The sequence below is a fragment of the Mesorhizobium sp. CO1-1-11 genome (genome assembly GCF_020164995.1).
GTDB lineage: Bacteria > Pseudomonadota > Alphaproteobacteria > Rhizobiales > Rhizobiaceae > Mesorhizobium > Mesorhizobium australicum.
In genome coordinates this window covers 1-111992 of record NZ_JAIUHE010000006.1, presented here as the reverse complement: position 1 = coordinate 111992, position 111992 = coordinate 1, and the positions used below count along the sequence as shown (strand labels likewise).

Annotated in this window: 109 protein-coding genes, 1 tRNA gene and 1 riboswitch (1 of these 111 running past the window's edge); of the genes, 39 read left to right on the top strand and 71 right to left on the bottom strand. The window is 63.6% G+C overall.

What is annotated here, in order from left to right; translation table 11 throughout:
* Together LB554_RS08650 and dapE are read right to left on the bottom strand one after the other, a co-directional pair.
* A protein-coding gene (locus LB554_RS08650; RefSeq protein ID WP_140711709.1) for a transporter crosses the window boundary here: on the bottom strand, positions 1-321 show its 5' portion. 312 nt of this gene lie to the left of the window's left edge; the window shows 321 of its 633 coding nt (coding positions 1-321); it begins with the start codon at positions 319-321; its stop codon lies off the left edge, out of view.
* Positions 322-326: 5 nt separating this feature from the next.
* The gene (dapE, locus tag LB554_RS08645) at positions 327-1520 is read right to left on the bottom strand and encodes a succinyl-diaminopimelate desuccinylase (RefSeq protein ID WP_015314432.1); all 1194 of its coding nucleotides are present in this window, start codon (positions 1518-1520) and stop codon (positions 327-329) included.
* Between the two features lie 125 nt (positions 1521-1645).
* Between dapE and LB554_RS08640 the strand changes: the two genes are divergently transcribed.
* Positions 1646-2689 carry a 2-dehydropantoate 2-reductase gene (locus LB554_RS08640; protein ID WP_224584119.1) on the top strand — a complete coding sequence of 348 codons (1044 nt, stop codon included), beginning with the start codon at positions 1646-1648 and terminating at the stop codon, positions 2687-2689.
* Here LB554_RS08640 and LB554_RS08635 read toward each other — a convergent pair.
* The 4 genes from LB554_RS08635 to dapD all read right to left on the bottom strand — a co-directional run bounded on the left by LB554_RS08635 (position 2589) and on the right by dapD (position 5099).
* The gene (locus tag LB554_RS08635) at positions 2589-3365 is read right to left on the bottom strand and encodes a hypothetical protein (protein WP_140824198.1); all 777 of its coding nucleotides are present in this window, start codon (positions 3363-3365) and stop codon (positions 2589-2591) included. The two genes, LB554_RS08640 and LB554_RS08635, sit on opposite strands and share 101 nt — an antisense overlap.
* 69 nt (positions 3366-3434) lie before the next feature.
* On the bottom strand, positions 3435-3818 hold the full coding sequence (locus tag LB554_RS08630; protein ID WP_027143826.1) for a DUF805 domain-containing protein: 384 nt from the start codon (positions 3816-3818) through the stop codon (positions 3435-3437).
* Positions 3811-4173 (bottom strand): DUF805 domain-containing protein, encoded by a 363-nt coding sequence (locus LB554_RS08625; protein ID WP_140711703.1) that lies wholly within the window; start codon positions 4171-4173, stop codon positions 3811-3813. The genes LB554_RS08630 and LB554_RS08625 overlap by 8 nt, the downstream gene beginning before the upstream one ends.
* Before the next feature lie 71 nt (positions 4174-4244).
* Complete coding sequence (gene dapD, locus LB554_RS08620) at positions 4245-5099, bottom strand: 2,3,4,5-tetrahydropyridine-2,6-dicarboxylate N-succinyltransferase (RefSeq protein WP_015314427.1); 855 nt, start codon at positions 5097-5099, stop codon at positions 4245-4247.
* A 142-nt stretch (positions 5100-5241) separates the two neighbouring features.
* On the opposite strand from dapD, the gene LB554_RS08615 reads away from it, so the two are divergent.
* Positions 5242-6090 (top strand): LOG family protein, encoded by an 849-nt coding sequence (locus tag LB554_RS08615; RefSeq protein ID WP_015314426.1) that lies wholly within the window; start codon positions 5242-5244, stop codon positions 6088-6090.
* A 102-nt stretch (positions 6091-6192) separates the two neighbouring features.
* Here the strand turns inward: LB554_RS08615 and LB554_RS08610 are convergent, their stop codons facing one another.
* Positions 6193-6897, bottom strand: coding sequence for a pyrimidine 5'-nucleotidase (locus LB554_RS08610; RefSeq protein ID WP_015314425.1), 705 nt, complete (start codon positions 6895-6897; stop codon positions 6193-6195).
* A gap of 163 nt (positions 6898-7060) precedes the next feature.
* Here LB554_RS08610 and LB554_RS08605 point away from each other — a divergent pair, with 163 nt between their 5' ends.
* From LB554_RS08605 to LB554_RS08595, 3 genes are all read left to right on the top strand, one after another.
* Entirely contained in the window at positions 7061-7822 is a 762-nt protein-coding gene (locus tag LB554_RS08605; RefSeq protein ID WP_140615443.1) for a GGDEF domain-containing protein, read from the top strand.
* Positions 7823-8006: 184 nt separating this feature from the next.
* A complete protein-coding gene (locus LB554_RS08600) occupies positions 8007-8192 on the top strand; it encodes a hypothetical protein (RefSeq protein WP_140711699.1) in 186 nt (61 codons plus the stop codon).
* Complete coding sequence (locus LB554_RS08595) at positions 8189-9628, top strand: GMC oxidoreductase (protein ID WP_224584117.1); 1440 nt, start codon at positions 8189-8191, stop codon at positions 9626-9628. The genes LB554_RS08600 and LB554_RS08595 overlap by 4 nt, the downstream gene beginning before the upstream one ends.
* Before the next feature lie 228 nt (positions 9629-9856).
* Here LB554_RS08595 and LB554_RS08590 read toward each other — a convergent pair whose 3' ends face one another.
* The 3 genes from LB554_RS08590 to LB554_RS08580 all read right to left on the bottom strand — a co-directional run bounded on the left by LB554_RS08590 (position 9857) and on the right by LB554_RS08580 (position 12970).
* Positions 9857-10825: an amino acid ABC transporter permease gene (locus LB554_RS08590; RefSeq protein ID WP_141906002.1), complete on the bottom strand. Its 969-nt coding sequence runs from the start codon at positions 10823-10825 to the stop codon at positions 9857-9859.
* The gene (locus tag LB554_RS08585; RefSeq protein ID WP_224584115.1) at positions 10822-12126 is read right to left on the bottom strand and encodes an NAD(P)/FAD-dependent oxidoreductase; all 1305 of its coding nucleotides are present in this window, start codon (positions 12124-12126) and stop codon (positions 10822-10824) included. The genes LB554_RS08590 and LB554_RS08585 overlap by 4 nt, the downstream gene beginning before the upstream one ends.
* A 79-nt stretch (positions 12127-12205) precedes the next feature.
* Positions 12206-12970, bottom strand: coding sequence for a transporter substrate-binding domain-containing protein (locus LB554_RS08580; protein ID WP_224584230.1), 765 nt, complete (start codon positions 12968-12970; stop codon positions 12206-12208).
* A 422-nt stretch (positions 12971-13392) separates the two neighbouring features.
* Between LB554_RS08580 and LB554_RS08575 the strand changes: the two genes are divergently transcribed.
* Complete coding sequence (locus LB554_RS08575) at positions 13393-13839, top strand: Lrp/AsnC family transcriptional regulator (RefSeq protein ID WP_224525312.1); 447 nt, start codon at positions 13393-13395, stop codon at positions 13837-13839.
* Between the two features lie 135 nt (positions 13840-13974).
* On the opposite strand, the gene LB554_RS08570 is transcribed toward LB554_RS08575, so the two are convergent.
* Positions 13975-14607: a TetR/AcrR family transcriptional regulator gene (locus tag LB554_RS08570; protein ID WP_015314415.1), complete on the bottom strand. Its 633-nt coding sequence runs from the start codon at positions 14605-14607 to the stop codon at positions 13975-13977.
* A 103-nt stretch (positions 14608-14710) separates the two neighbouring features.
* Here LB554_RS08570 and LB554_RS08565 point away from each other — a divergent pair, with 103 nt between their 5' ends.
* Positions 14711-15115: a VOC family protein gene (locus tag LB554_RS08565; RefSeq protein ID WP_015314414.1), complete on the top strand. Its 405-nt coding sequence runs from the start codon at positions 14711-14713 to the stop codon at positions 15113-15115.
* 66 nt (positions 15116-15181) lie between these two features.
* On the opposite strand, the gene phhA is transcribed toward LB554_RS08565, so the two are convergent.
* Positions 15182-16018, bottom strand: a complete 837-nt coding sequence (gene phhA / locus LB554_RS08560) for a phenylalanine 4-monooxygenase (RefSeq protein ID WP_140615206.1) — start codon at positions 16016-16018, stop codon at positions 15182-15184.
* Positions 16019-16152: 134 nt separating this feature from the next.
* Between phhA and LB554_RS08555 the strand changes: the two genes are divergently transcribed.
* Positions 16153-16629 (top strand): Lrp/AsnC family transcriptional regulator, encoded by a 477-nt coding sequence (locus LB554_RS08555; protein ID WP_140615204.1) that lies wholly within the window; start codon positions 16153-16155, stop codon positions 16627-16629.
* A 109-nt stretch (positions 16630-16738) separates the two neighbouring features.
* The gene (bchE, locus tag LB554_RS08550; protein WP_224584111.1) at positions 16739-18304 is read left to right on the top strand and encodes a magnesium-protoporphyrin IX monomethyl ester anaerobic oxidative cyclase; all 1566 of its coding nucleotides are present in this window, start codon (positions 16739-16741) and stop codon (positions 18302-18304) included.
* Positions 18305-18313: 9 nt separating this feature from the next.
* Here bchE and argB read toward each other — a convergent pair whose 3' ends face one another.
* The 3 genes from argB to LB554_RS08535 all read right to left on the bottom strand — a co-directional run bounded on the left by argB (position 18314) and on the right by LB554_RS08535 (position 21394).
* Positions 18314-19207, bottom strand: coding sequence for an acetylglutamate kinase (gene argB, locus LB554_RS08545; protein WP_140712454.1), 894 nt, complete (start codon positions 19205-19207; stop codon positions 18314-18316).
* A gap of 155 nt (positions 19208-19362) precedes the next feature.
* On the bottom strand, positions 19363-20862 hold the full coding sequence (locus LB554_RS08540; RefSeq protein WP_224584109.1) for an amidase: 1500 nt from the start codon (positions 20860-20862) through the stop codon (positions 19363-19365).
* A gap of 100 nt (positions 20863-20962) precedes the next feature.
* Positions 20963-21394: an SgcJ/EcaC family oxidoreductase gene (locus tag LB554_RS08535; RefSeq protein ID WP_015314408.1), complete on the bottom strand. Its 432-nt coding sequence runs from the start codon at positions 21392-21394 to the stop codon at positions 20963-20965.
* Positions 21395-21575: 181 nt separating this feature from the next.
* On the opposite strand from LB554_RS08535, the gene LB554_RS08530 reads away from it, so the two are divergent.
* From LB554_RS08530 to msrB, 4 genes are all read left to right on the top strand, one after another.
* A complete protein-coding gene (locus tag LB554_RS08530; RefSeq protein WP_140615195.1) occupies positions 21576-22115 on the top strand; it encodes a sigma-70 family RNA polymerase sigma factor in 540 nt (179 codons plus the stop codon).
* Positions 22112-22834 carry an anti-sigma factor domain-containing protein gene (locus tag LB554_RS08525; RefSeq protein ID WP_224584229.1) on the top strand — a complete coding sequence of 241 codons (723 nt, stop codon included), beginning with the start codon at positions 22112-22114 and terminating at the stop codon, positions 22832-22834. The genes LB554_RS08530 and LB554_RS08525 overlap by 4 nt, the downstream gene beginning before the upstream one ends.
* Positions 22835-23055: 221 nt before the next feature.
* Positions 23056-23613, top strand: coding sequence for a fasciclin domain-containing protein (locus LB554_RS08520; RefSeq protein ID WP_140615193.1), 558 nt, complete (start codon positions 23056-23058; stop codon positions 23611-23613).
* A 225-nt stretch (positions 23614-23838) separates the two neighbouring features.
* Positions 23839-24342: a peptide-methionine (R)-S-oxide reductase MsrB gene (gene msrB / locus LB554_RS08515; protein WP_140660134.1), complete on the top strand. Its 504-nt coding sequence runs from the start codon at positions 23839-23841 to the stop codon at positions 24340-24342.
* 118 nt (positions 24343-24460) lie between these two features.
* Here msrB and LB554_RS08510 read toward each other — a convergent pair whose 3' ends face one another.
* Positions 24461-26056 carry a DHA2 family efflux MFS transporter permease subunit gene (locus tag LB554_RS08510; protein WP_411962618.1) on the bottom strand — a complete coding sequence of 532 codons (1596 nt, stop codon included), beginning with the start codon at positions 26054-26056 and terminating at the stop codon, positions 24461-24463.
* Between the two features lie 85 nt (positions 26057-26141).
* Positions 26142-27329, bottom strand: a complete 1188-nt coding sequence (locus tag LB554_RS08505) for an HlyD family secretion protein (protein ID WP_224584107.1) — start codon at positions 27327-27329, stop codon at positions 26142-26144.
* 127 nt (positions 27330-27456) lie between these two features.
* Between LB554_RS08505 and LB554_RS08500 the strand changes: the two genes are divergently transcribed.
* Entirely contained in the window at positions 27457-28191 is a 735-nt protein-coding gene (locus LB554_RS08500) for a TetR/AcrR family transcriptional regulator (RefSeq protein ID WP_140615188.1), read from the top strand.
* A 95-nt stretch (positions 28192-28286) separates the two neighbouring features.
* Here the strand turns inward: LB554_RS08500 and yihA are convergent, their stop codons facing one another.
* The 3 genes from yihA to LB554_RS08485 all read right to left on the bottom strand — a co-directional run bounded on the left by yihA (position 28287) and on the right by LB554_RS08485 (position 30018).
* A complete protein-coding gene (yihA, locus tag LB554_RS08495) occupies positions 28287-28946 on the bottom strand; it encodes a ribosome biogenesis GTP-binding protein YihA/YsxC (RefSeq protein WP_140615186.1) in 660 nt (219 codons plus the stop codon).
* Positions 28943-29581 carry a CatB-related O-acetyltransferase gene (locus LB554_RS08490; protein ID WP_181171067.1) on the bottom strand — a complete coding sequence of 213 codons (639 nt, stop codon included), beginning with the start codon at positions 29579-29581 and terminating at the stop codon, positions 28943-28945. Before LB554_RS08490 ends, yihA begins: the two co-directional genes overlap by 4 nt.
* A gap of 122 nt (positions 29582-29703) precedes the next feature.
* Positions 29704-30018, bottom strand: a complete 315-nt coding sequence (locus LB554_RS08485) for a hypothetical protein (RefSeq protein WP_015314398.1) — start codon at positions 30016-30018, stop codon at positions 29704-29706.
* A 177-nt stretch (positions 30019-30195) separates the two neighbouring features.
* On the opposite strand from LB554_RS08485, the gene LB554_RS08480 reads away from it, so the two are divergent.
* The 3 genes from LB554_RS08480 to LB554_RS08470 are packed head-to-tail and all read left to right on the top strand — an operon-like array spanning position 30196 to position 33489.
* Entirely contained in the window at positions 30196-30660 is a 465-nt protein-coding gene (locus LB554_RS08480; protein WP_140615184.1) for a MarR family winged helix-turn-helix transcriptional regulator, read from the top strand.
* Complete coding sequence (locus LB554_RS08475; RefSeq protein ID WP_140615182.1) at positions 30653-31945, top strand: HlyD family secretion protein; 1293 nt, start codon at positions 30653-30655, stop codon at positions 31943-31945. The genes LB554_RS08480 and LB554_RS08475 overlap by 8 nt, the downstream gene beginning before the upstream one ends.
* On the top strand, positions 31942-33489 hold the full coding sequence (locus LB554_RS08470) for a DHA2 family efflux MFS transporter permease subunit (RefSeq protein WP_224584105.1): 1548 nt from the start codon (positions 31942-31944) through the stop codon (positions 33487-33489). Before LB554_RS08475 ends, LB554_RS08470 begins: the two co-directional genes overlap by 4 nt.
* A gap of 204 nt (positions 33490-33693) precedes the next feature.
* Here the strand turns inward: LB554_RS08470 and LB554_RS08465 are convergent, their stop codons facing one another.
* The 6 genes from LB554_RS08465 to rpmH all read right to left on the bottom strand — a co-directional run bounded on the left by LB554_RS08465 (position 33694) and on the right by rpmH (position 39512).
* Complete coding sequence (locus LB554_RS08465; protein WP_224584104.1) at positions 33694-34254, bottom strand: fasciclin domain-containing protein; 561 nt, start codon at positions 34252-34254, stop codon at positions 33694-33696.
* A gap of 212 nt (positions 34255-34466) precedes the next feature.
* Entirely contained in the window at positions 34467-36437 is a 1971-nt protein-coding gene (locus LB554_RS08460; protein WP_224584103.1) for a protein-L-isoaspartate(D-aspartate) O-methyltransferase, read from the bottom strand.
* Positions 36438-36572: 135 nt separating this feature from the next.
* Positions 36573-36791 (bottom strand): hypothetical protein, encoded by a 219-nt coding sequence (locus tag LB554_RS08455; RefSeq protein WP_015314392.1) that lies wholly within the window; start codon positions 36789-36791, stop codon positions 36573-36575.
* Between the two features lie 383 nt (positions 36792-37174).
* Positions 37175-38995, bottom strand: a complete 1821-nt coding sequence (gene yidC, locus LB554_RS08450; protein ID WP_140615174.1) for a membrane protein insertase YidC — start codon at positions 38993-38995, stop codon at positions 37175-37177.
* A 14-nt stretch (positions 38996-39009) separates the two neighbouring features.
* The gene (gene rnpA, locus LB554_RS08445) at positions 39010-39363 is read right to left on the bottom strand and encodes a ribonuclease P protein component (RefSeq protein WP_015314390.1); all 354 of its coding nucleotides are present in this window, start codon (positions 39361-39363) and stop codon (positions 39010-39012) included.
* Between the two features lie 14 nt (positions 39364-39377).
* Positions 39378-39512, bottom strand: a complete 135-nt coding sequence (gene rpmH, locus LB554_RS08440; protein WP_008833937.1) for a 50S ribosomal protein L34 — start codon at positions 39510-39512, stop codon at positions 39378-39380.
* Positions 39513-39789: 277 nt separating this feature from the next.
* On the opposite strand from rpmH, the gene LB554_RS08435 reads away from it, so the two are divergent.
* Together LB554_RS08435 and LB554_RS08430 are read left to right on the top strand one after the other, a co-directional pair.
* Positions 39790-41277: an ATP-binding protein gene (locus LB554_RS08435; protein WP_015314389.1), complete on the top strand. Its 1488-nt coding sequence runs from the start codon at positions 39790-39792 to the stop codon at positions 41275-41277.
* A 258-nt stretch (positions 41278-41535) separates the two neighbouring features.
* Positions 41536-41612, top strand: a tRNA-Arg gene (locus LB554_RS08430).
* A gap of 77 nt (positions 41613-41689) precedes the next feature.
* Here the strand turns inward: LB554_RS08430 and LB554_RS08425 are convergent.
* The 5 genes from LB554_RS08425 to LB554_RS08405 form a co-directional block, all read right to left on the bottom strand.
* Positions 41690-43348 carry an FAD-binding dehydrogenase gene (locus tag LB554_RS08425; RefSeq protein WP_140824183.1) on the bottom strand — a complete coding sequence of 553 codons (1659 nt, stop codon included), beginning with the start codon at positions 43346-43348 and terminating at the stop codon, positions 41690-41692.
* A 39-nt stretch (positions 43349-43387) separates the two neighbouring features.
* Positions 43388-44374: a Gfo/Idh/MocA family protein gene (locus tag LB554_RS08420; RefSeq protein WP_224584102.1), complete on the bottom strand. Its 987-nt coding sequence runs from the start codon at positions 44372-44374 to the stop codon at positions 43388-43390.
* A gap of 124 nt (positions 44375-44498) precedes the next feature.
* Complete coding sequence (locus tag LB554_RS08415; RefSeq protein WP_015314386.1) at positions 44499-45074, bottom strand: YceI family protein; 576 nt, start codon at positions 45072-45074, stop codon at positions 44499-44501.
* Between the two features lie 69 nt (positions 45075-45143).
* Positions 45144-45716, bottom strand: coding sequence for a cytochrome b (locus LB554_RS08410; RefSeq protein ID WP_015314385.1), 573 nt, complete (start codon positions 45714-45716; stop codon positions 45144-45146).
* A 59-nt stretch (positions 45717-45775) separates the two neighbouring features.
* The gene (locus LB554_RS08405; protein WP_015314384.1) at positions 45776-46666 is read right to left on the bottom strand and encodes a LysR family transcriptional regulator; all 891 of its coding nucleotides are present in this window, start codon (positions 46664-46666) and stop codon (positions 45776-45778) included.
* A gap of 96 nt (positions 46667-46762) precedes the next feature.
* Between LB554_RS08405 and LB554_RS08400 the strand changes: the two genes are divergently transcribed.
* Entirely contained in the window at positions 46763-47758 is a 996-nt protein-coding gene (locus tag LB554_RS08400) for an aldo/keto reductase (RefSeq protein WP_224584101.1), read from the top strand.
* 110 nt (positions 47759-47868) lie between these two features.
* On the opposite strand, the gene LB554_RS08395 is transcribed toward LB554_RS08400, so the two are convergent.
* The 7 genes from LB554_RS08395 to infC form a co-directional block, all read right to left on the bottom strand.
* Positions 47869-48471 (bottom strand): nucleotidyltransferase family protein, encoded by a 603-nt coding sequence (locus LB554_RS08395; RefSeq protein WP_224584100.1) that lies wholly within the window; start codon positions 48469-48471, stop codon positions 47869-47871.
* Between the two features lie 38 nt (positions 48472-48509).
* The gene (pheT, locus tag LB554_RS08390; RefSeq protein ID WP_224584099.1) at positions 48510-50918 is read right to left on the bottom strand and encodes a phenylalanine--tRNA ligase subunit beta; all 2409 of its coding nucleotides are present in this window, start codon (positions 50916-50918) and stop codon (positions 48510-48512) included.
* Between the two features lie 43 nt (positions 50919-50961).
* Positions 50962-52014, bottom strand: a complete 1053-nt coding sequence (pheS, locus tag LB554_RS08385; protein WP_224584098.1) for a phenylalanine--tRNA ligase subunit alpha — start codon at positions 52012-52014, stop codon at positions 50962-50964.
* A gap of 301 nt (positions 52015-52315) precedes the next feature.
* Complete coding sequence (gene rplT / locus LB554_RS08380; protein ID WP_006201247.1) at positions 52316-52717, bottom strand: 50S ribosomal protein L20; 402 nt, start codon at positions 52715-52717, stop codon at positions 52316-52318.
* An 88-nt stretch (positions 52718-52805) separates the two neighbouring features.
* The gene (rpmI, locus tag LB554_RS08375; RefSeq protein ID WP_006201248.1) at positions 52806-53009 is read right to left on the bottom strand and encodes a 50S ribosomal protein L35; all 204 of its coding nucleotides are present in this window, start codon (positions 53007-53009) and stop codon (positions 52806-52808) included.
* A 185-nt stretch (positions 53010-53194) separates the two neighbouring features.
* Positions 53195-53842, bottom strand: coding sequence for a methyltransferase family protein (locus LB554_RS08370; protein WP_140660118.1), 648 nt, complete (start codon positions 53840-53842; stop codon positions 53195-53197).
* A gap of 163 nt (positions 53843-54005) precedes the next feature.
* Positions 54006-54542 carry a translation initiation factor IF-3 gene (gene infC, locus LB554_RS08365; RefSeq protein WP_023772325.1) on the bottom strand — a complete coding sequence of 179 codons (537 nt, stop codon included), beginning with the start codon at positions 54540-54542 and terminating at the stop codon, positions 54006-54008.
* Positions 54543-54764: 222 nt separating this feature from the next.
* On the opposite strand from infC, the gene LB554_RS08360 reads away from it, so the two are divergent.
* From LB554_RS08360 to LB554_RS08345, 4 genes are all read left to right on the top strand, one after another.
* Positions 54765-55550: an alpha/beta hydrolase gene (locus LB554_RS08360; RefSeq protein ID WP_224584097.1), complete on the top strand. Its 786-nt coding sequence runs from the start codon at positions 54765-54767 to the stop codon at positions 55548-55550.
* Positions 55551-55552: 2 nt separating this feature from the next.
* Entirely contained in the window at positions 55553-56695 is a 1143-nt protein-coding gene (locus LB554_RS08355; RefSeq protein WP_224584227.1) for a benzoate/H(+) symporter BenE family transporter, read from the top strand.
* A 117-nt stretch (positions 56696-56812) separates the two neighbouring features.
* Positions 56813-57295, top strand: a complete 483-nt coding sequence (locus LB554_RS08350; RefSeq protein ID WP_127873324.1) for a DUF2852 domain-containing protein — start codon at positions 56813-56815, stop codon at positions 57293-57295.
* Between the two features lie 99 nt (positions 57296-57394).
* Positions 57395-58153, top strand: a complete 759-nt coding sequence (locus LB554_RS08345) for a M48 family metallopeptidase (protein WP_015314374.1) — start codon at positions 57395-57397, stop codon at positions 58151-58153.
* A gap of 6 nt (positions 58154-58159) precedes the next feature.
* Here LB554_RS08345 and LB554_RS08340 read toward each other — a convergent pair whose 3' ends face one another.
* Positions 58160-58378 (bottom strand): hypothetical protein, encoded by a 219-nt coding sequence (locus tag LB554_RS08340; RefSeq protein WP_041163587.1) that lies wholly within the window; start codon positions 58376-58378, stop codon positions 58160-58162.
* 113 nt (positions 58379-58491) lie between these two features.
* On the opposite strand from LB554_RS08340, the gene LB554_RS08335 reads away from it, so the two are divergent.
* The 5 genes from LB554_RS08335 to LB554_RS08315 all read left to right on the top strand — a co-directional run bounded on the left by LB554_RS08335 (position 58492) and on the right by LB554_RS08315 (position 63859).
* The gene (locus LB554_RS08335) at positions 58492-59151 is read left to right on the top strand and encodes a phosphoribosylanthranilate isomerase (protein WP_140824179.1); all 660 of its coding nucleotides are present in this window, start codon (positions 58492-58494) and stop codon (positions 59149-59151) included.
* A gap of 91 nt (positions 59152-59242) precedes the next feature.
* Entirely contained in the window at positions 59243-60493 is a 1251-nt protein-coding gene (gene trpB, locus LB554_RS08330; protein WP_224584096.1) for a tryptophan synthase subunit beta, read from the top strand.
* Between the two features lie 61 nt (positions 60494-60554).
* Positions 60555-61394, top strand: a complete 840-nt coding sequence (gene trpA / locus LB554_RS08325) for a tryptophan synthase subunit alpha (RefSeq protein ID WP_224584095.1) — start codon at positions 60555-60557, stop codon at positions 61392-61394.
* Between the two features lie 48 nt (positions 61395-61442).
* Positions 61443-62369 (top strand): acetyl-CoA carboxylase, carboxyltransferase subunit beta, encoded by a 927-nt coding sequence (gene accD / locus LB554_RS08320; RefSeq protein ID WP_015314369.1) that lies wholly within the window; start codon positions 61443-61445, stop codon positions 62367-62369.
* 164 nt (positions 62370-62533) lie between these two features.
* Positions 62534-63859 (top strand): bifunctional folylpolyglutamate synthase/dihydrofolate synthase, encoded by a 1326-nt coding sequence (locus LB554_RS08315; protein WP_224584092.1) that lies wholly within the window; start codon positions 62534-62536, stop codon positions 63857-63859.
* Positions 63860-64088: 229 nt separating this feature from the next.
* Here LB554_RS08315 and LB554_RS08310 read toward each other — a convergent pair whose 3' ends face one another.
* The 13 genes from LB554_RS08310 to LB554_RS08250 form a co-directional block, all read right to left on the bottom strand.
* Complete coding sequence (locus tag LB554_RS08310) at positions 64089-64370, bottom strand: cupin domain-containing protein (protein WP_015314367.1); 282 nt, start codon at positions 64368-64370, stop codon at positions 64089-64091.
* Between the two features lie 132 nt (positions 64371-64502).
* Positions 64503-64826, bottom strand: coding sequence for a thioredoxin (gene trxA / locus LB554_RS08305; protein WP_015314366.1), 324 nt, complete (start codon positions 64824-64826; stop codon positions 64503-64505).
* A 74-nt stretch (positions 64827-64900) separates the two neighbouring features.
* Entirely contained in the window at positions 64901-68407 is a 3507-nt protein-coding gene (addA, locus tag LB554_RS08300) for a double-strand break repair helicase AddA (protein ID WP_224584090.1), read from the bottom strand.
* Complete coding sequence (gene addB / locus LB554_RS08295) at positions 68404-71538, bottom strand: double-strand break repair protein AddB (protein ID WP_224584088.1); 3135 nt, start codon at positions 71536-71538, stop codon at positions 68404-68406. Before addB ends, addA begins: the two co-directional genes overlap by 4 nt.
* Positions 71535-72263 carry a nucleotidyltransferase family protein gene (locus tag LB554_RS08290; protein WP_224584085.1) on the bottom strand — a complete coding sequence of 243 codons (729 nt, stop codon included), beginning with the start codon at positions 72261-72263 and terminating at the stop codon, positions 71535-71537. The genes addB and LB554_RS08290 overlap by 4 nt, the downstream gene beginning before the upstream one ends.
* Complete coding sequence (gene tsaE / locus LB554_RS08285) at positions 72260-73771, bottom strand: tRNA (adenosine(37)-N6)-threonylcarbamoyltransferase complex ATPase subunit type 1 TsaE (protein WP_224584082.1); 1512 nt, start codon at positions 73769-73771, stop codon at positions 72260-72262. Before tsaE ends, LB554_RS08290 begins: the two co-directional genes overlap by 4 nt.
* An 8-nt stretch (positions 73772-73779) precedes the next feature.
* Entirely contained in the window at positions 73780-76320 is a 2541-nt protein-coding gene (locus LB554_RS08280) for a sensor histidine kinase (protein WP_224584081.1), read from the bottom strand.
* A 188-nt stretch (positions 76321-76508) separates the two neighbouring features.
* Positions 76509-77909, bottom strand: a complete 1401-nt coding sequence (gene ahcY / locus LB554_RS08275) for an adenosylhomocysteinase (RefSeq protein WP_015314360.1) — start codon at positions 77907-77909, stop codon at positions 76509-76511.
* Between the two features lie 192 nt (positions 77910-78101).
* Entirely contained in the window at positions 78102-78398 is a 297-nt protein-coding gene (locus LB554_RS08270) for an HPr family phosphocarrier protein (protein WP_015314359.1), read from the bottom strand.
* The gene (locus LB554_RS08265) at positions 78395-78796 is read right to left on the bottom strand and encodes a PTS sugar transporter subunit IIA (protein WP_010912939.1); all 402 of its coding nucleotides are present in this window, start codon (positions 78794-78796) and stop codon (positions 78395-78397) included. Before LB554_RS08265 ends, LB554_RS08270 begins: the two co-directional genes overlap by 4 nt.
* A 164-nt stretch (positions 78797-78960) precedes the next feature.
* Positions 78961-79407 carry an HPr kinase/phosphorylase gene (locus LB554_RS08260; protein WP_224584080.1) on the bottom strand — a complete coding sequence of 149 codons (447 nt, stop codon included), beginning with the start codon at positions 79405-79407 and terminating at the stop codon, positions 78961-78963.
* Positions 79408-79431: 24 nt separating this feature from the next.
* Positions 79432-81216, bottom strand: coding sequence for a sensor histidine kinase (locus LB554_RS08255; protein WP_318013198.1), 1785 nt, complete (start codon positions 81214-81216; stop codon positions 79432-79434).
* An 83-nt stretch (positions 81217-81299) separates the two neighbouring features.
* Complete coding sequence (locus LB554_RS08250) at positions 81300-82001, bottom strand: response regulator transcription factor (protein WP_010912942.1); 702 nt, start codon at positions 81999-82001, stop codon at positions 81300-81302.
* Between the two features lie 344 nt (positions 82002-82345).
* Between LB554_RS08250 and LB554_RS08245 the strand changes: the two genes are divergently transcribed.
* Complete coding sequence (locus LB554_RS08245) at positions 82346-83956, top strand: phosphoenolpyruvate carboxykinase (protein WP_015314356.1); 1611 nt, start codon at positions 82346-82348, stop codon at positions 83954-83956.
* A 23-nt stretch (positions 83957-83979) separates the two neighbouring features.
* Here LB554_RS08245 and LB554_RS08240 read toward each other — a convergent pair whose 3' ends face one another.
* Positions 83980-84807 (bottom strand): oxidoreductase, encoded by an 828-nt coding sequence (locus LB554_RS08240; protein ID WP_224584079.1) that lies wholly within the window; start codon positions 84805-84807, stop codon positions 83980-83982.
* Between the two features lie 81 nt (positions 84808-84888).
* Between LB554_RS08240 and LB554_RS08235 the strand changes: the two genes are divergently transcribed.
* From LB554_RS08235 to lysM, 3 genes are all read left to right on the top strand, one after another.
* Complete coding sequence (locus tag LB554_RS08235) at positions 84889-85824, top strand: AraC family transcriptional regulator (RefSeq protein WP_224584078.1); 936 nt, start codon at positions 84889-84891, stop codon at positions 85822-85824.
* Positions 85825-85904: 80 nt separating this feature from the next.
* Positions 85905-86342, top strand: a complete 438-nt coding sequence (gene arfB, locus LB554_RS08230) for an alternative ribosome rescue aminoacyl-tRNA hydrolase ArfB (protein ID WP_140615117.1) — start codon at positions 85905-85907, stop codon at positions 86340-86342.
* A 91-nt stretch (positions 86343-86433) separates the two neighbouring features.
* Positions 86434-86904, top strand: coding sequence for a peptidoglycan-binding protein LysM (gene lysM, locus LB554_RS08225; RefSeq protein ID WP_015314352.1), 471 nt, complete (start codon positions 86434-86436; stop codon positions 86902-86904).
* Between the two features lie 70 nt (positions 86905-86974).
* On the opposite strand, the gene LB554_RS08220 is transcribed toward lysM, so the two are convergent.
* A complete protein-coding gene (locus LB554_RS08220) occupies positions 86975-89173 on the bottom strand; it encodes a TonB-dependent siderophore receptor (RefSeq protein ID WP_224584076.1) in 2199 nt (732 codons plus the stop codon).
* Between the two features lie 237 nt (positions 89174-89410).
* Between LB554_RS08220 and LB554_RS08215 the strand changes: the two genes are divergently transcribed.
* Positions 89411-90040 carry an alpha-ketoglutarate-dependent dioxygenase AlkB family protein gene (locus tag LB554_RS08215; protein ID WP_015314350.1) on the top strand — a complete coding sequence of 210 codons (630 nt, stop codon included), beginning with the start codon at positions 89411-89413 and terminating at the stop codon, positions 90038-90040.
* 59 nt (positions 90041-90099) lie between these two features.
* Here LB554_RS08215 and LB554_RS08210 read toward each other — a convergent pair whose 3' ends face one another.
* From LB554_RS08210 to LB554_RS08180, 7 genes are all read right to left on the bottom strand, one after another.
* Complete coding sequence (locus LB554_RS08210) at positions 90100-91584, bottom strand: nucleotidyltransferase family protein (RefSeq protein ID WP_224584074.1); 1485 nt, start codon at positions 91582-91584, stop codon at positions 90100-90102.
* Positions 91584-92261 carry a glycosyltransferase family 2 protein gene (locus LB554_RS08205; protein WP_015314348.1) on the bottom strand — a complete coding sequence of 226 codons (678 nt, stop codon included), beginning with the start codon at positions 92259-92261 and terminating at the stop codon, positions 91584-91586. Before LB554_RS08205 ends, LB554_RS08210 begins: the two co-directional genes overlap by 1 nt.
* A 1-nt stretch (position 92262) precedes the next feature.
* Positions 92263-93015, bottom strand: coding sequence for a glycosyltransferase family 2 protein (locus LB554_RS08200; RefSeq protein WP_224584073.1), 753 nt, complete (start codon positions 93013-93015; stop codon positions 92263-92265).
* Positions 93012-94061: a serine kinase gene (locus LB554_RS08195; RefSeq protein WP_224584072.1), complete on the bottom strand. Its 1050-nt coding sequence runs from the start codon at positions 94059-94061 to the stop codon at positions 93012-93014. Before LB554_RS08195 ends, LB554_RS08200 begins: the two co-directional genes overlap by 4 nt.
* A gap of 32 nt (positions 94062-94093) precedes the next feature.
* Entirely contained in the window at positions 94094-94525 is a 432-nt protein-coding gene (locus LB554_RS08190) for a PqqD family peptide modification chaperone (protein ID WP_224584071.1), read from the bottom strand.
* Positions 94526-94666: 141 nt separating this feature from the next.
* Entirely contained in the window at positions 94667-95767 is a 1101-nt protein-coding gene (locus tag LB554_RS08185) for a hybrid-cluster NAD(P)-dependent oxidoreductase (protein WP_224584070.1), read from the bottom strand.
* A 77-nt stretch (positions 95768-95844) separates the two neighbouring features.
* On the bottom strand, positions 95845-97092 hold the full coding sequence (locus LB554_RS08180) for an aromatic ring-hydroxylating oxygenase subunit alpha (protein ID WP_140788561.1): 1248 nt from the start codon (positions 97090-97092) through the stop codon (positions 95845-95847).
* Positions 97093-97204: 112 nt separating this feature from the next.
* A riboswitch (cobalamin riboswitch) is annotated at positions 97205-97407 on the bottom strand.
* Positions 97408-97899: 492 nt separating this feature from the next.
* Here LB554_RS08180 and LB554_RS08175 point away from each other — a divergent pair.
* From LB554_RS08175 to LB554_RS08165, 3 genes are all read left to right on the top strand, one after another.
* Complete coding sequence (locus LB554_RS08175; protein WP_015314343.1) at positions 97900-98100, top strand: DUF680 domain-containing protein; 201 nt, start codon at positions 97900-97902, stop codon at positions 98098-98100.
* A gap of 69 nt (positions 98101-98169) precedes the next feature.
* On the top strand, positions 98170-98376 hold the full coding sequence (locus tag LB554_RS08170) for a DUF680 domain-containing protein (protein ID WP_015314342.1): 207 nt from the start codon (positions 98170-98172) through the stop codon (positions 98374-98376).
* Between the two features lie 70 nt (positions 98377-98446).
* A complete protein-coding gene (locus tag LB554_RS08165; RefSeq protein WP_224584069.1) occupies positions 98447-98695 on the top strand; it encodes a DUF680 domain-containing protein in 249 nt (82 codons plus the stop codon).
* A gap of 69 nt (positions 98696-98764) precedes the next feature.
* Here LB554_RS08165 and LB554_RS08160 read toward each other — a convergent pair whose 3' ends face one another.
* From LB554_RS08160 to LB554_RS08140, 5 genes are all read right to left on the bottom strand, one after another.
* The gene (locus tag LB554_RS08160; protein WP_015314340.1) at positions 98765-99877 is read right to left on the bottom strand and encodes an ABC transporter ATP-binding protein; all 1113 of its coding nucleotides are present in this window, start codon (positions 99875-99877) and stop codon (positions 98765-98767) included.
* Positions 99878-99906: 29 nt separating this feature from the next.
* Positions 99907-101571 carry an alpha-glucosidase gene (locus tag LB554_RS08155; RefSeq protein WP_224584068.1) on the bottom strand — a complete coding sequence of 555 codons (1665 nt, stop codon included), beginning with the start codon at positions 101569-101571 and terminating at the stop codon, positions 99907-99909.
* A 4-nt stretch (positions 101572-101575) separates the two neighbouring features.
* Positions 101576-102730 (bottom strand): carbohydrate ABC transporter permease, encoded by a 1155-nt coding sequence (locus LB554_RS08150; RefSeq protein ID WP_224584067.1) that lies wholly within the window; start codon positions 102728-102730, stop codon positions 101576-101578.
* 1 nt (position 102731) lies between these two features.
* A complete protein-coding gene (locus LB554_RS08145) occupies positions 102732-103745 on the bottom strand; it encodes a carbohydrate ABC transporter permease (RefSeq protein WP_140615092.1) in 1014 nt (337 codons plus the stop codon).
* 173 nt (positions 103746-103918) lie between these two features.
* A complete protein-coding gene (locus LB554_RS08140) occupies positions 103919-105274 on the bottom strand; it encodes an ABC transporter substrate-binding protein (RefSeq protein WP_224584066.1) in 1356 nt (451 codons plus the stop codon).
* 364 nt (positions 105275-105638) lie between these two features.
* Here LB554_RS08140 and LB554_RS08135 point away from each other — a divergent pair, with 364 nt between their 5' ends.
* Positions 105639-106661 (top strand): substrate-binding domain-containing protein, encoded by a 1023-nt coding sequence (locus LB554_RS08135; RefSeq protein ID WP_140615088.1) that lies wholly within the window; start codon positions 105639-105641, stop codon positions 106659-106661.
* A 58-nt stretch (positions 106662-106719) separates the two neighbouring features.
* Here the strand turns inward: LB554_RS08135 and LB554_RS08130 are convergent, their stop codons facing one another.
* Entirely contained in the window at positions 106720-107628 is a 909-nt protein-coding gene (locus LB554_RS08130; RefSeq protein WP_224584064.1) for a LysR family transcriptional regulator, read from the bottom strand.
* A gap of 99 nt (positions 107629-107727) precedes the next feature.
* Here LB554_RS08130 and LB554_RS08125 point away from each other — a divergent pair, with 99 nt between their 5' ends.
* A complete protein-coding gene (locus LB554_RS08125) occupies positions 107728-108261 on the top strand; it encodes a hypothetical protein (protein WP_224584062.1) in 534 nt (177 codons plus the stop codon).
* On the opposite strand, the gene LB554_RS08120 is transcribed toward LB554_RS08125, so the two are convergent.
* The 4 genes from LB554_RS08120 to LB554_RS08105 all read right to left on the bottom strand — a co-directional run bounded on the left by LB554_RS08120 (position 108233) and on the right by LB554_RS08105 (position 111913).
* Positions 108233-109672 (bottom strand): S8 family serine peptidase, encoded by a 1440-nt coding sequence (locus LB554_RS08120; protein WP_224584060.1) that lies wholly within the window; start codon positions 109670-109672, stop codon positions 108233-108235. The two genes, LB554_RS08125 and LB554_RS08120, sit on opposite strands and share 29 nt — an antisense overlap.
* Positions 109662-110330, bottom strand: coding sequence for an anti-sigma factor (locus LB554_RS08115; RefSeq protein ID WP_224584058.1), 669 nt, complete (start codon positions 110328-110330; stop codon positions 109662-109664). The genes LB554_RS08120 and LB554_RS08115 overlap by 11 nt, the downstream gene beginning before the upstream one ends.
* Positions 110327-110893, bottom strand: coding sequence for a sigma-70 family RNA polymerase sigma factor (locus LB554_RS08110; protein WP_023772366.1), 567 nt, complete (start codon positions 110891-110893; stop codon positions 110327-110329). Before LB554_RS08110 ends, LB554_RS08115 begins: the two co-directional genes overlap by 4 nt.
* Positions 110894-111073: 180 nt before the next feature.
* Positions 111074-111913 (bottom strand): alkaline phosphatase family protein, encoded by an 840-nt coding sequence (locus tag LB554_RS08105; protein ID WP_224584056.1) that lies wholly within the window; start codon positions 111911-111913, stop codon positions 111074-111076.
* Between the last annotated feature and the right edge of the window lie 79 nt (positions 111914-111992).

Here is a 111992-nt window from a genome sequence, read left to right as displayed (position 1 = left end):
ATAGTGGACGAAGCGCCCGCCGATGCCGGCGCGCCGCGCCACCAAGGCGAGCGCCACCAGCGGCAGTACCCAGGAGCCGATATCGACCGTCGCCAGTCGCACCAGCATGCTGAAGCGGCCGGCGAAGGCATCGGGATCGCCGATCTCGTTGGCGATGCCGACCCAGCCGACGATCAGCGCCGGTGCCGCGACGATGATGGCGAAGAACGAATTCCAGAAGCCGTCGGCCGTGAGGTCGAGCAGGCGCAGGCCGTCGGCCTTGCCGAGCATCAGCCGCCAGGCGCCGGTCAGCGAAGCTTGGGTTTCGTCCGCCGAAAGCATGCTGATCAGCCCTGTCCGAACCAGTCGTCGATGAAGCGCTGGTAGATCCGCGTCAGCGTTTCCAGATCGGCGATGGCCACGCGCTCGTCGACCATGTGCATGGTCTTGCCGACCAGGCCGAATTCGACCACCGGGCAATAATCCTTGATGAAGCGCGCATCCGATGTGCCGCCGGAGGTGGATAGCGCCGGCTTTTTGCCGACCACCGCCTTGACCGAGCCGCTCAGCGTCTCGACCAGCCTGTCGTCGCGGGTCAGGAAGACGTGGCTCGGCCGGTCGCGCCAGACCAGCTCATAGTCGACTGGCGTCTTCTTGCCCGGCCGGTATTTCTTGCGCCCAGCCGCCTGATCGAGGCGGTTGTGGATTTCCGCCTGGACCGTCTCGGCCGTCCAGCTGTCGTTGAAGCGGATGTTGAAGGTGGCGGTTGCCTTGGCGGGAATGACGTTGGTGGCCGGGTTGCCGACATCGATGGAGGTCACCTCGAGGTTGGTCGGCTGGAAATCCTTGGTTCCCTTGTCGAAGACGGGATGCAGCAAGGCGTCCACCAGGCTCATCAGGCCGCGCACCGGGTTGTCGGCAAGCTGCGGATAAGCGGCATGGCCCTGGCGGCCATTGACGGTGATGCTACCCGACATCGAGCCGCGCCTGCCGATCTTGATCATGTCGCCGAGCGTGTCCGGATTGGTCGGCTCGCCGACGATCGACGCGTCCCATTTCTCGCCTTTGGACGCGGCCCATTCGAGCAGCTTGACCGTGCCGTTGATGGCAGGCCCTTCCTCGTCGCCGGTGATCAGCAGCGAGACCGAGCCCTTCGGGCCACCATTCGCCTCGACGTGGCGCGCCACCGCGGCGATGAAGCAGGCAATGCCGCCCTTCATGTCGACCGCGCCGCGGCCATACATTTCGCCATTGGCGATATCGGCGGCGAAAGGCGGATGCGTCCAGGCGGCTTCGTCGCCGACCGGCACCACGTCGGTATGACCCGCGAACATCAGATGCGGGCCATTGCCGGAGCGCCGTGCATAGAGGTTCTCGATGTCGGGCGTGCCGTCTTCGGAGAACACCGGCCGATCGACCAGGAAGCCGAGGGGCTTCAGCATCGCCTCCAGCGCGCTCAGCGCGCCGCCTTCGGCTGGTGTCACCGAGGCACAGCGGATGAGAGAGGCAAGGTTTGCGGCGGGGTCAGTCGGCAGCGTCATGGCAAAAGCGATAGTCGAAAGCGAATGGCCTGTCACGGCCAGACATAGGGCCAAGCCAATGGCCGACGATACCGCCGACATTATGGTTTTCATGTCGTATAGTTCTGGCTGATGCGGAGTAAGAGATGGCAAACGGCGAAAAGAGAATCGTCATCGCCGGCGCCGGCAGCATTGGCTGTTATGCCGGCGGCTGCCTGGCGCTCGCCGGGCGGCGGGTTGTCCTGCTTGCCAGGCCGCGCATCGAGGCAGCGCTCCGGCAGGGCGGATTGCGCGTCAGCGACCTCGAGGGCCGCGATCGCCTGATCAAGCCGGCAGAGCTTGCCGTCACCGCCGATCCGGCCGCGTCCTTGCCGGGGGCCGATGTGATCCTGGTCACCGTCAAGAGCGGCGCGACGCGGGAAATGGCGGCACTCATCAAGGCCCATGCCCGTCCCGATGCCGTGGTGGTGAGCCTGCAGAACGGCGTCGACAACGCCGACAGGCTGCGCGCGGTGCTTGGCCCGCGAACGGTGCTGGCTGGCATGGTGCCGTTCAATGTCGTGCAATCAGCCGATGGAGAGCTGCCGTTGCGCGTTCACCGCGCCAGCGACGGCAAGGTGATGGTCGAAAAGGGCGATGTCGGCCTTGCCGACCTTCTCGACACCGAAGGCCTGGCTGTCGAAACGCGTGGCGATATGAAGGCCGTGCTGTGGGGCAAGCTTCTGATGAACCTGAACAATGCGCTGGTGGCGCTGTCGGGCCTGCCGCTGGCAACCGAACTCGCCGACCGGCGCTGGCGGCTGATCCTGGCCAGCCAGATCGACGAGGCCTTGCTGGCGATGAAAACCTCCGGCATCGAGCCGGCGCGGATCGCCGGCCTGCGCCCGACGCTGCTGCCGAAGGTGCTCAGGTTGCCCGACTGGCTGTTCAAGCTCCTGGCCCGGCGCATGCTGGCGATCGATCTCGAGGCGCGCTCGTCGATGTGGGACGATCTGCAGCGTGGCCGGTCGACCGAGATCGACGACTTGCAGGGCGCTGTTTTGCGGCTCGCTGAAAAAGCCGGTACGCCGGCGCCGACGGTCCAGCTTATCAGCGCGCTGGTGCGCGCGGCGGAAGCCGAGCGGCTTGGCTCGCCAAGCCTGGTGCCGGAGAAGGTTGTGGCGCCGCCGTCCGGCCGTCGATCAACGTGATCTTCTGCCAGATCTTGCGCGACAGGTTGGACGCCAGGTTCTCGATGTCGTTGACGCCGTCGATGACGACGGCGTCATTGACGGATTGCGCGAACAGCGCCGCGATCTTGCCGGTGATCGACAGCATTTCGGAGCAATAGTCGAGATAGCGCGCGAGATCCGCGGCATTGGTGAGACGGGCCGGCGAATGCGCCGTCGGCTTGAAGCTGGCCGACAGCGCCGCCGGATCCTTGGTCAACTGGTGCATGTCGATGACATGGATCAGCGATCTGAGGCCGTGCAACTGGCGAAACACCTGCTTGCGCTTGATGCGCTCCTCGGTGCGGATCAGGGCCAGGAAGCCGAGCACGGCGAGGATGATCATGTTGATCGTGGCTTCGATGCCCTGCACCGACTGCACCGCGTCGTCGGCCTGGGAGATGTGAATGAGCGGCAGGATGGTGCCGACGAACAGGAAGATCAGCGCGCCCGCGATGACGGCGGCGACGATGATGCCACGCAGCCACCAGATAGGCGCTTCCAGGGCCTTGGCGGCCTTGGCCAGATCGCGCGACAGCGACACAAGTTCGGCGGCAACGCCGCGCAACCCGGCCTCCGGAAAACGGTCGGCCACACGCCCTTCCAGCCGCTCGGCGGTTTCGATGATCAGTTTCGGATCAAGCGTGCGGTAGCGCATGGCGATCCGATCGGCCCCCTAGGGCATGATGCCGAAAAGTGTGAAGCGGTTTTCCGACGACGTCATGCTCTATTTCTTTGATTCTGCCGGCTCGTTGGTGCGCCGGCCATAACGGTTGGGTCCAGGCTGCCCTGGAAACAGGCACAACACAAGGAAGGCGACGATCGAGACGACCGGCACGAACAGGATCAGCGCTGCGATACCCGGCTTGTCGAGGTCGTGCAGCCGCTTCACCGCCAGCGCGATGTTCGACCACAGCGAGGCGATGAAGGCGATGAAGAAGATGAACGACCACATGTTGCTCTCGGCCGAACCCTCCGGCACCAGCGTGAAGCGGTACAGCGGAAATGCCTGGATGATGGCGACGAGCAACCCGCCGAGAAAATAGGCCGCGCGGCTGACGCGGCCCGAGGTCTTGAAGAAAAGCCAGTTGAGATCCGATCTTTCAGGCAAGCGGGTCCGATCCATATTGATTGGCACCCCTGGTGCCTTCGAGAATGCCGAGTTCGACCAGCAGCCAGATGCCACCGATGACGGGTACGAAGCCGATCAGCGTCCACCAGCCCGACTTGTTGCGGTCGTGCCAGCGTTTGGCATAGAGGGCAATCGCGAAATAGATCGATGCCAGCGCGAAGAGGATGCCGATGATGCCGATCTGGGCACCGCTGGCCGTGGTGAAACGCGTGCCGAGGATCGCATCGAGAATGAAAGCAATAATGCCGATAACGATGAATACGCCGATGCCAGCCCAGAACTTGCCCCGGTTGATGCGGCCATCAAAGCTTGTGAGCAGATATTTCCAGTCCATGTCACCCCTCCAGTTGAACCAGCGCGACCGATTGTCGCGCCGGCGGAAGGTGCGCCTGCCCGGCGGAAAGATCAATCGCGCAGCAATTCGTTGATCGAGGTTTTGGACCGGGTCTTGGCGTCGACCCGCTTGACGATGACGGCGCAGTAGAGACCTGGGCCCGGCTCGTTGTTTGGAAATGCCTTGCCCGGTAGCGAGCCGGCGACGACCACGGAATTCGGCGGCACCTCGCCATAGAAGATCTCGCCGGTGGCGCGGTCGACGATCTTGGTCGACTGGCCGATGAAGACGCCCATGCCCAGAACGGAGCCTTCGCGCACGATGCAGCCCTCGACCACTTCGGAACGCGCCCCGATGAAGCAATTGTCCTCGATGATGGTGGGGCCGGCCTGCATCGGCTCCAGCACGCCGCCGATGCCGACGCCGCCCGAAAGGTGGACGTTCTTGCCGATCTGGGCGCAGGAGCCGACCGAGGCCCAGGTATCGACCATGGTGCCGCTATCGACATAGGCGCCGACATTGACGAAGGACGGCATCAAAACCGCGCCCGGCGCGACATAGGCCGAACGGCGCACGATCGACGACGGCACGGCGCGGAAGCCCGCCTTCTCGAAATCGACGGCGCCCCAGCCGTCGAACTTGGACGCCACCTTGTCCCACCACACGGCCTCGCCGGGGCCGCCCTTGATGATCTCCATCGGATTGAGCCGGAAGGAGAGCAGCACCGCCTTCTTCAGCCACTGGTTGACATGCCACTTGCCGTCGGCCTGCCGCTCGGCGACGCGGGCGGTGCCGCGGTCGAGCAGGTCGAGTGCCGACTGGATGGCGTCGCGCACCTCGCCGCGGGTCGCGGTCGAAATGGCGTCGCGTTCCTCGAAGGCCCTGTCGATGGTCTTTTCGAGGCTCGCCAGATCGGGCTTCGACATGAATTTGCTCCATTACCAAGCTGTTAAGGGCTGCGCCTTAACCTGTTTAAAAGTCGCGCGGACCCTATGTTAAGGTGGAATGGGGGTCAATCGCGCCAGCGTCATGGGACGGCGCAAGTAAAGGAATGGACGGGTGGATTCGATGACTCCCATGGAAAAGGCGGGATGGACGCCGCTGCCGCACTCGGATGAGGATCTGGAGCGGTCGAAAAGCGTGCCGGACACGCCGCAAACGCGGGCCGAGACCTACCGCCTGGCCTGGAACGATCCCGACTTCATGACCCGGCGCGAGCTGCGCGCCGTCAGGCTGCAACTGGAACTGCTGAAGCCGGAAATGATCCTCGCCGAGCGCGGCATTCGTTCGACCGTGATCCTGTTCGGCGGCGCGCGCCTGCCGGAGCCCGGCGGCGAGGCCTGGGCGGCCAAGAACGAGATGCAGAAGAAGAACCTTGAGGAAAACAGCAAATATTACGAGGAGGCGCGCAAATTCGCCCGCCTCTGCTCGCAGCAGTCGGCCACGTCATATTATCGCGAATATGTGGTGGTGACCGGTGGCGGTCCGGGCGTCATGGAAGCGGGAAACCGCGGCGCCGATGATGTCGGCGCGCCGTCGATCGGGCTCAACATCGTGCTGCCGCACGAGCAGGCGCCGAACCCCTATGTGACGCCGGAGCTCTGTTTCAACTTCCACTATTTCGCCATCCGCAAGATGCACTTCGTCATGCGCGCCAAGGCCGTGGCGGTGTTTCCCGGCGGCTTCGGCACGATGGACGAGTTCTTCGAGACGCTGACGCTGATCCAGACCGGACGCATGGAGCGCGTGCCGGTGATCCTGTTCGGCAAGTCCTTCTGGAAGCGGGCGATCGACCTCGACTTCCTCGCCGAGCAGGGCACGATCAGCCCGGGCGACCAGGATATCATCGATTTCGTCGACACAGCCGACGAAGCCTGGGGCATCATCAGCCGCTTCTACAAGCTAGGGAGTGAGTGAGTGAGTAGGCAGTGGGAATTAGTGAGTAGGGATTAGTAGTGAGCGAGCGAAAGGTGTGCTCCTCCACTACTCACTACCCACTACTCACTACTCACTAATTCACTACTCACTACTCACTATTCCCGTCAAAAATTCCGCGAGATCGTCGGTGACGTAGTCGACGTCGTCCTCCTGCGCCGGGTCGCGTTCCCAGATTTCCGAAAAGGTCGGCTCGAAATTGCGCGGCACCACGAGAACCGTGGTCATGCCCAGCGACTTCGGCACGGCCAGGTTGCGGGCGAGATCCTCGAACATCACCGCATTGTGGCCGGTGACGGCGTGCAGTTCGGCGAACTTCTCGTAGGTCTGGCGCGCCGGCTTGGGATTGAGGCCGGCAGCGACGATATCGAAAATGTCGTCGAAATGGTCGAGGATGCCAAGTTGGCGCGCGGTGCGCTCGGCATGCCTGCGGTCGCCATTGGTGAAGATGAATTTGCGGCCGGGAAGCTGGCGGATGGCGGTGCCGAGAACAGGATCGGGCACCAGCCACGAATAGTCGATGTCATGGACCTTCTCCAGAAAGTCGTCGGGATCGATGCCGTGGCGCGTCATCAGCCCGTTCAGCGTCGTGCCGTATTCGCGATAGAGCTCCTTCTGCAGCTTGCGCGCCTCCTCGCGCGGCAGCGCCAGCAGTTCCCCGACATAGGCGGTCATCTTGACGTCGATCTGCGAGAACAAATTCGAGTGATGCGGGTAGAGCGTGTTGTCGAGGTCGAACACCCAGTCGGTGACATGGGCGAAGCGGGCGGGATCGGGAAGCGTGGTCATGCGCTCCTTATGGCATGAAACAGGGATTCTGAAAGGGACTTTATCCACAACTTATGCGCGTCGAGAGTGGCGGAAATGGCCTCACGATTCAAATTTTAGCCATCCCGGAAAGGTGGCCTTCAGGGCTTGCTGGCACAGAGACAAGTCCTGTGGGGAGCCCGCGATGAATAGCATTATTCTCAAATCCGCCGCCATCGCCTTCGCCTCCGTCGCTGCCTCGCTCCTGCTGACATTGATCATCGTCCCAGCGATGGGATTCCCGGTCACGCGCACGATCTGGCTGACGTCGACGGTCTGTCCGCTGGTCCTTGCCTGGACGGCATGCGCCGGCACGTTCTGGCAGAGCGACAGGTTGAAAAATGCCCATCGCGAATTGGCCCGTGCCCATGCCCAACTCGCCGCGGCGCACCGCCGCCTGGCGGAAAAGGCGAGCCGCGACGACATGACCGGCATGCTCAACCGGGAAAGCTTCTTTGCCGCGTTGGACGGCTCCCGGCGCAAGTCCGACCGCGGCGCGCTGCTGATCATCGACGCCGATCATTTCAAGAAGATCAATGACAATTTCGGTCACCTGACCGGGGACGACGCGCTGCTGTTGATCGCCAGCGCCATCGAGCGCGGCGTGCGCAGCGGCGACGTGCTCGGCCGGATCGGCGGCGAGGAGTTCGGCGCGTTTCTGACCGGAGCCACGGAACAGGAGGCCAAGCGCGTTGCCGAACGGATCCGTCGCGAGGTCGAGCTGATCCGCTTCCGACCCGTCGATGAGCGAACCATTCCGTTGACCGTCAGCATCGGCGGCACCGTGTGCGGCGAGGATGTCAACGTATCGGACCTGATGCGCGCTGCGGACCGGCGCCTCTACCAGGCCAAGCATGCGGGCCGCAACCTGACGATCCTCGATACCGACATTTCCGAAGCCGCATGAGCGGGTTGGCCAGCACACCCGGCCGGTTAAGAAATCTCTAACCCTGTTTGCATCCGGTTGTGCCGCTTGTCAGGCTTTTTACCGCCTTGAGGCCATGCTTGGCACGATACTGGCTTCCGTGACGATGCGTGTGCCGTTCGGGGAACGTCATGCGCGCATCGAAGCCCCAGCCGAGAGGCCTGTCATGAGTTTCTTCATCAAAAAAATGCCGCGCCGCACGCTCGTGCAGGCGCTGATCGCCCTGCCTGCCCTGTCCTTGTTCCGCAAGCTGCCTGATGCCGACGCCATCCATGGCGGTTCATCCCGGGCCGACCCCGACGAGATCGTCGAGGTCAATGGCTGGATCCTGAAGCGGAGCGACCTGGCATGATCTTCGACAGCTACGAGGCGTATCGCGCCGCCAATTTCGCGCCAAAGGTCTGTGTCCTTGGTTCCGGCCCCGCCGGCACCACGATCGCCAGGAAACTTGGCGCGGCCGGCATCCCGGTCGTGGTGCTGGAAGCCGGCTCGCGGGAATTCAGCGACGAGTCGCAGGATTTCTACCGCGGCACGACGGTCGGCGATTCCTACTTCGATCTCGATATCACGCGGTTGCGGTTCATGGGCGGCAGTTCCAATCACTGGGCCGGTTGGTGTCGCGTGCTCGACAAACAGGATTTCGAGCCGAAAGCCTGGGCACCGGACACCGGCTGGCCTATCCGGCGCGCCGACATCGAACCCTATCTTGCGGAAGTGCGCGATATCCTCGACCTTCCAGATTTCCGGCCAGATGTGCCGATCTCGGACGACATTCGCTGGGTGCAACTGATCAAGAGCCCGGCGGTCCGGTTTGCAGAAAAGTTCGGCGACCAACTCGACCAGAGCAAAAACATCGCCGTCGTGCTCAACACCTACGCCACCGAGCTTGCCGGAGATGGCAAACGCGTGACCGGCGCCAGATTATGGTCCAACGGGCAGGACGCCGGCCCGTTCAGCGCCGACTATTTCATCGTCTGCACCGGCGGACTGGAGAATTCCCGGCTGCTTTTGTGGTCCAACCGGCGCTCCAACGGCGGCGTCGTGCCGAACGCGACGGCGCTTGGCCGCTACTGGATGGAGCATCCGACCTTCGAGGGCGGCAATGCCATCCTGGCCGACTACGGCGCGTTCGAGGTCGATGCCGTCAAGGAGGCCTTCTTCTCGCCGATGGCTGCCGCGATGGAACGGCTCAAGATCATGAATTTCGGCATCAGGCTGATCGAGACTCCCTATCCGGGCGTCAAGAGCCTCATCGCTGATCTTGCCTGTACGGCGCCGCACATGGCGGAATGGGTGTCGGGCAAGCTCGACCAGAACCTGCGTTGCGCCGCTCAGCTTTATGTCGCCTGGGAACAGGCGCCGCTGGCTTCGAACCAGATCGAGCTGTCGAAGACCGAGGTCGACCATGCCGGCGTGCCGCGCATCGAACTGCACTGGAAGAAATCGGAACTGGAACGCCGCACCCTTCTCGAAGGCTTAAGGCTGTTCGGCACGACGCTTGCCCAGAAGAACCTGGGCCGGGTGCGCATTGCCGACTGGATCTCGAAGGGCGACGATTATCCGACCAACGAAGAGACGGCGGGCCACCATCATATGGGCGGCACGCGCATGGGCACCGACGTCACCAGGAGCGTGGTGGACGCCAACTGCAAGGTGCATGGCATGGACAATCTCTATGTCGGCGGCTCTTCCGTCTTTTGCACGTCGGGACAAGCCAATCCAACGACGACGATCACCGCGCTCGCCTGCCGGCTGGGTGAGCACCTGAGCAAGGTGGTCACGGTCTGAGCGCAGTCGTCGTCCCTGCTCGGATCACCACCCGTTCTGCCGACGCCAAGGATGGCGCCGGCAGAGGCTCAAAAGCCGTAGAGGGCGATGCGCACCAGCACGGCGGCGACGCCGAGCTTGCCACCATTCGGCGCTTCGTCACCGCCGCGCTCGACCTGCAGCGCGACCAGCTTGTGCGGCTGAAGGCCGAGGCATCGCAGCCGCGCTGATTTTAGGCGTCAAACCTACCTAGCGGTCCGATCGGCCGAAGCGCCGTTCGAGATAGGCCTGGCCGAATTCCAGCGCGATCGACAGGATCCAGTAGATCATCGAGGCGGTGATCAGCATCTCGATATGGCGGAACTCCGTCTGGCCCATCGTGCGGGCGAGATACATGATCTCCCAGACGCCGACGACCGACACCAGCGAGGAATCCTTCAGCATGGCGATGAACTGGTTGCCGGTCGGCGGGATGATGACGCGCATGGCCTGCGGCAGGATGACCAGCGCCATGGTCTGGCCGGGGCTCAGGCCGAGCGCCGTGGCGCCTTCGCTTTGGCCGCGCGGGATGCTTTCGATGCCGGCGCGGAAGATCTCGGTCATGTAGGCGCCATAACACAGCGACAACGCAACGATGCCGGCCGGCACCGCGCCGATCACATAGCCGACCTGCGGCAGGCCGAGATAGATGATGTAGATCTGCATCAGCAACGGCAGGCCGCGAAACAGCGACGTGTAGAAGGTCGCCAGCCCGTAGACGATGCCGTTGCCGGTCAGTTTGGCGATGGCCCCGATAAGCGCGATGGTCGTTGCGATGAGAATCGAGATCGCCGAAATGTAAAGCGTCGTGGTGACGCCCTGGGTGATCAGGAAGCCGACCTTCCTGGCAATGAAGGCAAAGGAGAGGTCGAAGGAATAGAAGAACAGCATCAGCAGCGCGAACAGCTCGATCCAGACGCCGGCGATCTGCTGGCGTCGGGGCAGGAGCAGCAGCAGCTTGCAATTCACCAGAACCAGGAGCGCGATCAACACGGCCGAGAGGGCGCGCGACAAGGCTGGATTGGCCTGCAACCAGTCGGATGCAAGCGGCATCACCGAGCCGATCCAGCTCGACTTGATGCCCATGGCGTAGAGGGCCGCGGCCAGCAGCGCGGGAAAAAGTGCGGCCGCCGCGTGGCGGGCAAGCCCTGGATGGGAGAGCATCAGCCTGCCGATCATGCCGTCACCTTGTCCTTGGTGGTGGCGCGGCGTTCCCGCCACCAGTCCTGCGCCTGCAGTTTCCAGTAGGTGAGCTGCGCGGCGGCAAGGCCACCGGCGCCGCCGGCCCAGCTCAGTCCGAATGGCGCGAACTGCCGATACCGGTCCGAAGCGCCCAGAATGCCCTCGGCGACAATTTTTCCGGCAATCGCCGTGGTGTTGAGGCCATGGCCACCAAAAGCGGTGCAGTACCAGACGCCTGATTGCATCTCCCCGATCTGGGGCATCAGATGCCGGGCATAGGACATCAGCCCCGACCAGGCCAATTCGGTCTTGAGGCCGGCGAGCTGCGGGTAGGTGCCGACCATTTCGCGGCGCAATTCGCGCGCCAGCGCGTCGGCGGAAGCGGCACGCGTGGTGATGCGTCCGCCCCACAAAAGGCGATTGCCGCTCTCGACCAGACGATAATAGTCGCCGGCCCGCCTGTTGTCGCCGACGGCATCGGTCGTGGCGACGGCTTGCGCAATGAGGCGGGGAGCCGCCTCGGAAACCATCACATAGGTCGCGATGGGCAGAAAGGCGCGGTAGAGCTGGCCGAACACCGGGCCGGTATAGCCGCCGGTCGCGAGCACGATCTGGGGCGCCCGAAGCGTGCCCTGGCTCGTGCGCAGCATCTTTTGCGGTCCCGACAGGTCGCATTGCACGACCTCGGAACTCTCATGGATCTTGCCGCCCAGCCGCTCGATCTCGTCGGCCAGGCAACGCAGATAGTTGAGCGGATGGATGTGAAAGGCGTTCGGGTCGCGCAGGCCCTGGTGGTAGCGAGCCGACTTCAGCACCGCGCGCACATCTTCGCCGCGCAGATATTGAAGCTCGTAACCGTGGTCGCGTGCCATCTGGTCGGCATAGGCCTTCAGCGCATCGCCGCCGTCGTAGCGCAAGACGCTGAGCAGGCCGGCACGCGGCTGGGCGGCCGATATTCCGAGCGCTTCGATGGTGTCGCGCACGAAGTCCATGCCTTCGATCGACAGCCGGTGCAGGTCGCGCGCTGCCTCCCCGCCGACACGTGCGGCGATAGTGTCGCCGCCGGTGGCGAAGCCGGGTGTGACGAAGCCGCCATTGCGTCCCGAAGCGCCGAAACCAACGACCTGGGCTTCCAGCACGACGACGTGCAGTCCGGCGCGCGCCAGCTGCAGCGCTGTCGTCAGCCCGGCCAATCCGGCGCCGACGACGGCCACGTCACATCGCGTCTCGCCTTTGAGCGGGGGCCGCGTCTTCCGGTCGGTCAGGGTGCGGGCGTAATAGGTGTCCGGATAGGCCATCGACGACTTTGCGGTGAGGGGCATTCATGAGGTGGGGTGACGCCCGCCGGCTGCCGAGGAGGCAGCCGGCGGAATGACATTACTTGGCGCTGTAGTCCTTGCCGTACCACTTCGTGGTCAGCGCGGCGAGCGTGCCGTCCGTCTTCATTTCGGTGATGATGCCCCCGACCTTCGCGGTCCACTCGGGATCCTTCTTCTCGGCGATGACGACGAGCGGCTCGCGGAAGGCGTACTCGCCTTCCAGGATCTTTACGGGATAGCCGTTCTTGATGGCATTCTGCGCCGTCTGTTCCGGCGCGATCACGGCATTCAGGCGCACGCCGTCGCCAAGCCGCAGGTCATCGAAGGGAAGCATGGAATCCGCGTAGGTGCGGATCTCGCCCGGCTCGAGCTTGTATTCGATGGGAGCCAGGCCAGGCGCGTCGATTTCGAGCTTGCGGCGGATGAAATCCTCCGAGGTGGTGGCAGTCTCGACGCCGATGATCTTGCCGTTGAGATCGGCGACCGACTTAGCGCCGCTGTCCTTGTGCAGGACATAGACGTAGGGGCTGTAATAATAGATGCCGGCAAAGTCGATCACCTTGGAGCGGGCTTTTGTCGGCGTGACCGATCCGACGCCAAGGTCGTAGCGTCCCTGCCAGCGCCCGCCGGTCAGCGTCGCCCAGTCGGGCGTTTCGAACGAGACCTCGACGCCAAGCCGCTTGCCGATCTCGCGCGAGACATCGATGTCGAAACCGGCGAGTTCGTTGCTGTCGTTGAGAAAGCTCTGTGGAGGCCAGGCCGCGTTGGTGGCGATGACCATCGCCTTTTTCGACGTGACGCGGTCCAGGGTTTCACCGGCCATGGCTGCCGTCGTGATGGCGAATGTCGCGGCGGCAAGAACGGCCAAATTGAGCAGTTTTTTCAAAGTTATCCCTCCCTTGTGGTTGAACTGATAGGTTGAGTGGCCGACGTCGAACCTCAGCGCTTCAGCTGCAGGTGCAACCGGATCGGTTTCGGACTTTGCCCATCACAGCCGAAGCTGATTCCTCCTGACGGACCGGCGTTCGTGACTCCAGACAGTCAGGTCGCAAAAAGAAGGGTTCCACCCGGCGAAATGCGGGATATTGGCGATCGCGCAGTCATTGCGTCCCTTGGGATGACAAAGTGCCGGATAGTTGGCCTTGTTCCGTTCGCCGCTGCCAGTATTGCGGATTGTCGCGAGGGCTGTTCAGCCGATAGGATCGCGCGGTGGTTACTAAGCGGATCGAGCGAGAGGTTTTGTTTGTGGAATTGACCGAGAAGGATCGTCAGTTGCTCGCGCTGATGCAGAAGAACGCGCGTGAGCCGGTCGCGTCACTGGCACGGCAGCTCGGCGTGTCGCGGACAGCGCTGCAGGAGCGGATCCAGAAGCTGGAGGCCGGCGGCATCATCGAAGGCTATACCGTGCGGCTGGCCAAGACGGTGGCCCAGAACGCCGTCCACTGTTTCACCCTCGCCTCCCTGAACAACAAGAGTTATCCGGACGTCTCCAGAAGGATCAAGGCGATGCCCTCGATCCAGGCGGTCTATGCCATAACCGGTGAATGGGATCTGATCATCCACCTTGCCGCCGAGACGCTCGAGAAGCTGAACCGGGAGGTGAATGCCCTGAATGAAATCAGCGGCGTCGTCAAAACCGCTTCCCACGTGGTGATGGAGACGAAGTTCAACCGGACCATCTACGCTCTGTAGGAATGGCGGAATGTCCCGGCGGCCGGCCGTTCCACTGGAACTTGTCGATCTGGTAGCCGGTGCGCATCACTGTTTGCGGGTCGAAAGGCACATGGTGGTGTCCTCGACCCCTGCAAACGTGGGCAGGGGACGCGACTAGTTCGGCTGGACTCCGTAGACGGCCAGAAATGCCTCCACCGAGGCATCCGCGTGGCGTTCCAGTTCGGCCTTGGAGCGCCGGTTGCCTCCCGTGAACATGGCTTCATTCATGGGGATCCAAAGAAGCATTCCAAAAAGATGGCTGGCTGCCAGATAGGGATCACTTGTTTGTATCAGTCCTCGACTGGTGAGTTTTTGAAAGCAGGACGCCGTCGAGGCAAGCATGCGCTCAAACCCCTTTTCGTACCAAGCGCGGCCAAGCTGCGGCATTCGATCCGCGTTGGCGATGATCAAGCGCCGCAGCTTCAACAACTCTTCATCCATGAGAACCGCTATCAGGCGTCGGGCAAGCTGCTGCAGGCCGCCTTCCATGAATTTCGCCTCGGAAAGCAGCGTCGTCACTGACTCGATGATGTCATTGACCTGGGTAGCGGTTGACAGAACGACTTCGCCAAACAGCGTCTCCTTGTCGGTGAAATGCTTGTAGACGGTCTGCTTGGAGGCCCCCGCCTTGGTGGCGATTTCCTCCATGCTGGTCCCGTCATATCCCTTGCTGGTGAACGCCGCCGTGGCCGCCTGGATGATCTCACGATCCTTGCGAGCCGATCTGGTCTCACCGTCGATTTTCATGGCGCCCTCTTAACCAGTACTAGACGGTACCGTTCTCTTGTGGTAGCCCATGAAACGGTACTGGACTGACTAGTACCTGTCAACGAAGGCAAGGCTTAGACCGATGACCAAGATGATCTTCATAAATCTGCCGGTGCGGGATCTGCAGGCAGCGACCAATTTCTATCTCGCGATCGGGGGCACGCTCAATCCGCAGTTCTCGAACGACCAGGCCAGTTCGGTCATGTTTTCCGACGCGATCGGGGTGATGTTGCTGACGCACCAGCATTACGGCCAGTTCACAACCCGCCAGATCGGCGACGCCAGGCGTGACAGCCAGATGCTGATCGCACTCACCGCGAGCAGCAAGGACGAGGTCAATGCCACGATCGAGAAGGGCGTCGCGGCCGGCGGCCGCGCCGATCCCAACCCCGCTCAGGATCTCGGCTTCATGTTCAACCGCCACATCGAAGACCCTGACGGCAACGTCTGGGAGCTCCTGTGGATGAACCCCGCTGCCATGCAATAGCCCAGCGCGATCAAAGCGTCCAAAGCGCGTCGCGTTGAGACAGATTCATGCGACGCGCTTTATGTTTTAGACCGTCGCCGGGTCGAGCGCCGGCTGGCTCTTGCGGCGCGCGACGATCGCTTCGAAATCCGCCGTCTGGAAGGCATCGCGCAAGGCGTCGAAGGACGGCAACACGAAATAGGCGCGCTGGAACTTGTCGATCTCGTAGCCGGTGCGCATCACCGTTTCCAGGTCGAACGGTACATGGTGGGCGTCCTTGCTCTCGACAGCGAACTGCAACTCGGTGAACGACGACATCAGACCGGCGCCAAACGCCTTCAGCTTCTGGCCGTTCTCCTGCATCAGGCCATATTCGGCCGTGTACCAGTAGAGCCGGGTGATCATCTCGTCGCCGCCCAGCGCAATGATGTCGCCGGCCTTCTTGCCATACATCTGCATGAAATCGGCAAACACCGGCTGCGAGAGAACCGGCACATGGCCGAAGAAGTCATGGAACATGTCCGGCTCGACGACGTAGTCGAGTTCCTGCTTGGTCCGCAGCCAGTTGGTGACCGGGAAGCGGCGGTTGGCGAGGTGGTCGAAGAACGGTGCGGCCGGGATGAGGCCCGGCACGGCGACGATTTCCCAGCCGGTCAGCTTGCGCAGTTTGGTGCTGACGTCCTCGAAATCGGGGATGCAGTCGAGCAGGCCGAGCTTCTCGACGCCGTCGAGATAGGAGTGATGGGCGAGCTTTTGCGTCAGCTTGGTCTGGCGGTCGCACAGCGTGCGCCACACCGCCTGCTCCTCGGTCGAATAGTCATAAGCCTGCGCCACGGTGAAATCCGCGCGGCACACCGAATAGTCCCCGCGCAACCCTTGCGCCGCGCAGTCGCGGGCGTATTCGGCAACGCTCATCGTCGTCATGGGTTTTCTCCTCGCATCAATGGTTGACGTGCCGCAAGGCTAACCCGATCTGCCGAGGCAATTCGGTTTTGATGGTGGCTCCTCCGCCACATTCGAGATACTATTCACTCACAATTCACGTGGGAGGAGTGAAAATGCCTCAATTCGACGATTTCGAGATCAAGATGCTGGATGTCCTGCAACGCAACGGTCGCAAAGCCGTTTCCGAGCTGGCGCAGGAGGTCGGCCTCTCCACCACGCCCTGCGCGCGGCGCTTCGAGGCGCTGCAGGAAGCCGGCATCATCAAGGGCTTTGCCGCGGTGATCAGCCGCCGCGCCGTCGGCCTGATGGTCGAGGTATTCATCCAGGTTCGCCTCGTCAGCCACAGCGACGGCTCGCCCGAGAGCTTCATTGCCGCCGTTCAGCGCATGGATGAGGTGTCGTCGTGCTGGACGATGACCGGCGACCACGATTTCCTGCTGCATGTCATGGTGCCATCGGTCGACGAGCTCAACGCCTTCGTCATGCATCGGCTGATGCGGCTCGACGGCGTGCGCGACGTCCACACGCAACTGGTGCTGCAGAACATCAAGGGACCCGGCCACACGCCGCTCGCCCATCTCAGGCGGTGATGCGCATCCGCGTTTCTGCGGAAAAGCTGCAAGCAAACTGCTGAAACGGGCCAATAGGGCGGCACTATCGCCGGCCAGCATTGCGCGGACCAACTCCAGGAGGTCCGCCATGAAAATCGTCCTGATCAATCCGCCGCACACCGCCATCGGCAGCCGCGTGCCGGACGGTCACCTGCCGCCGCTTGGCCTGCTGGCGATCGGCGGCCCGCTGCTCGACGCCGGTCATCAGGTGCGGCTCGTCGATGCCGAGTTCGGGCCGATGCCGCTCGCCTCGGTTGTCGCGGAAGCCCTGAAGGACTGTCCCAACTTCGTTCTGATCGGCCATTCCGGCTCGACCTCAGCACATCCGACCGCCTTGTTGATCGCCGGGATGGTCAAGGCGCGCGCGCCGGCGACGATCATCCTCTATGGCGGCGTCTTCCCCACCTATCACTGGCGCGACATCCTGGCGTCAACCGACGCCTTCGACTTCATCGTGCGCGGCGAGGGCGAGGCGACCGTGGTGGCGCTGGTCGAGGCGCTGGAGATGCGCCAGCCGCCGGCAAGCGTTGCCGGCATCGCCTGCCGCGACGATCTTGACCGTCCCTTCGCTACGCAAGCGGCGATGACCATCGCCGACCTCGACGCCTACCGCGTCGGCTGGGAGCTGATCGACCACCGCAGATACAGCTACTGGGGAGGCAAGCGTGCGGTGGTCATGCAGTTTTCGCGCGGCTGCCCGCATCTGTGCAATTATTGCGGCCAGCGCGGCTTCTGGACCCGCTGGCGGCATCGCGACCCAGTCAAGTTCGCCAAGGAGATCGCCTGGCTGCACCGCGAGCATGGCGTCGAACTGATCAACCTGGCGGATGAAAATCCGACAGTTTCTAAAAAGGCCTGGCGCGCCTTTCTCGAAGCTTTGATTGCCGAGAACGTGGCGGTGCTGATCGTCGGCTCGACCCGCGCCGACGATATCGTGCGCGATGCCGATATGCTGCACCTCTACCGCCAGGCCGGTGTCATCCGCTGGCTGCTCGGCATGGAAAACACCGACGAGCAGACGCTGCAATTGATCCACAAGGGCGGCAGTACCTCGTCCGATCGTGAAGCGATACGGCTGCTGCGGAAGCACGGCATCCTGTCCATGGCAACCTGGGTCGCCGGCTTCGAGGATGAGGGATTTCGCGATCTGTGGCGCGGCTTTCGCCAGCTCCTCGCCTATGACCCCGACCAGATCCAGGCGCTCTATGTGACGCCGCATCGCTGGACGCCGTTTTTCCGCATCGCGCGGGATCGCAAGGTGATCCAGACGGATGCCCGCCTGTGGGATTACAAGCACCAGGTGCTGCACATGACCCGGCTGAAGCCGTGGATGCTGTTCTTCTCGGTCAAGCTGATTGAGCTCGCCGTGCAGTCGAGGCCGAAGGCGCTGGCGCGCATCCTGTTCCACCCCGATCCCGAGCAGCGGCATTCGATGCGCTGGTACACGCAGATGGGTCGCCGCGTCTGGTTCCGCGAGGTCTGGGGTTTTCTGGTGACCGACCGCCGGGTGAAAGGCGGCCCGACGCTCGCGGAATTCTGGGGCGCACCGCAGGACACTGAGGAGGAATCGATGGTTGTCCGGCGGCCGGTTACAAAGCCGGAGCTTCCTGCGGCCGTAAATCGCGGCCTGCCAGGCAGAAGGTTAGCCGGCTGACAACAAGCATTATGGCACGATCAGCGTGCCGGCGCCGTGTTCGGTGAACAGTTCGAGCAGCACCGAATGCGGCGTCTTGCCGTTGAGGATGACGACGCCTTCGACGCCACGCTCGATCGCCTCGATGCAGGTCTCGACCTTGGGGATCATGCCGCCGGAAACCGTGCCGTCCTTGATCAGCGCCTTGGCCTCGGCGACCGTCAACTCGTCGATCAGCTTCTTGTCCTTGTCTAGCACGCCCGGCACGTCGGTGAGGAACAGCAGGCGCGAGGCCTTGCATGCGCCGGCGATGGCGCCGGCGAAAGTGTCGGCGTTGATGTTGTAGGTATGGCCATCGCGGCCGGGCGCGACCGGCGCCAGCACGGGGATCATTTCGGAGCGCGCCAGAAGGTCGAGCAACGTGCGGTCGACCTCGACCGGCTCGCCGACGAAGCCGAGATCGAGCACGCGCTCGATGTTGGAATCGGGGTCGATCATCGTCTTGCGCGCCTTTTCGGCGAACACCATGTTGCCGTCCTTGCCGCACAGGCCGATCGCCCATTCGCCCTCGGCGTTGATCAGCGCGACGATCTCCTTGTTGATCGACCCGGCCAGCACCATCTCGACGATCTCGACCGTCTTCTGGTCGGTGACGCGCAGGCCGCCCTCGAACTTGGATTCGATGCCCATCTTGGCCAGCATGGCCCCGATCTGCGGTCCGCCGCCATGGACGACGATTGGGTTGACGCCGGACTGCTTGAGCAGCGCGATGTCGCGGGCGAAGGCCTTGCCGAGTTCGAGATCGCCCATGGCATGGCCGCCATACTTCACCACGACCGTCTTGTGCTCGTAGCGCTGCATGTAGGGCAGCGCGCGCGACAAGAGGGCGGCCTGCATTTCGGCGGTGGCGGCGACGTCCGACATCGGCGTGGTTCCCTGGTATTTGGTTTTATGCATGTCGTTGTCCCAAACCGCTGGGCACTTTTGGGCGACATGCATCAGGTAAGGACGGCGGCGTCTTAGCGGGAATTGACGCGAGCCGCAAATGGCTTTGCTGTCATAGTCGGTTCACGGTGTCGTCATTGTGACGGCACCATCAGCGGCGCCCGCCGCGTCAGCCAGCCCGAGATTTTCTCCATCTGCGCGGCGAGCGACAAAAGTGTTTCCTCGTCGCCCGGCCGGCCGGCGGCCTGGATGCCGAGCGGCAGGCCGGCGTCCGTGACATGGACGGGGAGCGCGATCGACGGCTGGCCGCTGACATTGTGGATCGCCGGCCAATGCGTGAACCAAAGGCTCTTGTCCATCAACTGGCCGAACAGCGGCTTGATCCTGAGCAGCGCGGTGAGGTGCAGCTTGTCGAGCAGGTTTTCGATCAGTTCATCGGCGCCTTTCGGATCCATGGCGCCGCAGGCGAGCGGCGGGTGCGCGATAACAGGCATCAGAACCGCGTCATAGCGCGCGGTCTCCGTGATCAGTTGCCTCGAGGTGGCATGCAGGCGCTGCAGGCCGGCATAGGTTTCGCCGGCCGAGATCATCTCGCCCAACCGGCCAAGCACGCGCGTGGCGCGCTCGATGTCGCCCGTCACCGAGCGGCCGACGCGCAGCGCTTCACCCCGCAACGAGCCGGCGACGGCGGAGGCGACCGTTGTGCAGAAATCGGCGAAGAAATCGCGGCCGATAAAAGGCAGATCGATGTCCTCGACCGAATGGCCGCCCTCGCGGGCGAGTGCCACGGCAATGTCGAGCGCCTTCAGCGTCTCGGCCGAAATCGGCAGGCCCAGCGGCGACTTGCGGTACACCGCCAGCGTGAGCTTGCCGGGATCCCGCGCGGCAGCGGCGGCGAACGAGCTTTTTGGCGGGCGCGCGGCATAAGGCGCGAGCGTATCCGCACCATGGGTGAGGTCGAGCAGCAGCGCGCAGTCGCGCACCGAGCGGGTGACGGCGTGATCGACGACCATGCCGTACCAGCTTTCGCTCACCAGTGGGGACAACGGGACACGGCCGCGCGAGGTCTTGAGGCCGACAAGGCCGCTGCAGGCCGAAGGCACGCGGATCGAGCCGCCGCCATCCGACGCATGCGCCACCGGCACGACGCCGGCGGCGACCAGGGCTGCCGAACCGCCCGACGAGCCGCCGGTGGTGTGGCCGGTATTCCAGGGATTGCGGGTGACGCCAAAGGCCTTGGATTCCGTCATCAGCCGCAGCCCGTGCTCGGGTGACGTCGAGGTGACGATCGGAATCAGCCCGGCGGCGAGATAGCGTTCGGTCATCACCGAGTTGAAATCGGGCACCCAGGCCGGAATGCGGCTGCCGCCATGCGAGGGCACGCCCTTGATGGCGATGCCGAGATCCTTGATGGCGAAGGGGACCCCAGCCAGCGGCAGCGAACGGTCGATGCTCTTTGCCCGGGTCCGTGCCGCCTCGTAGAGCGGCTCGGCCGTGGCATTGATTTCGGGGCGGGTGGCCTCGGCACGGGCGATCGCCGCTTCGGTCAACTCGATCGCCGATAGTTCGCCCCTGCGCACCAGACCGGCAAGGCCGGTTGCGTCTTCTTCCCAAAGGATTCGTTCGACCGACATGTGCGCGCCCCCATTGCTGCCAAGCTAGTCAGCGGCAATTCCCTTGGCAATCCAGGCTGATAGTGTCTCAGTTTGGAGTTTGGCGGCGACTTTTAAACGGCTATCTCCCGGCGTTGGAAGGGGGCGCAATCGCCCCCGGAACAATGTCGGTGTTTTGGGCAACCTTTATCCGCCAGCCCGACTGTTCTTCCTTCAAAACCAGAAGCAGAATGCCTTCTCGTTTTCCGGCGGATGAGCCGTCCGGAGCGGATGCGCCGGTCAGGATCCATGAATAGTGCACCGATGCAATGCCGGAAGACAATTCAACAACTGACGAGACAACACCCTTCAATCGGCTGTCACGAAACATGGTTTCATGAGTTGCGCGGTGCGCCCTTTCGATCTCGGTGCGGTTCTTCCACCACATGCCCACGACATTGACGAAATTGGCGTCGTCGGCGAACAACGCCGCGAAGTCGTTCATATCGTGTCTATTCCAGGCATCGGCAAAGGCAGTGGCGACATCCTCAGGTTTGGCGAGCACCAATCCCATGACAAATCTCCCTTGCTTCGGCTGAAGCGTAGCATGTCGGGGGAAGCGCCTCAAACGCGATTGCCAGCTTTTGACTTCAAACCGGGACACTGTCTCGGGGCAGGTGTGCGGACGCCGAACTTTAGGTGCACAGCATATTTCCGGCGTTGCAAATACAGCCCAATTGCCTAATTTGGCGCGCATGACGCCGCAGGACATTACCAAGCTGATCGTCCGGACTTCGATGAAAGATCGGGCAGCGTTCGATCTGCTTTACCGGCACACCAGTGCGAAACTTTTCGGCGTATGCCTTCGTGTATTGAACGACCGGGGAGATGCTGAAGAAGCGCTGCAGGAAGTCTTCGTCAAGATATGGACGAAGGCGGATCGCTTTGCTGTCTCCGATCTGAGCCCGATCTCCTGGCTGGTGGCAATCGCGCGCAATCATGCGATCGATCGCATCCGAGCGCGGCGCAAGCCTGCCGCCGATATCGATGCCGCGCTCGACGTGGCCGATCCGGCGCCGGGACCTGAAGCGATGGTGGTGGCGGGCGACGAGACCGAGCGGATCCATCATTGTCTCGATGAGTTGGAGAAAGACCGGGCGGCGGCCGTCCGGGGCGCTTATCTCAAGGGCGAAAGCTATGCCGAACTGGCGGAACGCCACGGCGTGCCGTTGAACACGATGCGCACCTGGCTGCGCCGCAGCCTGATGAAGCTCAGGGAATGTCTGGAAAGATGACGCTGGCAGAGGACAACGGACCGGAACGTGGAGGCGACGAGCTGTTCGCCGCCGAATACGTTCTTGGCGTGCTGCCGGTCGAAGAGCGGCAGATAGCCTCCAGGCGCATCGACGCCGAGACCGATTTCGCGCGGCTGGTCGACGGCTGGGAAGTTCGCCTGTCGCCGCTGGGCGCGGCCTATCTTGAAATCGAGCCCCCGGCTTCGGTGAAGCCGGCGATCGACCGCCGGTTGTTTTCATCCGCCGCCACCACGCCTGCCGAGCCGCGCGCAAGCCTGTGGTCCAGCCTCGCCTTCTGGCGCGGCCTTGCGGTGGCGGCTGTTGCCGCGCTGGCGCTCTACGTCGCCGTTCCTTATGTCAACCGGCCGGTTGAACAGCCGCAGGCGCGACTCGTCGCTTCGCTGGCCGCCGACGGCAGTGACGTCAAGTATCTCGCCGTCTATGATTCCGAACGGCGTGAAGTCAGCCTTTCGCATGTTTCCGGCGCGCTCGCCGCCGGCAAGGACTTCGAACTCTGGATGATCGAGGGCAAGAACGCGCCGGTCTCGATGGGCGTCATCCCGGCCGGTGCGACGGCGCATATTGGCGTCTCGCCCACCACGCAGCGGAAACTCGCGCAGGGCGCCGTGCTGGCCGTCAGCCTCGAACCCACCGGCGGTTCGCCGACCGGGCAGCCCACCGGGCCGGTGGTTGCCGCGGGCGATTTGAAGGGCATCTGATCGAGCCTTCGCACCGGCGGCGCCTGGATAGAACAGGCTCAGTCTATCTCGGTTCCATATGTCTAAATGGGCCGGTAGCCGGCGAATTGCCAAGGCAGAAAATACATCCACAGTGAAAATAAATCAAAAATCCGCGAAATATTCTGAAACTCACGCATCTGTGTTCCGTATCTCCTTGCGTCCCCAAAAATGGGAAGAGAAACCCAAGGAGTTTTGATACAATGCGTAGATTCGCCACCCTTTTGCTCGCCGGTACGATCGCTGTTTCCGCGCTTGCCACGGCTGCTTATGCTGAAAACCCGATGGTCGGCGGCGCCGCCATGTTGGCCAACAAGACCATCGTCGACAATGCCGTCAATTCGAAGGATCACACGACGCTGGTCGCCGCCGTCAAGGCGGCCGGTCTTGTCGAGACCCTGCAGGGCGCCGGCCCGTTCACCGTCTTCGCGCCGACCAATGAAGCCTTCGCCGCGCTGCCTGCCGGCACGGTCGAGACGCTGCTCAAGCCCGAGAACAAGGACAAGCTCGTCAAGATTCTGACTTGCCATGTGATTGGCGCCAAGGCGATGGCGGCGGATGTGGTGTCCATGGCCAAGGCCGATGGCGGCACGCACAAGGTCAAGACGGTCGGCGGCTGCGAGCTGTCGCTGAAGGCCGACGGTGGCAAGGTCACCGTCACCGACGAGAACGGCAATGTCGCCAATGTGACCATCGCCGATGTCGAACAGTCCAACGGCGTCATCCACGTCATCGACAAGGTTCTGCTCCCGAAGATGTGATCGGGCCGAAGATGTAACGAGGCGCTTGTCGCGGACGAACCTGCTGCAAGAGCTCTCCGTCGATCGCGCCGTCTCGCTCCCGTGATCCGCAATCGACACGCGTGCTCCGCGCCGCCCACGATCGAAAGTGGACGGCGCGGAGTGTCGTTTGGGGCAACCGTCACCGGCTTTTGACTTTCGGGCGGCGGCATAGTTTGGCAAAACAGACGACAGGAGGAACTGGTCATGAACCGTCGCGACTTTCTTTTGAGCGGTGCCGCCGCTATCGGCGTCATCGGAGCCGCGGCAGCAATGCTGCGCATGGGCAGCCCGCAGGCCGCGCAGGCCGCCGAAAAATTCGAGGTCGCCAAGACCGAGGACGAGTGGAAAGCCATCCTGTCGCCGGCCGCCTTCAACGTCCTGCGCAAGGAAGGCACCGAATATCCAGGCACCAGCCCGCTGCTCAACGAACACCGCAAGGGCATCTTCGCCTGCGCCGGCTGCGACCTGCCGGTCTATCCCTCGGAGACGAAATTCGATTCCGGCACCGGCTGGCCGAGTTTCTGGCAAGAGATCGCCAATGGCATCGGCAAGACCGAGGACCGGTCGCTGGGCATGACCCGCACCGAAGTGCATTGCCGCCGCTGCGGAGGCCATCTCGGCCATGTCTTCGATGACGGTCCGGCGCCGACCGGCCTGCGCCACTGCATCAATGGGGTGGCGCTGACCTTCAAGCCCGCCACCGCCTGAGGACCCAAAGACAATAAAAAAGCTCCGGGCTTTGCGGCCCGGAGTTTTTTGCGTGGGTCGGAGCTTTCGGGCGTGGACTGGAGGAGCTTCCCGAAAACCGCTGCCACGATTCCTTGCTTCAGTGCCCGCCGCCTCCGCCGCCACCGGGCGCGGCCGGCTTCCTGATCAGCATGGTGAAGAACCCCAGCGTCCCGAACAGCACCGTCAGCAGATAGAACACATCCATGAAGGACAGCAGCGCCGCCTGCTGGTGGACCATGCCCGACAGCTTGGAGATCGCGGCACTGGTGGGGTCGAGGCCGGTGGTCTGCTCGAAATTGAGCGTCATGTTCTGCAGCTTGGCCTGCGCGGCGGCACTGCCCCACTGCACATGCTCGGAGAGCCGGGCATAGTGGAAGGCATTGCGGTCGATCAGCACGGTGTTGATGAGGGCGAGGCCGACGGCGCCGCCGAGGTTGCGGGTCAGATTGAACAGTCCCGACGCATTCTTCAACCGGTCCGGCGGCAAGGTGCCGAGCGCGATGTTGTTGATAGGCACCATGCACAGCATCATCGAACAGCCGCGCAGGATCTGCGGGATGAGCAGCTCGTAAAAGTCCCAGTCGGCGGTCAGATGCGTCATCCACCAGGTGCCGGTGGCGAAGCCGAACAGGCCGATCATCATCATCAGCCGCAGGTCCATCTTGCTCGACAGGATGCCGGATATGGGCGCGGTGAGGAACATGGCCAGGCCGCTGACGAACAGCGCTTCGCCGATCATCATCGAATCGTAGCCGCGGATGCGTCCGAGGAAGACCGGATAGAGATAGGTCAGGCCATAGAGACCGATGCCGATGACGAAGGAAAACAGCGAGCCGAAGGCGAAGTTGATGTTGCTGAACGCCTTGAGGTCGACGATCGGCTCCTCGGCGGTGAAGACACGCCAGAAGAAGATCACCGCGCCGATGGTCATCACGATGGCGCAGATGAAGACGCCCTGGTCCTGCAGCCAGTCATTGTTCGGGCCTTCTTCAAGCACGTATTCCATACAGCCGAGGAAGGCCGCCATGCCGGCCAGGCCCCACCAGTCGAACTTCGAGAACAGCTTGAGATTGGGCTTGTCGAAATCGATCAGCGACCAGGCAGCGGTCGCCACCAGGATGCCCGGCACGACATTGACAAGGAACAGCCAGTGCCAGGAAAAAGCGTGGCTGATATAGCCGCCGACGGTCGGGCCGATGGTCGGCGCCAGTGTCGCCACCAGGCCGATCATCGGCGAGACGATGGCACGGCGCGAGGGCGGGAAGATGGTGAAGGCCGCGGCGAAAACGCTCGGGATCATGCCGCCGCCGATGAAGCCCTGCACGGCGCGGTAGACGATCATCTGGTCGATGTTGGTGGCGGTCGCGGCAAGGGCGCTCGCCGCGGTGAAGCCCGCCGCCGCGACGGTGAACAGCACGCGTGTCGACAGCATGCGGCTGAGGAAGCCCGACAGCGGGATCATGACCACCTCGGCGATCAGGTAGGCTGTCTGCACCCACGGGATCTCGTCGGAGCTGGCGCTGAGGCCGGCCTGGATCTCGGCCAGCGAGGCCGAAACGATCTGGATGTCGAGGATCGCCATGAACATGCCGAACACCATCGCCAGGAAAGCGATGACGCGGCGCGTCGAAATCGTGTCGGGGGCAGCCGGCATTGCCGGCGGCGATCCTGCGGTGATGGTTGCGGTTGCCATTTCCTGGCCCTCCTTGGGGCCTCGTTGAGGTAGGCCGGGCGGCTCGGTGCTTCAGTCAGCCACCAAGCCGCCCTCCGAAAAGCGATCAGTTACGGGTGGCGGCAGGCGCGGTACGGCTGTCGACGGCGACGACGACGCTCAGGCCCGCGCGCAGCTTGCCGGTCTTCAGCGCATCGGCCGGCACGTCGATGCGGACCGGGACGCGTTGCACCACCTTGGTGAAGTTGCCGGTGGCGTTTTCCGGCGGCAGCAGCGAGAACACCGCGCCCGAGGCCGGCGCCAGCGAGGAGACGGTTCCCTGGATGGGCTGGCCGTCGATGGCGTCGACCGAAATGTTGACCTTTTCGCCGGGCACGAGCCTGGCAAGCTGCGTCTCCTTGAAGTTGGCGACGATGTAAAGCTTGTCCATAGGCACGACCACGGCGAGCTTCTGGCCGGGGCTGACCAGATCGCCCTGTTCGACGGAGCGGTTGCCGACGACGCCGTCATAAGGCGCCTTGAGCACCGTGAAGGAGAGGTCGCGCGCGGCCTTGTCGCGGCCGAGCTGCAGGGATGCCAGCGTGCTGGCGGATTCCGCGCGCTGTGCCTCGAGCACACCGATATTGGCCTGCGCGGCGGCGATCTGTGCGTCGGCGCCGACGAGCGCGGCATTGGCCTGGTCGAGCGCGGTCTGGGCGTCGTCCAGCTGTGCCTGCGTGCCGACATGGGTCTTGACCAGTTGCGCGGCGCGCTGCTGGGCCCGGCCGGCATTGTCGGCTGCGGCCCGATCGGCGACCTTCTGCGCCTGTGCCTGCTGAAGCGAGGCTTGCGCGGCCTTGGTCTGCGCGTCGATGCGGTCGAGCGTCTTGGCCAGCGTGGCGATCTGCGCCTCGGCCTGGGCGACGGCGATCTTGTAGTCGCCGGCGTCGATCGTCAGCAATGGATCGCCGGCCTTGACCTGCTGGTTCTCGCTGACGAGGACCTGGTCGACATAGCCGGAAATTTTTGGCGAGACGAACGCCATGTCAGCCTGGACATAGGCGTCGTCGGTGGAGATCATGAAGCGGCCCGTGGTCCAGTAGTCATAGCCATACCAGGCGCCGCCGCTCAGAAGGGCAAGGCCGATGATCGGCAGCAGGAAGGAGCGCACCGAGCGCTTTTTCTTGGCCGGCGCTTCCGCCGGCGGCGGTGCGACGACCGGCTGGAGGGGAACTTCCGGAGCTTCCGTCGCCGGCGCGACCTTGGCGTTGGGGAAAGGGCGGACTTCGGCAGATGTTGGCGCGGTCGAGGACATGACATCTCTCTAAAGTTACAATACTGAACCGTTCGGTTCGATCAGGCCGTTGACATAGCGCGTAAAGAGGACCATATCAAGGGGCAATCGAACCGGTTGGTTCGAATTATTTCGAGGTCCGACTTTTATGGTTGAGATTGTACGCAACAGCGAAACCGATCCGTGCGAAGACCTGCTGGATGGTCTGCGCCGCGGTCGCCCGGCCGCTGGACAGGACCCGGTCAAGCGCAGCCAGATCATCGACGGCGCCCGCCGCGTCTTCATCGAAAAGGGCTTCGAAGCCGCCTCGATGAATGACATCACCCGCGAGGCCGGTGTCTCGAAGGGCACCATCTACGTCTACTTCGCCAACAAGGAAGAGCTGTTCGAAGCGCTGATCGAGGAAGAGCGCGGCACCATCTTCAAGAACATGTACGACATGCTCGACCGCGCCGACGACTTGCGCCAGACGCTGGTGAAGTTCGGCAAGGTTCTGTCGATGAAGATCACCTCGGCCAGGGTCATCCAGGCGCAGCGTACGGTGATCGGCGCCTCCGACAGAATACCAGACATGGGCGCGCGCTTTTACGAACGCGGGCCCAAGCGCGGCCACGACAAGGTGGTGACGTTCCTCAACGCCGCCATCGAGCGCGGCTTGCTCGAGATCGACGATGTCGACCTCGCCGCCTATCAGTTCACCGAACTGTGCCTGGCCGGTCTTTTCCGGCAGTGCATCTTCGCCTATCGCACCAAGGCCCCGACCCAGGACGAGATCGACCACATCGTCAGGTCGGGCGTCAACATGTTCCTGAAAGCCTACGGCACCGAAAGGCTGGCAGAGGAAGAAAGCCACGAGATGATTGCAATCGAGGCGAAACCTTAGAAGCAATCCAGGAAATTGCGTGCAGGTTTCCGTCCGAATGCGAGAAAACAGGGAGATAGAGCTGCCCGTTCTGATGGCCGACCTATCCCAGCTTTTTACCCGCCATTGGCGGCGAGCACGATCGCGGCCTGCAATTCCTCCAAGCCTTCGCCTTTTTCCGATGACGTCGCCAGCACGAACGGGAACGCCGCGGGACGCTTCTTGATCTTGGCCAGCGTCTCCTCGATCAGCCGCGGCACGCCGGCGGCCTTGATCTTGTCGGTCTTGGTCAGCACGATCTGGTAGGACACCGCCGCCTTGTCGAGCAGCGACAGCACTTCGTCGTCCTTGGCCTTGATGCCGTGGCGGGCATCGATCAGCACATAGACCCGCTTCAGCGTGACCCGACCCTTGAGATAATCGAAGACCAGCTTGGTCCACTCGTCCACCTTCTCCTTGGGCGCGGTGGCATAGCCGTAGCCCGGCATGTCGACCAGCGCCATTGGCGGCAGGTCGGTGCCCTCGCCCGAAAATCCATCCGGCACGAAATAGTTGAGCTCCTGCGTGCGCCCTGGCGTATTGGAGGTGCGCGCCAGGCCCTTCTGGTTGACCAGCGCATTGATCAGCGACGACTTGCCGACATTGGAGCGGCCGGCGAAGGCGATCTCGGGCGGCCCTTCCGGCGGCAGGAACTTCATGGCCGGCACGCCGCGGATGAAGATCCACCCGCGCGTGAACAGGTCGGTGCTGATCGCGGTGCTGTTGGGAACGTTCAAGCTGCTGCCTCCAGAAGAGAAATATCGGCGCCTCTGATGAGGTCGAGGTTGCGGCCGATCTTGTCCACCGGCCAATCCCACCATGCCACCGCCAGCAGCCGCCGGATCGTCCTGTCGTCGAAACGCATCTTGACCACTTTCGCGGCGTTGCCGGCGACGATCGCATAGGGCGGCACATCGTGCGTCACCACCGATTTGGCGGCGACGATGGCGCCATGGCCGATTTCCACGCCGGGCAGGATCACAGCCTCCATGCCGATCCAGACATCGCTGCCGACCATTGTGTCGCCGCGCACTTCCTTCGACCACGTGGCTGGGTCAAAACCGTTTTCCCAGCCATGACCGAAGATGTTGAACGGATAGGTTGAAAAGCCGGACATCGCGTGGTTGGCGCCATTCATGATGAAGCGCGCGCCTTCGGCTATGGCGCAGAACTTGCCGATGATGAGCTTGTCGCCGATGAAGGGATAGTGATGCAGCACGCATTTTTCGGCGAACTTGTCCGGCCCGTCGGGGTCGTCATAATAGGTGAAGTCGCCGATCTCGATATTCGGCACTGTCACCAGAGGCTTCAGGAAGCCGACGCGTGTGTGCATCGGGATCGGGTGCTTGATGCCGGGGTTGGGTCCGTCCATGTCGAAGTCCGTCCAGGAATTGATAGCCACGCCGATCCGCAATCCGCGCGCCTGGTCAAAATAACGTGATCCGCCCTATAGCACCAATCGGCTGACGAGCGAGCCTTCCTTGCTCGCCATGCTCATTTGTCGCCGCGGCAGATCACGATCGGATTGGACAGCGCGCTGTCGAACCCACTGCCCTGATACACCTGCACGTTCGACGCTCCGGGCGGCAGCATGAAGCTGCCTTCGACGACTTTTTGATCGCCCGCCATCGTGTGTAGATCCCAGCTAAACGTGCAGAACTGCGGCGGCGCCTTGGATTCGACGTGGCTGCAATTGAGCTGTGCGCCGCCCAGCATGGCGGCGCCGCCACAACTGACCGCATCCTTGGCAGCCGCAGCGCCGGGGCACCCAACGAGAGCCGTGACGGCCGCGATCCCAATCCAATTCATCGCCAAAATCCTTGCCGGCAAATCCACATCGCCAGGCGGCCTTCGCGGTGCCGTGGCCCATGCGTTTTTTCCTGCCCGACGCTTAATCGGTCTTGCGCGGGGCGTCCAGCAGGATTATGTGCATGATGATAATAAGCATGCTCACGAAAAGTTGCCTGTCGACCCCGATCTCCCGCCATGCCATCTTCCCCCAATATCAGCTTCGTGCTGCACGACGTTGCGCGCCTGCTTCGCAAGCGGTTCGAGCAGCGGTCGCGCGCTTCGGGGCTGACCCGCGCCCAGTGGCAGGTGCTGGCGTACCTTTCGCTGCATGAAGGCATCCACCAGAACAAGCTCGCCGACCTTATCGAGATCGTGCCGATCACGCTCGCCCGGCTGCTCGACAAGATGGAGGCGCGCGGCCTCATCGAGCGCCGGCCCGATCCCGCCGACCGGAGGGCGTGGCTGCTTTACCTGAAGCCGCAGGCCCGTCCGCTGCTCGAGATCATGCGCGGCAACGGCCAGAAAAGTCGAGACGAGGCCTTAGCCGGCCTTTCGCCTGAGACACAGCAGCGTCTGCTGCAAACCCTAAGCTTGATCAAATCCAATCTGCTCGCGGCTTGCACCCAGCCGGCCGTCGACCGGGAGAAAATACATGGCTGAATCAACATATCCCAAAAAGCCCGCTGGAGACGAGACGCCATCGGGTCGAAGCGACCAGATCATCCAGCTCGACAATGAGCGGGAGCAGCGGCGGGCCAACGTCGTCATCGACAATGACGAGCTGGAAACGCCGGCCGCCCTGGAGCCTGCGGCACTCGAGGCTCCGGCCAAGGAGCCGCAGCCACGGCAGGCCCCCGCCGCCGTCGCCCCTCCTGTTCCGGCCAAACCGAAGCGCAGCCTGACACGGCCGGTCCTTTTTGCCCTGCTTCCGGTCGCGCTCGTCGTCGGTGGCTATTACTATGTCACCGGCGGCCAGCTGATGACGACCGACAATGCCTATATCCAGGCCCAGTCGCTCGGCGTCTCCACCGACGTCTCCGGCACGGTGCAGGAGATCGACGTGCATGAGAACCAGGCCGTGAAGAAGGGCGACGTGCTGTTTCGCCTGCGTCCGGCCTCCTTCGAGACCGCTCTCGCCGCCGCCCAGGCCCAGCTCGGCACCGTGCGCAACCAGGTGCTGACCCTGGAGGCGAGCTACCAGCAGTCGCTGTCGCAGATCGAGCAGGCGCAAGCCGACATCCCCTATTATGAGGCCGCCTTCCAGCGGCAGCAGGATCTGCTCAAGACCTCCACCGCCTCGAAGGCGTCTTTCGACAGCGCCCAGCACGACCTCGTCGCCGCGCGCCAGAAAGTGTCCGTCGCCAAGGCGCAGGCGCAGGCCACGCTGGCCCAGCTCGGGGGCGACGCCAACCAGCCGGTGGAGAAGAACCCCTTCTACCTGCAGGCCAAGTCGGGCGTCGACGATGCGCAGCGCAACCTCGGCGATTCCGTGGTCAAGGCGCCGTTCGACGGCATCGTCACCAATGTCGACGCGCTGCAGGTCGGCAAGTACCTGCCGGCTTCGCAGCCGGCGTTCAGCCTGGTCTCGTCGACCGACCTGTGGATCGCGGCCGAGCCGAAGGAAACCGAGCTGACCTATGTCAGGCCGGGACAGACGGCGACGATCAGCGTCGACACCTATCCGGGCGCCGTGTGGCACGGCACCGTTGCCTCGATCAGCCCCGCCTCCTCGTCGAGCTTCTCGCTGCTGCCGGCGCAGAACACCACCGGCAACTGGGTCAAGGTCGTGCAGCGCATCCCGATGCGCGTGACGATCGATGGTATCGACGGCAAGCCGCCGCTGCGCGGCGGCATGAGCGCGGTGGTCGACGTCGAGACGGGCCATGCACGCGGCCTGCCCGACTTCGTCACCAATCTCGTCGGCCTGTTCGGACAAAAGTCATGACCAGCGCGTCCGCGACAGCTGCCACGCCGGTGGTCGCCAATCGCGGCGCCATCACTGCCTGCGTGATCCTGGCCGTCATCATGCAGGCGCTGGACACCACCATCGCCAATGTCGCGCTGCCTTACATCCAGGGCAGCGTCTCGGCCAGCGCCGACCAGATCAACTGGGTTCTGACCTCCTACATCGTGGCGGCGGCGGTGATGACGCCGCCTTCGGGCTACCTCGCCAACCGCTTCGGCCGCAAGCGCATCCTCCTGACCTCGATCACCGGCTTCGTCGTTGCCTCGGTGCTGTGCGGCTTCGCGCAATCGCTGCCGCAAATCGTCGGCTTTCGCCTGCTGCAGGGCCTGTTCGGCGCGGCCCTGGTGCCGCTCTCGCAGAGCATCCTGCTCGATATCTACAGTGTGGAAGAGCGCGGCTCCGCCATGGCGCTGTTCGGCATTTCGGTGATGGTCGGGCCGGTGCTGGGACCGGTCATCGGCGGCTGGCTGACCGAAAATGTCAGCTGGCGCTGGGTGTTCTACATTAACGTGCCGATCGGCGCGCTGGCCTTCGCCGGCGTGTCGCTGTACGTCCTGGAAACCAAGCTGGACTTCAGGGCGAGGCTGGATTGGCTGGGTTTCGGCATGCTCAGCATCACCATCGCTGCCTTGCAGATGTTTCTCGATCGCGGCGAGCAGCTCAACTGGTTCTCGTCATCCGAGATCATCGTCGAGGCGGTGATCTGCGCATCGGCCTTCTACATCTTCCTCGTCCACACCTTCACCGGCCGCAACACCTTCGTCAATCCGAGGCTGTTCCTGGACCGGAATTTCGCCGTCGGCATGATCTTCATCTTCATAATCGGCATCACCTACTTGGCCTCGCTGGCGCTGATGACGCCCTATCTGCAGACGCTGATGGGCTACCCCGTGGTGACGGCCGGCATCGTCATGGGGCCGCGCGGGCTTGGCACGATGGCCTGCATGTTCCTGGTCGGTCGGCTGATCGGCAAGGTCGACACGCGCTGGCTGCTGCTCATCGGCCTGCTGATCACCGCCTGGGCGATGTACGACATGACCGGCTGGACGCCCGACGTTTCGCAATGGACCATCATCTCCACCGGGTTCATCCAGGGGGCGGGGCTCGGCTTCCTGTTCGTGCCGCTGACCACCATAACCTTCGCCACGCTGGCGCCGGAGCGGCGCGCGGAAGGAACCGGCCTCTACAATCTGTCGCGCAACATCGGCTCCAGCGTCGGCATATCGGTGGTCACCGCGCTCCTGACGCAGAATGTGCAGATCAATCACGCCAGCATCGCCACCTATGTGACGCCCTTCAACCAGGCGTTCAACGATCCGGCGATCTTCCAGGCGATGAACCCCTACACCGCCGCCGGCCGCGCCGCGCTCGACGGCGTGGTGACGCTGCAGGCGACTGTTATCAGCTACATGAACGACTTCAAGCTGATGATGCTCCTGTCGCTGGCCGCCATCCCGCTGGTGCTCCTGCTGCGCAAACCGGGAACGCCGGCCAAGATCGACCACAGCGCTGTCATGGAATGAGACAGCTGGGAACGGTTGACGTTTGACGGCCGACCCCGACCATCCGCACAGTAGGCAAAAAGAAACCGGGGTCCTGTGAGGGACGACAGGACCCCGGCCTCGCCGATACGGCTTCCCAAGAAACATGGCACCTCGTCACGAGGCGGGGATGGCGGACCGAGAAAGCCCCAACGGTCTGCCAACGCCCCCTTTCGCCGGAAGCCGTTACTTCGGCAACAGCACCTTGTTGACGACGTGAATGACGCCGTTCGACTGGTTGACGTCGGCGATCGTCACCTTCGCCTCGCCGCCGGACTCGTCCATGATGTAGAGCTTGCCTTTCTTGATCTCGGCCGTGAGCGTGTCGCCCGAGACGGCCTTCATCTCGTATTTGCCGCCCATCGCCTTGGCCTTCTTCATCATCTCGGCGCCTGAAATCTTGCCAGCCACGACATGCGCGGTCAGCACCTTGGTGAGCTTGTCCTTGTTCTCGGGCTTGAGCAGCCTATCGACGGTGCCGGCCGGCAGTGCGGCGAAAGCCTCGTTGGTCGGGGCAAACACGGTGAACGGACCCGCGCTTTGCAACGTGTCGACCAGGCCGGCGGCCTTGACGGCGGCGACCAGCGTTGTGTGATCCTTCGACTTGACCGCGTTCTGCACGATGTTCTTGGTGGCGTACATCGGCGCGCCGCCGACATTCGGGTTCTTGGCGTAGGCTGGGGCGGCAATCGCCATGCCGGCGACAAGGGCTGATACGGCGATGGTCCTGAATGTGGGCAAGCGCATGTGGTCTTCCTCCGGGTGAGGGCTGATCGGAATTGATAGCCTTTGGAAACGCACAAGCAGTCACGCCGCGCGAGTGCTCGCAGTTTCGCCGATCACGGGAACGTGAATGGAGGCCTGCCCAAAGAAAATATCTGGACGAACCAGGCTTTTTCAACGGGCCGCGCGATTGAGGACAGGCCGACCGTCAGGCGCTGGAAGTGAGTCCCGGACATTCAGATGCCGAAGGGAAATGTATCCGGTACCTTGCCGATGCTGTCGGCCGGCTTGCTGAGCGGCGTGACCGCGGACGTTCGATCGAACCAGACGAAGGCGTCGAACTGGCGGGAGACGGACGAGTCCATGTAATGGCTGAGCCGTTCAGTCTCCGGCCTGTAGATGACGCCGATATAGCGTTCCGGCCTCGGCGCCGCCAGGTCGGCGCCGAGCTGGCCATGGCGCTCAAAATCCAGCAGGAACGACGGTTTGCCGCTCTCGTGACACAGCCGCTCGAAGCTGCCCGGCAGCGACGGATTTACGTCCTTTACCTCCATCTCACGGTCCCAATCCGAGGCACAGGCGACGGTACCGGTATCCGTCCCGAAGCCGATCAGCGCCGTCTGGGCACCGAAGCGCTCCCGGCAGAGCTGGCCGATGTTCAACTCGTCACGGACAGTGCCCATGTCGGTATGCCGCGCGTCCCCGATATGCGAGTTATGCGCCCACACCACGGCCTTCGACTTCGGCCCATGCGCTTCGAGAAGTTGATCGAGCGTTTCGAACATGTGCCGATCGCGGAGGTTCCAGGTCTCGGCGCCACCATAATACATCACGCGGTAGTAGCGCTCGGCCGATGCGACCAGACGTGCACTCTGCTTGGCGTCGAGGAGATCGCCGTCGCCCTCCATCATGGATCGCTCGAACAGATCCATGCACTGTCGCACAACGGCCTCTTCGCAGGTTCTGTAGCCCGGCCGCAGCGCCGCGCGTCCGTAGGTGCTGGGCTCGTTCTGCCAGGGCATCAGACAGCCATAGCGCTCGCGCGCGACGGCGGCCGCTTCGGGATCGACCTTGTCCAGATAGGCAAGCACCGTGGCGATCGAGCCGCTCATATTGTAGAGATCGAGCCCATAGAAACCTGCTTTCCGCGCATGACCGGGCACATCCCGGTTGTATTCACGCAGCCAGCCGATGAATTCAGACACCTCGGCGTTGCGCCACATCCAGGTCGGGAAGCGCTGGAAGAGCGGCTGCGCATCCGACCGCCGCTCCCCTCCGCGAACATACCGGTTGATCTGCGCCGCATCCGGCCAGTCCGCCTCGACGGCCACGATGGTGAAGCCGTGTCGCTGGAGGAGGCGTCGGGTGACAGCCGCACGGGCACGATAAAACTCCGAAGTGCCGTGGCTCGCCTCCCCGAGCAGGACGACGCGTCGGCTGCCGAACCGATCGAACATTGCGCCGAAGGCCGGATCGTCGATCTGCGGCAAATCTTCGGCCGCCCGCGCAATTTGCTGCGGCAATGGAGGAGCGCGCGCCTCGCGCACCGATGCGTTTTCGTCGTGCCAGCCATGCTCGCCGATCAGCGGCACGAACATGACACCACCGAGGTCCTCCTCCTCGAACTTGTTTGCAGCGATCCGCGTGACGCGAACGAGCCGCTGGGAGTAGAGGTCTTCACCGACCGGGATGATCAGCCTGCCGCCGATCTCCAACTGCTCCTGCAAGCCGAGGGGGATGGACGTTCCGGCGGCCGCGACGACGATGGCGTCAAAGGGTGCCTTTTCCTGCCAGCCTTTTGTGCCGTCGCCGACCCTGACCTCGATATTTCGATAACCGGCGGCATTGAGCCGCCGCTCCGCCTGCTGCGCGAGCGATCGATGCCGCTCTATAGTGAAGACGTGTTCAGCAAGTTCGGCCAGCACGGCCGCCGCGTAGCCCGAGCCGGTGCCGATTTCCAGCACGCGATCGGTCGCCTCGATCTCGGCCATCTCCGCCATTTTCGCCACGATGAAGGGTTGCGAGATCGTCTGTCCGCTGCCGATCGGCAGCGGGCTGTCCTCATAGGCGAATTCCTCGAAACCCTCGTCGACGAATTGCTCTCGCGCAACCCGGCGTACCGCATTCAGAACCCGCCTGTCATGCACTCCACGGCGCGCGATGTGCGCCTCCACCATCCGATGCCTGGCGTGCTCGAAATCCAGCATGAGAGCCTCCAATCAGGCGATTGATCGGATCGACGTGATGTCATCTGAAGAGCGAAGGCGTTTCGGTGGCATTCGCTCTCCCGGCTCCGGCAGACCATCCGGTCTTCCTCGGCAGCCCACGTCGATCGCGCAGGCTTATTGGTTGGTTCGCCCGGTCTGTCGGGGATTGACGCCGCCTTGCGGCGTGGTGTCGTTATCGACATCTCCCTTGAAAGTGTTCTCGCCGTCCAGTTCCTCGTCCTCGTCGAGAAGATTGCCTCCCTTGATCGTGCCCCTGGAGGCGCCGATTCCGGGATTCTGCTTCAAATCCTTGTTGGTGGGCTTGGCCGTCTTTGGGTGAATGTTGCTGCTCATCGGAATGCCTCTCTGCAAGTAGCATGTGATGAGGTCGATCTACTGCACTGCCTTGAATTTGGATGGGCGCGCCGACCTGATCCTCTCCACGCGGGAGCTTAGGAAGCCTTTTGCGCGAACTCTTGAACGCAGGATAAGTTCCATGCGGGACAATCCGAAAGCGGGTCGGCTGATTTGCCGGCTATGACCGAGACCAGGAAATGTCGGCTCGGTGCCTGTCCTTATCGCGTGCCGGACCACCGCATCGCACGCTGCATCGCTGAAACTAAAAGGCTGGGCCCTGTAGAACACAGGACCCAGCCGTCAAATCTGTTTGCTTGCCGAGACCGTCCAACTTTATGGCTCAGTCGCTGGGGCGGGCTCTCTTGCCAAAGAGGCGCCGGCTATTCCGCCGGTGACGGTTTCTTGCGGAACAGCGCCACCAGATTGTCCCACAACTCGATCTTGGCGCCCTGGCGCTTCATGATCACGCCCTGCTGCAGGATCGACAGCGTGTTGTTCCAGGCCCAGTAGATGACGAGACCCGCCGGGAATCCGGCCATCATGAAGGTGAAGATGACCGGCATCCAGGTGAAGATCGCAGCCTGCGTCGGGTCCGGCGGCGTCGGGTTCATGCGCATCTGCAGGAACATGGTGACGCCCATGATCAGCGGCCACACACCGATCATCAGCATATGCGGCAGCGTGACCGGAACCAGCCCGAACAGGTTGAAGATCGAGGTCGGATCGGGCGCGGCCAGATCCTGGATCCAGCCGAAGAACGGCGCATGCCGCATCTCGATGGTGATGTAGAGCACCTTGTAGAGGGAGAAGAAGACCGGGATCTGCAGCGCCACCGGCCAGCAGCCGGCGAGCGGATTGATCTTCTCGGTCTTGTACAGCTCCATCATCGCCTGCTGCTGCTTCATCTTGTCGTCCGCGTATTTCTCGCGGATCTCGAGCATCTTGGGCTGCACCTTCTTCATGTTCGCCATCGACGCGTAGGACTTGTTGGCGAGCGGGAAGAAAATGGCCTTCACGATGACGGTGGTGGCCAGGATCGCCAGGCCGAAATTGCCGAGGAACTTGTAGAGCGTGTCGATCAGCCAGAACATCGGCTTGGTGATGAAGTGGAACCAGCCCCAGTCGATCAAAAGGTCGAACCGCTTGATATGGCGGTCTTCGGCATAGGCGTTGATCTTGCCGACTTCCTTGGCGCCGGCGAAGATTTCGGTCTCGACGGTCGCCGACTGGCCGGCCTCGACATTGATCGGGTCGGTCAGGAAGTCGGACTGGTAACGGTGGCGGCCATCCTCGAAATACGCATAGCGCGGCTGGAACGGCTGCTTCTCGGTCGGCACCAGCGTGACGGCCCAATATTTGTCGGTGATGCCGAGCCAGCCGTCGGTAGACTTGCCAGGCTGGTACTGCTTGTCCTTCTCGACCGACGCGTATTTGTGCTCCTGCAGGCCTTCCGTGCCGGTGAAGCCGATCAGGCCTTCATGCAGCACATAGGTGCTGGCGACGGCCGGCTTGTCGTAGCGCGTGACACGGCCATAGTTGAACAGCGAAACCGCGCTCGAGCCGGAATTCTGCACCGTGTCCGACACGGTGAACATGTAGTTTGCGTCGACGGAGAAGGTGCGCTTGAAGGTCAGGCCCTTGTCATTGGTGTAGGTGAGCGTCACCGGCGTCGACGGGGTTAGCGTCGGATTGCCGTCCACGCTCCACACCGTCTCCGCACCCGGCACCGCGCCGGTCTTGTCGTTGCCGACAAAGCCGATCTCGGCGAAATAGCCGGTGGGCAGCGCCTGCGGGTTGAGCAGCTCGATCTCGGGCGAATTCTTGTCGACCGTCTCGGTGTAGTGCTTGAGCTTGAGGTCGTCGAGCCGCGCGCCGGTCAAATTGATCGAGCCCTCGAGGCTCGGCGTGTCGATCTTGACGCGCTTGGATGCCGCCAGCGCCTGATCGCGGCCGGCCACGGTGACCACGTCACCACCGGGCGCGTTGGGAATGGCGCCCGGGGTGGTCGCGCCTGGGGCCGGTGTCGATGCGCCCGGATTGGCCGCATCGGCCGCCTTCTTCTGTTCCTCGACGCGCTGCTGCTCGATCTTGGCGGCCTCGCGCTGCGCCTCGCTGCGCGGCAGCACGTAGAAGTACTGCCATACCGCCAGGATCAGCACCGACAGGGCGATGGTGATGAAGAAGTTCCGGTTGTTTTCCATCGAGAGCCCTTGGCCTATCGTGTTCCGCGAAGTCGGCGGGAGAGTTCGGCCTTCAACTGGCCGAAAGGGGCGCGCAGCGCATCATCGCGCCCGACGATGACATAATCATTGCCGGGCACCATGTCATCTGCGGCATGGACGCGGACGGCTTCTTTCAGCCGGCGCCTGACGCGGTTGCGCACAACGGCGTTGCCGACCTTCTTGGTGACGGTGTAGCCGACGCGCGGCACCCCGCCATCGCCGCGGTCGAGGACCTCGACGAGGAAAAACCGTCCGCGTCGCTTTTCACCACGACGGACGGCCAGGAATTCCGCGCGTTTCAGAAGCCGCTCGGGATTTTGCCCCACTGGCTTGCCGGTTGCGGGCAACGATCTCGTCTCGCTTAGGCGCTGAGCCGCTTGCGGCCGCGGTTGCGGCGAGCTGCGACGACGCCACGGCCACCCTTGGTGGCCATGCGGGCACGGAAGCCGTGCCGGCGTTTGCGGACGAGTTTGGACGGTTGGTAGGTACGCTTCATTTGTTTTAATACCGCGGGGTGCGGCCCTTCTTGATTCTGTCACTTTGTAACAGGAGCTTTGCCGGGCCGGTTTTGGCGCGATCGAAACCGCGCCGGGACGAATGGCCCGAGCGTGAGCGGGCTTATAGAAAGAAGGGTTTTGGAAGTCAATCCGGCGTCGGCGCCCTAAAGACGCACCTGTTTTGGAGCATCTATTTTTCCGACCAATGGAGAAATTGGCAAAAAAGCCGTAATCGCCTAATCTTGGCTGATCAAGTGATTGTGAAGATCGAGTCGCATGAGCGAAGCCAGCCAAGCAGGCGAAGGGACCGGACCGGCGTCAGCCGCTGTCCGCACGGTACCGCTGTCGCGTGGTCTGTCGACGAAGCTGCTGCTGCTCACCATCGTTTTCGTGCTGCTGGCCGAAGTGCTCATCTTCCTGCCCTGGATCGCCAGCTACCGGCTGAGCTGGCTCAAGGAGAGGCTGAGCACGGCCGCAGCCGTGTCGATCGTGCTGGTGCAGGGCGAGTCGACCTCGCTGTCGCGTACGGCCCAGAATGACGTGCTGATGGCGATCGGCGCCAAGGCGATCGCGGTGCGCGACGGCGGCGTGTCGCGGCTTCTGGTGGTGGCCGACATGCCGCCGCAGGTCGACGAACACATCGATCTCGCCAGCGTCGGCATGGTCAAGGGCATGACCGGCGCGCTGGATACGCTTTTTTTCGGCGGCGACAGGATGCTGCGCGTCTTCGGGCCGGTCGGCGACAGCGACAAGGAGTTCGAGCTGATCATGCCGGACTACTCGCTCCGCAAGGCCATGCTCATCTATTCGCGCAACGTCGCTTTCGTGTCGCTATTGATCTCGCTATTCACGGCCATGCTGGTCTATGCGGCGATCGACCTGATCATGATCGGGCCGATCCGCACCATGACGCGCTCGATGCTCTCCTTCTCGGAAGCTCCCGACGACCCTGGACGGATCATCCGCCCCGCTGCTCGTTCCGACGAGATCGGAGTGGCCGAGCGCGAACTGTCGCAGATGCAGGAGCGGCTGCAAAAGATGCTGGCCGAGCAGAAGCATCTGGCCGACCTCGGTCTCGCCGTGTCGAAGATCAACCACGACATGCGCAACATCCTGGCCTCCGCCCAGCTGATGTCGGACCGCCTGCGCCTGGTCAAGGATCCGACCGTGCAGGCCTTTGCGCCGAAGCTTCTGCGCGCGCTCGACCGCGCCGTCTCCTATTCGGAGGGCGTGCTCCACTACGGCCGCACGCAGGAGCCGCCGCCGTCGCGCCGCAGGGTGAGGCTGCGCCAACTTGTCGAGGACGTGCACGGCCTGCTCGACATCGAGCAAGGCATCGAGTTCATCAACGCAGTCGAGATGGCTTTCGAGGTGGATGCCGATTCCGACCAGCTCTTCCGGGTGCTCACCAACCTTTGCCGCAACTCGGTGCAGGCGATGGCGGCCGATACCGAAAGCGCCGTGGTGCGGCGGCTGGCGGTCTCGGCCGAGCGCATGGGCAGCGTCAGCCGCATCGCCGTCACCGACACCGGCCCCGGCCTGCCGCCGAAGGCGCGCGAAAACCTGTTCGCGGCCTTCCGCGGCTCGGCGCGCAGCGGCGGCACCGGTCTTGGCCTGGCGATCGCGCATGAACTGATCCGGGCGCATGGCGGCACGGTGGAATTGGTCGAATCGATCGGCGGGCGCACCACATTCGCCGTCACCATCCCCGACCAGCCGGTGCGGCTCGACCAGGCCCGTGGCAGCCTGCGCCGCCCAGCCTGACGGCTTCCGTCCCGTTTCCCGAGATTACCACCTTGCGGACCCGTCGCTCTCTCCAACAGTTCCCGATCGCCAGGATCAGGCCAGTCACAGCGGCTCGAAGTGCCGGGATGAGCGCCGGCATCGCCGCATGACAGGCTTGCGACAAAACTTTTGCCGGATCGGCTTGCTTTTCGCGAATTCAGTCGTTAGGGAACTGCACACATTCGCGGCCGGTCTTTCGGACCGGATCGCGGGGCTGTCGAAAACATGGCCTGATGCGCGCCCGTAGCTCAGCTGGATAGAGCACCAGACTACGAATCTGGGGGTCAGGAGTTCGAATCTCTTCGGGCGCGCCAAATCTCCTAAACCGCGGTTTATTGGGTGCACGGTCGATGGCAGCGGCTCAGCCAAGTGCCGGCAACACGCCGCTGTCTCACCCCACCGAACGTGCCGCCGCCCGGCCGGCGCTGCGGCCCGAGAAGATACAGCCCCCCAGGAACGTGCCCTCGAGCGCCGCGTAGCCATGCACGCCGCCGCCGCCGAAGCCCGCCACTTCACCGACCGCATAGAGGCCCGGCACCGGCTGGCCGCCGGCATCGAGCACGCGGCTGTCGAGATCGGTCTGCAGGCCGCCCAGCGTCTTGCGGGTCAGGATGTTGAGGCGCACCGCGATCAGCGGTCCGTTCGCCGGGTCGAGCATCTTGTGTGGCTTTGCCGTGCGGATCAGGCGGTCGCCGAGATAGGCGCGCGCGCCGCGCAGCGCGGTGACCTGCATGTCCTTGGAGAACGGATTGTCGAGTTGCATGTCGCGGGCGCGGATCTCGCGTTCGACCGTTGCGGCGTCAAGCAGCGGTTCGCCGCCGGCCAGCGCGTTCATGCGCGCGACCAGTTTCGAAAGATCGGCCTCGACGATGAAGTCCTCGCCCTTTTCCATGAACGCCTTGACCGGGCCGGGGATGCCGCTCGTGGCGCGGCCGAGCACCTGGCGCCAGCTTTTTCCCGTCAGGTCCGGGTTCTGCTCCGAGCCCGACAGCGCGAATTCCTTCTGGATGATCTTTTTCGTCAGGATGAACCAGGAATAATCGAAGCCGGTGCTCATGATGTGGCTGAGCGTGCCCAGCGTGTCGAAGCCGGGATAGAGTGGCACTGGCAGGCGTTTTCCCCGGGCATCGAGCCACAGCGAGGATGGGCCGGGCAGGATGCGGATCGCATGGTCTGTCCAGATCGGCGCCCAGTTCTTGATGCCCTCGACATAGTGCCACATGCGGTCGCGGTTGATGACCCTGCCGCCGGCCTGTTCCGATATGGCCAGCATGCGGCCGTCGACGTGGTCCGGCACGCCGGTGATCATGCGCTGCGGCGCGTTGCCCAGCCGCGTGGGCCAGTTTTCCCGCACCAGCCGATGGTTGGCGCCAATGCCGCCGGAGGCGACGATCACCGCCTGCGCTTGCAATGCGAAATCGCCTGATACCTCGCGCGGGCTCTTGTGGCCGCGCTCGACAGGACTCGGTTGCAGGATGTCGCCCTGTACGCCGGTCACGGCTGCACCCGTCCGCGTCAGGGCATTGACCCGGTGACGAAACCTGAAGTCGATCAATCCCCGCTTTTGCGCCTCGCGCACGCGCAGCACGAAAGGCTCGAGCACGCCGGGACCGGTGCCCCAGGTGATGTGGAAGCGCGGTACCGAATTGCCATGGCCGATGGCGTTGCCGCCGCCGCGCTCGGCCCAGCCGACGACAGGAAAGAATTTCAGGCCGCGCTCGATCAGCCAGGAGCGCTTCTCGCCGGCGGCGAAGCCGACATAGGCCTCGGCCCATTTGCGTGGCCAGTGGTCTTCCGGCCGGTCGAAGGCGGCGGTGCCCATCCAGTCCTCGAGCGCCAGGTCATGGGAGTCGCGGATGCGCATGCGCCGCTGCTCCTGTGAATCGACGAGGAAAAGCCCGCCGAACGACCAGAACGCCTGGCCGCCCAGCGATTGCTCCGGCTCCTGGTCGACGATGATGATTTTCTTGCCCGCTTCCGCAAGCTCGGCGGCGGCAACCAGTCCGGCAAGGCCGGCGCCGACAATGATCACATCCGCGTCGTCAGCCATTTTTCCTCCCCAGGATTAGCCGGCTATGTAATACGGCTTTCAGACGGTCTCCCAGCCGCCTGCGTCGCCGGCGCGGAAGATGGCGTCGATGACTTTCTGGTTGAGCACGGATTCTTCCAGCGTGAAGACGCGCTCCTTGCCGCCCAGAGCTGCCCGCGCGAAGGTCTCGACCTCGAGCCTGTATTGCTGCGTCCCGGGGAAGCGGAACACCTGCGCCTCGGTGTGGTTCTGGTTGTGCAGTTCGACGCGGTGATGGTCGTAGAGCCCGGCATTGAAGGGCGAGAACAGTTCGATGAAACCCTTCTCGCCGTGGAACACCATCACCTGCCGCGCCGCCATCTGCGTCGACAGGTAGAAGGACAGTTCGAAATCGCCGAAATCGGCGCGGATCGACGAATAGATGTCGGTGCCGAATGTCTTGTCGCGCTCGATCGTCGCCTGTACGCGCAGCGGCTCCTTGCCGGTCGAGAAGCGTGTCGACACGGTCGGGTAGACGCCGATGTCGGGCAGCGCGCCGCCGCCGAGATCGAGCTTGTTGCGCATGTTGTTGGGGTCGACATTGTAGTAGGAAAACGCGCCCTGCACATGGCGCAGCCGGCCGATGGCGCCGCTGGCGATGAGATCACGCACCTTGATCCACTGCGGGTGGTAGATAACCATGAAGGCTTCGCAGACCAGCACCTTCTTCTGGTCGCGCACCTTGATCAGCGGCGCGATGTCCTTGGCATCGAGTGCCAGCGGCTTTTCGACCAGCACATGCTTGCCCGCTTCGATGGCTTTTGCAGTCCATTCGACATGCTGCGAGGTCGGTAACGGGATGTAGACGCCATCGACCTCGTTGGAAGCGAGCAACTCCTCATAGGAGCCGAAGGCATGGCGCGCGCCAAAGCGGTCGCCCAATGCCTTGGCCTTCGCTAGGTCGCGGCTGGCGATCGCCGACAGCACGCCGTTCTCCGCTTCGACGATTGCCGGCAACAGCTGCTCGCGGCCGATCTTGGCCGTCGACAACACACCCCATCGGAACATCACGCTTCTCCCTATAGATTACAGGCAAGGAGGTTTGCCTGAAATCGCTGGAAAAGCCAATGCAGGTCGCTAGGTTCCTCGCCCCACGAAAGCGGGCAAGGAACCCAGGCACCTCAGCCGCGCGCTAGCCCCTTTTCCCGGTCAGCGTCATGTCGAAATCGACGACGTTGGAATAGAGCGGCGTGCCGACATCCATGCCGTAGCGCGAGCGCAGCACCTTGCCGGTGACATGGAATTTGATCGTCCCGCCCTTCAACCCGTCGAGCTCGGCGGTGAATTTTTCCGGAAACGTCTTGCCGCGCGCCGTCAGCCTGCCGGTGACAAGGGCCGACGTGTCGCCGGTGCGGGTCACGCTGGTCGAGCGGAACTGGATTTCGGGACTGTTGGCCGCGTCGAACACCGCGTCGGAGCGCAGGAACGCATCGATGCGGCCTTGGCCGGTGCCCACGCTTTCGGGATAGATGGTCAGGTCTACCTTCGAACGGCCGACATCATTGTTGTCGATGCGGATCATGCCCTTGAAACGGGCAAAGGCGCCGTCGAACCCTCCGCCGCCGGCCTTGCCGATGGTGAAGCGGATCGCGGAGCCAGTTTGGCTGATCGTATAGCTGCCGGCGGCATCGCCGAGCACGACCGCCGCATAAACAGGCATGGCTAGGCAGGCGGCGGCAGCCGCCAATCCGAGGATTCGCGCACGCATTGGGTTGTTCCTTGTTAGGAGGAAGCGCTCTCTGGCGTCCTCACCCCACAAACGAGACCAAGGCGCGTTCTATTCCCCGGCTGACGAAGGCGTGATCATACGCGTGAGCACCCCGTCGCGAAGCAGGAAATGATGGCGCAGGGCCGCCGCGACATGCAGGGCGACAAGCGCCGCGCCGGCATAGGCGAGATACCAGTGTGCCGACGTCCAAAAGCTTTCGGCGGCATCGGATTCGGCGAGCGGCAGGTTCGGCATGACGAACAGGTTGAACGGCATGCTGGGAATCTCCAGCGTCGAGACCGACACCAGTGCCCAGCCTGACAGGGGCAGGGCGACCTGGAAGGCATAGAGCGCCAGATGCGCCAGCGGCGCCGAGCGGCGCTCCAGGGCGCCGACAGAAGGCGGCAAGGGCGGTGCCGCATTGCCGAGCCGCCAGGCTATACGCAGGATGATGAGCCCCAGCAGCAGGAAGCCCAGGGATTTGTGCAGCTGGATCAATTCGAAGGCCGTGCGTTGGCTCGGGGTCCTGACCATGACGAAGCCGAGCATGAACTGGCCGATGAAGATAATCCCGATCAGCCAGTGGAGGACGATGGTTGCCCATCCATAGCGGGTCGCGGTGTTGGTGATTGAAGCCTGCATGCGAGGCGAACGTTGGCGCGGCCAGCTTTCTTCCCCTTGCCGACGAGGAGGAGAGTTGCCTACCCACCCACCTTGAAGAAATCGACGAAAGCCCTCAGCGCCGGCCGCATCTGGCGGCGGCTCGGGTAATAGACGAAGAATCCCTGGAAGGGTGGGCACCAGTCCTCCAGCACGCGGATCAGCCGTCCGTCGGCGAGCGGCGCGCGGACATAGTCCTCGAAAACGAAGGCGAGCCCGGCGCCGTCGACCGCGGCCTGGGCGATCAGATGGTCCTCGTCGAGGATCAGCGGCCCTTGCACCGCCATCTCGACCTCCTCGCCGTCCTTTTCGAATTCCCAGCGGTAGAGGATGCCGCTGGAGAAGCGGAAGCGGATGCAGCGATGCTCGGCGAGGTCGCGCGGGTGGCGCGGCCGGGGCATGGCCTCGAAATAGGATGGTGCGCCCACCACCGCGCCACGAATGTCCGGCCCGATGCGCACCGCGATCATGTCGCGCTGCAGGCTCTCGCCGAGCCTGACACCAGCATCGAAACCGCCTGCCACCACGTCGGTGAAGCGATCCTCGATGATGATCTCCAGCACGATGTCGGGATAGGCCGATGCAAAGGCGCTGAGCCGTGGCGTCAGCACCAGATGCGCTGACGTGCGCGGCACGCTGAGCCGCAAGTTCCCGGCGGGCCGGTCGCGCGCCTCGACGGCCGTCTCCAGCGCCAGGTCGATCTCGGAAAGCGCCGGCCGCAATCGCTCCAGCAATTGTGCGCCTTCCTCGGTCGGAGCGACACTGCGTGTGCTGCGCGCCAAAAGGCGCACGCCAAGCCGTGCCTCCAGGCTGGAGACCGCGTGGCTCACCGCGGAGGGAGCTATCGCCAGTTCCCTGGCCGCGCCGCGAAAACTGCCGCATTGGGCAACGGTTGCCAGCACCGCGAGCTGTGAGAGATGTGCCCGATTCATTGATCTATTTCATGGAACGACCCGTACGAAGAAGAGCCGATTATCGAACGTGCTGCAAGGCGTTATTTCCTAGGCATCACAACAAGGAGATGCGTGATGAAAACCCGCAAGCTAGGAACTGAACTCGAAGTCTATCCGGTCGGCCTCGGTTGCATGGGCATGAGCTTTGCCTATGGCGGCCAGCCGGAAGCCGAGGCGATCGCCACCTTGCACCGCGCCGTCGAGATAGGTGTCAACTTCTTCGACACGGCCGAGGTCTACGGCCCCTACGAGAACGAGATCCTGCTGGGCAAAGCGCTGAAATCGGTTCGCGATAAGGTGACGATCGCGACCAAATTCGGCTTCAAGATCCTGGAGGAAGGCACCGGCATGGATCGCATGGCCGGTGTCGACAGCCGTCCCGAGCACGTCAAGGCCGTCGCCGAGGCGTCGCTGAAGCGGCTCGGCACCGATGTCATCGACCTCTACTACCAGCACCGCGTCGACCCGGACGTGCCGATCGAGGATACGGTCGGCGCCATGGCCGAGCTGGTGCGCGAGGGCAAGGTGCGGGCGCTTGGCCTGTCGGAGGCAAGTGCCGCCACCATCCGCCGGGCACACGCAGTGCACCCGATATCAGCAGTGCAGAGCGAATACTCGCTGTGGAGCCGCGACCCGGAAGACGAGACATTCGCCGTCTGCCGCGAGTTGGGCATTGGCTTCGTGCCCTACAGCCCGCTCGGCCGCGGCCTGCTCACCGGCACCATCGCGAGGCCGGAGACCCTGAGCGACGACGATTGGCGCCGCACCTTGCCGCGCTTCCAGGCCGACGCCATGGAAGCCAATGCCAAGGTGATCGCCACGCTGGAAAGGATAGCGATGGAGAAGGGCGTCACCTCGGCGCAGCTGGCGCTGGCCTGGGTGCTGCACCAGGGCGACTTCATCGTGCCGATCCCGGGTGCGCGAAAAATCCGCCATTTGGAGCAGAATACGGCGGCGGCTGACATCGTGCTCAGCGCGGCAGAGGTCGCGGCGATCGGCGATGCGCTGTCGCCCGACAAGGTTATGGGCAAGCGCTATACGGAGGAGTTGCTGGCGCTGGTGAATGGGTGAAGGTGGAAAAGGGCGCGCCCTTTTATGCAGCGAATTAAAGGGCGTTGGCGCGAGGCACCCCCCTCTGTGACAGAGGGGGGTGCCTCGCGCCAACCTGAAACTCTGTTAGCTCACCACGGCACCACCGTAATCTCCGGCCAATACGCCCGCGCTCGCGCGCCCTTCTCCTCATGCGTCTTCCGGTTATCCATCAGCCGGCTGGGCGTAATTCGAAACGAAAAAAGGTCGTCGAGCCCGAACGGCGCCACGAGGTCCAGCTGCCCGTCCCCGTCGAACCGCACCCCCACCGCATGCGTCTTCGAGGCAAAATAGCTGACGGATTGGCTGGCACTCGCATAGCGCGGGCACGGCTGCCTGAACTTTTCCGGATACCACAGGTGCACGCGCGCCTGGTTGCGCACTTCCACCGGCAGCGGCAGTCCTTCGAAATGCCTGGCCGCCCGTTGGATCACCGAGTCTTCGGCCTCGTAGGACAGGTCGGAACCGTCGAAATAAAACAGGTCGACATCCCTGATGCCGTAGCCCGATGGCTTGCCGGTCAGGTGGTTCCAGACGCTATTGTAAAGCGCGCCGGAAACCACCAGCCAATCCGGCAGCGCAAGCGCGCGCACCCTCGCCAGCGTTTCGGCAAGCAGCGGGTCAGCCGCGACGATGTCGAGAAAAGCCGTACGCTGTTTCTCGAGGGAGAGCCCAGAATAACGCAGATGGTCCATCGCCCTTTGGAGAGCGATTCGCTATCCGCTCGCAAGTCTCAGCCGCGCAGCACGCCGCCCGTCTGCTTGCCGACATTCTCGACGATGCGCTTGGCCAGCGCCTCGAAATCCTCGTCGGTCAACGTCTTCTCGACCGGCTGGATCGAGACTTCGATGGCGATCGACTTCTTGCCTTCGCCCAGCGACGCACCTTCGAACACGTCGAAGACCGAGACAGCCGTGATCAGCTTCTTGTCGGCGGCAAGCGCGGCACGTACCAGCGTGCCGGCCTCGACTCCCTTGTCGACGACGAAGGCGAAGTCGCGCTTCACCGCCTGGAAAGCGGACAGGTCCAGCCTGGGCTTGGTCTTGGTCGGCTTGGCCTTCGGCTCGGGCACGGCGTCGACGAACACCTCGAAGCCGCAGAGCGGCCCCGAGACATCGAGCCCTTCCAGCGTCTTCGGATGGAACTCGCCGAACGTGCCGAGCACGGTCTTCGGGCCAAGCTTGATCGTTCCGGAGCGGCCGGGATGGTACCAGGCGGGTCCGCCGGCCTCGATCTGCAGCCGGTCGACCGGCGCGCCACAGGCTTCGAGCGCGGCGATCGCGTCGGCCTTGGCATCGAAAACGCCGACCGGGCCCGAATTGCCGGCCCAGTTGCGGCCGGAGCCGTCGAGCTTTGCCGTGCCGCGACGCACGCCGGCGGCGACGCGCCGCTGCTGGTCGGCGCCGTCGCCCTCATAGGTGCCCGAGACCTCGAACAGCGCCACGTCGCCGATGCCCTTGTCGGCGTTGCGCTGCGCGGCCGAAATCAGCCCCGGCAGCAGCGAGGGCCGCATGTCGGACATGTCGGCGGCGATTGGGTTGGCAAGCTTCAGCGCCGTCTGGCCGCCGCCGAACAGTTCGGCGTGTTTGGCCGGGATGAACGACCAGGTAACGGCCTCCATCATGCCGCGCACGGCAAGCGAACGCTTGGCGGCACGGGTGCGGATCTGCAGCGTGGTCAGGATCTTGCCGTTGACCACGTCATGCGCGCCGAGCGGCTGCGGCGCGATGTTGTCGACGCCATGGATGCGCATGACCTCCTCGACCAGATCGGCCTTGCCGTCGACATCGGGCCGCCAGGACGGCACGGTCACGTCGACGACGTCGCCCGATCCCTGCGCGTGGAAGCCGAGACGCGACAGGATGTCGAGGCTCTCCGCCTTTGGCACCTCGATACCGGTCAGCCGTTTCACTTCCGACAGCGGAAGCGACACGATCTTCGGCTGATGCCCGGCATAGCCGGCCACCTCGGTCTCGGTCGGCGTGCCGCCGCAGAAGTCGATCACCAGCTTGGTCGCCAGTTCGATGCCCGGTACCATGAATTCAGGGTCGACACCGCGCTCGAAGCGATAGCGTGCGTCTGTGATGATGCCGAGCGTGCGGCCGGTGCGGGCCGTGGTGATCGGGTCCCAAAGAGCGGATTCGATCAGCACGTCCGTCGTGTTCTCGTCACAGCCGGAGTGTTCGCCACCCATGATGCCGGCAATGGACTCGACGCCATTGTCGTCCGCGATGACACACATCTCCGGCGTCAGCGTGTATTCGCGCCCGTCGAGCGCCTGCACCTTTTCGCCATTCTTGGCGCGGCGCACCACGAGGTTGCCGGCGACCTTGGCGGCATCGAAGACATGCAGCGGCCGTCCGCGGTCGAAGGTGACGTAATTGGTGATATCGACCAGCGCGCTGATCGGCCTCAGCCCAATGGCGATCAGCCGCTGCTGCAGCCATTTCGGCGAGGGGCCGTTCTTGACATCCTTGACCAGCCTGAGGGCGAAGCCGGGGCAAAGCTCCGGCGCTTCGATCGTCACCTTCACCGGGCACATGCCGTTGCCGACATGCGGCATGATCGCCCCGCCGATGAGGCGGCCAAGCCCGCTCGCCGCCAGATCCCGGGCGATGCCGTAGACGCTGGTGGCGTCGGGCCGGTTCGGCGTCAGATTGATCTCGATGACCGGATCGTCGAGATGCGCATAGGACGCAAAGCTGGTGCCGACCGGCGCATCCTCGGGCAGGTCGATGATGCCATTATGCTCGTCGGACAGTTCCAGCTCGCGCTCGGAACACATCATGCCATGGCTTTCGACGCCACGGATCTTGCCGACAGTCAGCGTCACGTCGATGCCGGGCACATAGGTGCCGGGCGCGGCGAAGGCGCCGATCAGGCCGGCGCGGGCGTTCGGCGCGCCGCAGACGACCTGCACCGGCGGCTTGCCGTCGCCGGTATCGACGGTCAGCACCCGCAGCCGGTCGGCGTCGGGATGCTGCACCGCCGTCAGCACCTTGGCGATGACGAAGGGTTTCAGCTCCGCCTTATCGTCGACATGCTCGACCTCGAGGCCGATCGAGGTCAGCCGCTCGACGATTTCGGCCAGCGTGGCGTCGGTTTCAAGGTGATCCTTGAGCCAGGAGAGGGTGAATTTCATTGGGCTGTTCCGTGGTAGCTGGCAGCAGGAGTCTTCAGGGCCGTCACGCGCTCAGGCCTCCGAACAGCGTCGGCATGTCCAGCGGCCGGAAGCCGTAATGCGACAGCCAGCGCACATCGGCGTCGAAGAAGGCGCGCAGGTCGGGCATGCCGTATTTCAGCATGGCGATGCGGTCGATGCCCATGCCCCAGGCAAAGCCCTGGTACTCGTCGGGATCGAGCCCGCCGGCCCTGAGCACATTGGGGTGCACCATGCCGCAGCCCAGGATCTCCATCCAGTCGGAGCCTTCGCCGAAGCGCACTTCGCCGGGCCTGGAGCGGTCGCACTGTATATCGACCTCGAGGCTTGGCTCGGTGAACGGGAAGAAGGAGGGGCGAAAGCGCATCTTGACCTGCGGCACCTCGAAGAAGGCCTTGCAGAACTCTTCCAGCACCCACTTCATGTTGGCGACGTTGGCCGATCTGTCGATCACCAGCCCTTCGACCTGATGGAACATCGGCGAGTGGGTGGCGTCGGAATCCTGGCGATAGGTCTTGCCCGGAATGACGATGCGGATCGGCGGCTTCTGCTTCTCCATGGTGCGGATCTGCACCGGCGAGGTATGAGTGCGCAAAAGCTTGCGCTCGCCCTTCTCGTCCGGCTGGAAGAAGAAGGTGTCGTGCATCTCGCGTGCCGGGTGGCCCTCCGGAAAATTCAGCGCGGTGAAATTATAGTAGTCGGTCTCGATATCGGGTCCTTCGGCGATGGCGAAGCCGAGATCGCCGAAGATCGCGGCGATTTCGTCGATGACCTGGCTGATCGGATGGATGCGGCCGCGCTCGGCCGGCGACTGCCGCACCGGCAGCGTCACGTCGACCTTCTCAGCCGCCAGACGGGCGGCGATCGCCACATCCCTGAGTTCAGCCTTGCGGGCCGTCAGCGCCTCGGTGACACGATTTTTCAGGCCATTGATCGCCGGGCCCTTCACCTGCCGGTCCTCGGCGCTCATCGCGCCGAGCGTCTTCAGCATTTCCGAGATTGAGCCCTTCTTGCCAAGCGCCGAGACGCGCACCGCCTCGATCGACGTCTCGTCGGCGGCCGAGGCGATGTCAGCCATCAGGGTATTTTCGAGTGCATCAAGGCCAATGGTTGCGTCGTTCACGATCAAACTCGCTGCGTTGGAAGTCGGCTTAAGTGAAAGTCACTTTAAAAGTGAAATTTTCAGGCAGAGACAAAAGAACCCGCGCCAGCCGTGCCAGCGCGGGTTCCCCAAATCAGAATTTCGAATGCTTGGGAAGCGCTGGGCTCGGAGCCCGATCCCGAAAAGTTGCAGACTTTTCGGAAAAGATCGCGCTCCCCGCTAATTTCCCTGGAGCATGATGTTGTCCAAAAAATCAGAAACTTTTTGGCATCATGCTCTAGGCGACAGCGCTTTCAAAAGCATTCGGAGTGGTGTTCTTGAGGTACTCAAGAGCAACCTTGGCCTTGGCCACCAGGGCGGCGAAAGCCTGCGGCTCGTGGATGGCCATGTCGGACAGGATCTTGCGATCGATCTCGATGCCGGCCTTGTTCAAACCGTCGATGAAGCGGCCATAGGTCAGGCCATGCTCGTGCGTCGCGGCGTTGATGCGCTGGATCCACAGCGCGCGGAACGAGCGCTTGCGGTTCTTGCGGTCGCGGTAAGCGTACTGCAGCGACTTTTCCACCGCCTGCTTGGCGATGCGGATGGTGTTCTTGCGGCGGCCGTAGAAGCCTTTCGCGGCTTTCAGAACCTTCTTGTGCTTGGCGTGCGAGGTGACGCCTCTCTTTACGCGTGCCATGTCATGATCTCCTTAAAAGCAATTCCAGGTGCCTGGCGGCGTTCCGTTCGAAATTGCGTAAAACTGATGCGTGTCCGGACCGAATGCCTTAGAGGCCGTTCGGCAGAAAATTCTTGATGACCTTCTTGCCATCCGGTTCAGCCAGAACCATCGTGCCGCGGGCATTTCGAATGAACTTGTTGGAACGCTTGATCATGCCGTGACGCTTGCCGGCCGCAGCCGACAGGACTTTACCCGTACCTGTGATCTTGAACCGCTTCTTGGCGGCCGATTTGGTCTTCATCTTGGGCATTTTGCTACTCCGTATTGTTGGCGCACGATCGCGCTTCTTGTTCGCTCCGGGCCGACCAAAGCCCGAAAAGCAAATGAAACCGCCACGGCATGCCCTGCCGGGCGGTTTTCTTGGAACGGCGGTGCTATAGATCAAAGATGGCGCGGGCGCAACACCCTCAGCACCGTGCGACGCACTGTCCCCGGTCAGGGCAGCCTAAACCAGACCGGCAGCATGCCCGACAACTGCGCGCCGTCGATCAGTTCGAAAGCCGGCAGCGCGATCAGGAACACCAGCCCGTCGAGCAGTGTGGTCAAAAGCAGGCTCGGCCTGAAGCTGCCGGTGTCGCCTTCCTGGTAGAGCGAAAGCTTGGGGAAGAAGCGCGGCACGCGTGCCAGATAGTCGGCATAGGGTGCACCGAGCGCCTCCTTGAGGAACTTCTCCTCGCGCAGGATGACGATATGGAAGGCACCGGCGCACAGAACCGCGAAAAGAATGATGCCGGAGAACGAGCCGATCTGCGCGCCGACGCCGGCGGCGGCCACGGTCGAGAACACGTAGAGCGGGTTGCGGGTGATCGAGTAGGGGCCGCCGGTCACCACCTCGGAGGATTTGCGCCCGCCTATATAGAGCGTCGCCCAGAGGCGCCCGACGATGCCGAGGAAAATCAAGAGCACGCCGAACATCTCGATCGTTTCGTGCACCGGCGTGTCCGGCGGGAAAGTCGACTGGCCGAACAGCAGCGCCAGAAACAGCACCACCACGAGCACGGCAAGCACCAGCCGGCGCATCTGCTGGTAGTTGCCCAGCCCGTGTTTGACGTCCTTGACGTCCGAAACCTTGTCGTTGGCCATGCGGGAATCCGATCGTCGAAGAGCTTTGCCGGCGATCGCAGCTTTGAGCTAAGAAATAAGGCGTCCCGCCGATCGCCGGGACGCCCTGTAGCACAATTCAGGCGGATTTAGAGCGCGATGTCCGGGCCTGACGTCATCGTGATCCAAGTGGGTTCCGCAAACCTTAGCGCGGCGCCAGCACCATCATCATCTGGCGACCTTCGAGCTTCGGCTCGGCTTCCACCTTGGCGATGGTCGCCACCTCCTCGCGCACCTTGTTCAGAAGCTGCATGCCGAGTTCCATATGCGCCATCTCGCGGCCGCGGAAGCGCAGCGTCAACTTGACCTTGTCGCCTTCCTCGAAGAAGCGGCGCACCGCCTTCATCTTGGTCTCGTAGTCATGGCTGTCGATGTTCGGGCGCATCTTGATCTCCTTGATCTCGATGACCTTCTGGTTCTTGCGCGCCTCGGCCGCCTTCTTCTGGTTGGCGTATTTCAACTTGCCGAGATCGAGGATTTTTACGACGGGGGGGACCGCGTTGGGCGATATTTCGACGAGATCGAGCCCGGCCTCTTCGGCGAGCAGCAATGCGTCGTTGATGGAAATATCGCCACGATTCTGGCCGTCGGCGTCGATAAGCTGGACCCGGGGAACCCGGATGTCACGATTGGAGCGCGGCCCATCCTTGGTCGGCGCCGCTGCTTTGAAAGGTCTGCGAATGGTCGTGGTCTCCTTGGCCGTTTCGTTCGGGATTTGTCGGTCTTGATACGTGGACGCGCCAATGTGGTGAGCGCGCGGGCGGAGTCAATAGCACAGCATTGACAGAAAATCACCCTGATCGCTGGCCTGTACCAAACAAAGAAACAGCGCGAGTACTTTTCGCCACGCCTCCGGCTGTGCCACAAGGACCGCGTGCCAAAAGACGGGCCTGAGGAAAAAACCATGATCGCCACGCCCCCATCCTCTCTGGCTCCAACTTTTCTGGATGTCGACGGATCTGATATCGCGGTGCGCCATTCAGCCGGCTCGACGCCCGGCATCGTCTGGCTCGGCGGCTACAAGTCGGACATGCTGGGCACGAAGGCCGAGACGCTGTCGGACTGGGCGGCAACGGAAGGCCGGGCCTTCCTGCGGCACGACTATTCCGGTCATGGCGAATCCGGTGGCGCCTTCGCCGACGGCACGATCTCGAAATGGCTTGCGCAAAGCCTGGCCGTCTTCCGGCATTTCGCCAAAGGCGATCAGATCCTGGTCGGCTCGTCGATGGGCGCCTGGATCGCGCTGCGCATGGTGCAGGAATTGCGCAAGGCGGGCGACGCAAACGTCGTCGGCCTGGTGCTGCTGGCCCCGGCGCCGGATTTTACCAGCGACCTGATCGAGCCGGTGCTGACCAAGCCACAGAAGCGCGATCTCGCCGAAAAGGGCTTCTTCGCGGAACCCTCGGATTATTCCCCCGAGCCTCACGTCTACACCCGCGCCCTGATCGAGGATGGGCGCGATAACCGGGTGATGACCGGGCCGATCGACACGCATTGCCCGGTTCACATCCTGCAGGGACTGGCCGACGCCGACGTGCCGTCGAGCCATGCCTTGAGGCTGGTCAGTCTGCTGCCGGCCGACGATGTCACGCTGTCGCTGATCCCTGACGGCGACCACCGCCTGTCGCGGCCGCAGGATCTCGACATGCTGGTGCGGGCTGTCGGCGATATGGCCAGGCGAGGCCAGTGACGATGCGCCTGTCCATCCCGATCTCCGCCTTCGTCGCGGCCATCGTCGGTTTCGGCGGCACGCTGGCCATCGTCATTGCCGCCGCCAAGGCGGTCGGCGCGACGCAGGTCGAGACGGCAAGCGGTGTGACGGCGATCTGCCTGGCCATGACCGTCGAGTGCCTGTGGCTGTCATGGCGCACGAAAATGCCTGTCATCACCGCCTGGTCGACGCCGGGCCTTGCACTGGTCGCCGCCTCGAGCGGCTTCTCGATGGGCGAGGCCGTCGGCGCCTATATCGTCACGGGCGTGCTGCTGGTCGCGACCGGCCTGTTTGGGCCGCTGACCCGGCTGATATCGAGAATACCGGCTTCGGTCGCCTCCGGCATGCTGGCCGGCATCGTCGTCACCTTCGCCATCAATGCCATGAAGGCCATTCCGGCGGACCCTTGGCTCATCCTGCCGCTGATCGCGGCATTCTTCGTCATCCGGCTATTCAATCCGGCGCTGTCGGTGCTGGCGGTGCTGGTTGGCGGTGGCCTTGCCGCCTTCCTTACGGGCCGTGTCGGCGGCCTGCCCGCGCCCGAACTGTCGACACTGACGTTTATCGCTCCCCATTTCACCGCCAAGGCGATCATCGGCCTGGCGCTGCCGCTCTACCTCGTCACCATGGCTTCGCAGAACCTGTCGGGGCTGGCGGTACTGCGGGCGGCCGGCTACCACCCTGAACCTGGCCCGCTGATCGGCGTCACCGGCCTGTTTTCGCTCCTGTCGGCACCATTCGGTGCCGGAACCACCAATCTGGCCGCGATCTCGGCGGCCATCTGCACCGGCCCTGACGTCCATCCCGATCCCGCCGAGCGCTGGAAGACCGGGCCGTTCTACGCGCTTGCCTATCTCGTCTTCGCAATTTTCGGCGCTTCGCTGGTGGCGATCTTCGCCGTCCTGCCGCAGAGCCTGATCGTGCTGGTGGCGGGACTTGCGCTGATGGGGTCGCTCGCCAACGCGCTGGCGATCGCGCTGAAGGACGAGGGCGAGCGCATGGCCGCAACCGTCACCTTCGTCGTCACCGCCTCCGGGCTGACGCTGTTCGGTGTCGGCGCCGCATTCTGGGGCCTGATCGCCGGGTTGGTCGTGCTTTTCCTCGATATGCTCAAAAAGCGATAATCATTTCAGGCCCTTGTTCGGTTTTGGCGGACATTGTCTTGAATCGCCGTTTTCGCCTTCCCATTTCGATTCCACGCAGCCGGTTCTGGCTGTCTCCAACCGAAGGAATGGGAGAAAATGAACACATCTGCATTGATCCGCCCGGCCTGGACGCCGGCGACCATCGCGTTGATGGTGATCGGTTTCATGGTGTTCTGGCCGCTCGGCTTCGCCATGCTCGCCTACATCATCTGGGGCGACCGGCTCGAGGGCTTCAAGCGTGACGTCAACCGCGCGACCGACGGCATCTTCGCCGGCTGCCGCCGTGGCTCCGACAAGGCCGCGCGCTGGGGCAACGGCTCCGCCCGCACCGGCAACGTCGCTTTCGACGACTGGCGCGAAAAGGAGCTTGAGCGTCTGAACGAAGAGCGCCGCAAGCTCGACGAGATGCTGACGCAGTTCGACGAGTATGCCCGCGAATTGCGCCGCGCCAAGGATCAGGACGAGTTCGACCGGTTCATGGCCAACCGCAACAAGTCGACCGCGCCGGCCAAGACCGATCCGAGCACCGGAACGACCCCCACCAAGCGTGGCAAAGGCTCGAACCTGCTCGACGACTGAAGCCCGGCGACAGGGCCAAGGTATGATGACGGCGTCGCGCGAGCGGCGCCGTTTCTTTTTTGTTCTATTCGTTCTCCTCGAATCGCGTATCGTCCCGCCATGACCATCGGGTTCTTCCGCAATCTGACGAAGCCCAAACCCACGCCTGTGGTGGAGCGGGAATATTGCGTCGCCGGCCGCACGCTGCCGCTCAAGATCGTCGAGAGCGCCAGGGCAAAGCGTCTGACGCTGCGCATTGATTCCGGCGGACAGGGCCTGCGCATAACCGTGCCGCCGGGCCTGCGCCGCGGCGAAGTGGACAGGTTCCTCGACCGCCACCAGGACTGGCTGGAACAGCGGCTGGCCAAGGTGCCGACGCGGCCGCAGGTGCGTCCGGGCATAAAGATTCCGGTGCGCGGCGTGGCCCACCGTATCGTGCATGAGCCGTCAAAGCGCGGCACTGTCACCATATCGCGCGACGACCGTGGCCCGCTGCTGATCGTGCATGGCGACCGCATCCATCTGCCGCGCCGCATCGCCGATTTTTTGAAGCGCGAGGCCAAGAAGGAAATCGAAAAGCTGGTCGTCAAGCATACGGAGGCGCTTGGCAAACGCGCCAAGGCGATCCGCTACAAGGACACCTCCAGCCGCTGGGGCTCCTGCACTTCGGAAGGCAATCTGTCCTTTTCCTGGCGCATCATGATGGCGCCGCAGCCTGTCATAAACTACCTTGTCGCGCATGAGGTGGCGCATCTCAAGGAGATGAACCACGGGCCGAAATTCTGGAAATTGTGCGAAAAGCTCTGCCCCGACACTGATCGCTGCAAGGATTGGCTGAAGCGCAATGGCGGCGCCCTGCAGGCGATTGTGTTCGAGTAGGGCGCCTCAATCATCATTCGCCGCATTGAGCTCATCCGGCCGCAACCCTTCGTCGCCATGGTGCGGCCAGGGTAGAAAGTTCCGGTCGAAAGCTTCGCCGCCGAAATAATCCAGCGCTCGATGCGCCTCGGCGCCATTGAAGGCGGCCCTGTCCATGAGGTGCGCTATGACCTCGCGCGCCTGCGCGATCTTCTGCTTCAGTTCGGCAACGGTCTGGTCGGCCATGGCTGTGCTCCCGCCTTGCATGCTGTCCAATCCATAGGTAGCGCCTTTGGCCTTGCCGGCAAACAGCATGCTTTTTCTCGACTCTTGGCGCTTTTCGTGCCAATTCCCGCGCCATGGCGCTCGACATCAAGATCTGCGGCTTGAAGACCGACCAGGCAATGGCCGCGGCCCTGGCCGGCGGCGCCAGCCATGTCGGGTTCATTTTCTTTCCAAAAAGCCCGCGTTATGTTGAGCCGGCCGAAGCCGGCCGTCTGCGCGAAGCGGCTCGTGGCAAGGCCTTGGCGATTGCCGTCACCGTCGATGCCAGAGACGCCTTCCTCGACGAAATCGTCGAAAAGCTGCAGCCCGACATGCTGCAACTGCACGGCTCCGAAACCCCCGAGCGAGTGGCTGAACTGAAAGCCCGCCATGGGCTGCCGGTGATGAAGGCGTTGCCGCTCAGCGAGGCCGCCGATCTCGAACGGATAAAGCCGTTTGTCGGCATCGCCGACCGGTTCCTGTTCGACGCCAAGCCGCCAAAGGGCTCGGAGCTGCCGGGCGGCAATGGCGTCGCCTTCGACTGGCGCATTCTCGCCGGCCTTGACGCCGGGATCGATTACATGCTTTCCGGTGGGCTCAACGCCGCCAACATCGGCGATGCCCTTAGGCTTGCCAATCCGCCCGCGATCGACATTTCGTCAGGCGTGGAAAGCGCCCCGGGCGTCAAGGATCCGGCGCTGATCGAACAGTTTTTCCGGGCCGTCAGGGCCGCGCGGGACGACCGCGCTGCCTGAACAAAATTTCGAACCCTGAGCATGTCCCGGAAAAGTGGGAATCGGTTTTCCGACAGGACATGCTCAAAAGTACAGATCTAGGAGATCGGCGATGAACAAACCGGCGACACCCAATTCCTTCCGCACCGGACCCGACGAACAGGGCATGTTCGGCATTTTCGGCGGTCGTTTCGTTGCCGAAACGCTGATGCCGCTGATCCTCGACCTGGAGAAAAACTGGAACGAGGTCAAGAACGATCCGGAGTTCAGGGCCGAACTGACCGGTCTTTCGACCCACTATGCCGGACGGCCGTCGAAGCTCTACTTCGCCGAGGGCCTAACCAGGCATCTTCGTGAGGTTTCCTCGGCGAAGGGCCTCGGGGGCGGCGCGAAAGTCTATTTCAAGCGCGAGGATTTGAACCATACCGGTTCGCACAAGATCAACAACTGCCTCGGCCAGATCCTGTTGGCCAAGCGCATGGGCAAGAAGCGCATCATCGCCGAGACCGGTGCTGGCCAGCATGGCGTGGCGTCCGCGACCGTCGCGGCCCGCTTCGGTTTTCCCTGCGTCGTCTATATGGGCGCGACCGATGTTGCCCGGCAGAGCCCCAACGTCTTCCGCATGAAGCTGCTCGGCGCCGAAGTGCGGCCCGTCACCGCCGGTCACGGCACGCTGAAGGACGCCATGAACGAAGCTCTTCGCGATTGGGTGACCAATGTCGAGGACACCTATTATTTGATCGGCACCGCGGCTGGCCCGCACCCCTATCCGGAACTGGTGCGCGACTTCCAGTCGGTGATCGGCACGGAGGCGCGCGCGCAGATCCTCGAACAGGAGGGGCGGCTGCCCGACACCATCATCGCCGCCGTCGGCGGCGGGTCCAATGCCATCGGCATGTTCCATCCCTTCCTCGATGACAAGGAAGTTCATATCATCGGCATCGAAGCCGGCGGGCGCGGCCTCGACGGCATCGAGCATTGCGCCTCGATGAATGCCGGCTCCCCCGGTGTGCTGCACGGCAACCGCACCTATCTCCTGCAGAATGCCGACGGCCAGATCATGGACGGCCATTCGATTTCGGCCGGCCTCGATTATCCCGGCGTCGGCCCGGAGCATTCCTGGCTGCGCGACTCCGGCCGTGTCGACTATGTGCCGATCCTTGACGACGAGGCGCTCGAGGCCTTCAAGCTGACGACCCGCGTCGAAGGCATCATCCCGGCGCTGGAATCCGCGCACGCCATCGCCCATGCGGTCAAGATCGTGCCCGCCATGGACAAGGACCAGATCGTCATCGTCAACCTGTCCGGCCGTGGCGACAAGGACGTCCACACGGTGGCCTCGATGCTAGGCATGGAGATCTAGGCCCTTTGGACCGTTCGACCTGGGAGTTGATTATGAGCAAAATTCGTCCAAAGGGCCTGACATGACAACCCGCATCGACCGCCGCATGGCGAAGCTGAAGGCCGAAGGCCGCCCGGCCCTCGTCACCTATTTCATGGGTGGCGACCCCGACTATGCAACCTCGCTGTCGATCATGAAGGCGCTGCCCGGCGCCGGCTCCGACATCATCGAGCTCGGCATGCCGTTTTCCGACCCGATGGCCGACGGCCCGGCCATCCAGACGGCGGGCCTCAGGGCGCTCAAGGGCGGCCAAACGCTGGTCAAGACGCTGAAGATGGCGTCGGACTTCCGCGCCGGCGACGATGAAACGCCTATCGTGCTGATGGGCTACTACAACCCGATCTACATCTATGGCGTCGACCGCTTCCTGAAGGACGCGATCGCCAGCGGCATCGACGGGCTGATCGTCGTCGACCTGCCGCCGGAGATGGATGAGGAACTCTGCATCCCGGCGCTGAAGGCCGGCATCAATTTCATCCGGCTGGCGACGCCGACCACCGACGACAAGCGCCTGCCCAAGGTGCTGCAGAACACATCCGGCTTCGTCTACTACGTGTCGATGACCGGCATCACCGGCTCGGCGCTTGCCGACACCGGCAAGGTCGCCACAGCGGTCCAGCGCATCAAGGGTCACACCAACCTGCCGGTCTGCGTCGGGTTCGGCGTCAAGACCGCCGAACAGGCGCGCGTGATCGGGGCCAACGCCGACGGCGTGGTCGTCGGCACGGCGATCGTCAACGCGGTCGCGAACGTGCTGGGGCCGAACGGTGAAAAGACCGCCGATCCGGCGGAGGCAGTCGCCACGCTGGTCAGCGGCCTTGCGCAAGGCGTGCGTTCGGCCCGCCTTGCTGCCGCCGAATAGTTTCCCTACGTCTTTACCCAACTCTTCGTCAGGACAGGAGCCGAAGCGATGAACTGGATCACCAATTACGTTCGCCCGAAGATCAATTCGATGCTCGGCCGGCGCACCGACATGCCCGAGAATCTCTGGATCAAGGATCCCGAGACTGGCGAGATGGTGTTCCACAAGGACCTGGAATCCAACCAGTTCGTCATCCCGTCTTCCGGCCATCACATGAAGATCTCGGCCAAGGAGCGGCTGAAATTCTTCTTCGATGACGGCAAGTACGAGACCCTGGACAATCCCAAGGTCATGCAGGATCCGCTGAAGTTCCGCGACGAGAAACGCTATGTCGACCGGCTGAAGGACGCCAAGGCCAAGACCGGCCTGGAAGACGCCATCATCAATGCGCTGGGGACCGTCGAGGGCTTGCCGGTGGTGGTGACGGTGCAGGATTTCGCTTTCATGGGCGGTTCGCTGGGCATGGCTGCGGGTGATGCCATCGTGCATGGCTTCGAGGTTGCCTTGCAGCGCAAGCGGCCGTTGATCCTATTCGCCGCCTCCGGTGGCGCGCGCATGCAGGAAGGTATTTTGTCCCTCATGCAATTGCCGCGCACCACGGTTGGTGTCGATAGGCTGAAGGAAGCCGGCCTGCCCTACATCGTCGTGCTTACCAACCCGACCACCGGCGGCGTCACCGCCTCCTATGCCATGCTGGGCGACGTGCACATCGCCGAGCCCGGCGCGCTGATCGGTTTTGCCGGGCCGCGTGTCATCGAACAGACCATCCGCGAGAAGTTGCCGGACGGCTTCCAGCGCTCCGAATATCTGATGGAGCATGGCATGGTCGACATGGTGGTGTCGCGGCTGGAGCTGCGCGAGACCATCGCCCGCCTGTTGAAGATGCTGCTCAAGATGCCGGAAGAGCAAAAGCCTCTGGAACCGGAAATCCTGCCGCCGGCCGTGGTTGCCGCCGAAGTCCGGCCGCAAGCTTGACGCTACACCGACCTAACGCGAGACTGGCCTGACGTGAGACTGGCCCGACGCGACATTGGCCGCCGCGAACAGCGATTGCGCGGCATCCGTTGCACGCTGTAGCCTTTTGATAGCCGTGGTCTTTGCGGGAGCGTTCTGGCTCCAGGCCATGCACGGGATTTGCCATGACGACGCTTGCCGCGGACCGCGAAATCGAAGCCCTGATGGCGCTTCACCCGAAGGGCTTCGACCTTTCGCTCGACCGCATCACGCGGCTGTTGGAACGGTTGGGCAATCCGCAGGACCTGCTGCCGCCGGTCATCCACATCGCTGGCACCAACGGCAAGGGTTCCTGCGCCGCCTTCTCGCGGGCGCTGCTGGAAGCCTCCGGCCGGCTCGTCCATGTCCACACCTCGCCACATCTGGTCAGCTGGCACGAGCGCTACAGGCTGGCCGCCGAAGGCGGGGGCAGGCTGGTCGACGACGACATCTTCGCGGAGGCCATTGCCCGCGTTGCCAAGGCCAATGCAGGCCAGAAGATCACCGTCTTCGAAATTCTCACCGCCGTCACCTTCATCCTGTTTTCGGAACATCCGGCTGATGTCGCGATCATCGAGGTCGGTCTTGGCGGCCGTTTCGACGCCACCAATGTCATCGCGCGGCCGGCCGTGTCGGTGATCATGCCGGTGTCGATGGACCATGAGGCCTATCTCGGCGATCGCGTCGAACTGATCGCCGCCGAAAAGGCCGGGATCATGAAGCGTGGCTGCCCGGTGGTCATCGGCGCGCAGGAAAGCGAGACGGCGCTGCAGGTGCTGATCGACGCCGCCGAGCGGTTGGAATGCCCGACCCTCGTCTACGGGCAGGATTTTCTCGCCTTCGAGGAAAACGGCCGCATGGTCTATCAGGACGATGATGGGTTGATGGATCTGCCGCCGCCGCGCCTGCCCGGTCGCCACCAGTTCGCCAATGCGGCCGCCGCGATCGCCGCGGTCAAGGCGGCCGGCTTCGAGATCAGCCACCGCGCCGCCGAGAAGGCAATGACCAACGTCGCCTGGCCGGGCCGCATGCAGAAGCTGGCGCAGGGCCGGCTGGCGGGACTGGCGCCGAAGGGCGCCGACATCTGGCTCGACGGCGGCCATAATCCCGGCGCTGGCGTCGTCGTCGCCGAAGCGCTGGCCGAGCAGGAAGAAAAGAACCCGCGTCCGCTCTTCCTCATTTCGGGCATGATCAACACCAAGGACCAGGCCGGCTATTTCCGCGCCTTCAAGGGCCTCGTCCGGCATGTCTACACCGTGCCCGTGAGCATGAGCGATGCCGGTGTGCCGAATGACGAACTGGCGATCCGTGCCACGGAAGCCGGGCTGACGGCCGAGCCGGTAAGCTCCGTCGCCAGCGCCCTGATGCTGCTGCGCGACACCTGGGACGGCCCAACGCCGCGCATCCTGATCGGCGGGTCGCTCTACCTGGCCGGCGCGGTTCTCGCCGAGAACGGAACGCCCCCAACCTGAGGCCGTCCATCGCCTCGTCATCCCCCGGCGTAGCGAGGAGCGAAGCGAAGCAGCGCAGACCCCAGGAACCGCGACTTCAAAGCGCCGCAGCGGTGCGGAATTTCCTTCCGCTGTATTCGTCGATGGCCGTCACAGCATGGATACCTGGGCCTTCGCGACGGAGCTTCGCTCCTGCTTCGCCCTGGTATGACGAAGTTAGGGAGGTCTCGCTCAGCGTCAGAGGTGCCGCTTACTTCAGCTCAATCTCGATAAAAGCGTACTCGCCCTCATTGGCGCTGACGACGTCGTGTTCCACTCCCTCCTTGCGGAAATACGGCGCGCCTTTCTTCATCTCGGCGAAGGTTTCGCCGTCCTTGGTCACCAGCTTCAGCTTGCCGTCCATCAGTGGCACCACGACATAGTCGTGGCCGTGGCGATGCCAGCCGGTGTTGTCGCCCGGCTGGAAGCGGTACTCGGTGACGATGACGCGTTCGTTGTCGATGAAGACGGTGGCCTTGGCGGATCCGGTCATTTCTCTCTCCCTGCTTCTGCTGCCAACAGAGGACATGGAGTGGCCCGATGTGAGGGCCAGAGCGGCGCACCGATGACGCCAACAAAAAGCCCGGCGCGATGGCCGGGCTCAATGCTTCGAATTCAGATGGCATCAGGCGAGATTGCCGTTGACCCAGTGCGACAGTGCGGTCTTGGGCGCGGCGCCAACCTTGATGTCGGCCACTTCGCCGCCCTTGAAGATCATCAGCGTCGGGATCGAGCGCACGCCAAACTGGGCGGCAAGCTCGGGATTCTCGTCGATATTCAGCTTGGCGATCTTGACCTTGGCGCCGAGCTCGGTGGCGATGTCCTCAAGCGCCGGTGCGATCATCTTGCAAGGGCCACACCATTCCGCCCAGAAATCAACCACAACCGGCACCTGGGCATTAAGCACGTCAGCCTGGAAATTGTTCTTGTCGACCTTGACGGTGGTCATGCTGAAATCCTTTCGAAATTTTTCGTCCCACCAAATGTGGTGGTTGTCGCGCCCTTCTTCAAGCAGTTCTTGTGTCACGCTCCCGTGAGTCGGGCAAGGGCGTCGTCCATAGCCCGGGACGGCAGTTCGATCAGCCTTGGCGCTTCGGTGAACAGCAGGGCTGCCTTGACCTCCCGTCCGGGATAAAGCGGCTGCAGCAGGGCGCGATAGAGCGCGAGCTGAAGCAGATAGGCCGGCGGGACTTCCGCCAGGGAGGCGGGTGCGGGCCGGTTGGTCTTGTAGTCGACGATCGAGACCGCATTCGGGGTCACCGCCAGCCGATCGATCTTGCCCGAAATGGAGCGGATCTTGCCCTTGACCTCCAGGCTGCCCATGATCGCGACCTCGGCGCGCGAGGAGGGCGCGAACAGCTGACCGAGGCCGGGGTCGGCAAGGATGGCGATGACCGATGCCAGGGCCTTTTCACGCTCGGCCTCAGGCCACGCCGCACCCGTTCGGGAGAGATAACGCTTCACAGCGTCCACCCGTGCGTCCTCGGCGATGCCGGGCAGCATCTGCAGCAGTTTGTGCAGGGCGAGCCCGCGCAGCACGGCAAAACCCGGCTCGGCAGCGGCGTCCAGCACCGGCGACGCCTTGTCGACCACCGCTTCCTTGCCTTCCTCGATCAGCGCCGAGGCGCCCGACGGCGACAGGGGACGCGGCAGGTCCTCGAAAGGCGGCAAGGGCCTGAACAGGGTCGTCGGCAAGGGTCCGAAAGCATCGGCCTGCCGTGCCTGTTCGCCCGGACTTGGCGCAACCGGCGGCAGTTTGGTGATGTGGAAACGGTAGACAGGCTCCCCGCCGGCAGGATGCGGACGCTGTTCGCTTTCGGGCGCGCCGCTCAGCGCGCGGCTGACGATCGAATGCCATGTGCCGGCGTTCGGCGCCCGCTTGCCGTGATAGCCGCAGACGATAAGCCGGTCCTCGGCGCGCGTCATGCCGACATAGAGCAGCCGGCGGTACTCGTCGTCGGCGAGTTCGCGGGCGCGAGCGGCGGCCGTCTTCGAGAAGCCGTTGGCGACGTCGCTGGCCGAACGCCAGAGATAGCCCCTGCCGTCCCAATGTCGGCCAGAGCCGTCGAAAGGCATCAGGCGCGGTAAATGCTGGTCGCTGAACGGGGCGGAACCGCCGTCGACCAGGAACACCACGGGCGCCTCCAGGCCCTTCGCCGCATGCACGGTCATGACCCGGACCTCGTCGCGGGTCTGGTCCATCTCGCGCTTGATCTCGGGGCCGGCGTTTTCCAGTGTCGACAGGAAGGCTTCCAGCCCGGGCAGGCCGGTCCGCTCTTCGGCAAGGCAGAAGCTCAGGAACTCATCGAGAATATCGCCGGCTTCCGGCCCGAGCCGCGCGATCATCTTGCGGCGTACGCCATCGCGCGCCAGCAGGGCGGCATAGAATTCGAACACCGGCTTGAAGGCGGCCTCGTCAGCCCAGCCGTCGAGTTGCGCGACGACCGCCGCGAGCGTTTCGCTTCCGCCGGCATGCTGGCGTAGCGATGCCGCCAGCGACACGCCGGACGGCCGTTGCGCGGCGAGCGTGAACAGTGTCTCTTCCGGCAGGTCGAAGACCGGACTGCGCAGCAGAGCGGCGAGCGACAAGTCGTCCTGCGGCTGGATCAAAAGGTGGCCGAGCGCGATCAGGTCCTTGACGGCAATATGGCCCGACAGGCTCAGCCGGTCAGCGCCGGCAACCGGGATGTCGCGGCGCTTGAGCGCGCGGGTCAGCGCGTGGACGAAGCTGTCGCGCTTGCGCACCAACACCAGCACGTCGCCCGGTCGCAGCCGCTTGCCACGCCCCTCGATGATTTCGCCCTTGCCGATCCAGCCGGCAATGGTGGCCGCGACATTCTCGGCGACGCGTACCGCCGGCGCATGGGCATGATCGATCGCTTGCGCCCAGTCGTCGGGTTCGTCGACGGCCTCAGCACCGATCGACGGCCAGACCTCGACATAGCCTGGCGCATCGGTGCGGATCGCCTTGTGGTTCAGTGGATCGGGATCGTGGCTGATGCCGCGCCGCACGATGGGGTCGGCAAAGACCCGGTCGACGGCGGCCAGCACATCGTCAGTGGAGCGGAACGACCAGGTCAGCTTGAGGTCGGCGAAGGACGCTTCGGCATCGCGCACACGCCCGGCGAACAACAACCGGCTGTCGGCGAAGGAGTCGGGTGCCGCACCCTGGAAGGAGTAGATCGACTGCTTCTCGTCGCCGACGGCAAAGACCGTGCGGTGGACCCGGTCGCGGGCGCCGAAGCCGGCAAAGAATTCTTCCGCCAGCCGCTTCACCACCTCCCATTGATCCGGGCTGGTGTCCTGCGCCTCGTCGAGGAGAATGTGATCTATGCCCTGGTCGAGCTTGTATTGCACCCATGGGCCGGCATCGGGCCGCGCCAAAAGGTTCACCGTGCGGGTGATCAGGTCGTTGAAATCGAGAAAGCCGCGGCCGCGCTTCAGCACTTCGTAGCGTGCGATCAGCCAGTCGGCGATGGTCAGGGCCGCGCGTGTGCCCTCCAGCATCCGGAATAGCGCCAGCCGGTCGACAGTCTCCATGATGGCGCTGGCGGCCGACACATAGCGCTCGGCCAGCTCAGGCAGCCGGTCGGTGAGCGCCTTTTTGAACGCCTTTGCCGGATCATAAGGATCGCCGTCGGTCTTGAGGAAGGCTCTTGCAAGCAACTGCAGCCGGCGGAGAGGGTCGCTCTCGGCGAAGGCCTGGCGCGCATAGGGCAGGATGTTGTTCAACACCGACCTGGCGTCGGTGGCTTCGGCTGCCTGGGCAAAGCCGGCAAAATAGTCCGGCAGGAAGCCAGGCAACGGCCATACAGATGCCGCTATGCCTTCGGCGGTCTGGCCGGGCTGGAAATGGAATTCATCGAACAGCGGCTGGAAGCCGTCACGCCCGACAGCATCGAGGAAATGGCGCAACCCGTCACGCTTGCGCACGATCTCGCCAAGCAAGGCGTCGAGACCGGCTTCACCGCCGCGTTCCAGGATAGTGGCGAAGGCCTCCGCCAAAGTTCTGTCGCCGGCGGCGGAGATCATCTCGCGGCGCGCAGCGGCAAAAAGCGAGGCCTCCATCTGGCTGTCGAGCATTTCGAAATGGGCGGGGATGTTGGCTTCCAGGGGGAACTGATGCAGGACGGATTCGCAGAAGGCGTGGATGGTCTGGATTTTCAACCCGCCAGGCGTCTCCAGCGCCTCGGCGAACAGGCGGCGGGCGCGGCGCATGGTGTCGCGATCGGCCCGGCGCCCTTCCAGCGCCTCTATTCTGGCGGCCAGCTCCAGATCACCCAACGATGTCCATTCCGACAGCGTGGAGAAAACCCGGTTCGACATGTTGGCGGCCGCGGCGCGCGTATAGGTCAGGCACAATATCTTCGAGGGATCGGTGCCGTTGAGCAGCAGCCGGATGACGCGCTGGGCCAGCACGTGCGTCTTGCCCGATCCCGCATTGGCCGACACCCAGGCCGAATTGCCGGGATCGGCGGCCCGGGCCTGGCTCGAAGCCGTATCGCTCGGGATCGGATAGGCTTTCTTCATGCCTCCCCTCCCTCATCCCCGGCGTCGCCGCCGGCGGACCATTCGAGCACGCGGGCGAGGTGGTCGTAATCGCCATCGGTTTCGCCTTCGCGAAACGGCAGCGCGCGCGACAGATAGCCGGTCGCCGGGTCGGCATAATGGATCAGCAGTTTTTCCAGCCGCGCCCAGGCCTCTTCGGCAAGATCGGCGGCGGTGCGTGGTTGGCGGTTGTGTTCGAGTATGGACTCCTCGAACACCTCGCCATTCGGCTTCAACCTGATGAAGGCCAGTTGCGACGGTTCGCGCGTGCCCAAATCCTTGAATGCGCCACGCCTGAGCAGCGCCCCTTCCAACGCCAGTTGCGGCGCCAATAGCGTATGGGCCTGTGCCTTGGAAGGCGATGAGCCCGTCTTGTAGTCCAGAATGTCCGCCATGCCGCCGGCCAGCAGGTCGACACGGTCGGCATAGCCGGACAGCGTTACGCCGGACTGTCCGACCACAGTCTTGCCGGCGCGCTCCTCGGCATGCCGCTGGATGACCGCGTCGGCGCGCGTTCGCTCCCATTCGATGATGTTGGCGGCGAGCTTTTCGAACCGCGGCCACCACACCGCCTCGATATCGGCCGGAAGCGCCGCCTCGGCAAAACAGGCGCGGCCGGCGGCGATGAGCCCGGCCAATGCGTCCGGCGCGCGCGGGTCGGCCACCTCGGACGAAAAGAGATGCAGGATGGCGTGAAACAGCGTGCCGCGCTCCGCCGCACCCGGATCGCGGACGAGCGGATCGAGCGGCGTCAGGCCAAGGATCCTCCGGGCATAGACAGCGTAGGGGTCCCGGCGCAGCGTCTCGATCTCGGTGACGGAGAAATGCGTCGGGCGGACCGAGAGCGGTGGCTTCGGCTGCGGCCGTGGCGCGAAATCCCGCTTCGGCCCCGTGTCGAGCGCGCGCGCCCAGGCGAGCAGCTCATCGCCGCGCCGGCGCAGTGCCGCCGCCTGATCGTTGCCGATGAAGGTGAGCAGCCGCTGCAACCAGCGCGACGGCACGGCGGGCGCGTCGCCGGCACGCGCCGAGCGGGCCAGCACCACATGTCTCGCGCCCATGGCCATCTGGAAATCATGCGCGGCAAGCCCGATGCGCCGCTCCGGCGGTTCCAGGTCGATGCCGGTCTTCATCAGCCGCGACATGAAGCGGTCGCTCTCCGGCTTGCGCGGCCAGACGCCTTCGTTGAGCCCGCCGATGACCAGCGTGTCGACATCCTGCAGCCGCGCCTCCAGGGCGCCCCAGATGGCGATGTTCCTGTCGGTGCCTTGCGCTGGCTTGACGGTCTCGGGCGCGATCAGCGCCTCCATCACATCGGGCCATTCGATTGCCGCGAACGACAGCGGCGCCGAAGCCGCGACCAGCCCGCGCAGCAGTTCGGCGAGTTTTTCGCCGGCATCGCCGGCGTAGAGTTCGCCAAGACCACCGTCGGCGGAACGGCCGAGATTTTCCAGGGCAACGACGCTGGCTTCGACCAGCTCGGCAAGGCCGGCCTCCGCCTGGCCGCGAAAGGCCGAAAGCGGCGCCAGCGCGTCAGCCAGGCGTGCGAGAAGGGTCCGCGCAACCTCAATGGAGCGCACGGTCAGGCGGGCAAACCAGAACGGCGGCCGGCTGCCGTCGCCTAGCCCGGTGAGGCGGGCCTCGAAAAGATCCGGCAGCGAAGCGATGTCGGGGCGGCCGGTGCCGCCGCGCAGCGCCACCAGTTCGACCAATTCCGCCGCGTGGCGCACGTTGACCCGTTCCAGACCCAGGCCAAGCAGGGGATGCTTGAGCAGCGCCAACAGGCCGACCGGATCGCCCGGCCGGAACACCGCTTCGAGCGCCAGCCTGAGCAGGCTGGCCGCCGGCGTGTTGGACAGCGGCGTGCCGCCGGAATCATCGGCAACCACACCGAAGCGCTTGAGCTCGACCGAGACGCGGCGTGCCAGCGCGCGGTCGCCGGTCACGAGAGCGGCCCTTTGGCCGGGTTCTTCCACTGCCTGCTTGAGCGCGACGGCGATCGCGACGGCTTCGTCGCGCTCGCTTGCCGCCTCCAGCAGCGTCACGTCGGCGAAGGCGCCGGCAATATCGGACGCTGAAAACCCGTTTCGTGTTTCCGCCCACAATTCCGTGGTCTCGGCCGGCCGCAGCGCCTGGCCGACAAGGGCGGCGCGGCGCGCGAGCTTCGGCTCGGCCGCACCGATCTCCTCGACATCGCCGCGCAGCACGCCGATCTTGCCGATCAGCTTTGCCAGGCCGTATTGCGGATGGCCCAGCACGGCTGGACGCGCGCCGGGAGCGACGAGAGCCTGGAAGGAGGCTTCGTCGAGCATCTGGTCCAGCCCGGGCAGCACGATGGCACCGCCGGACAGGCCGGCGATGGTCGCAAGCAGCTCCGCCGTGGCGGGTATGGAGCCAGTGGACCCCGCGGCTATGACCGGCCCGGCGGGTGGATTGCGCCGTAGCCGCGCCGCCTCGGCACGGATCAGGGCGCTGCGATGCGCGGCTGGGTTGGAGCGGTCGCTCTCTGCGAGGAATTTCGGCCAGGCATCGGTGACGATGCCGAGGAATTCGAGCGTGACCTGCCACCATCCGGCAAGGTTGCCACTGACTAGGCCGGCAAGTTTGGCCCAGTCGGTGCCTTCCGTCTCGATCTCGTCCATCAGCCCGGCCAGATCGCGCGCCAGCCAGATCGCGTCGGCGGTGGAGGCTGGGACGACGATCTCCTCGGCGAAGAGGGCCGCGACATGGGCGGGCAACCGGCGTTTCCACGCCCGCACCAGCGGCGTCAGCAGCAACAGTCGCTCGGTGGCGGCGATCGGGGGCGCGAGATCGATTGCCGCCGTTGGATCGGCCTCGAATGCGGCCTCATCCTCGTCGAATTCGCCGAGCGGCCGGATCACCGGCAGGATCGCCGAACCGCCGCCGCCACGCGCCTTCAGACTGTCGACGAAGACGCCGCGCAAGGCACGTGCGGCCCGGCGCGTCGGCACATAGATGGTAACATCGGCCAAAGCGAGGGGGTCACCGTCGAACCGAAAGCCAGGGATAAGGCGGCCGTCAAGCAGCGCCTCGGCCAGCGTCGGCAGAAACGGCGCTCCGGAGGGAATGGAGAAAACGCGGCTTGAGCCGCTCATTGCGATCCGATGAGTACGCCGGCCACTGCGTCTTCGGCGAGCGGAATGGCATCGGGCGTGCCGACGGTTATCCAGTGGCCATGCATCGGCATGCCGAACAGGCGGCCGGCGGCAATCGCCTTGTCGAAATAGGCATTGAGCGAATGCGGTTCGGCGGGTACGTTTTTGAACAGGCGCGGATGGATGATCGCGGCGCCGGCATAGATCAGGCCAGCGGGATCGCCTTTCGAACGCCGCAGGGCGCCATCCGGCGCAACCAGGAAATCGGTGCTGCCACAGTGCCCTGTCGCCTGATGGAGATCGGCCAGCATCAGCAGAATATCCATTTTCGTGGCGTCCCATGCATGGGCAAGCCGCCCGAGATTGAGCGGGCCGTGGTCGATCCAGAATGTATCGGCGTTGAGAATGTAGAACGGCTCCTGGCCGAGCTCCGGCAGCGCCTTGACGATGCCGCCGGCGGAATCGAGCAGCCGGTCGCTCTCGTCGGAAATGACGATGCGCGGCGCGCGGCGCGCGGCCACATGAGCGACGATCTGGTCGGGAAGGTAATGGACATTGACCACCGCCTTGCCGACGCCGGCCGCCGCCAGGCTGTCGAGGCCCCAGTCGAGCAGCGTCTTGCCAGCGATCCTGACCAGCGGCTTGGGGATAGCGTCGGTGATCGGCCGCATGCGCTTGCCGAGCCCCGCGGCAAGTACGATGGCGGTGTCCGGTTTCGTTGTCACAGCGCTCGTTCCTCCAGCAGCCCGTGCGCGTTGTAGAAATCCCGCAGGTCGGCGAGCGCGGGATGCGACAGCGCCCGCCTGAGATAATCGCGGATGCGCGGCAGGTGCCTGAGATAATAGGGTTTGCCGTCACGTTTTTCGAGGCGCACGAAAATACCCAGAATCTTGGAATTGCGCTGCGCGGCCATGATTGCATAGGCTTCGAGGAAGCTTTCTTCGTCGAAGCCGCCCGCTGCATGACGTGCGGCGACATAGGCGTCGAGCGTCCGCTTCTCGATCTCGGGTGCCATTGTGACGCGAGCGTCCATGGCGAGCGAGGCGACGTCATAGGCGCAAGGCCCGATCAGCGCGTCCTGGACGTCGACGATGCCGAGCCGGTCGAGGCCGGACCGCTCGCCGCGCCAGATGATGTTAGGCGAGTGGAAGTCGCGCAGCATCAGCGTGTATTCGCTGCCTTGCAGCCGGTCGAGAAGCGCATTCCATATCTTGTGGTAGCCGGAACGCAGCGCCTCGCTTGCCGGCTCGCCCGATATCGCCGGCACGTACCAGTCGATCAGCAGGTCGGCCTCGATCAGCATGGCGTCGCGATCGAAGGGCGGCACGTCATGAACGACGCCGGGAGCCGCCTCCATGCGGTGAGGCCAAGCCTTGCCGTGCATCATGGCAAGCAGTTCGGCCGCCGCCTCGTACCGTTCGGCGACCGGCTCGCCATTGCCGTCGAGGAAACCTTCCGAGCCCAGATGCTCGAGCAGCAGGAAACCCTGGTCGAGATCCTGCGCGTCGATCCTGGGCACCGCGACCCCGGCGGCCAGCAGCGCACGGTCGATTGCGACGAAGGCGGACACCGACTGCGCCGTATGGGCGATCACGGCATAGGGTTTGCCGTCGCGCACGGGCGGGCCGAGCACCAGCCGCGGCGAGTTCATCAGCACGCGCGGCGCCTCGCCGACAAGCGTTACGATCTCGTAGGAGCGGGCCGAGGCATCGCCGATGAAATGCCGGCGCCGCGCTTGCCCCCAGCCGGCGCTCTCCAGAAAACCGCGCATGGCCAGCGAGCGCGCGACACGGTCGAAGGTAACCCCTTGCCCCGACAGTCGGGCCAGCCGGCCCTCGCCATGCTGGACGAGTTCGATCAGCACCGTCGCTTTGGGCAGATAGCCGTCAGCCCGTTCCGGCCATTCGATCAGGGCGGCACCTTGCGCCAGCGCCTCCTCGAAGCCGAGTTCGTCGAGCTCGGCCGCCGAGGACAGGCGGTAGAGATCGAAATGGTGAACCGGCACGCGGGTATCGTAGCTCTGTACCAGCGTGAAGGTCGGGCTCGGCACTTCGAGACCGGCATCGTCGGCCAGCGCCCGGATCAGTGCCCTTGCCAGCGTCGACTTGCCGGCGCCGAGATCGCCCTTGAGCGCCAGCACGTCGCCCACGCGCAGCGCCAACGCCAGATCCTCGCCCAGCCGGGCTGTCTGGGTCTCGTCGGCGAGCAAACGCTCCAGCACCGGTTCCGTCATTGAGCGCGCTACTCGGCCGCTGCGCGGATACCCGGCATGTCGGGAAAGGTGCAGATGACGGTCGTGCCCTTGTCCTTGCCGGTTTCGATGCGAACGGCGCCGCCATGCAGTTCGACAAAGCTCTTGACGATCGACAGGCCGAGGCCGGCGCCGCGCCGGCGGCCGCCATTGGCGCGCGGTTCGAAGCGGCGGAACACCGAATCGAGCACATCGGGCGGCATGCCAGGTCCGTCGTCGTGAACCGAGAACTCGACCCCGTCCGCCAACTGACGGCAGGCCAGCCGGATGGTGCTGGCCTCCGGCGCGTAGTTGGCGGCGTTGCTGAGCAGATTGTAGAGGATCTGGCGGATGCGCGTTTCGTCGCCATGGAACGTCTTCGGCGCGGCGGCGGCATCGACCGCGAGCCGGATCGAATGCTCCTCCAGCCGGTCGGCGACAAGCTCGGCGGCAGCCGCGATGGTGCGGTCCACATGCACCTCGGAAATGTCGAGCTGCATGATGCCGGCATCGACGGTCGCCAGGTCGAGTATGTCGTTGACGATGGTCAGCAGCACCGAGGAGGACGAGCCGACATGTTCGACATATTCGCGCTGCTTCTGCGTCAGCGGGCCAGTCGCCGGCAGCGACAGCAGTTCGGTGAAACCGATGATGTTGGTCAGCGGCGAACGCAGTTCGTAGGACACATGCTGGACGAAGTCGTTCTTGAGCTGGTCCGATTTCTCCAGCGCCTCGTTCCTGTCCTTGAGCGCGCGTTCGACATGGACGCTGTCCGTGACGTCGACGAAGGTCATCATCACCTGCCCGTTGGGCAGCGGAATCACGGCGTAGCGCAGCACGGTGCCATTGTTGAGCTCGGTCTGGCCGTGGCGCTCGCGGCGCTCGTCGTCGAAGCCGGTGATGGCGGCGACAAAGCCGGGCCAGGGGCTCTCGACCGCCTGCCGATCTGAGAGCTCGCGTATGGTCGATACGTGCACATTGGGCTTGGCGACTTCCGTGCCCAACCCCCACAGCGTGGCAAAGGCCGGGTTCGACAGCCGCAGCCGGCCATCGGGACCGAACACCGCCACGCCTTCGGCCAGATTGTCGAGCGTTTCGCCCTGGACCCGGACCGCGGTGCGGTAGCGGCTTTCGAGATCCATCTTCTCGGTCAGGTTCTCGAACACCCAGGTGACGCCGCCCTTGGGTTGCGGGTTGGCGACGACGCGGATGGTCTTGCCGTCCGGCAGGTGCCACCAGTGTTCCTGCGATTCGACCGCTCGATAGGCGCCGAGCAGGCCTTCCTTCCAGCGGCGCCATTCCGGCTGTTCGGCGATCTTGCCTTCGCTGCGCAGCCGGTCGAGCAAAAGGGCGTTGTCGGGCGCGCTGTGCAGGAAGCCGCTGTCGAGCCCCCACAGTTTCTGGAAAGCCTGGTTGAAGAAGCGCAGCTTCTCGTTCGTGTCGAAGATGGCGACTGCCGTGTTGAGCTGATCGAGCGTATCGGCATGGCTGCGCACGGTCCGCTCATATTCGCCGCGGATGGCCTCGATGGCGCTGGTGTCGCAGGCAAGGCCGGCCGAACCGTCGGCGCCGGCAAAGTCGGTCACGGCAAACACGCGGCGGTCGCCTTCGATCACCGTCGAAAGCGATTGCTCGAACACCGGATGCGATTTGTGCTGGGCGGCGATGGCCTCGCGCGCCTGGCCGCCGAGGAACTCCTGGGCGTCACGCACGGCGGCTTCAGCGTTCTCGGCTTCGACCGCGTCGGCATAGGCCCGGTTGACCCATTTCAGCCGGCCATGCTCGTCACGCAGCCATGCCGGCATCTTCAGCGCCTCGAGCAGGCCGATCATCGTGTCATGGTCGGCGGCCAGCCGCTGGTTTTCGATCTTGAGCCGGGCCTGGCTGCGCTGTGTCTCGGATAGCGAGACAAACCGCACCAGCACATGGGCCGCGCTCTTTCGGCCATGCACTTCCAACGGAGCGCCGGCCTGCGATTCCACCACCAGGTCGAACGCCCTGCCTTTTTCCCGCAAACCCGTCACGGCATGTTCGAGTGCCGCCGCCGAGCGCGGCATCAGCCAGCGCCCAAAGGCTAGGAATGCGGCCCGTTCCTCCGGCGCTCCGCTTTCGGTCGGCAATGTGCCGATGAGCTCGGGTTTCTTGTTTTCCGAGGCCCAGACCACCACACGCTGGTCGCGCAGATTGAGCAGCGCTTCCGAACGTCGCAACGCCGCGCTGATATCGGCGACGCGGCTTCTCAGCTCGACATTTTCCGCCGAGGTGCGCGCGCGTTCGCGAATGAGAACGATGGCCGACAGGAATGCCGCTCCCATCACTCCGGCAAAGACGGCTAGCTGCATGACCTCGATCGTGCTGACCGAAAGGCTGGCCGCCACTTCGGCGCCCTGGGCGCATGCAACCCCACCAAGCAGCGGACCGGCAAGTGTGGAGCCGGCAAGCAGCAGCCCCGCGCGGCCACGCCACGAAGGGCGCCGCGAGCCAGTGGTCTCCGAATCCTGATGGCCGCCGGAAACGGCCTGTCCCGCGTGAAGCGGGTTTTCCCCCGGCATGTCTTGGTCCTCTTCGCCGCCTGAATGCAAGACCGCCCTGACGCGTGCGCCGGTCCTCGCCCCTGGACCCGCGAATCACAACAATAGCGCCTGCTGGAATCGGCGTGAAGAATCATTCGGCGCAAAAATAATGCCGGGCGAAAAGTCAATCGCCCGGCATCAATATCTTGTAGCAAATTCGGCTTTGGTTAATAGCGGTAGTGTTCCGGCTTGAATGGCCCCTGCGGCGTGACGCCGATATAGGCGGCCTGCTCGCCCGACAGCTCGGTCAGGCGGGCGCCTAGCTTGTCGAGATGCAGGCGTGCGACCTTCTCGTCGAGATGCTTGGGCAGCACATAGACCTGGTTCTGGTACTGCTCGCCCTTGGTGAACAACTCGATCTGCGCCAGCACCTGGTTGGTGAAGGAGGCCGACATGACGAAGCTCGGGTGGCCGGTGGCGTTGCCGAGATTGAGCAGGCGACCTTCCGACAGGAGGATCATGCGCTTGCCGTCCGGGAAGGTGATCATGTCGACCTGCGGCTTGACATTGGTCCACTTCAGATTGCGCAGCGACGCAACCTGGATCTCGTTGTCGAAATGGCCGATGTTGCCGACGATCACCATGTCCTTCATCGAGCGCATGTGGTCGAGGGTAACCACATCCTTGTTGCCGGTGGTGGTGATGACGATGTCGGCGGTCGGTGCCGCATCTTCCAGCGTGACCACTTCAAAGCCGTCCATCGCCGCCTGCAGCGCGCAGATCGGATCGACTTCGGTGACCTTGACGCGGGCGCCCGCGCCCTTGAGCGAGGCCGACGAGCCCTTGCCGACGTCGCCATAACCGCAGACGACCGCGACCTTGCCGGCCATCATCGTGTCGGTGCCGCGGCGGATACCGTCGACCAGCGATTCCTTGCAGCCGTATTTGTTGTCGAATTTCGACTTGGTGACCGAATCGTTGACGTTGATGGCCGGGAAGGGCAGCAGGCCCTTCTTCTGCAACTGGTAGAGCCGGTTGACGCCGGTCGTCGTCTCTTCGGTGACGCCGCGGATCGCTTCCTTCTGCTTGGTGAAGAAGCCCGGCGAAGCCTTCAGCCGCTTCTTCACCTGGGCGTAGAAATATTCCTCTTCCTCGCTCTGCGGATTGGACAGCACGTCCTCGCCGGCTTCGGCACGGGCGCCGATCAAGATGTACATGGTGGCGTCGCCGCCATCATCGAGGATCATGTTGGAGAGGCCGCCATCGGCCCACTGGAAGATCCTGTCGGTGTAATCCCAGTACTGTTCGAGGCTCTCGCCCTTGACGGCGAAGACCGGAATGCCAGTCTCGGCGATGGCCGCGGCGGCGTGGTCCTGGGTCGAGAAGATGTTGCAGGAAGCCCAGCGGATGTCGGCGCCGAGCGCCTTCAGCGTCTCGATCAGTACCGCCGTCTGGATCGTCATGTGCAGCGAGCCGGTGATGCGCGCGCCCTTGAGCGGCTTCTTGGCGCCGAATTCCTCGCGGCAGGCCATCAGGCCCGGCATTTCGGTTTCGGCGATATCGAGTTCCTTGCGGCCCCAGCCGGCAAGAGAGATGTCGGCGACCACATAGTCCTTGCTACCCGTCATGGCAGTGCTCCGATGCGAATTGTCTTGCTGTGAATTGATCGTTTGGCTTGCGAATTGGTTGCGGATGCGCCCGCGCCGGTCGGCGCGTCGAAGGGCGCGAATTGCCGGCCTGACTAGCAGATCGGGCTTCGCACGACAATGGGATATAAAGAAATCTTTATTCGTGCATGTCCCGGAGGGCTGACTTCCGGGTCAGCACTCCTCGCCGAAACGGGAGGCGACGAGCTGCTCCAGCGCGTCCATGACCTCGAGCGCCTCCGGGCCGCTGGCGGTGACGCGGATCGAGTATCCAGGGCTGGCCGCCAGCATCATCAGGCCCATGATCGAGGTGCCGCCGACCTTGACGCCGTCCTTCTCGACATGGACCGAAGCGTTGAAACCGCTGGCAAGCTGGACGAATTTCGCCGAGGCGCGCGCATGCAGGCCGCGCTGGTTGACGATCGGAAACTCCCTGACGATCTGGTCCTTGTCAGGCGACAGCGTACTCATTTGCTGCTCAAAAGCTGGCTGGCGACGTTGATATATTTGCGGCCCGCGGCTTGCGCTTCATCGAGCGCGGCCGCCATGTTGTCGCCCTTGCGGATCGACGACAGCTTGATCAGCATCGGCAGGTTCATGCCGGCGATCACCTCGGTGCGGCCGGACTCCATTACCGAGATGGCAAGGTTGGACGGCGTGCCGCCGAACATGTCGGTCAACACGATCACACCCGCCCCCGTATCGACACGGGCGACGGCGTCGACGATGTCGCGGCGACGCTGCTCCATATCGTCGTCGGCACCGATCGCCACGGTTTCGAAATTGTCTTGTGGCCCGACGACATGTTCGACGGCATGTCTGAACTCGGTGGCCAGTTGACCGTGCGTTACAAGCACGAGTCCGATCATTCTTTGGTGGCTCCCGTCATCGCCGCTTCACAGGCGCATTTTATGCTCGCCAGCCAATCCAGGCGGCGGGAGCGCTATCTTGTCGACGCGCGGCCCGTTGACAAGCCCAAAATTGCGCCGGCCCACGCCATTTTGACGCATTGCAGCAAAAAACCCAGCGCGGATCATAGAAAAGGCAGAATCGACAGCCGCGCCATCACGGCGAGCAAGGCGGCCGCGACATTGCGCTCGGCCAGATCGATGCGCGCCACCGCACAGCCGGCGATGTCGTCGCTTGCATCCTCCTGGAAGCGTGCGATTTCGCCGGCCGGCAACAGGCGCACATGCAGATCGACGACGCAGGCCGGTTCGAACGGCAGGGCCCATGGCCCATGTCCCGGCACCTCGGCAAGGCCTTCGATGGTGGCGGGCGCACGGCACACCAGCCGCCCGGCATGGGCTTCGACGAAGAGCTGATCGTCGCCGACGAGCCGTGAGAACAATCCGCGTTGCAGGCAATGGCTGATCAGCGTCAGAGCCAGCGTTGTCTTGCCCGACCCGGATGAGCCGCTGATGAGAATGCCGCTCTCGCCGATCAGCAGCGCCGTGGCGTGTATGTTGTCAGGCCGCACGTCGCGATTCCTGGCGATTGGCGGTCATCCCTCGGCCGGGAGCGTCACGACGAAGCGTGCGCCCTTGATCTCGCCGGGCTTGGTGCCTGGTATGTTTTCGGCGGTCAACGTACCGCCATGGGCCTCGACGATCTGCCTGGAGATGGACAGGCCAAGGCCGGAATTCTGGCCGAACGCCTCGCCGGCGGGCCGGTCGGTGTAAAAACGTTCGAAGATGCGGTCGATGGCGTCGGCGCGGATGCCGGGACCGTTGTCGTCGACGGTCAGGATGTTGAACTTGCCGGCGCGCGCCAGCGACAGGCTGATGTGGCCATGGTCCTCGGGGACGAAGGAACGGGCGTTCTCGATCAGATTGGTGATGACCTGGCCGATGCGCAGATCGTGACCGACGACGACATAGCCCTTGGCGCCCTGCGGCAGCTTGGCAACTTTGAGCTCGATCTCGACCGCCTTCTTGTTGCGCGTGGTTTCACGCGAAACAGCGACGAGGTCGGTGACGAATTTCTTCAGGTCGACGGTGCCGGCATCTTCGCGCGCCAATTCCGCATCGAGGCGCGAGGCGTCGGAAATGTCGGTGATGAGGCGGTCCAGCCGTTTCACGTCATGCTGGATGATCTCCATCAGGCGCGCACGGGAGGTGTCATTCTTCGCCAGCGGCAACGTTTCGACGGCACTGCGCAACGACGTCAGCGGGTTCTTCAACTCGTGCGAGACATCGGCCGCGAAGCTTTCGATCGCCTCGATGCGCGCATAGAGCGCGTTGGTCATGTCGCGCACGGCAATCGACAGATTGCCGATCTCGTCCTGGCGGTCGGAAAAGTCGGGGATTTCCTCGCGACTCTTGACGCCGCGACGCACCCGTACGGCCGCCGCCGACAGCCGGCGCAGCGGGTTGGCGATGGTGGACGCCAGAAGCATCGACAGGATGGCTGTGACGAGCGCCGCGATGCCGAAGACGCGCAGGATCGCCTTGCGTTCGGCGGCGACGATCTTGTCGATATCACCGCCTTCGGTCGACAGCATCAGCACGCCGAGCACGGCGCGAAAACGCTGGATCGGCACCGCCACCGAGACGATCTGCTCGCCCTGTTCCGAGACGCGCACGATGGTCGACGGACTGCCCGTCAATGCCTTGACCACTTCCGGGAAGGCGGCGCCGTTGCCGCCGGGCTGTTCGTGATAGACCGGCAGGTCGGTGTTGCGGAAGAAGTCGAAGATGAATTTCTGGACGCGCTCGACAAGGTCGGGCTCCTCCTCCTCGACCGGCGGCAGGTCGTAGCGCAGGATCTGACCGCGCGAATAGAGATGGCGCGAATCGAGCAGCAAATTGGCGTCGCGGTCATAGATGCGGGCTCGGGTGCGGGTCGGCGAGATCAGCCGCCGCAGGACCGGCGCCACGCGCTCGGGATTGATCGGAAAATCCAGATTGTCGAGTTGGTCCGAGCCAGGCCCCAGGCTTTCGCCGGCCTGCAGCTCAAGCAGTTTTTCCGGGTCGATGCTGATCGAATCCGTCTCGACCGTCGCCGACGCCGCAATCGCGCCGGCGATGATTTCGCCCTGCGTCATCAGGCTTTCGACGCGCGCGTCGATCAGCCCGTCGCGGAAGGTGTTGAGATAGAGGATGCCGGTGACGAGCACCGCCAGCCCGGCGAGATTGAGGAAAAGAATACGCCGCGTCAGGCTGGAAAAGATATGGTGGCCGAGGAAGCGGCGCATCGGCACCGTGATTTTCGACACGAAGGAAGGCATGATGCGCGACGGCCGCCTGGCGACGCCCGCCGGTCTTGTTCGCTGTGCTTCCACTGCCATCGAATAGCAGCTCCCGCTAGTCCCAGGTTTGACGTATGTCGCAGCCCCACACCAGGGACCGCTTCTGCTCGACATACATCAAATTACGCTTCGCGGAACCGATATCCGACTCCGTAAAGGGTTTCGATCATCTCGAAGTCGTCGTCGACAGCCTTGAACTTCTTGCGCAGCCGCTTGATGTGGCTGTCGATCGTGCGGTCATCGACATAGACCTGCTCATCATAGGCCGAATCCATCAGCGCATCACGGCTTTTTACCACGCCGGGACGCTGCGCCAGCGAATGCAGGATCAGGAACTCCGTGACGGTAAGCGTCACCGGCTCACCCTTCCAGGTGCAGGTATGGCGTTCCTGGTCCATGACGAGCTGGCCACGTTCGAGCGAGCGGGCCTGCTGACTCGGCGCTTTTGCCGCGGCCTCGCGGGCACTGGCACGGCGCAGCACGGCGCGCACCCGCTCGACCAGCAGGCGCTGCGAGAACGGTTTGCGGATAAAGTCGTCGGCGCCCATCTTGAGACCGAACAATTCATCGATCTCGTCGTCCTTGGAGGTCAGGAAGATCACCGGCAGGTCGGATTTCTGGCGCATCCGGCGCAGCAGCTCCATGCCGTCCATGCGCGGCATCTTGATGTCGAGGATGGCGAGATTAGGCGGCCTGGCCGCCAGGCCTTCCAGCGCGGACGCACCATCCGTGTAGGTCTCGACACGATATCCCTCGGATTCGAGGGCGATCGACACCGACGTCAGAATGTTGCGGTCGTCATCGACAAGCGCGATTGTTGCCATTTCAAGCGGCTCCCTCATGAGCTGTCCCTTCTGTCGTAGAGAAGGGGCTTTTGCAGGACAAATTAGGTACAAAATGTGGCATAGGCCTTAACCGCTGTCACGCGCGGGGTGCCGCCGGCCACAATCCGACCTCGACATGGATTGGACGAACGAACCTCGCCAATCCTTTGGGCAACCGTGAAACTTTTCGCATATATAAACGATTTAAACAACTTTCAAAATATTTAAATCGATTAATGATTTGATATCATTTGGCTTTTCTGGTTCTGACCATCCTAGCCTGCTTAGTGGGTGTGCCGGAAATACGCCGGCAAAGATGCGGCAAATCTTGAAAAGGGTCACCAATGTCGGAAGTCGGCAAACGCAATCCTGCCTGCGCGATCGATCGTGTCGGTCTGAAAACCTCTGGCACGGTGCGCTACAATTTCGGCGCGGCCGCGCTCTACGAGGAAGCGATCCGGCGCGGTGAAGCCCGGCTGACCGCGCATGGCGCGCTGCTCGCCGAGACCGGCCAGCACACCGGTCGCTCGCCCAAGGACAAGTTCATCGTCCGCGACGCCGCCACCGAGCCGCAAGTCTGGTGGGACAACAACAAGGCGATCTCGCCGGCACAGTTCGACGCCTTGCTCGCCGATTTCCAGGCCCATGCCGGGGACAAGGACCTCTATGTGCAGGACCTGGTCGGCGGTGCCGACGCGGAGCTAAAGCTGCCCACCAGGGTGATCACCGAACTTGCCTGGCACTCGTTGTTCATCCGTAACCTGCTCATCCGTCCCGAGGCGGCCGAACTCGAACACTTCGTGCCCGGGATGACGATCATCGACCTGCCGTCCTTCCGCGCCGATCCCGGCCGCCACGGCAGCCGCACCGAAACGGTGATCGCCGTCGACCTGACGCGCAAGATCGTGCTGATCGGTGGCACCTCCTATGCCGGCGAGATGAAGAAGTCGGTGTTCACCATGCTCAACTACCTCCTGCCGGAGAAAGGCGTGATGCCTATGCACTGCTCGGCCAATGAGGGACCGGCCGGCGATGCCGCTATTTTCTTCGGCCTGTCGGGAACCGGCAAGACCACGCTGTCGGCCGATCCGTCGCGCACCTTGATCGGCGATGACGAGCACGGCTGGGGTCCGCACGGCATCTTCAATTTCGAAGGCGGCTGCTACGCCAAGACGATCAAGCTGTCGGCGGAAGCCGAGCCGGAGATCTTCGCCACCACGCAGCGCTTCGGCACCGTGCTGGAAAACGTCGTACTCGACGCCGATGGCATGCCGGATTTCAATGACGGCAGGCTCACCGAAAACACACGCTGCGCCTATCCGCTCGACTTCATCCCCAATGCCTCGAAGACCGGGCGCGCCAGTCACCCGAAGAACATTATCATGCTGACCGCCGACGCTTTCGGCGTGATGCCGCCGATCGCCCGGCTGACGCCGGCGCAGGCGATGTATCATTTCCTTTCCGGCTACACGGCCAAGGTGGCCGGAACGGAAAGGGGCGTGACCGAGCCGGAAGCGACTTTCTCGACCTGTTTCGGCGCGCCGTTCATGCCGCGCCATCCGTCGGAATACGGCAATCTTCTGCGCGAGCTCATCGCTCGCCACGGCGCCGATTGCTGGCTGGTCAACACCGGCTGGACCGGCGGTGCCCATGGCACCGGCAAGCGCATGCCGATCAAGGCGACGCGCGCCTTGCTCGCCGCCGCCCTCGACGGCTCGCTGAAGGCAGGTGCTTTCCGCACCGACGCCAATTTCGGCTTCGAGGTGCCGCTGGCGGCGCCTGGTGTCGACAGCGCCATCCTCGATCCGCGATCGACCTGGGCCGACAAATCGGCCTATGACCGGCAAGCGGCAAGGCTGGTCGGCATGTTCGCCGTCAATTTCGAGAAGTTCGAAAGCCATGTCGACGCCTCCGTCCTCGGCGCGGCGCCGCACATGCAGGAAGCGGCGGAATAGGCGCAGGCAGGACGTCGGTGCCGTCAGCCGTCGGTCGAGACAGTGACAGACTTCCACACCTCGATTTCCTGCCGGAGACGTTCGATTCTGTCCGACACGAGCTTGAGAGCATCGCTGCCAAGCAGAAGCTGCGGCGGCGGATCACTGGCGTCTACCAAGCCTAAAACGGCGGCTGCCAGTTTATCGGGATCACCGAGCTGCTTGCCGCTCTTTATCTGTCGCGCCTCACGTATCGGATCAAAAAGCGCGTCGTAGTCAGTGATTGATCTCTCTGTGCGGACCATTGATCGCCCAGCCCAATCCGTCCGGAACGAGCCGGGGCAGACCGCGGTCACGCGGACACCGAACGGGGCCATTTCCGAACGCATCACCTCCGATATGCCCTGGAGCGCAAACTTGCTGCCGCAATAGTAAGCAATGCCGGGCATGGTGATCATGCCGCCCATCGACGTGACATTGACGATGAATCCACGACGTCGCTCCCGGAACCGGGGAAGAAAAGCCTTAGCGACGGCGACAGCGCCGAAGACATTAACGTCGAACTGACGCCGCATCTCTTCGATCGGCGACTCTTCAAGCACTCCCTCATGCCCATAGCCGGCATTGTTGATCAGCACGTCAACCGGTCCATGTTCGTTCTCCGCCTGCCTGACCACGTCGGGTATGGCGTCGAATTCCGTTACGTCGCACAGTACCGGTCGAACTGCGGGAAGAACGTCGGCGAGCGCTGCGCGTGATGTCTCCGAGCGAACGGCGCCAATCACCTTATGGCCGATCTGGATAGCCGCGGAAGCTATCGCCAAGCCGAAGCCGGAATTCGCGCCGGTGATAAAGAAGGTCTTCTGTGACATGACCCGCAAGCTCTCCTTGATTGGTGATGGATTGACAAATATTATGAGGAACCGAGCGTTTCGATCGCGGATTCTCTGAATTTGTTGCCAAATCCTATTCCGGCCAAACACGGACGATCCACGCGGGGCGAGCTGGTCGAGTTGGCCGGAGCTCTCGCTCCTCGTTGCGGCTACAATCCGACCGCGTTCAACCGCGTCCGCATTCTGCGGACGGAAGCCGTGCTTCACGACGTCCCGGTCCTCTATAAGCCAGGCGCGGTGTTCGTATTACAGGGGAGCAAGCAAGGTATCCTCGAAAGGGAGATCTACCTCTACGACGAGGAACACTATCTGGCGGTTTCGGTGCCCGTTCCATTCCGCATGAAATCGATGGCCAGTTCGGAGCGCCCATTGCTTGCGGTCTATGTTGAGTTCGATATGCAGATGGCAGCCGAGCTCGCCATGCAAGCGCAGATGCATGCCGAACCGGCGAGCGGCAAGTCGCGAGGTCTCGTGTCAAGCAGGATGGCCCCCGAAATAGAGGATGTCCTGCTGCGCCTCCTTGTAGCACTTCGCAGCCCCGTTGAAGCTCTCGTCCTTGGTGACGGCATTCTGCGCGAACTGCATTACCGGGTGCTGGTCGGCCCGCAGGGCGGTGCAATGCTCGCGGCGCTGCAGCAGAAAGGTACGTCCGGAAGGATTATCCAGAGCCTGGCCTGGTTGCGAGAGAACTACGGTTCTGAAATTTCGATCGGCGATCTGGCAAAAGACGTGGGCATGAGCGTTCCTTCCTACCATGTCCATTTCAAGAGCCTGACCGGCAACAGTCCAATGCAGTACGTGAAGGCGATACGGCTCCACGAAGCACGATTGATGATAGCACGCCAGAACAGGACGATCGCAGAGGTCGCGGCTTTGGTAGGCTACGCGAGCCCGTCCCAATTCAGCCGCGACTTCAAACGGCATTTCGGGCGCACGGCATCGGAAGAGACGAAATGGCTTCGTCGCCATCTTGGCGAACTCGCCTGGGCGTCGTGATCAGGATCGTATATGCCAGTTAGGGGCTGCGCTTTCGATCGGGCCTTTTCTTTTTCGGTCCGCCGCGCCATGACTGCGGCATGCCGATCGACGACGACATCATCATATCGGGCGAAGCCGTGATTCACCCGGGCGACCTGCACGAGGATTTCATCCGCTCGTCCGGTCCCGGCGGCCAGAACGTCAACAAGGTGGCGACGGCGGTGCAGCTTCGCTTCGACGCGCGGAACGCCGAGGGCCTATCGGACCGCGTACGCGAGCGGACCATAAAACTTGCCGGCCAGCGCGCCACCAAGGATGGTGTCATCGTCATCGAGGCCGGACGCTTTCGCACTCAGGAGCAAAACCGCGCCGACGCACGGACCAGGCTGGCGGCACTGGTGGCCAAGGCCGCAGAACCGCCGCCGCCGCCGCGCAAGAAGACACGGCCGTCGAAAGGCGCGGTCGAGCGTCGGCTGAAGAGCAAGGCCGGGCGCGGTACGATCAAGAAGCTGCGCGGTCGCGTGGAGAGCGATTAAGCAACACGCAAATCGTGCCCGCAAAACCACTTTCAATTTTGCGTTGCGGATGCGAGGTTTCCCTTATTGCCACAGCAAGGGAGACCTAGAGATGGGTATGTTCGATTTCGTCAAGAACGTCGGCAAGAAGCTCGGCATCGGCGGCGACGAGGAAGCCGCACCCACCGCCGACACGCTCAAGAAAGAGCTCGATTCACACAAGCTCGGTACCGATGGCGTGCAGGTCGTTGTCCAGGGCGATACGGCGGTGCTGAAGGGCGTCGTCAAGGACCAGTCGATCTTCGAAAAGGCGGTCATCGCCGTCGGCAACACGCTGGGCGTCTCCAAGGTGCAGGCTGACGAGTTGCAGGTCGCGCCGGCTTCCGGCACGGCGGCCGCAGCCAAGGAGCCGACTTTCTATACGGTCCAGAAGGGCGACAATCTCTGGAAGATCGCCGAAAAGAGCTATGGCAAGGGCCAGGGCGCCAAGAACACGGTCATCTTCGAGGCGAACAAGCCGATGCTGACCCATCCCGACAAGATCTATCCGGGCCAGGTTCTGCGTATTCCAGAACTTGGCTAATCGCCGGGCATGGTTGTATCAAAACGCTGAAATCAGTGCGCCGCGCGTCCGAAAGGCGCGCGGCGTTGCCTTACCAGCGGCGCTTCAGCGAAGCCGTGATGTTGCGGCCCTGGCCGATGTAGCAATAACCGGAATTGCACACCGTCGCGCGGTCATCGGCAATGTTGCGGACGGCGAAAGCGGCCGAGACACCTTCATACCTCTTGTCGATGGCGCCGAAATCGTAGGACGCCGAGGCATCGAGATAGACGGCGGCATCGTTCTTGGCGGTGTTTGACGTGTCGGTATAGGTCGCGCTCTGCAGCCGCACGCCGGCTCCCACCGAAAGGCCGGGTGCCGCACTGCCCTCGTCGAATTTGTAGTTCGCCCAGAGGCTCGCGACATGTTCGGGGGTGACGGCGGGGACCTTGTCCAACTCCGTCGAGTCAGGGCCGGCGCCCGTGATCTCGGCATGGTTGTAGTTATAGGCCGCGATCACGTCGAGCCCGTCCATGACGGCCGCGCGGGCTTCCAGTTCAAAACCATTGCTGGTGACCTCGCCCAGTGAACGATAGGTGCCCGCATTGGGATCGACGACTACCGGCTTGTTCTTCTCGACCAGATGGTAGGCGACCGCGGACAGCAGGATATCCGTTCCCGGTGGCTGGTACTTGACCCCCACTTCGAACTGTTCGCCCTTCGTAGGCTGAAGAATGCCGCCGCCATCGGCCGAGCGGTTCGAGATCGGTTCGAATGACGTCGCGTAGCTGGCGAAGGGCGCGACGCCGCTATCGAACAGATAGAGGGCGCCGGCCTGCATGCTGAAGGCGTTCTTGTCCACCGCTTCGGAACCGCCCCCAAAATAGTCGCGCGTCTGCTCGACCCAGGTCTGGCGGCCACCGAGCGTGAAACGCCATTTGTCCAGTTCGACCTGATCCAGCGCATAGACGCCGGTCTGGCTCAGATCCGCGTCGGACGCAGAGAACGTGGTGTCCGGGGTCGGGCCGGAGAAACCGTAGGTCGGGTTGGCAATGTCGAAATCGTAAGCCGGATCGGTCGGATCGAACCCATAGCCGAAGGAAGAGGTCAGGTTCGTGTAGTCGAGGCCGAGAAGCAACGTGTGGGCGAGCGCCCCGGTGTCGAACCTGGCCTCGACCTGATTGTCGGCCTGGAAGACGTTCATTTCGTCGCGAATTGCGGTCGCATAACGATGCGCGACCGTACCTGTCCAACCGGAGACCGCGAGATAGCGCGACCTCAGGTCGAGATGGGAGTATCGTACATTCTGGCGCACCGTGATGCCGCCGCCGAAATCGTGCTCGAACTTGTAGCCGACCTGCTGCTGCCGGATCTTCTGATGGTCATAGTCGGGGTCGCTCTCGCGCAGGGTGTGGACCTTTCCCGACGGATCGGTGATCACGCCGACATTGGAATCGGTCTCGTCCGCCTGCACCAGCCCATAGATGGTGAAGGACGTCGCGGCGTCCGGATTCCAGGTGAACGACGGCTGCAGCAAATAGCGGTCGTCGGCGATGTCGAAATTGGTGTCGCCGTTTCGCGCCAGGCCGACGATCCTGTAGAGGAAATCGTCACTGCCCTTGGTGACCGGACCGCCGAAATCGAAGGCGGCCTGCGCCCTGTCCTTCGTGCCATAAAGCAGTTCGACTTCCCTGATCCTGTCCTTGGTCGGCAGCTTGGGCACCTTGTTGACGATGCCTGCCGGCGTTCCCGCGCCGTAAAGCACCGATACCGGTCCCTTGATCACCTCGACGCGTTCGAGCGAGTAGGGGTCGGTGCGGAACGTGCCGTAGTTGATATAGGGCTGGCGCAGGCCGTCCTTGTAGTCGCCGAGCGTGGTTGCGTCGTAGCCCCTGATATAGATCTGGTCGAATCGCGGGTCGAATCCGTAAGCGCCGGTGCTGACGCCTGAGGAATAACGCACCGCCTCGATAATGTCCTGCGCGCCGCGCTCATCGAGTTCCTTGCGTGTCACCACCGAGACGGAGCGGGGCGTTTCGATGAGGGGCGTGTCCGTCTTGGTCGCACCGGAGCTGCGCTTGGCAGCCACCGTCCTGTCGTCCTCACGGGACGTGTCGCCGCCGGCCTCGCCGCTGACCGTAATGGGCTCGAGCACGGTGGCGCCGCCCGATGCCTGGGTGCCTGCCTGCTGGGCGGAGGCTTGGTAGGCACCAGCCAGCGTCGCCAGGCATGTCGTGGCAAGCAGCCCTCGCCGCGACCAGATGCAGCCCCGTTCGATCGCGTTGAAGCCTTGAAGAAATGTCACTTCCATATCCCTCGCTCTCGTTGGCTGCCCGCGGCTTCTCTGGACGCGGAAGCTGAAAATTCTTGCGTCAACCGGTCCGGTTCTAAATCTTGACTATGTTAGTCATCTTTGTTCGTCAACCGCCATTTGGCCAAGACGAATTCGCTGCGGCCATCGCTCGTAAAAACCACGACCGCTTTCGGGTCGCCGTTTTCGTCTGGCGGTGGCATGCTGAGGCTCCGAACCATTCACATGAGCCAACCCATGCTCGTTCTGCCCAAAGGCATCCGTCACATGCCGGCCCATCTGTCCCGCGCCGTCCAGGAGACGCTGGTCGAGGAGGTGAGAAGCATTGTCCAGCAGGCGCCGCTGTTCGTGCCGGCCATGCCTCGGACCGGCAAGGAGATGAGCGTGCGCATGACCAATTGCGGTCCTCTCGGCTGGGTCACCGACAAGGAACGCGGCTATCGCTACCAGCCGACGCATCCGCTGACCGGAGAGCCGTGGCCGCCTATCCCCGACAGTCTGCTAGACCTGTGGCGTCAGGTGTCGGGCTATCCCAATCCACCGCAGGCCTGCCTGATCAATTTCTACACGCCGGAAGCGAAGATGGGCCTGCATCAGGATCGCGACGAGGCCGATTTCTCGGCACCCGTCGTCTCCGTCTCGCTGGGTGACGATTGCCTGTTCAGGGTCGGCCAGACAACCCGCGATGGCGCCACCAAATCGTTCAGGCTCAAAAGCGGCGATGTCGTCGTGCTTGGCGGCGAGGGCCGTCTTGCCTTCCATGGCGTCGACCGCATCTACCCTTCGACCTCGGCGCTGCTCAAGAACGGCGGCAGGATCAATCTGACGTTGCGGCGGGTGACGAAGCCCGACGAGGGCGCCGTATAGGCGAGGGTTCGCGCCCCGCACGGCGCCGCCGACCTTTGGGCGACCAGCGATAGTTCAGTTCAGCGCAGCGGTGAAAAAATCGCCGAGACCAGATGGAAAGGCAAAGCGCCGTAGGTGGCGACCGTCGCCTGATCGTCCCATTGGCGGAACTGCCGGGACGGTCGCGCTTCCAGCGTCAGGGCATGCTGTCGGCCATCGAACGTAACCTTGCCGCGAAAGCACAGCACCCGCTCTCCACCAGACCGGCTGATGGCCATCGCACGCAGACGCGCGACGTGGTCGTCGCCCACATTGATCTCCATTTCGATGCGGCGCCGGACCGGCGGGACGCTGATCCTGATCGTGATGTCCAGCATCATCTCCCCTGCCGTCGCAGGGCACGGTATGGCCTGCGAGAAGGCCAGGGGCGACTGTCCTTCCAGCGGCTCGCGAGGTGCCTGCCTGCCGCGCCATGCTCTGCCGCGCCATGCCCTGGCGGGCGGCTCCTGCCGCAGCCGACCGCTCTTGCGTCTCAGCCGCAACTGCTTGGCGAAGCCGCGCGACAGCCAGGTCAGCCTGCCGAAGTCGGTTCGCGGCTTGGCCTGCAGCACCGCCGACCAGCGTGCAAGGCCGGTGCGGTCGGCCATGTCCAGCACGCGCGCCAGCACCTTGTCAGGCACCGTCACGCCAACATCGAGCGCAAGGTAGGAAAGCGCCACCGCCGCGGCAACGGCAAGGCCACGCCTGGCGACGACATCGAGGAACACGTCCCAGTCGACGCCGCCGGCGCGAATGGCCACCGCGCAATCGACCAGCCAATCGCTGTGGGTGTGGGCATCGAGCCCGCCATGCGCGATGGCGAGCGCGATGCGATCCGCGGGCGACGGCACCAGCACGCCGACACCGCTGAATTCGGCCGTCGCCGCGCGCTGCCAGATCTCCTGGTCATCCTCGTCGCTTTGCTGCGAGCCGTCATAGGCAAGCTGGTGCAGATCGATATCGCCATAACTGCCCTTGAAAAAATTCATCGAGCGCAGCGACGCCAGCCTTGTCCTCAGATATTGGGGACTCACCCCGGTGGCGATCTGCCAGTCGCCGTCGCGCAGCACGCCGAACGCCGCCGGCATGTCCTGCGGCCGCACCAATATGTCGATGTCGTGCGCCACCCGGCCACGCTGCGCCGAGGCGTTCAAGGCAATGCGGCTGGCACCCTTGATCAGCATCACCAGGCAGCCGGAATCCGTCATCGCCTGCAGCGCCGGTTCGGCCTCGCGCATCGCCATGCGCGACTTGGTCCACAGCATCTTTTGCAGGCCGACAAGGCGCGGATAGGCGGATTGGCCGGCCAATTTCCGGCCGAACCGATCGCAGATCGCGGCCAGCAGCCGGTGTTCCCTGAAGGAGACAAGGTCGATGTCGTTCGCGTTTAGCCACTGCATGGCGCAACCGGCGGCCGCGTCCTCATCGACAAGAAGGGCAGCCTTGAGCAGTTGGTCGAGCCCGCCCGTCGGCCAGGACCAGCCATAGTCCGGGAAACGTCGGCTGATGCGGCGAATGCCCGCCATCAGCCCGCGCCGGCCTTGTTCCGGGCCCGTCGCAGCATGGCGAGCCGCGCCACTTCGAGATAGCCGCGGTCGCGCGCCGCATCGCGGCCATAGGACAGGCTGCCGGGCCTGATGCGGCGCAGCGCCAGCACCTCCTCCACCATGTCGAGGGCAAGGCCCGTCTCGCGTGCCCGCGCGATCCAGTCGATCATTTCGCCGCGGCCGCCCGGCGGATCGACGATTGGTCCGACGGTCTCGGCGGCCTCGCGCCGGATCAGCATCGTGGTCCGCGACCAACCGGGTACGATCGCGTCCTCGGGTGCATCGGGCCGGTCATTGCGGAAGTTTCGCAAATGGCAAAAAACGCCCGACGTTGCGGGATGCCTTTCGAGATGCGCGAGCTGTGTTTCGGCCTTGCTCGGCAGCCACAGATCGTCGGCATCGAGCGTTGCAATGAGCGGCGTCGACAAGGCGGCGATGCCCCTTGTCGTGGCGCTCCCAGGTCCGGCATTTGCCTGGCGCAGCAATTGCAGCGGCAGGTCCGTTCCGCCGATCGCCGCCGCGAGATCGTCGCTGGATCCATCGTCGACGATCACCACCAGCTCAGGCCGCACTGTCTGCGCCGCGACCGATCGCAGCGTCTCGGCGATGGTGCCGCTGGCGTTGAAGGCCGGTATGACGACGCCATAGCTCCGCATGCTACATGAAGCGCCAGTTGGCGAGTTCTTTGACATCGAAGATGCCTTCGATCCCGCGCAGTGAAGGGTCGGCCTTGCGCCGTTTCATCGATTTGTGGATGGCCCGCAAGAATTCCCGAAGGGATGTGTCGACCTGCTTCGTCATGTTGCCGGGATGACGTCGGTAGTAAAGCGATACGGTATCCGGCAGGACGAATCTGGGGCCGCTTTCAAAGGTGCGCAGCAGGTAGTCTGTGTCTTCGGCCTGGCCGAAGGCCTCGTCGAAGCCGCCGATCCGTTCGATGAGCTTACGCGAGAAAATGCCTGACGACAGATGAATTCCCCGCACGGTCATGAAATGGCTGCCGGGGCAGGGTTCCAGCAGATCGTCGTCGATGTGTTCGACCATCATCATCAGGGAATAGGTAAGCTCCAGAGCGGGGTCGGCGTCAAAGCATGTGATATCGGCCTTGAATCGTCCCGCAGGCGAGACATCATCCGAATCGAGGAACGACACGAGCTCCGTTTCCGGCGTGAGCAGTCTGAGACCAGCGTTGCGAGCCCGGGTCACGCCCATGTTCTCTTGCCGGAAAAGACGAATGCAGGGGTTCTCGGCCATCATCGAACGCACGGCCTCCGGCGACCCGTCGGTCGAGCCGTCGTCGATCACGATGATGTCGAGATCGGCGGCATCTTGCTGCCGCACGAGCGAGCGCAGCGCCGAGACGACATAGCGCTCGCGATTGTACACAGGCATGATCACGCTGAGCTTCACCGGGCGCCTCGTGTCAGGAAATCCTCGATCGTGCGGGCGATCTCTGCCGGGTCGATGCCGAGGGACAAACGGAAGCACGGCAGGTGGCGCGTCAATTCGCTGAAGAAGCGAAAGCCGCTTTCGCGCTCGCCCGGCATCTGGGCGATGCCGGACGGCGCCAAGGCAATCATGGCATCCCTGCGCGACACCGGCATAATCGAACTTGCTCCGCCTCCGCTGATATGTGGCACCACCAGCGCGACGATGTCCAGCATGGCGGGCACCGGCCGAGGCGCGATATCATGAATATGGAACGTGTGCTTGCCTTGCCAGTTCAGCGGGCCTTGCGCCGTTAGCCGCTGCCGCAGGCCCAGCCGGGCGAAACCTTCCGTGTCCTGCTTCAACGTCGAAAAAAGGGGGCGCGCGGTCACGCCGTCGGTGAGATCGATCAGCACATAGTCGTCGCCGACACTGTCGAGCCCGTTAAGCAGGCCGGCGGCGACGGTGCCCGATTTCCCGGCCCCGCCCGAGCCGGCAAGCAGAATACCGTTGCCGTCGATGCCAAGCGTGCCGGCATGCGTCAGCCGCATGCCGCGCGCGGCATATTCCCAGTGCAGGAAGGCGCGCAGCGGTGCTCCCGGCTCCCAGGGCGGAAAGGCATCGGCCGAGGCCATCAGCTGCACGCCGACGCGGCGGTGCGGATCGTAGACCTGCCAGAAATCCAGGTCGTGGAAATGGTGCCCGCGCAAACCGGCTTCGGCGAGCCGTTTGGCAAAACCGTGCTCGGTGAAATGGGCATCGCCCCAGTGCGCCGGCTCCGGGATGCCGTCAATGCCGGGATGCGCGATGAAGATGCGACCCGTGGACGGTGCCGGCTGGTCATGCCCGGGCTCGACAAAAGCATGGCCCAATGCATCGGCAAGCACGCCGTGACCGAGATGCACGGTCAGCTCAAGCCAGGGCAGGCGAACCTTTCGCATGGTCGGATAGCGCGCGGCCGCGCCTTCAGCGGCGGCGATGAGATACCGGGCGTAATCCGGCAAGGTTTCGAGCGTGACGCGGGGCATCAATCGCCTTCCCTCACGCTGCGGCCGCCCCGTCAGGAAGCCTGCTTGACCGCCGGCCAGCCGAGAGGTTCCTCGACCTCGTGGATGGGATCAACGACGATCAGGTCGGCGAGGTCGTCGTGAATGCTCACATTGAGCGGCTCGTTCGTGGCGGCAAGCTCGGCAGGCAAATCGCCCGGCAAAGGCTGCGCCGCCGCGTCCAAGCGCACCAGCAAACCCAATTCGAGCAATTGCGATATGAAGTGTTCGAGTTCGGCCTGGCCTATTGTCGAGCCGCCGGCGCTCAGCCCGACCAGGGCCTGGGCGTCCGCGCCGGATGAAAGCGCCTGCCATACCTTGCTGCCGGAATCGGAAAAGCCGAAATATTTGCCATTGGCAAGATTGAGCACCACGGCCTCGCCATCGAAAGACTCGAAAACGATATCCCGGCTCGCTACCGCATAGGCGTGGGAGTCATGCGTCATTGTTGCCCCGTCCTGCATTTCCTGCCCGCCAGCAGGACCGCTTCCACCAACAACGCCTGTAAACTTTCAGGTCTTCCTTGGCAAGGTAACCTTTGCCGGCAACGCGGGACCATTTCCGGGTTCAGTCGAAAGCCGGGCGGATCAAGCCTCGATTTCAAGCGGCGACAATGGCTTGGAACAACAGGCCAGGATGAAGCCATCATCGATCTCATGATCGAGGATGCCGCCATTGTGGCTCATCTCGACGCTGCCGGAGACTTTCTTCACTTTGCAAGTTCCGCACAGGCCGAATTCGCAGGCGGCCGGTATTCGCACACCCGAGGCGCGCGCCGTCTGCAGCACGGTCTGGCCGGCGACACAGTCGGCGTCGACATCCGAAAGCGCGAAGCGGATCGGCGTCGCGGCTTCGACGCAAATCGCCGCGTCGTCTTCAGCCGGCGAGGCAAACGGCTCCGGGATTTCCTCCGCCGCCGGCGCGGCAAAGCTCTCCTGATGGTATTTTGCCATGTCGAACCCGGCGGCCTCCAGCATGCCGCGCACGGCGCGCATGAAAGGGTCGGGGCCGCAGCAGAAGATTTCGCGTTCGCGGAAATCGGGCGCCAGGAGCGGCAGCCGGATGGCGTCGATGCGGCCCATATGGCCGTACCAGCCCTCGCGGCTCGACCGCTCCTCGATCATGAAGCCGAGCGACAGGCCCGGCATATGGCCGCCGAGCAGTTCGAGTTCCTTGCGAAAGATGATCTCTTCCGGGCGCCGCGCGCAATTGACGAAGCCGACATCGGTCCATGGCGCGCAGTCGTTCAGCCAGCGCAGCATCGACATCATCGGCGTCACGCCCGAACCGGCCGAGATGAACAGGTATTTCGCCGCCGGGTGGCTGTGCAGCGAAAAGTCGCCGCCCGGTCCATAGGCCTTGACGTGGGAGCCGGGCGTCAGGTGATCGAACATCCAGCGTGTGCCGACGCTGCCCGCTTGCGCCTTCACCGTCACCGCGATCGAGAATGGCCGTGACGGCGATGATGACAGCGTGTAGGTGCGCATCAGCGGGCCGTCCGGTGTCGGCAATTCCAGCGTCACGAACTGGCCCGGCTTGTAGCGGAACCAGGTCTGGTTGTCGGAGCGGAAGGTGAAGGTCTTGACGTCGGGCGCCTCGTCGCTGACGCCGGTTACTTCCAGCACCTGCAGCCTGTCGTTCCACGGCGCCATCTGGTCGAGGTGGCGATAGAGGCCAAGATCAGTCATGGCGTTCATCCCTGCATACCTTTCATTTTGGGCGTGTCGTGATCCCAAAGCCGCTGCACAGTTTTGGCCGACATGCGCTAGGCGACACTGCGCAGGGCAGGCCGGCCGTCTTCGGAAAGCCGTGGGCCGATAAAGCGCGCGTACCAGTCGACGAACTGGATGACGCCGCCCTCGTGCAGCTCCGAATAGGGACCGGGCTCGTAGGCCGGCGACAGGATGCCGAAGGCATTTTCCTCGACGATGCGGCGGTCCTGGTCGTTGGTCTCGGTCCAGACATGGGTGAGTTCGGCGAGATCGTAGTCGACGCCTTCCACGGCATCCTTGTGGACCAGCCATTTGGTCGTAACCGCTGTTTCCGTGGCGCTGACCGGCAGCACGCGGAACGTCACCGCATGATCCACGAGGATATGGTTCCAGGTTGTCGGGTAGTGATAGTGCATCAGCGTGCCGATCCGGTCGGCCGAGACGCTGTCGGACAGGTTCTTCTTCACCGCCCGCTTGCCGGTCATCGTGTAGCTCTGGGCATCGCGCAGCAGCGGCGCGCGGGTGGCGCGGTATTGTCCGGCCGGGTCGATGCGAAACTTGCTGGGCAGGCCAACAGCTTCGCACTTCGCCCAGTGGGCCAGCATCTCCGGATCGCTGTCGGCGCCTTGCACGCCGGTCACGGTCGGCGCTTCCGGGAAGGTCTTGCACAGCTCAGGATGGTTGCCCGCGCAATGGTAGCATTCGCGGTTGTTTTCCCAGACCAGCTTCCAGTTGCCCTTCTCGATGATCGTGCTCTCGAAGGCGATCTTGGCCTCGCTCAGCCGGTGCGGCTGGAGATAGGGCTCGATCATCGCCCGCATCGGCGCGAAGTCGGCGGGCTCCTTGGCCAGGCAGATGAAGACATAGCCGGCGACGCTTTCGCAGGCGACCGGCTTGAGCCCGAACTGGCTCTTGTCGAACCCATCGGCCATCTGGCGGGCGAACAGCAGCCGGCCGTCGAGTTCGTAGGTCCACTGGTGATAGGGACACACCAGTTTGGCGGCCATGCCCTTGTCGGTGTTGCAGACGCGGCTGCCGCGATGGCGGCAGGAATTGTGGAAAGCGTTGATCTTGCCCTGCTGATCGCGCACCAGCACGACCGGATAGTCGCCGATCTGCACGGTGATGAAGCTGCCCGGCTTGGGCAACTCGCAATCATGGCCGATGAACAGCCAGTCGCGATACCAGATCAGTTCCATGTCAAGCTTGAAGTAGTCCGGGTCGGTATAGAAGGGCTGTTCCAGCGAAAGGCCCTGTCTGCGGCCGTTCAAAAGCCTCAGCATGTCGTTGCGCGCGTCCATGTCCTGTCCTCATTTTCAAGGACTGAACTGGTGGTGATGGAGGAAGGACTGGGCGCAAGCCGGCGAAAGCCGGACAACACCATCCGCCCCTTGACCGCCCACCGCGATCAGTCGAGTTCTAGCGATCTCGGGCTGGTTTCCGGGCTCTGGAGTTGTCCTGGCGGACCATCGCGACACCTTCCCAAGCTTTCGCCCAGTGGTCTCCCGTTGCGACTTGAACTCCACCACCGTTGCGGGGGCAGCGCCGGAATCTGACCGGCTTCCCAATTCTCCGCTCCGTCGTCACGCAGCGGCACCTGAGATCGCTCGATCTAATCACGACAGGGTTTGCGACATCGGCACGAAAGCGACATCGCATCCATGCGGCGCGACACATACGCGGGATCGTCCCGGCGCGGTTGCAGCGGGGGAATCGCCTTTTCTCGCCAGGCGCGCGGGCACCGTTTTCGACCCTCAGCCGGGCCGGAAAAGGGTTAATGGTTTCGAAAAGTGACTATTAGCAGAGTCTAAAATCGAACCGAACGGTTCGTTTCTGTTGACGGTGCGTGCAGGACGGTGTGAACGCCCAGCCTTCCGACACAGTTGGTGATCGGGTCGTGATCTTAGACAACTATTTGATATCAAATGGAAAAATGAGACATGTAGAAGGCGTTGGTACAATTTCAAGTGGTGGAGTCATGGTCCACGCTGAACAACTTCGTGATTGGAAACGGCAAGGGGGCTCTCCCACATCGGGGCTGTCCGAACGACGCGATTTAATCCCAAGACACGCCGCTAGACGGACGGGAAAAATACTGGAGTACAAAAATGAAAAAGATCATTCTCACTGCCGCCGCCCTTCTGGCTATTTCCGGCAGCGCCTTCGCTAGCAGCGACCATTATGGTTCGAACGCCGCGACCCCCACGGCTACTGTCGACAGCTCCTACACCGCTTCGACCAAGAAGTCGGAGCCGGCTGCCCAGACGCCTGTGACGGGCGCCGACCACAACCTCTTCGGCAACAATTAATAGCCATCCCCGGCACGCGGCGGGTGACCCTGCCGCGCTGGTGGACCCTACAAATTCAGGAGTATTAAAATGAACAAGATCCTCATTGCTGCCGCTGCCGTTCTGGCTCTCTCCGGCAGCGCTTTCGCCGGCAGCGACAACTATGGTTCCAACGGCGCCAACCAGGCTGCTGCCGCTTCGACCGACAATTCGAACACCGCGTCGATCGGCAAGTCGGCTCCGGCCACCTCGGCGCCTGTCCAGCAGGGCAGCGACCGCAACCTCTTCGGCCATTAACGGCCATCCCACGGCCGGTGGGCTCTGGCCCGCCGGTCCGCGGGACTTCCAAAATTCAGGAGTACCTAAAATGAACAAGATCCTCATTGCCGCCGCCGCCGTTCTGGCCGTCTCCGGCAGCGCCTTCGCCGGCAGCGACAATTATGGCTCCAACGGCGTCAACCAGCCCACTGCTTCGTCGACTGTCAATGTCGATACGTCGCATACAGGTGCGATCCGCAACAGCGATTCGCCTGTCTACAAGCTGCTCAACTCGTCCGGCGACGTGCAGAAGCCGGTCCATCAGGGTGCCGATCGCAATCTCTTCGGCAACAACTAACCAGCCTGTGCAGACAAGAAGAGGGGGGGGCCTGGCCCGCCGCTCTTGTTCTTTACCGGACGGCCGTCTTCAGGCCGCCTTTGCTTCCGCTTCGTGGAGGGCAAAGGAGCGACCATCGGCATCGAAGATATGGAGATCGCCGGCATTGGCGGTCAGCCGCAGCGTCGAGCCGCGCTTGACCTCGACATTGCCCGGCAGCTTGGTCACCAGCGGCAGGTCGGCCCGGCCGATATCGACATAGACCAGCTGGACCTCGCCAAGCTGTTCGAGATAATCGACGGTCCCCTCGAACAGATAATCCGCACCGCTGGCGATCGCGAGATCTTCCGGCCGTACGCCGAAGCTGACCGCCGCTCCCTTTGCCGAAGCAGGTGTCGCGATCGGCACCGTCGCCTTGCGGCCGCCGACATGGCTGACGATGGTCGGATTGCCCGTCTTGTCGACCGTCGCCGGCAGGATGTTCATGGCCGGCGAGCCGATGAACTGGGCGACGAAGAGGTTGCCGGGGTTCTTGTAGAGTTCCATGGGCGTGCCGACCTGCTCGATGTGCCCGTCCTTCAGCACGACAATGCGGTCGGCCAGCGTCATCGCCTCGACCTGGTCGTGCGTGACGTAGATCATGGTCGTGTTGGGCATCGATTCCTTGAGCTTGGCGATCTCGATGCGCGTCGCAACGCGCAATGCGGCGTCAAGGTTCGACAGCGGTTCGTCGAACAGGAACACCTTCGGATTGCGCACGATGGCGCGGCCGATGGCGACGCGCTGCCGCTGGCCGCCCGACATCGCCTTGGGCAGACGGTCGAGATATTTGGTCAGCTGCAGGATCTCGGCGGCTTGCCGAACCCTTTTGTCGATCTCGGCCTTGCTTTCCCCACCGATCTTCATCGAGAAGGCCATGTTGTCGTAGACGGTCATGTGCGGGTAGAGGGCATAGGACTGGAACACCATGGCGATGCCGCGCTTCGAGGGTGGCACGTCGTTGACCACGTGGCCGTCGATCTTGAGTTCACCCGACGTGATTTCCTCGAGCCCGGCGATCGAGCGCAGCAAGGTCGACTTGCCGCAGCCCGACGGGCCGACGAAGACGATGAACTCGCCCGATTTGATGTCGAGGTCGATGCCGTGGAGAATGTTAAGATTGCCATAGGACTTCTTCACTTGTCTCAAATTGACATCGGCCATTGGTTTCCTCCAGTGATTCCTCGGATGTTTCAGCCTATGCGTCCGAACCAGGCGCCGTAGCCGCCGAGCTCGACCGACCCGGTGCTCGCCTGCCTGGAGAACCCGTGTCCCGGCAAAGGTTGCAGGGTTCGGCTGCCGAGGTCAACCTTCGCCGGCGTTGCGCCCAGATTGAAGACGCAGACGATCTCCTCATTGCCTGCCCGGCGGGTGAAGGCGACGGTGTCGCCCTGGCTTTCGATGAAGGCGATGTCCCCCTTGGCCAGTGCCGGATGAGCGCGGCGGAAGGCAAGAAAGCGCCGGTAATGCTCAAGCAGGGAGGTTTCGTCGCCTTGCTGCACGTTGACCGCCTGCGGCAGATGCTCGGCCGGCACCGGCAACCAGGGTTTTGCCTGGGAGAAGCCGCCATTCCTGGCATTGCCATCCCACACCATGGGCGTGCGGCAGCCGTCGCGGCCCTTGAATTCAGGCCAGAAACGGATGCCGTAGGGATCCTGCAGATCCTCGAAGCGCAGGTCGGCCTCGCCGAGGCCGAGTTCTTCGCCCTGGTAGATGCAGACCGAACCGCGCAGCGACATCAGCAATGCCGAGATGACCTTGAGATAGGCCGATGGGTCGGCCTCGTCGGCGGCCCAGCGCGAGGCCGGCCGCATCACGTCGTGGTTGGAAAACGCCCAGCACGACCAGCCATCGCTGGCCACCCGGCCAAAAGCTTCCAGCACCGAGCGGACCTTGGCGGCACTGATCTTTTCCGGCGCCAGGAAGTCGAAGGAATAGCACATGTGCACGCGCTTGCCGCCGGCGGTATAGGCGGCGACCACGTCCAGCCCGCGTTGCGAATCGCCGACTTCGCCGACCGCTGCGGTCGCCGTGTACTCGTCGAGCAGCGCGCGGAAGCGCTCGAGGAAGGCGAGGTTTTCCGGTCGGCTTTTGTCGTAGATATGGTCCTGATAGTTGTAGGGATTGACCGCCGGCGCCGTCTGGTCGTTGCGCTGTTCCGGCGGCAGCGGCGGGTTGTTTTCCAGCCCCTGGCTGTGGAAGTAAAAATTGATGGTGTCGAGGCGAAAGCCGTCGACGCCGCGTTCCAGCCAGAAGCGGGTGACGTCGAGCAGCGCGTCCTGGACTTCGCGGTTGTGGAAATTGAGGTCGGGCTGCTCGGCCAGGAAATTGTGCAGGTAGTATTGCTGGCGGCTGGTGTCCCATTGCCAGGCCGAGCCGCCAAAGATCGACAGCCAGTTGTTGGGCGGCGTGCCATCGGGTCTTGCATCCGCCCAGACATACCAGTCGGCCTTGGGATTGGTGCGGCTCGAGCGGCTTTCCTTGAACCAGGGGTGGATGTCGGCGGTATGCGACAGCACCTCGTCGATCATCACCTTGAGGCCCAGTCGGTGCGCCTCCGCCGTCAGCGCATCGAAATCCGCCAGCGTACCGAACATCGGGTCGACGTCACAATAATCCGAGACGTCATAGCCGAAATCCTTCATTGGCGATTTGAAGAAAGGCGAGATCCAGATGGCGTCCGCGCCAAGGGCGGCAATGTAGGGCAGCCTGCCGATGATGCCCTTGAGGTCGCCGATGCCGTCGCCATTGGAATCCTGATAGCTGCGCGGATAGATCTGGTAGATCACCGCGCCCCGCCACCAGTCGCGGTCGATGGCGGGGTCTAGTTTCGAAGTCGCCTTCAAAGCCGATTGCATGGTCTCAACCTCCTTTCACCGAGCCGGCCAGCAGCCCGCGGACGAAATAACGCTGCAGCGAGAAGAAGACGATCAGCGGCACGATGATGGTGATGAAGGCCGATGTCGTCAGGATCTCCCAGTTACCGCCACGCGAGCCAAGCAGAGCATTGAGCTTGGCCGTCAGCACGATCTGATCGGGCGCCGTTCCGAGGAAAACCATTGCCACCAGGAGATCGTTCCATACCCACAGGAATTGGAAGATGGCGAAAGAGGCAAGCACCGGGAAGGACAGCGGCAGCACGATCTTGACGAAGATCTCGAAATCGCTGGCGCCGTCGATGCGCGCCGATTCCATGATCTCGCGCGGCAGGCCGGCAATATAGCTTCGCAAGAGGTAGATGGCGAAGGGCAGTCCGAAGCCGGTATGCGCCAGCCAGATGCCGAGATAGGTCTTGGACGGCACGCCGAAGAACGTGCCGACGCCATTGTAGAGCTTCAGAAGTGGAATGAGCGACATCTGCAGCGGCACCACCAGCAGGCCGATGACGACGGCGATCAGTAGCGCGCGGCCTGGAAAGCGCATCCAGGCCAGTGCGTAAGCCGCAAAGGCCGCGATCAGGATCGGGATGACGGTCGCCGGGATGGTGACCGTTAGCGAATTCATGAAGGAGCGGCCGATGCCTTCGGAAAACAGCACGGTCTGATAATTGTCGGTGGTGAATTTCGGCGGCGCCGACGAAGCATAGTAGACGCGCTGGCCCCGGTCGCCCTCGAACGCCTTTGGCGAGGCCATGACGAAGCTGCCGTCGGCGTTGAGTTGCAGGGTCACGCCGTCACCGAGATCGGCTGATGTGCCGGCAGGATACTGCGTCGGTGCCGCCGCCTTGACGCCGAAGGCACTGATGCTGCGCTTGGCCCCGTCGCCGAAGATGTTGCCCTGGAGAACGAACTTGCCGTCCTTTTCTATTTGTGTGGAGGCGGCCGGTAGTCGGCCGGCTTCTGTCTGGCTGGAACTGGCGAAGGAATTCCACCAACCCGAGGCGATGATCTGGTCCTTGTCGCGCAGCGACGAAACGAGGATGCCGAGCGTCGGGATGGTCCAGATCACCACGAAGACGAGCACCGCGATATGGACGCCGAAACGGCTGGCGAAGGAATTTCCGGTCGCGACGGCCATCTCAGTGCCCTCCCGTCTCTTTGTTGGCCTGGCGGATGTTCCAGACCATGATCGGAATGACGGCAATCATGATGATGATGGCTATGGTCGCGCCGCGGCCGAAATCGCCGCCGCCGCGGAACATCCAGTCGAACATCAGATTGGCCAGCACCTGGCTGTTCCATTGACCGTTGGTCATGGTCAGAACGATGTCGAACACTTTCAGCACCAGGATGGTGATGGTGGTCCATACCACCGCGATGGTGCCCCAGATCTGCGGCACCATGATCTTCCAGAAGATCTGGAACGGGTTGGCGCCGTCTATGACCGCGGCTTCCAGTGTTTCTTCGGGGATGCCGCGTAGCGCCGAGGACAGGATGACCATGGCAAAGCCGGTCTGGATCCAGATCAGGATGACCATCAGGAAGAAGTTGTTCCAGAACGGCAGCGATATCCAGACCTGCGGCTGGCCGCCGAAATACTGGATGATGGCGTTGAGCAGGCCGATCTGGATCTGGCCCTGGCCACGATATTCGTAGATGAACTTCCAGATCACGCTGGCGCCGACGAAGGAGATGGCCAGCGGCAGGAAGATCAGGCTTTTGGCAATCGTTCCCCACCATATCTTGTCGGTGAGCACGGCGATGATCAGGCCGAGGAAGGTGCAGGCCGCCGGCACCACCGCCAGCCACAATATGTTGTTGCGGATGGCGTTTCGCAGATCCGGATCGCGCAGCGCCCATTCATAGTTGGCGAACCCCACGAAACTCGTGCCGCCGCGATCGAAGAAGGACAGCCACAGCGTCGCGATCACCGGATAGACCAGGTAGATGGTCAGGATGATCAGCGCCGGACCCACGAACAACCAGGGCCGCACCAATCCCTGCCGGCGCAGATTGTTGACGGCGGCCGCTCCGGACACTCCGCGCGCGGGGAAGATCAGGTCAAGCAGTTTGTTGGCGCCCCAGAAATAGGCGACGCAGCCGCCGACGCCGATGATGATGACGAATATTGCCGAGAAAATCTGAGCCGCCATGGGTCCCTCTCCCTGCGCGTGACCGGCCAGCGGTGCTGGCGACCGATGCGCCGACTTTCAGTTATTCGGAACAATCGAAATGCGAAGCTTCCGGCGTGCCCCGCCGGTCGGATCCGGGCCGTAGCCCGAATCCAGTAGCAAGATGAGGAAAGATCAGGTCGCGCCGGAGCGGCCTATTTGATGGCGTCCCAGCTCTTCTGGATGTCGGTGGCGACGTCCTGGGCGGACTTGCCGCCGACCAGGTCGATCATGCCAGTCCAGAACGAGCCGGCGCCGACCTTGCCGGGCATCAGGTCGGAGCCGTCGAAGCGCACCGTCGTGGCGCCGACCAGGATCTCGCCCTGCTTCTTCAGCGCATCGCTGCCATAGGCGTCCTTGTTGGCCCCCTTGAAGGGTGTGACGAAGCTCTTCTGTGCCATCCACAATTCATGCGCGAGCGGCATTTGCAGGAACTTGATGAATTCGCGCGATGCCTTGGAATCCTTGGTGATCATCACCAGCGTTCCGGCGACTTCCAGCGGCGTCCCGAGCTCCGGCTTGGAGCCGTAGGGCGGGTAGGGGAAGAAGTCCGCATCCTGGCCAAGCTTCACGCCTTCCGGGAAGAAGGAGGGGATGAACGATGCCTGATGGTGCATGTAGCACTTCGGCGGTACGGTGAAGAGGCCCTTCGGGCTGTCGCGGAAGTCGGTCGCCGCGACCGCCTTGGCGCCGCCGTCGACCATCTTGTCGTCGGTGGCGATCTTGCCGAAGATGTCGATGGCGTTGACCACGGCCGGGTCGTTGAACGGAATCTCGTTCTTCACCCACTTGTCGTAGACTTCGGGAGTCTGCGTGCGCAGCATGATGTCCTCGACCCAGTCGGTCGCCGGCCAGCCCGTCGCGCCGCCCGAACCAAGCCCGATGCACCACGGCTTGCCGCCATCGGCGATGATCTTCTTCTCGAGTTCGGCAAGTTCTTCCTGCGTCTTCGGCACCTTGTAGCCGGCTTCCTCGAAATTGTCGGGCGAGTACCAGACCAGGCCCTTCACGTCGATCTTGTAGGGAAAGGCATAGAAGCCTGGCTTGCCGTCCTTGCCGTTGTAAGTGCCGAGCTTGGCCCAGGAGTCGCCGGCGGCGTAATTCTCCTTGACCCAGGCTGCGACGTCGTTGCCGAGCGGGGTCAGCACGCCCTTGGAAGCGAGGTCCTGGATGAGGCCCGGCTGCGGCAGGACGGCGATGTTGGGCGGACTGCCGGCCTGGGTGTCGATGACGATCTGCTGCTCGTAATTCTCGGACGAGGAATATTTGACCTCTGCGCCGGTGGCTTCGGAGAAATAATCAAGTACTGACCGGACAAGCGTCTCGTCCTCGCCACGCCACGGTCCGAAAATGGTCAGGGTCTCGCCCTTGAGGTCGACTTTCTTGAGGTCCTCGTAATTCGCCCAGTTGAAGCGCTTGTCCTCGCCCGGCTTGAACTTCAGTTCGGCATGCGCGGGCGCGCTCAGGGCAAATGCGGCAGACGCAACACCCAGCAAAAGCATTTTCTTCATCGGTATTCCTCCCAGTGGGTCATACACACCGGACGGAACCTCCATTCCGCCCGCCGACGCCGCAGGACTGTGACTCAGTCGCAAGGGAACCGCAACCTTTCGAACAGTCTTCCAAAGCGCTTTGGCTTTGTTGATCTCGCCACTGAATCAGGCGGGAGTCAAGGGGAATTAGGAACTAATCGATTTAGTCGCCACCTGCCGCAGCCCGAAATTTGCACCGCAACATGCTTTTTCGGCACTGCAGCAGCAATTTTCGTTTCAAACCGGGCCCCGGCACGCTTATGGTCCATTGTGGAGTTGGCCACGCCCTTGTGGCGTTTGGGTCGATTCAATTTAAAAGCGCTTTGAGGCAGGGAGGCCTCTCGTGAACCTCAAGCAACTCGCGCATATGCTGGCGCTTTCCCAGACCACGGTAAGCCGGGCGCTAAACGGCTATCCCGAAGTCAACGAGGAAACCCGCAGGCGTGTCATGGACGCAGCCAAGCGCCACGGCTATCGCCCCAATCCGAGTGCGCGCCGGCTGGCCACGGGTAAGTCCGGAATGATCGGCTATGTCCTGCCGACGGGTGCAGCCGTCGACATCGATCCCCATTTCGTCGAATTCCTGTCCGGTCTTGGCGACTATGCCCGCTCGCACGAGCTCGACCTTGTCCTGTCACCGACCGATGCCGATGACCAGGAAACGACCTACCGCCGCATCGTCGCCAACCGGCAGGTCGATGCCGTCTACATCTCTTCGCCGAGGCCGCAGGACAGGCGCGTGGCGCTGGTCAACACGCTCGGCATTCCTTTCATCGTCCATGGCCGCAGCGAGGGCCTGAATTTCGACTATCCCTTTCTCGACATCGACAATGAAGGCGCCTTCCACGAAGCCGCGCGGCTGCTCGTCCAGCTTGGCCACCGGCGGCTGGCGCTGATCAACGGCGACGACCGCGAGACCTTTGCCATCCACCGCGAGCGCGGCCTGCGCCGGGCGCTGGCCGCGAGTGGCCTGGCATTGGACGATCGCCATGTCTGCTCGCTCGTCATGACCGAGGAGAACGGCTATCGCGCCGCCCGGCGCCTGCTCGAACAGGAAGGCGCGCCGACGGCAATCGCCTGTTCCAGCCTGATCATGGCGCTCGGTGTCGTGCGCGCGGTGCGCGACCTTGGCCTCAGCATTCCCGGCGACGTCTCGCTGATTGCCCATGACGACGTTTTTCCCTGGCTGAAGCCGGAGAATTTTTCCGTGCCGCTGTCCACGACGCGCTCGTCGATCCGGCTGGCCGGCGCACGCATCGCCGAGCGGCTGGCGGCGCGGATATCGGGACTGGAGGACGGCGCGCGCGGCGAGGTCTGGCCGGTCGACCTGGTGGTCAGGGGATCGGTCGCCGGCGCGCCGGCCTGACCACTCGCCAGCGGGGTCAATTGCTGGAACGACTTCTGCGCTGCCTCTGCCCGTTGTCTCAGACCGCGGATTTAAGATGATCGATGAAGGCGCGCAGCTTCGGCAGGACCTGACGCTTGCCAGGATGATAGAGGAAGACGCCAGGTGTCGCGCCGGCAAAGTGTTCCAGCACCGGTTTGAGTTTTCCCTGTTCTATTGCGCCGTCGGCGACAGGCCGAGGCGTCTGCGCCAGGCCGACGCCTTGGATCGCGGCCCCCAGCAAGGTTGGATAGTCATGCGCGATCAGCGGGCCCGAGACGACCGCCTCGATCGCCCCGTTGCCGTCGGCGAAGGACCAGGGTGCGATGGCGCCGTTCGCGCGGCGCAGGCGCAGGCAGGCGTGGTGGCGCAGATCGGTGATCTGTTCTGGCTGGCCGTGGCGCTCGAGATAGTCCGGGCTGCCGACGACCACGAAGGAGAAGGGCGGCGTCAGCCGCACCGCGATCATGTCGGGCGCGATGAACTGGCCCAGCCGGATGCCGGCATCGAATCCGCCGGCGGCGAGATCGACCATCTCGTCGCTGGCGGCGATCTCCAGTTCGATCTCGGGATAGGCCCGGCAGAACGACGCGATCATAGGCTCCAGGATCAGCGGCACGACCGCGCGGGGCACGGACAGTCGCAAAAGCCCGGTCGGCCGCTGGCCGACATCGCGGGCGACCTCGCCTGCGGCCACGATCTCTTTGAAGGCAGGTCCGGCGCGGTCGAGGAACCGCTGGCCAGCCTCGGTCAGGCCGACGCTTCGGGTCGTGCGGGCAAACAGGGCCGCACCGATGCGGGCTTTCAGCGCGCGCACCGCCTGGCTCACCGCGGACGGCGTTACCGCCAGTTCCGCCGCGGCACGGCGGAAGTTACGATGCCGCGCGACGGCCAGGAATACCTCGACCCCGTCCAACGCACCGTGCCGGATTGTGTATCTCTGCTTCATAGGCTGTTCTGATTACAGCGGATGGCCGAACTATGAAAGCAGTCTTAGCTAACGGTCGACGTGCGCGGGACCGCATGACCACCTGTTGCGAGGGAACCGATGTCAACGCCGATGCTGTTCCAGATCCAACTCGTCCTGGGCTATGTCGCATGGCTGCTTTGCTTCGGTGCATATGGCCTGCCATGGCTGGACTCGATGGATCGGATGGCGGCGCAACGCGCCATTGCCACGCTGCACAGTTTCCGCTTCTTCGGTCTCGTGTTCCTGCTTCCGGGCGTGGTCGGCCCCAATCTGCCTGCCGGCTTCGCCATGTTCGCCGCCTATGGCGACTTCGCCACCGGGGTGCTGGCCATGCTGGCATTGCTGACGGTCAGAGTTCGCTTGCTCTTCTGGTCGTTCGTCGTCGCCTTTAATCTCGTCGGAATGGCCGACCTCGTCGTCGACTATTACCACGCGGTTCAGGAAGGCCTTCCCGAGCACGCGGAGCAGTTGGGAGCCACCTACGCGATCCCCATCATCTACGTGCCGCTGCTGATGATCACGCACATCGCCGCGTTCTGGTTCCTGCTTCGTCCCGGCAAAGCGCGGCCTGAGCCGTCGTTGGCTATTCCTTCGCCGTCCCTGCAGCCTTGATGTCCAGCAGGCCGTAGCCGAAATCATTGTCGCGCCCCTTAAGCCCGAGATCCTTCGCGGTCGCCGCAAGCGCCTTCTCGATGTCGTCGGCCGAGCGGTCGGGCGTGGCATGGATGAGGTTGGCGATGGCGCCGCTGACGATTGCCGCGGCAAACGAGGTGCCGGTAACGACATCCGAGCCGGCGCCGCTCGGCGCCACCATGTCGACGCCCGGCGCCGAGATGAACACATAGGCGCCGCGATTGGCCTGCGGCATGAGCCCGTCCTTGGCGTCGGTGGCGGTCACGGCGATGACGCCGTCAAAGGCGGCCGGATAGCCATAGGGGGCCTTCGGCCCGTTATTGCCGGCCGCCGCCACCAGCACCATGCCAAGCGCCCGTGCATTGCGGCAGGCGGTGCCGAGCAGGTCGTTTTTCGGTCCGACGAAGCTCATATTGATGATGCTGACATTCTGGTCCGCCGCCCAGTCGAGCGCCGACAGGATGACGTCCATGGTCGACTTGCCGCCCTCGAAGGCGCGCGCATGGTAGATCCTGGCGCCCGGCGCCATGCCTTCCAGCGGGCCGACGCCGGCAATCAGACCGTCGATCGAAGTGCCGTGGTCGCGCTTTTCGATCGGCACGTCGGGCATGGCGTCGAACTGCGCGGCGATGACGCCGGCAAGCGCCGGATTGCTGTCGTCGATGCCGGTATCGATGACGGCGACGCGCACGTTCTCGCCGCTGGCCTGTTTGGCGTCGAGCGCGATGCGGTCGAAGGCATAGTTGACGATGCCGGCCGCCTGCTGCAGCGAGTAGATGTGGTTGGGCTCGCGGCGCCGCGTGCGGCCGTCGGCGGCAAGCTGCGCCAGCACCACGCCGACAGGGCGGCCATCGGGAATGCCGAAACGCACCAAAGTGGCGCCAAGCAGCCGGGACTGGCGCTGCGAGCGTACTTCTAGGCCGAAGGAAGCGGCGATCTGCTGCACGGCGCCGGCATCGCCATCGACCGTCACCAGCACCTCGTCCGGCACGAACTCCCCGGTCACGGCGCGCCGCGACTGGACGGTGATGAGATCGGTCGGCGAGACGATCGGTCCACTGGCTGGTGGGCCGGCCTGGTTGCCCCCGGGGGAAGTCGCGGGCTCCGGCCGTGGTGCCGGCACCGGTGCAGGAGGGGCGGCCGGATTGGGGAAAAGGTCGACGATCAAGGCGGGCAGAAAAACGGCGCTGGCCTGGGCCGCACCCGACCCGCTTTTGGTGGCGCCGCCGTCCTTGACGCAGTCGGCCGCCGTTGCATTGGCCTCGTTGCTGCAATCGATTTTGGCCCGCTCGGGATTAGCCTCGTTGGTCTGCGCCGACGCAGGCACGGCGGCGATTGTCATCGCCGCCGCAAGGACAGCCGCAAATCGAATGACCGCCTCAGCCGCCATCAACAGGTTTCCTTCCCTCGATCACGGTCTCGGCGAAAGGCTGCGCGGCAACAAGGCTGCGCGCCTTCTCGTAGTCGGCGGCTGTCGTCGCCGGAATGGCGAGCCTGAAGACGCCATCGGCGGTCGGTCCGCCGATGATCTTGAGCTTGTTGGCGTCGAGGAAGACGGCAATGTCGGCCATCTTGGCGTCCGGCTTGAACTTGACCAGCGCAAACGGCAATTTGGCCAGATCGTCTTGTGCGCCGGCGATTTCGAAATTGCCGCCCTTGCCGCCGGGCTGCACCAGCGACTGCACCGCGATCAAAGCCAGCAGAACCGCGGCCGCCGCCCAGGCGACGCCGACCGGCACCGCCATGAAACGGCCCCACGCCTGCGCCAGCCAGGACGATCCGGCCGGCCTGCGTGCAGGCCCGGCCTCCGCGTCCAGCGCCTTGGCGAAGCGGCTGAGCGCATCGGCCGGCGGGCGGATCGCCTCATTGGCCGCCGCCGTACCGGAGAACTCGGCTTCCGCCTCGCCAAGCGCGGCAAGTGCCGAGGGATCGTTGGCCAGCCATTCTTCGACGGCTTCCAGATCCGAACCTTCCAGCGAGCCGTTCAGGTAGAACGGCAGCAGCGTTTCCATTTCGTCGCGGCGCGACATCTTTTCAGCGGCGCTCATGGCCACCCCCTGTCGTAACCGGCGGCTTTCAGGGCTTCGCCGAGTTTCTTGCGGGCGTAGAACATACGGGTTTTGACGGTCGCGACCGGAATGTCGAGCACCTCGGCGATCTCGGTCACCGACTGGCCCTGATAATAGGCGAGGTCGATCACCGTGCGGTGCTCCTCGGGCAGGGCGTCAATCAGGCGGCGCAAGGCGGCGGCCTTATCCTCCTTCATGGTGACGACCTCGGGCGTGTCGGCGCTGTCGGGCACCGCGGCGGCGGCCTCGTCGTCGATCCAGTCTTCCTTCTTCTTGCGCAGCAGCGACAGCGCCTTGAAGCGGGCGATGCCGAGCAGCCACGTCGAGACTTCGGAGCGCCCTTCGAAACCCGGCGCCTGGCGCCACAGTTCGAGAAACACCTCGTTGGCGATATCGTCAGCCATCATTTCCGATCCCGTCTGGCGCGCCACGAAGCGGTAGACCCGCGCGTGGTGACGCATGAACAGGAGCCGCACGGCGGCCCGGTCGCCCTTCGCGACCCGGTCGACAAGCGCGCGATCGGTCTCCGTCGCCGCTGTCATGGCCGGTCGAGCCGCCTGGCTCCTGTTTGCTCTGTCGCCGATCGGTCCAAAAAGGTTCATCCTCCGCCAAGGAATTTCGGGAGGCTAACCGAAGAGCGGGGCGGTTGCCAGAGCATCCCTTCGCCCCGTTTAGGGGGAGAAGGTGCCGGCAGGCGGATGCGGGAGGCGCCAGCCGCTCGATCAGGTGAGAAAAGCCTTCGCCTTCATCGTCGCCGGCACCGGCACGCCCAGCCGGCTCAACACCGTTGGCGCCAGTTGCAACTGGTCGAGCAGCGTGTCGGCTTCCGGCCCTTTGCCTTGTCCGAAATAATACAGTGCGAAATCCTGCATCTCGTCGTCATGGCCGCCATGGTGACCGCGGTCGGTCTGGCCATGGTCGGCGGTGACCATGACCTCGTAGCCGGCTTCGATCCAGCCCGGCAGGAAGGCCGCCAGCATGCCGTCCATGGCGTAGCAGGCATGGTCCATCTCGTGGCAGTCATGACCGAAGCGGTGACCCATCGAGTCCAGCGTGCAGGTGTGCAGGATACCGTAGTCGATGTCGTGGCGCCGGGTGAGCATGGTCAGCGTCGCGAACAGGTCGACATCGCTCGGCGTCATCTGGTTCTTGAGATTGTAGCCGGTCATGGTGTGGAAGCGGCCATGCGTGATCGGTCCGCCGGGCTCGTCATATTCCATGTCTTCGACGAGGTCGAAGGGGTAGGAACGGAAGAATTCAGACCAGTAGGAATGGGTAACCGCGCCGGTCCTGCCGCCGGCCTTGCTGACTTCCGAGAAGATATCGGGCTGTCCGACGCGAAACCGGTTTTCGTTGGACAGGATCCCGTGCACCTGCGGCGAAACGCCGGTGTGGATCGAGGCATAGCAGCAGGCCGAGGTCGACGGCAGCACCGAGCGCACCTTCCACACCCGCGCCTCGCCCGATTGCACCCAACCCTCGAGATTGCCCATCAGCCGGCGCCAGTTGCGGTAGGGAACGCCATCGAGGATGATCAGCAGAAGCTTGGATTGGATCGCCACCGGTTACTCCACGCGATTGTTGAAACGAGCGCGCCGCGTGTCGTTCGGACACGCGCTTCAAGCGGCCGGGATTCGACAA

Bases quoted from the DNA above. Each gene is read 5' to 3' on its own strand.
- dapE (WP_015314432.1), bottom strand. From the start codon at position 1,520: ATGACGCTGCCGACTGACCCCGCCGCAAACCTTGCCTCTCTCATCCGC.
- LB554_RS08640 (WP_224584119.1), top strand. From the start codon at position 1,646: ATGGCAAACGGCGAAAAGAGAATCGTCATCGCCGGCGCCGGCAGCATT.
- LB554_RS08635 (WP_140824198.1), bottom strand. From the start codon at position 3,365: ATGCGCTACCGCACGCTTGATCCGAAACTGATCATCGAAACCGCCGAG.
- LB554_RS08625 (WP_140711703.1), bottom strand. From the start codon at position 4,173: ATGGACTGGAAATATCTGCTCACAAGCTTTGATGGCCGCATCAACCGG.
- dapD (WP_015314427.1), bottom strand. From the start codon at position 5,099: ATGTCGAAGCCCGATCTGGCGAGCCTCGAAAAGACCATCGACAGGGCC.
- LB554_RS08615 (WP_015314426.1), top strand. From the start codon at position 5,242: ATGACTCCCATGGAAAAGGCGGGATGGACGCCGCTGCCGCACTCGGAT.
- LB554_RS08610 (WP_015314425.1), bottom strand. From the start codon at position 6,897: ATGACCACGCTTCCCGATCCCGCCCGCTTCGCCCATGTCACCGACTGG.
- LB554_RS08605 (WP_140615443.1), top strand. From the start codon at position 7,061: ATGAATAGCATTATTCTCAAATCCGCCGCCATCGCCTTCGCCTCCGTC.
- LB554_RS08600 (WP_140711699.1), top strand. From the start codon at position 8,007: ATGAGTTTCTTCATCAAAAAAATGCCGCGCCGCACGCTCGTGCAGGCG.
- LB554_RS08595 (WP_224584117.1), top strand. From the start codon at position 8,189: ATGATCTTCGACAGCTACGAGGCGTATCGCGCCGCCAATTTCGCGCCA.
- LB554_RS08590 (WP_141906002.1), bottom strand. From the start codon at position 10,825: ATGATCGGCAGGCTGATGCTCTCCCATCCAGGGCTTGCCCGCCACGCG.
- LB554_RS08585 (WP_224584115.1), bottom strand. From the start codon at position 12,126: ATGGCCTATCCGGACACCTATTACGCCCGCACCCTGACCGACCGGAAG.
- LB554_RS08580 (WP_224584230.1), bottom strand. From the start codon at position 12,970: ATGGCCGGTGAAACCCTGGACCGCGTCACGTCGAAAAAGGCGATGGTC.
- LB554_RS08570 (WP_015314415.1), bottom strand. From the start codon at position 14,607: ATGAAAATCGACGGTGAGACCAGATCGGCTCGCAAGGATCGTGAGATC.
- LB554_RS08565 (WP_015314414.1), top strand. From the start codon at position 14,711: ATGACCAAGATGATCTTCATAAATCTGCCGGTGCGGGATCTGCAGGCA.
- phhA (WP_140615206.1), bottom strand. From the start codon at position 16,018: ATGACGACGATGAGCGTTGCCGAATACGCCCGCGACTGCGCGGCGCAA.
- LB554_RS08555 (WP_140615204.1), top strand. From the start codon at position 16,153: ATGCCTCAATTCGACGATTTCGAGATCAAGATGCTGGATGTCCTGCAA.
- bchE (WP_224584111.1), top strand. From the start codon at position 16,739: ATGAAAATCGTCCTGATCAATCCGCCGCACACCGCCATCGGCAGCCGC.
- argB (WP_140712454.1), bottom strand. From the start codon at position 19,207: ATGTCGGACGTCGCCGCCACCGCCGAAATGCAGGCCGCCCTCTTGTCG.
- LB554_RS08540 (WP_224584109.1), bottom strand. From the start codon at position 20,862: ATGTCGGTCGAACGAATCCTTTGGGAAGAAGACGCAACCGGCCTTGCC.
- LB554_RS08535 (WP_015314408.1), bottom strand. From the start codon at position 21,394: ATGGGATTGGTGCTCGCCAAACCTGAGGATGTCGCCACTGCCTTTGCC.
- LB554_RS08530 (WP_140615195.1), top strand. From the start codon at position 21,576: ATGACGCCGCAGGACATTACCAAGCTGATCGTCCGGACTTCGATGAAA.
- LB554_RS08525 (WP_224584229.1), top strand. From the start codon at position 22,112: ATGACGCTGGCAGAGGACAACGGACCGGAACGTGGAGGCGACGAGCTG.
- LB554_RS08520 (WP_140615193.1), top strand. From the start codon at position 23,056: ATGCGTAGATTCGCCACCCTTTTGCTCGCCGGTACGATCGCTGTTTCC.
- msrB (WP_140660134.1), top strand. From the start codon at position 23,839: ATGAACCGTCGCGACTTTCTTTTGAGCGGTGCCGCCGCTATCGGCGTC.
- LB554_RS08510 (WP_411962618.1), bottom strand. From the start codon at position 26,056: ATGGCAACCGCAACCATCACCGCAGGATCGCCGCCGGCAATGCCGGCT.
- LB554_RS08505 (WP_224584107.1), bottom strand. From the start codon at position 27,329: ATGTCCTCGACCGCGCCAACATCTGCCGAAGTCCGCCCTTTCCCCAAC.
- LB554_RS08500 (WP_140615188.1), top strand. From the start codon at position 27,457: ATGGTTGAGATTGTACGCAACAGCGAAACCGATCCGTGCGAAGACCTG.
- LB554_RS08490 (WP_181171067.1), bottom strand. From the start codon at position 29,581: ATGGACGGACCCAACCCCGGCATCAAGCACCCGATCCCGATGCACACA.
- LB554_RS08485 (WP_015314398.1), bottom strand. From the start codon at position 30,018: ATGAATTGGATTGGGATCGCGGCCGTCACGGCTCTCGTTGGGTGCCCC.
- LB554_RS08480 (WP_140615184.1), top strand. From the start codon at position 30,196: ATGCCATCTTCCCCCAATATCAGCTTCGTGCTGCACGACGTTGCGCGC.
- LB554_RS08475 (WP_140615182.1), top strand. From the start codon at position 30,653: ATGGCTGAATCAACATATCCCAAAAAGCCCGCTGGAGACGAGACGCCA.
- LB554_RS08470 (WP_224584105.1), top strand. From the start codon at position 31,942: ATGACCAGCGCGTCCGCGACAGCTGCCACGCCGGTGGTCGCCAATCGC.
- LB554_RS08465 (WP_224584104.1), bottom strand. From the start codon at position 34,254: ATGCGCTTGCCCACATTCAGGACCATCGCCGTATCAGCCCTTGTCGCC.
- LB554_RS08460 (WP_224584103.1), bottom strand. From the start codon at position 36,437: ATGCTGGATTTCGAGCACGCCAGGCATCGGATGGTGGAGGCGCACATC.
- LB554_RS08455 (WP_015314392.1), bottom strand. From the start codon at position 36,791: ATGAGCAGCAACATTCACCCAAAGACGGCCAAGCCCACCAACAAGGAT.
- yidC (WP_140615174.1), bottom strand. From the start codon at position 38,995: ATGGAAAACAACCGGAACTTCTTCATCACCATCGCCCTGTCGGTGCTG.
- rpmH (WP_008833937.1), bottom strand. From the start codon at position 39,512: ATGAAGCGTACCTACCAACCGTCCAAACTCGTCCGCAAACGCCGGCAC.
- LB554_RS08435 (WP_015314389.1), top strand. From the start codon at position 39,790: ATGAGCGAAGCCAGCCAAGCAGGCGAAGGGACCGGACCGGCGTCAGCC.
- LB554_RS08425 (WP_140824183.1), bottom strand. From the start codon at position 43,348: ATGGCTGACGACGCGGATGTGATCATTGTCGGCGCCGGCCTTGCCGGA.
- LB554_RS08420 (WP_224584102.1), bottom strand. From the start codon at position 44,374: ATGTTCCGATGGGGTGTGTTGTCGACGGCCAAGATCGGCCGCGAGCAG.
- LB554_RS08415 (WP_015314386.1), bottom strand. From the start codon at position 45,074: ATGCGTGCGCGAATCCTCGGATTGGCGGCTGCCGCCGCCTGCCTAGCC.
- LB554_RS08410 (WP_015314385.1), bottom strand. From the start codon at position 45,716: ATGCAGGCTTCAATCACCAACACCGCGACCCGCTATGGATGGGCAACC.
- LB554_RS08405 (WP_015314384.1), bottom strand. From the start codon at position 46,666: ATGAATCGGGCACATCTCTCACAGCTCGCGGTGCTGGCAACCGTTGCC.
- LB554_RS08400 (WP_224584101.1), top strand. From the start codon at position 46,763: ATGAAAACCCGCAAGCTAGGAACTGAACTCGAAGTCTATCCGGTCGGC.
- LB554_RS08395 (WP_224584100.1), bottom strand. From the start codon at position 48,471: ATGGACCATCTGCGTTATTCTGGGCTCTCCCTCGAGAAACAGCGTACG.
- pheT (WP_224584099.1), bottom strand. From the start codon at position 50,918: ATGAAATTCACCCTCTCCTGGCTCAAGGATCACCTTGAAACCGACGCC.
- pheS (WP_224584098.1), bottom strand. From the start codon at position 52,014: ATGGCTGACATCGCCTCGGCCGCCGACGAGACGTCGATCGAGGCGGTG.
- rplT (WP_006201247.1), bottom strand. From the start codon at position 52,717: ATGGCACGCGTAAAGAGAGGCGTCACCTCGCACGCCAAGCACAAGAAG.
- rpmI (WP_006201248.1), bottom strand. From the start codon at position 53,009: ATGCCCAAGATGAAGACCAAATCGGCCGCCAAGAAGCGGTTCAAGATC.
- LB554_RS08370 (WP_140660118.1), bottom strand. From the start codon at position 53,842: ATGGCCAACGACAAGGTTTCGGACGTCAAGGACGTCAAACACGGGCTG.
- LB554_RS08360 (WP_224584097.1), top strand. From the start codon at position 54,765: ATGATCGCCACGCCCCCATCCTCTCTGGCTCCAACTTTTCTGGATGTC.
- LB554_RS08355 (WP_224584227.1), top strand. From the start codon at position 55,553: ATGCGCCTGTCCATCCCGATCTCCGCCTTCGTCGCGGCCATCGTCGGT.
- LB554_RS08350 (WP_127873324.1), top strand. From the start codon at position 56,813: ATGAACACATCTGCATTGATCCGCCCGGCCTGGACGCCGGCGACCATC.
- LB554_RS08345 (WP_015314374.1), top strand. From the start codon at position 57,395: ATGACCATCGGGTTCTTCCGCAATCTGACGAAGCCCAAACCCACGCCT.
- LB554_RS08340 (WP_041163587.1), bottom strand. From the start codon at position 58,378: ATGGCCGACCAGACCGTTGCCGAACTGAAGCAGAAGATCGCGCAGGCG.
- LB554_RS08335 (WP_140824179.1), top strand. From the start codon at position 58,492: ATGGCGCTCGACATCAAGATCTGCGGCTTGAAGACCGACCAGGCAATG.
- trpB (WP_224584096.1), top strand. From the start codon at position 59,243: ATGAACAAACCGGCGACACCCAATTCCTTCCGCACCGGACCCGACGAA.
- trpA (WP_224584095.1), top strand. From the start codon at position 60,555: ATGACAACCCGCATCGACCGCCGCATGGCGAAGCTGAAGGCCGAAGGC.
- accD (WP_015314369.1), top strand. From the start codon at position 61,443: ATGAACTGGATCACCAATTACGTTCGCCCGAAGATCAATTCGATGCTC.
- LB554_RS08315 (WP_224584092.1), top strand. From the start codon at position 62,534: ATGACGACGCTTGCCGCGGACCGCGAAATCGAAGCCCTGATGGCGCTT.
- LB554_RS08310 (WP_015314367.1), bottom strand. From the start codon at position 64,370: ATGACCGGATCCGCCAAGGCCACCGTCTTCATCGACAACGAACGCGTC.
- trxA (WP_015314366.1), bottom strand. From the start codon at position 64,826: ATGACCACCGTCAAGGTCGACAAGAACAATTTCCAGGCTGACGTGCTT.
- addA (WP_224584090.1), bottom strand. From the start codon at position 68,407: ATGAAGAAAGCCTATCCGATCCCGAGCGATACGGCTTCGAGCCAGGCC.
- addB (WP_224584088.1), bottom strand. From the start codon at position 71,538: ATGAGCGGCTCAAGCCGCGTTTTCTCCATTCCCTCCGGAGCGCCGTTT.
- tsaE (WP_224584082.1), bottom strand. From the start codon at position 73,771: ATGACGGAACCGGTGCTGGAGCGTTTGCTCGCCGACGAGACCCAGACA.
- LB554_RS08280 (WP_224584081.1), bottom strand. From the start codon at position 76,320: ATGCCGGGGGAAAACCCGCTTCACGCGGGACAGGCCGTTTCCGGCGGC.
- ahcY (WP_015314360.1), bottom strand. From the start codon at position 77,909: ATGACGGGTAGCAAGGACTATGTGGTCGCCGACATCTCTCTTGCCGGC.
- LB554_RS08270 (WP_015314359.1), bottom strand. From the start codon at position 78,398: ATGAGTACGCTGTCGCCTGACAAGGACCAGATCGTCAGGGAGTTTCCG.
- LB554_RS08265 (WP_010912939.1), bottom strand. From the start codon at position 78,796: ATGATCGGACTCGTGCTTGTAACGCACGGTCAACTGGCCACCGAGTTC.
- LB554_RS08255 (WP_318013198.1), bottom strand. From the start codon at position 81,216: ATGGCAGTGGAAGCACAGCGAACAAGACCGGCGGGCGTCGCCAGGCGG.
- LB554_RS08250 (WP_010912942.1), bottom strand. From the start codon at position 82,001: ATGGCAACAATCGCGCTTGTCGATGACGACCGCAACATTCTGACGTCG.
- LB554_RS08245 (WP_015314356.1), top strand. From the start codon at position 82,346: ATGTCGGAAGTCGGCAAACGCAATCCTGCCTGCGCGATCGATCGTGTC.
- LB554_RS08240 (WP_224584079.1), bottom strand. From the start codon at position 84,807: ATGTCACAGAAGACCTTCTTTATCACCGGCGCGAATTCCGGCTTCGGC.
- arfB (WP_140615117.1), top strand. From the start codon at position 85,905: ATGCCGATCGACGACGACATCATCATATCGGGCGAAGCCGTGATTCAC.
- lysM (WP_015314352.1), top strand. From the start codon at position 86,434: ATGGGTATGTTCGATTTCGTCAAGAACGTCGGCAAGAAGCTCGGCATC.
- LB554_RS08220 (WP_224584076.1), bottom strand. From the start codon at position 89,173: ATGGAAGTGACATTTCTTCAAGGCTTCAACGCGATCGAACGGGGCTGC.
- LB554_RS08215 (WP_015314350.1), top strand. From the start codon at position 89,411: ATGCTCGTTCTGCCCAAAGGCATCCGTCACATGCCGGCCCATCTGTCC.
- LB554_RS08210 (WP_224584074.1), bottom strand. From the start codon at position 91,584: ATGGCGGGCATTCGCCGCATCAGCCGACGTTTCCCGGACTATGGCTGG.
- LB554_RS08205 (WP_015314348.1), bottom strand. From the start codon at position 92,261: ATGCGGAGCTATGGCGTCGTCATACCGGCCTTCAACGCCAGCGGCACC.
- LB554_RS08195 (WP_224584072.1), bottom strand. From the start codon at position 94,061: ATGCCCCGCGTCACGCTCGAAACCTTGCCGGATTACGCCCGGTATCTC.
- LB554_RS08190 (WP_224584071.1), bottom strand. From the start codon at position 94,525: ATGACGCATGACTCCCACGCCTATGCGGTAGCGAGCCGGGATATCGTT.
- LB554_RS08185 (WP_224584070.1), bottom strand. From the start codon at position 95,767: ATGACTGATCTTGGCCTCTATCGCCACCTCGACCAGATGGCGCCGTGG.
- LB554_RS08180 (WP_140788561.1), bottom strand. From the start codon at position 97,092: ATGGACGCGCGCAACGACATGCTGAGGCTTTTGAACGGCCGCAGACAG.
- LB554_RS08175 (WP_015314343.1), top strand. From the start codon at position 97,900: ATGAAAAAGATCATTCTCACTGCCGCCGCCCTTCTGGCTATTTCCGGC.
- LB554_RS08170 (WP_015314342.1), top strand. From the start codon at position 98,170: ATGAACAAGATCCTCATTGCTGCCGCTGCCGTTCTGGCTCTCTCCGGC.
- LB554_RS08165 (WP_224584069.1), top strand. From the start codon at position 98,447: ATGAACAAGATCCTCATTGCCGCCGCCGCCGTTCTGGCCGTCTCCGGC.
- LB554_RS08160 (WP_015314340.1), bottom strand. From the start codon at position 99,877: ATGGCCGATGTCAATTTGAGACAAGTGAAGAAGTCCTATGGCAATCTT.
- LB554_RS08155 (WP_224584068.1), bottom strand. From the start codon at position 101,571: ATGCAATCGGCTTTGAAGGCGACTTCGAAACTAGACCCCGCCATCGAC.
- LB554_RS08150 (WP_224584067.1), bottom strand. From the start codon at position 102,730: ATGGCCGTCGCGACCGGAAATTCCTTCGCCAGCCGTTTCGGCGTCCAT.
- LB554_RS08145 (WP_140615092.1), bottom strand. From the start codon at position 103,745: ATGGCGGCTCAGATTTTCTCGGCAATATTCGTCATCATCATCGGCGTC.
- LB554_RS08140 (WP_224584066.1), bottom strand. From the start codon at position 105,274: ATGAAGAAAATGCTTTTGCTGGGTGTTGCGTCTGCCGCATTTGCCCTG.
- LB554_RS08130 (WP_224584064.1), bottom strand. From the start codon at position 107,628: ATGAAGCAGAGATACACAATCCGGCACGGTGCGTTGGACGGGGTCGAG.
- LB554_RS08125 (WP_224584062.1), top strand. From the start codon at position 107,728: ATGTCAACGCCGATGCTGTTCCAGATCCAACTCGTCCTGGGCTATGTC.
- LB554_RS08120 (WP_224584060.1), bottom strand. From the start codon at position 109,672: ATGGCGGCTGAGGCGGTCATTCGATTTGCGGCTGTCCTTGCGGCGGCG.
- LB554_RS08115 (WP_224584058.1), bottom strand. From the start codon at position 110,330: ATGAGCGCCGCTGAAAAGATGTCGCGCCGCGACGAAATGGAAACGCTG.
- LB554_RS08110 (WP_023772366.1), bottom strand. From the start codon at position 110,893: ATGACAGCGGCGACGGAGACCGATCGCGCGCTTGTCGACCGGGTCGCG.